Annotated in this window: 73 protein-coding genes and 2 pseudogenes; 44 read left to right on the top strand and 31 right to left on the bottom strand. The window is 69.9% G+C overall.

Going from position 1 to position 86,137, the window contains the following annotated elements; genetic code table 11:
• Positions 1 to 221 precede the first annotated feature (221 nt).
• The 8 genes from rsmD (at position 222) to FKV25_RS10560 (ending at position 7,505) form a co-directional block, all read left to right on the top strand.
• Positions 222 to 905, top strand: a complete 684-nt coding sequence (gene rsmD / locus FKV25_RS10595; protein WP_141518772.1) for a 16S rRNA (guanine(966)-N(2))-methyltransferase RsmD — start codon at positions 222 to 224, stop codon at positions 903 to 905.
• Between the two features lie 87 nt (positions 906 to 992).
• On the top strand, positions 993 to 1,502 hold the full coding sequence (gene coaD, locus FKV25_RS10590) for a pantetheine-phosphate adenylyltransferase (protein ID WP_141518771.1): 510 nt from the start codon (positions 993 to 995) through the stop codon (positions 1,500 to 1,502).
• A 46-nt stretch (positions 1,503 to 1,548) separates the two neighbouring features.
• Positions 1,549 to 2,037, top strand: a complete 489-nt coding sequence (locus FKV25_RS10585) for a hypothetical protein (protein WP_141518770.1) — start codon at positions 1,549 to 1,551, stop codon at positions 2,035 to 2,037.
• Positions 2,038 to 3,345: 1,308 nt separating this feature from the next.
• Positions 3,346 to 3,594, top strand: a complete 249-nt coding sequence (locus FKV25_RS10580; protein ID WP_141518769.1) for a YfhL family 4Fe-4S dicluster ferredoxin — start codon at positions 3,346 to 3,348, stop codon at positions 3,592 to 3,594.
• 62 nt (positions 3,595 to 3,656) lie between these two features.
• Complete coding sequence (gene ggt / locus FKV25_RS10575; protein WP_141518768.1) at positions 3,657 to 5,399, top strand: gamma-glutamyltransferase; 1,743 nt, start codon at positions 3,657 to 3,659, stop codon at positions 5,397 to 5,399.
• 4 nt (positions 5,400 to 5,403) lie between these two features.
• Positions 5,404 to 6,294, top strand: coding sequence for an MBL fold metallo-hydrolase (locus FKV25_RS10570; RefSeq protein ID WP_141518767.1), 891 nt, complete (start codon positions 5,404 to 5,406; stop codon positions 6,292 to 6,294).
• A complete protein-coding gene (locus FKV25_RS10565; RefSeq protein WP_141518766.1) occupies positions 6,291 to 7,073 on the top strand; it encodes a TMEM43 family protein in 783 nt (260 codons plus the stop codon). Before FKV25_RS10570 ends, FKV25_RS10565 begins: the two co-directional genes overlap by 4 nt.
• 36 nt (positions 7,074 to 7,109) lie before the next feature.
• Positions 7,110 to 7,505, top strand: coding sequence for an MAPEG family protein (locus FKV25_RS10560; RefSeq protein WP_141518765.1), 396 nt, complete (start codon positions 7,110 to 7,112; stop codon positions 7,503 to 7,505).
• A 4-nt stretch (positions 7,506 to 7,509) separates the two neighbouring features.
• On the opposite strand, the gene upp is transcribed toward FKV25_RS10560, so the two are convergent.
• Positions 7,510 to 8,139, bottom strand: coding sequence for a uracil phosphoribosyltransferase (gene upp / locus FKV25_RS10555; protein WP_141518764.1), 630 nt, complete (start codon positions 8,137 to 8,139; stop codon positions 7,510 to 7,512).
• A gap of 181 nt (positions 8,140 to 8,320) precedes the next feature.
• Between upp and FKV25_RS10550 the strand changes: the two genes are divergently transcribed.
• Positions 8,321 to 9,595, top strand: a complete 1,275-nt coding sequence (locus tag FKV25_RS10550) for an aspartate aminotransferase type Ic (protein ID WP_211345415.1) — start codon at positions 8,321 to 8,323, stop codon at positions 9,593 to 9,595.
• 408 nt (positions 9,596 to 10,003) lie between these two features.
• Here FKV25_RS10550 and FKV25_RS10545 read toward each other — a convergent pair whose 3' ends face one another.
• Positions 10,004 to 12,358 (bottom strand): TonB-dependent receptor plug domain-containing protein, encoded by a 2,355-nt coding sequence (locus tag FKV25_RS10545; protein ID WP_141518762.1) that lies wholly within the window; start codon positions 12,356 to 12,358, stop codon positions 10,004 to 10,006.
• A gap of 213 nt (positions 12,359 to 12,571) precedes the next feature.
• Between FKV25_RS10545 and FKV25_RS10540 the strand changes: the two genes are divergently transcribed.
• Positions 12,572 to 13,699 carry a phytase gene (locus FKV25_RS10540; protein WP_425462625.1) on the top strand — a complete coding sequence of 376 codons (1,128 nt, stop codon included), beginning with the start codon at positions 12,572 to 12,574 and terminating at the stop codon, positions 13,697 to 13,699.
• Between the two features lies 1 nt (position 13,700).
• Positions 13,701 to 15,086 (top strand): purple acid phosphatase family protein, encoded by a 1,386-nt coding sequence (locus FKV25_RS10535; RefSeq protein ID WP_141518761.1) that lies wholly within the window; start codon positions 13,701 to 13,703, stop codon positions 15,084 to 15,086.
• A gap of 366 nt (positions 15,087 to 15,452) precedes the next feature.
• Here the strand turns inward: FKV25_RS10535 and FKV25_RS10530 are convergent, their stop codons facing one another.
• Entirely contained in the window at positions 15,453 to 16,946 is a 1,494-nt protein-coding gene (locus FKV25_RS10530) for an aminotransferase class III-fold pyridoxal phosphate-dependent enzyme (protein WP_141518760.1), read from the bottom strand.
• A 118-nt stretch (positions 16,947 to 17,064) separates the two neighbouring features.
• On the opposite strand from FKV25_RS10530, the gene FKV25_RS10525 reads away from it, so the two are divergent.
• The 6 genes from FKV25_RS10525 (at position 17,065) to secF (ending at position 23,126) form a co-directional block, all read left to right on the top strand.
• Positions 17,065 to 17,496, top strand: coding sequence for an Lrp/AsnC family transcriptional regulator (locus tag FKV25_RS10525; protein ID WP_141518759.1), 432 nt, complete (start codon positions 17,065 to 17,067; stop codon positions 17,494 to 17,496).
• Between the two features lie 33 nt (positions 17,497 to 17,529).
• Positions 17,530 to 18,642 (top strand): tRNA preQ1(34) S-adenosylmethionine ribosyltransferase-isomerase QueA, encoded by a 1,113-nt coding sequence (gene queA, locus FKV25_RS10520; RefSeq protein WP_211345414.1) that lies wholly within the window; start codon positions 17,530 to 17,532, stop codon positions 18,640 to 18,642.
• Positions 18,639 to 19,778, top strand: coding sequence for a tRNA guanosine(34) transglycosylase Tgt (gene tgt / locus FKV25_RS10515; protein ID WP_141518757.1), 1,140 nt, complete (start codon positions 18,639 to 18,641; stop codon positions 19,776 to 19,778). Before queA ends, tgt begins: the two co-directional genes overlap by 4 nt.
• A gap of 109 nt (positions 19,779 to 19,887) precedes the next feature.
• Positions 19,888 to 20,226 carry a preprotein translocase subunit YajC gene (gene yajC, locus FKV25_RS10510; RefSeq protein WP_141518756.1) on the top strand — a complete coding sequence of 113 codons (339 nt, stop codon included), beginning with the start codon at positions 19,888 to 19,890 and terminating at the stop codon, positions 20,224 to 20,226.
• A gap of 58 nt (positions 20,227 to 20,284) precedes the next feature.
• Positions 20,285 to 22,150 (top strand): protein translocase subunit SecD, encoded by a 1,866-nt coding sequence (gene secD, locus FKV25_RS10505; protein WP_141518755.1) that lies wholly within the window; start codon positions 20,285 to 20,287, stop codon positions 22,148 to 22,150.
• 16 nt (positions 22,151 to 22,166) lie between these two features.
• A complete protein-coding gene (gene secF / locus FKV25_RS10500) occupies positions 22,167 to 23,126 on the top strand; it encodes a protein translocase subunit SecF (RefSeq protein ID WP_141518754.1) in 960 nt (319 codons plus the stop codon).
• 110 nt (positions 23,127 to 23,236) lie between these two features.
• Here secF and FKV25_RS10495 read toward each other — a convergent pair whose 3' ends face one another.
• Positions 23,237 to 24,055, bottom strand: a complete 819-nt coding sequence (locus tag FKV25_RS10495) for an inositol monophosphatase family protein (RefSeq protein ID WP_141518753.1) — start codon at positions 24,053 to 24,055, stop codon at positions 23,237 to 23,239.
• Between the two features lie 130 nt (positions 24,056 to 24,185).
• Between FKV25_RS10495 and FKV25_RS10490 the strand changes: the two genes are divergently transcribed.
• From FKV25_RS10490 to FKV25_RS16680, 4 genes and pseudogenes are all read left to right on the top strand, one after another.
• Positions 24,186 to 24,968, top strand: a complete 783-nt coding sequence (locus FKV25_RS10490) for an RNA methyltransferase (protein WP_141518752.1) — start codon at positions 24,186 to 24,188, stop codon at positions 24,966 to 24,968.
• A 94-nt stretch (positions 24,969 to 25,062) separates the two neighbouring features.
• Positions 25,063 to 26,016, top strand: a complete 954-nt coding sequence (locus tag FKV25_RS10485) for a phosphate/phosphite/phosphonate ABC transporter substrate-binding protein (protein ID WP_425462624.1) — start codon at positions 25,063 to 25,065, stop codon at positions 26,014 to 26,016.
• Positions 26,013 to 27,332: pseudogene (locus FKV25_RS16685) on the top strand (diguanylate cyclase domain-containing protein); the annotation flags it as partial. The gene FKV25_RS10485 and the pseudogene FKV25_RS16685, both read left to right, overlap by 4 nt.
• Positions 27,333 to 27,401: 69 nt before the next feature.
• A pseudogene (locus FKV25_RS16680) lies at positions 27,402 to 28,151 on the top strand (putative bifunctional diguanylate cyclase/phosphodiesterase); the annotation flags it as partial.
• Between the two features lie 9 nt (positions 28,152 to 28,160).
• On the opposite strand, the gene FKV25_RS10475 reads toward FKV25_RS16680, so the two are convergent.
• Both FKV25_RS10475 and FKV25_RS10470 read right to left on the bottom strand, forming a co-directional pair.
• Positions 28,161 to 28,808, bottom strand: a complete 648-nt coding sequence (locus FKV25_RS10475) for an exopolysaccharide biosynthesis protein (protein WP_141518750.1) — start codon at positions 28,806 to 28,808, stop codon at positions 28,161 to 28,163.
• A complete protein-coding gene (locus tag FKV25_RS10470) occupies positions 28,792 to 30,126 on the bottom strand; it encodes a hemolysin family protein (RefSeq protein WP_141518749.1) in 1,335 nt (444 codons plus the stop codon). Before FKV25_RS10470 ends, FKV25_RS10475 begins: the two co-directional genes overlap by 17 nt.
• Positions 30,127 to 30,386: 260 nt before the next feature.
• On the opposite strand from FKV25_RS10470, the gene FKV25_RS10465 reads away from it, so the two are divergent.
• On the top strand, positions 30,387 to 31,013 hold the full coding sequence (locus tag FKV25_RS10465) for a DUF47 domain-containing protein (protein WP_141518748.1): 627 nt from the start codon (positions 30,387 to 30,389) through the stop codon (positions 31,011 to 31,013).
• A 13-nt stretch (positions 31,014 to 31,026) separates the two neighbouring features.
• Positions 31,027 to 32,154, top strand: coding sequence for an inorganic phosphate transporter (locus FKV25_RS10460; RefSeq protein WP_141518747.1), 1,128 nt, complete (start codon positions 31,027 to 31,029; stop codon positions 32,152 to 32,154).
• Between the two features lie 374 nt (positions 32,155 to 32,528).
• Here the strand turns inward: FKV25_RS10460 and FKV25_RS10455 are convergent, their stop codons facing one another.
• Positions 32,529 to 32,939: a hypothetical protein gene (locus FKV25_RS10455; protein ID WP_141518746.1), complete on the bottom strand. Its 411-nt coding sequence runs from the start codon at positions 32,937 to 32,939 to the stop codon at positions 32,529 to 32,531.
• Between the two features lie 40 nt (positions 32,940 to 32,979).
• Here FKV25_RS10455 and FKV25_RS10450 point away from each other — a divergent pair, with 40 nt between their 5' ends.
• Together FKV25_RS10450 and FKV25_RS10445 are read left to right on the top strand one after the other, a co-directional pair.
• A complete protein-coding gene (locus FKV25_RS10450) occupies positions 32,980 to 33,342 on the top strand; it encodes an MGMT family protein (protein ID WP_141518745.1) in 363 nt (120 codons plus the stop codon).
• An 84-nt stretch (positions 33,343 to 33,426) separates the two neighbouring features.
• Positions 33,427 to 34,086, top strand: coding sequence for a rhomboid family intramembrane serine protease (locus FKV25_RS10445; RefSeq protein ID WP_141518744.1), 660 nt, complete (start codon positions 33,427 to 33,429; stop codon positions 34,084 to 34,086).
• Positions 34,087 to 34,189: 103 nt separating this feature from the next.
• On the opposite strand, the gene FKV25_RS10440 is transcribed toward FKV25_RS10445, so the two are convergent.
• Both FKV25_RS10440 and FKV25_RS10435 read right to left on the bottom strand, forming a co-directional pair.
• On the bottom strand, positions 34,190 to 36,172 hold the full coding sequence (locus FKV25_RS10440; RefSeq protein WP_141518743.1) for a M13-type metalloendopeptidase: 1,983 nt from the start codon (positions 36,170 to 36,172) through the stop codon (positions 34,190 to 34,192).
• Between the two features lie 148 nt (positions 36,173 to 36,320).
• The gene (locus FKV25_RS10435; RefSeq protein WP_170218613.1) at positions 36,321 to 38,531 is read right to left on the bottom strand and encodes a M13 family metallopeptidase; all 2,211 of its coding nucleotides are present in this window, start codon (positions 38,529 to 38,531) and stop codon (positions 36,321 to 36,323) included.
• Between the two features lie 102 nt (positions 38,532 to 38,633).
• Between FKV25_RS10435 and FKV25_RS10430 the strand changes: the two genes are divergently transcribed.
• Together FKV25_RS10430 and FKV25_RS10425 are read left to right on the top strand one after the other, a co-directional pair.
• Positions 38,634 to 39,539 (top strand): aspartyl/asparaginyl beta-hydroxylase domain-containing protein, encoded by a 906-nt coding sequence (locus FKV25_RS10430; RefSeq protein ID WP_170218612.1) that lies wholly within the window; start codon positions 38,634 to 38,636, stop codon positions 39,537 to 39,539.
• A gap of 340 nt (positions 39,540 to 39,879) precedes the next feature.
• Positions 39,880 to 41,217, top strand: coding sequence for a DEAD/DEAH box helicase (locus FKV25_RS10425; protein ID WP_141518740.1), 1,338 nt, complete (start codon positions 39,880 to 39,882; stop codon positions 41,215 to 41,217).
• Positions 41,218 to 42,065: 848 nt separating this feature from the next.
• Here the strand turns inward: FKV25_RS10425 and FKV25_RS10420 are convergent.
• The 4 genes from FKV25_RS10420 to FKV25_RS10405 all read right to left on the bottom strand — a co-directional run bounded on the left by FKV25_RS10420 (position 42,066) and on the right by FKV25_RS10405 (position 47,557).
• On the bottom strand, positions 42,066 to 43,910 hold the full coding sequence (locus tag FKV25_RS10420) for a DUF885 domain-containing protein (protein ID WP_141518739.1): 1,845 nt from the start codon (positions 43,908 to 43,910) through the stop codon (positions 42,066 to 42,068).
• A 157-nt stretch (positions 43,911 to 44,067) separates the two neighbouring features.
• Complete coding sequence (locus tag FKV25_RS10415) at positions 44,068 to 44,841, bottom strand: queuosine precursor transporter (RefSeq protein ID WP_141518775.1); 774 nt, start codon at positions 44,839 to 44,841, stop codon at positions 44,068 to 44,070.
• Positions 44,835 to 45,509 carry a DUF502 domain-containing protein gene (locus FKV25_RS10410; protein ID WP_141518738.1) on the bottom strand — a complete coding sequence of 225 codons (675 nt, stop codon included), beginning with the start codon at positions 45,507 to 45,509 and terminating at the stop codon, positions 44,835 to 44,837. Before FKV25_RS10410 ends, FKV25_RS10415 begins: the two co-directional genes overlap by 7 nt.
• Positions 45,510 to 45,562: 53 nt before the next feature.
• Positions 45,563 to 47,557, bottom strand: a complete 1,995-nt coding sequence (locus tag FKV25_RS10405; RefSeq protein WP_170218611.1) for a bifunctional serine/threonine-protein kinase/formylglycine-generating enzyme family protein — start codon at positions 47,555 to 47,557, stop codon at positions 45,563 to 45,565.
• Positions 47,558 to 47,745: 188 nt separating this feature from the next.
• Between FKV25_RS10405 and FKV25_RS10400 the strand changes: the two genes are divergently transcribed.
• A complete protein-coding gene (locus tag FKV25_RS10400; protein WP_141518736.1) occupies positions 47,746 to 49,032 on the top strand; it encodes a hypothetical protein in 1,287 nt (428 codons plus the stop codon).
• Here FKV25_RS10400 and FKV25_RS10395 read toward each other — a convergent pair.
• Positions 49,022 to 49,495, bottom strand: coding sequence for a DUF4442 domain-containing protein (locus FKV25_RS10395; protein WP_141518735.1), 474 nt, complete (start codon positions 49,493 to 49,495; stop codon positions 49,022 to 49,024). The genes FKV25_RS10400 and FKV25_RS10395 overlap by 11 nt on opposite strands.
• A gap of 120 nt (positions 49,496 to 49,615) precedes the next feature.
• The gene (trxA, locus tag FKV25_RS10390; protein WP_141518734.1) at positions 49,616 to 50,506 is read right to left on the bottom strand and encodes a thioredoxin; all 891 of its coding nucleotides are present in this window, start codon (positions 50,504 to 50,506) and stop codon (positions 49,616 to 49,618) included.
• 197 nt (positions 50,507 to 50,703) lie between these two features.
• Between trxA and FKV25_RS10385 the strand changes: the two genes are divergently transcribed.
• Positions 50,704 to 51,303, top strand: a complete 600-nt coding sequence (locus FKV25_RS10385) for a DUF998 domain-containing protein (RefSeq protein WP_246072053.1) — start codon at positions 50,704 to 50,706, stop codon at positions 51,301 to 51,303.
• On the opposite strand, the gene FKV25_RS10380 is transcribed toward FKV25_RS10385, so the two are convergent.
• Complete coding sequence (locus tag FKV25_RS10380; RefSeq protein ID WP_246072052.1) at positions 51,294 to 51,548, bottom strand: SemiSWEET transporter; 255 nt, start codon at positions 51,546 to 51,548, stop codon at positions 51,294 to 51,296. The genes FKV25_RS10385 and FKV25_RS10380 overlap by 10 nt on opposite strands.
• Positions 51,545 to 52,864, bottom strand: coding sequence for a metal-dependent hydrolase family protein (locus tag FKV25_RS10375; protein ID WP_141518733.1), 1,320 nt, complete (start codon positions 52,862 to 52,864; stop codon positions 51,545 to 51,547). The genes FKV25_RS10380 and FKV25_RS10375 overlap by 4 nt, the downstream gene beginning before the upstream one ends.
• Before the next feature lie 238 nt (positions 52,865 to 53,102).
• Here FKV25_RS10375 and leuS point away from each other — a divergent pair, with 238 nt between their 5' ends.
• The 5 genes from leuS to rsfS all read left to right on the top strand — a co-directional run bounded on the left by leuS (position 53,103) and on the right by rsfS (position 58,767).
• The gene (gene leuS / locus FKV25_RS10370) at positions 53,103 to 55,853 is read left to right on the top strand and encodes a leucine--tRNA ligase (RefSeq protein ID WP_246072051.1); all 2,751 of its coding nucleotides are present in this window, start codon (positions 53,103 to 53,105) and stop codon (positions 55,851 to 55,853) included.
• 70 nt (positions 55,854 to 55,923) lie between these two features.
• A complete protein-coding gene (locus FKV25_RS10365) occupies positions 55,924 to 56,550 on the top strand; it encodes an LPS-assembly lipoprotein LptE (RefSeq protein ID WP_141518731.1) in 627 nt (208 codons plus the stop codon).
• 4 nt (positions 56,551 to 56,554) lie between these two features.
• Positions 56,555 to 57,607 (top strand): DNA polymerase III subunit delta, encoded by a 1,053-nt coding sequence (holA, locus tag FKV25_RS10360; protein ID WP_141518730.1) that lies wholly within the window; start codon positions 56,555 to 56,557, stop codon positions 57,605 to 57,607.
• An 8-nt stretch (positions 57,608 to 57,615) separates the two neighbouring features.
• Complete coding sequence (nadD, locus tag FKV25_RS10355) at positions 57,616 to 58,308, top strand: nicotinate-nucleotide adenylyltransferase (RefSeq protein ID WP_141518729.1); 693 nt, start codon at positions 57,616 to 57,618, stop codon at positions 58,306 to 58,308.
• A 39-nt stretch (positions 58,309 to 58,347) separates the two neighbouring features.
• Complete coding sequence (gene rsfS / locus FKV25_RS10350; protein ID WP_141518728.1) at positions 58,348 to 58,767, top strand: ribosome silencing factor; 420 nt, start codon at positions 58,348 to 58,350, stop codon at positions 58,765 to 58,767.
• 109 nt (positions 58,768 to 58,876) lie between these two features.
• On the opposite strand, the gene FKV25_RS10345 is transcribed toward rsfS, so the two are convergent.
• Positions 58,877 to 60,451 carry an alkaline phosphatase PhoX gene (locus FKV25_RS10345; RefSeq protein ID WP_141518727.1) on the bottom strand — a complete coding sequence of 525 codons (1,575 nt, stop codon included), beginning with the start codon at positions 60,449 to 60,451 and terminating at the stop codon, positions 58,877 to 58,879.
• A 121-nt stretch (positions 60,452 to 60,572) separates the two neighbouring features.
• On the opposite strand from FKV25_RS10345, the gene rlmH reads away from it, so the two are divergent.
• Positions 60,573 to 61,043, top strand: a complete 471-nt coding sequence (rlmH, locus tag FKV25_RS10340) for a 23S rRNA (pseudouridine(1915)-N(3))-methyltransferase RlmH (RefSeq protein ID WP_141518726.1) — start codon at positions 60,573 to 60,575, stop codon at positions 61,041 to 61,043.
• A gap of 29 nt (positions 61,044 to 61,072) precedes the next feature.
• On the opposite strand, the gene FKV25_RS10335 is transcribed toward rlmH, so the two are convergent.
• The 3 genes from FKV25_RS10335 to FKV25_RS10330 all read right to left on the bottom strand — a co-directional run bounded on the left by FKV25_RS10335 (position 61,073) and on the right by FKV25_RS10330 (position 62,849).
• The gene (locus tag FKV25_RS10335) at positions 61,073 to 61,765 is read right to left on the bottom strand and encodes an energy transducer TonB (protein ID WP_141518725.1); all 693 of its coding nucleotides are present in this window, start codon (positions 61,763 to 61,765) and stop codon (positions 61,073 to 61,075) included.
• A gap of 167 nt (positions 61,766 to 61,932) precedes the next feature.
• Complete coding sequence (locus tag FKV25_RS16255) at positions 61,933 to 62,109, bottom strand: hypothetical protein (RefSeq protein WP_170218610.1); 177 nt, start codon at positions 62,107 to 62,109, stop codon at positions 61,933 to 61,935.
• Positions 62,110 to 62,111: 2 nt separating this feature from the next.
• On the bottom strand, positions 62,112 to 62,849 hold the full coding sequence (locus FKV25_RS10330) for an SIMPL domain-containing protein (protein WP_141518724.1): 738 nt from the start codon (positions 62,847 to 62,849) through the stop codon (positions 62,112 to 62,114).
• A gap of 283 nt (positions 62,850 to 63,132) precedes the next feature.
• On the opposite strand from FKV25_RS10330, the gene FKV25_RS10325 reads away from it, so the two are divergent.
• From FKV25_RS10325 to tldD, 4 genes are all read left to right on the top strand, one after another.
• Positions 63,133 to 63,723, top strand: coding sequence for a Maf family protein (locus FKV25_RS10325; RefSeq protein WP_141518723.1), 591 nt, complete (start codon positions 63,133 to 63,135; stop codon positions 63,721 to 63,723).
• Positions 63,720 to 65,267 (top strand): Rne/Rng family ribonuclease, encoded by a 1,548-nt coding sequence (locus FKV25_RS10320; RefSeq protein WP_141518722.1) that lies wholly within the window; start codon positions 63,720 to 63,722, stop codon positions 65,265 to 65,267. Before FKV25_RS10325 ends, FKV25_RS10320 begins: the two co-directional genes overlap by 4 nt.
• 114 nt (positions 65,268 to 65,381) lie before the next feature.
• Entirely contained in the window at positions 65,382 to 69,227 is a 3,846-nt protein-coding gene (locus FKV25_RS10315; RefSeq protein ID WP_246072050.1) for a YhdP family protein, read from the top strand.
• A 232-nt stretch (positions 69,228 to 69,459) separates the two neighbouring features.
• The gene (gene tldD / locus FKV25_RS10305; protein ID WP_141518719.1) at positions 69,460 to 70,902 is read left to right on the top strand and encodes a metalloprotease TldD; all 1,443 of its coding nucleotides are present in this window, start codon (positions 69,460 to 69,462) and stop codon (positions 70,900 to 70,902) included.
• Between the two features lie 80 nt (positions 70,903 to 70,982).
• Here tldD and yjgA read toward each other — a convergent pair whose 3' ends face one another.
• Entirely contained in the window at positions 70,983 to 71,522 is a 540-nt protein-coding gene (yjgA, locus tag FKV25_RS10300; protein ID WP_141518718.1) for a ribosome biogenesis factor YjgA, read from the bottom strand.
• A 122-nt stretch (positions 71,523 to 71,644) separates the two neighbouring features.
• Here yjgA and pmbA point away from each other — a divergent pair, with 122 nt between their 5' ends.
• Complete coding sequence (pmbA, locus tag FKV25_RS10295) at positions 71,645 to 73,021, top strand: metalloprotease PmbA (protein ID WP_246072049.1); 1,377 nt, start codon at positions 71,645 to 71,647, stop codon at positions 73,019 to 73,021.
• 81 nt (positions 73,022 to 73,102) lie between these two features.
• Positions 73,103 to 73,537: a DUF4870 domain-containing protein gene (locus FKV25_RS10290; protein WP_141518716.1), complete on the top strand. Its 435-nt coding sequence runs from the start codon at positions 73,103 to 73,105 to the stop codon at positions 73,535 to 73,537.
• A 439-nt stretch (positions 73,538 to 73,976) separates the two neighbouring features.
• Here the strand turns inward: FKV25_RS10290 and FKV25_RS10285 are convergent, their stop codons facing one another.
• The 4 genes from FKV25_RS10285 to FKV25_RS10270 are packed head-to-tail and all read right to left on the bottom strand — an operon-like array spanning position 73,977 to position 77,516.
• On the bottom strand, positions 73,977 to 74,858 hold the full coding sequence (locus tag FKV25_RS10285) for a polyprenyl synthetase family protein (protein ID WP_141518715.1): 882 nt from the start codon (positions 74,856 to 74,858) through the stop codon (positions 73,977 to 73,979).
• Entirely contained in the window at positions 74,851 to 75,123 is a 273-nt protein-coding gene (locus tag FKV25_RS10280; RefSeq protein ID WP_141518714.1) for an exodeoxyribonuclease VII small subunit, read from the bottom strand. Before FKV25_RS10280 ends, FKV25_RS10285 begins: the two co-directional genes overlap by 8 nt.
• Before the next feature lie 31 nt (positions 75,124 to 75,154).
• Positions 75,155 to 76,516: a tRNA lysidine(34) synthetase TilS gene (gene tilS, locus FKV25_RS10275; protein ID WP_141518713.1), complete on the bottom strand. Its 1,362-nt coding sequence runs from the start codon at positions 76,514 to 76,516 to the stop codon at positions 75,155 to 75,157.
• Positions 76,517 to 76,556: 40 nt separating this feature from the next.
• Positions 76,557 to 77,516 (bottom strand): acetyl-CoA carboxylase carboxyltransferase subunit alpha, encoded by a 960-nt coding sequence (locus FKV25_RS10270; protein ID WP_141518712.1) that lies wholly within the window; start codon positions 77,514 to 77,516, stop codon positions 76,557 to 76,559.
• Between the two features lie 192 nt (positions 77,517 to 77,708).
• Between FKV25_RS10270 and FKV25_RS10265 the strand changes: the two genes are divergently transcribed.
• The gene (locus tag FKV25_RS10265; RefSeq protein ID WP_141518711.1) at positions 77,709 to 78,500 is read left to right on the top strand and encodes a DUF4349 domain-containing protein; all 792 of its coding nucleotides are present in this window, start codon (positions 77,709 to 77,711) and stop codon (positions 78,498 to 78,500) included.
• On the opposite strand, the gene FKV25_RS10260 is transcribed toward FKV25_RS10265, so the two are convergent.
• Together FKV25_RS10260 and FKV25_RS10255 are read right to left on the bottom strand one after the other, a co-directional pair.
• Positions 78,497 to 79,105 carry a MarC family protein gene (locus FKV25_RS10260; protein WP_141518710.1) on the bottom strand — a complete coding sequence of 203 codons (609 nt, stop codon included), beginning with the start codon at positions 79,103 to 79,105 and terminating at the stop codon, positions 78,497 to 78,499. The two genes, FKV25_RS10265 and FKV25_RS10260, sit on opposite strands and share 4 nt — an antisense overlap.
• 110 nt (positions 79,106 to 79,215) lie before the next feature.
• Positions 79,216 to 79,653 carry a VOC family protein gene (locus FKV25_RS10255; RefSeq protein WP_141518709.1) on the bottom strand — a complete coding sequence of 146 codons (438 nt, stop codon included), beginning with the start codon at positions 79,651 to 79,653 and terminating at the stop codon, positions 79,216 to 79,218.
• A 111-nt stretch (positions 79,654 to 79,764) separates the two neighbouring features.
• Here FKV25_RS10255 and FKV25_RS10250 point away from each other — a divergent pair, with 111 nt between their 5' ends.
• Positions 79,765 to 80,349 (top strand): TetR/AcrR family transcriptional regulator, encoded by a 585-nt coding sequence (locus FKV25_RS10250; RefSeq protein WP_141518708.1) that lies wholly within the window; start codon positions 79,765 to 79,767, stop codon positions 80,347 to 80,349.
• A gap of 9 nt (positions 80,350 to 80,358) precedes the next feature.
• Here the strand turns inward: FKV25_RS10250 and dnaE are convergent, their stop codons facing one another.
• The 3 genes from dnaE to FKV25_RS10235 all read right to left on the bottom strand — a co-directional run bounded on the left by dnaE (position 80,359) and on the right by FKV25_RS10235 (position 85,577).
• Positions 80,359 to 83,943 carry a DNA polymerase III subunit alpha gene (dnaE, locus tag FKV25_RS10245; RefSeq protein ID WP_141518707.1) on the bottom strand — a complete coding sequence of 1,195 codons (3,585 nt, stop codon included), beginning with the start codon at positions 83,941 to 83,943 and terminating at the stop codon, positions 80,359 to 80,361.
• Between the two features lie 118 nt (positions 83,944 to 84,061).
• Positions 84,062 to 84,694 carry a hypothetical protein gene (locus FKV25_RS10240; RefSeq protein ID WP_141518706.1) on the bottom strand — a complete coding sequence of 211 codons (633 nt, stop codon included), beginning with the start codon at positions 84,692 to 84,694 and terminating at the stop codon, positions 84,062 to 84,064.
• Positions 84,695 to 84,926: 232 nt separating this feature from the next.
• Complete coding sequence (locus FKV25_RS10235; protein WP_141518705.1) at positions 84,927 to 85,577, bottom strand: YkvA family protein; 651 nt, start codon at positions 85,575 to 85,577, stop codon at positions 84,927 to 84,929.
• Between the two features lie 135 nt (positions 85,578 to 85,712).
• On the opposite strand from FKV25_RS10235, the gene FKV25_RS10230 reads away from it, so the two are divergent.
• Positions 85,713 to 86,137: winged helix-turn-helix domain-containing protein (locus tag FKV25_RS10230; protein WP_211345413.1), on the top strand; the 425-nt coding region annotated here is incomplete at its 3' end.

Here is an 86,137-nt window from a genome sequence, read left to right as displayed (position 1 = left end):
GGCGGCGCCGGCTGCGGCGCCGGGTCCGCGGGGGCGGGCGCGTCATCGTCGTGGGGCGCGGCGTCCGGGAAGGCCGCGGCGAGCTCCGCGATGCGGCGCTCCGACTCGGGATCCAGGGGCTTTTCGGGCTTCTTTCGGCGGAAAAAACTGACCATCGAGCGGGGGCGTCTGTAGATGCGCGAGAATGGACCCATGCTATCACCGCCCCCCGCCAAGCCCCGATGAAAAAGCGCTCGACGCATCGGCGCCCGCCGCCATCGTCCGCGGCGGCCGCACCGTCCGCCACGACCGGGAAGGTCAGGCTGATCGGCGGACGCTGGCGGGGCACGCGCCTGCCGGTGCCGGCGGTGGCCGGCCTGCGGCCGACGGCGGACCGCGTCCGCGAGACGCTCTTCAACTGGCTCATGCCTGCGCTGCCGGGGGCGCGGGTGCTGGACCTGTTCGCCGGCAGCGGCGCCCTGGGCCTGGAAGCGGTGTCGCGGGGCGCGGCCTCGGCGGTGCTGGTCGAACGCGACCGCGGCCTGGCCCACTCCCTGCGCGAGACCGTGGACCGGCTCGAGGGTGGCGAGGCCGTGCGGATCGTGGAAGCCGAGGCGCTGGGCTGGCTGCAGGGCCAGGCAGGGACGACGGAGCGCTTCGACATCGCTTTCGTCGACCCGCCGTTCGCCGCCGGCCTATGGGACGCCGCGCTGGCGGGCCTGCCGGCGCTGATGGCCGACACCGCTTGGCTGTACGTGGAGTCGCCGGCGGACCACCCGCCAGCACCGCCGGCCGGCTGGTCGCTGCATCGCGAGGGGCGGACCCGCGAGTCGCGTCAGGCGCTGTACCGTCGCCAGGCCGTGGCCGCTGCTAAACTCGGCCCATTCGACCCACCGGGGCCGGACGTGTCCGGGACCGGTGGCTGAAGCACCACTGCACGCGCGTCGCCGCTTGCCCCGTTGTCGCCGTGGAATCCTCCATCCAATTGAATTCGCAAGGAAAACGGACGCCCCATGACCGCGAACCGCCAACGCATCGCCGTCTATCCCGGGACCTTCGACCCCATCACCAATGGGCACGTCGACCTGGTGGACCGTGCAGCGCCGCTGTTCGAGCGCCTGGTGATCGGCGTCGCCGCGAGCCCCGGCAAGGGGCCGGCGCTGCCGCTGGCCCAGCGCGTGGAACTGGCTCGCCAGGCCGTGGCCCGGCATCCCAACGTGGAGGTGCGCGGCTTCGACTCGCTGCTGGCGCATTTCGTTTCCGACGTCGGCGCCGGCGTGCTGCTGCGCGGCCTGCGCGCGGTCTCGGACTTCGAGTACGAGTTCCAGCTCGCCAGCATGAACCGCCACCTCATTCCCGACGTCGAAACCCTGTTCCTGACGCCGGCCGAGCAGTACGGCTTCATTTCCTCCTCGCTGGTGCGCGAGGTGGCGCGACTGGGCGGCGACGTCTCCGGTTTCGTGCCGCCTGCCGTGGCCGCCGCGTTGCAGGCCGAGTGGCAACGCTCTCGCGAAGCGCCATAATCGTGTTTTTCAACCCCACATTCCGTTCAAACCAAGGGGAATCCCGATGAAGATGTCCACCCGCCTGATCCTGGCCGCCTGCCTCACCCTGCCTGTCCTGGCGGCCTGCCAGAAGGAAGAGACGACGGAAGTGGTCGAAGCCGCTCCGGTCGCCAAGCCCACGACCACCGACGAGAACGCCTGGGCCGAGTACCTGACCGACATCGTCAGGCGCAATGTCGGCGACGCGTCGAGCGTCTACCTGTACACGCTGCCCGCCGCCGACTCGGCCGACTACGAGGGCGAGTACCAGCGCCAGCTCGAGAAGGCGCAGACCGACGTCATGCGCGGTGGCGTCTCGGGCACCCTGCTGGCCTACGGTTCGCCGGATTCGGCCAAGACCGCCGACCTGGCCGTGGCCTCGTTCGAAATGGCGCAGAGTGGTTCGATGAAGGGCGTGCGCGTCCTGTTCATCGGCGACAATGCCGACTTCGCGCGCGTCAAGACCGCCGTCGAGCCCTCCGGCGCCGTCTTCCAGTTCGTCGAAGCCAAGTGACGCACTGACCCCTGCGCAACGCGCAGGGCTTTGTCAGTGCGTCATCCCCGCGAAAGCGGGGATCCAGCCTTCAGGCGCTTCGTCCTTCGCCCGCTCCCCAGCGCGGGCGGATTTGCCGGTGCGTCATCCCCGCAGAGCTTTCCGCTTCATAGCTGTGGCTTCCAGGAGCTGGATCCCAGCGTCCGCTGGGATGACGTGCTCGAGGGTCTCGCGGGCTTCGTGCGCGGCCGATGCGGGGGGGCTTTCGGCGTGGTGCTCAGGCGAAAGCCATCGCTTGACCTCATCGGTCGATCCCGCTCTCCAAATGCACCGGCACGTTCCCTTCGCGGCGCACGCAAGGGGCGTCATCCCCAGAGCCGTCATCCCCGCGAAAGCGGGCATCCAGCCCTTGGCTCTTCGTCCTCCGCCCGCGCCAAGCGCGGGCGGCTTTGCCGGTGCATCATCCACCTAGAGCTTTCCGCGCCGCAGCTGCGGCTTCCAGGAGCTGGATCCCCGCGTCCGCTGGGATGACGTGCTCGAGGGTCTCGCGGGCTTCGTGTGCGGCCGATGCGGGGGGCTTTCGGCGTGGTGCGCAGGCGAAAGCCGTCGCTTGACCTCATCGGTCGATTCCGCGCTCCAAATGCACCGGCACGTTCCCTTCGCGGCGCACGCAAGGGGCGTAATCCCCAGAGCCGTCATCCCCGCGAAAGCGGGGATCCAGCCCTTGGCTCTTCGTCCTCCGCTCGCGCCAAGCGCGGGCGGCTTTGCCGGTGCATCATCCACGCAAAGCTTTCCGCTTCATAGCTGCGGGTTTCAGGAGCTGGATCCCAGCGTCCGCTGGGATGACGTGCTCGAGGGTCTCGCGGGCTTCGTGTGTGGCCGCTGCGGTGGGCTCTCGGCGGGCGCGCAGGCGAAGCCCGTTGCTTGGCCTTCTCGGTGGATCGCGCGATCCCGCTCTCCCAATGAACCGGCCCGTTCCCTTCGCGGCGCACGCAAGGGGCGTAATCCCCAGAGCCGTCATCCCCGCGAAAGCGGGGATCCAGCCTTTGTCTCTTCGTCCCTCTCTCGTGGCAAGCGGGAGCGGACTTGCCGATGCGTCATCCCCGCAGAGAGCTGTCCGCGTCGCAGCTGCGGGTTCCGGGGGCTGGATTCCCGCGTTCGCGGGGATGACGGGCGCGTGGGCTCCTTCAGGCAGCCGGCGAGACGATCGCAGCGGGCATGCTGTACGGCGTGTTGGCCCACCTGGCGCAGCGCACGAGCCAGTGGAGGTCGAAGGGCTTACCATTACCCATTCATGCCCCACCTCTCTCATTCCCGGCTTCCCCGTCCATGTCCCTGAAGATCAACGAGCTCTGCGTCAACTGCGACGTCTGCGAGCCGGCCTGCCCCAACCAGGCGATCTCGCAGGGCGAGACCATCTACGTCATCGATCCGGCGCGCTGTACCGAATGCGTGGGTCATTTCGACGAACCGCAGTGCGTGGTCGTGTGCCCGGTCGAGTGCATCGATCCGGACCCGGACATGTCGGAAACCGAGACGCAGCTGTTGGCGAAACTGGCCCGGCTGCAGCAACAATGAACCGCGGGTCGCGTCCCGCCGCCATCCACCCAGCCGCCCGCCGTGGCGACAGGAGCGAATCCATGCGCGTGATCCTGCGAACCCTGGCCCTTGCCGGCCTCCTGGCCTCGATGCTGCCACTGCAGGCCTGCGCCGAAGCCGAGCCGCAAACCGGCGCAACGCCTGCCGCCGCGGCCGCGCACCCGCCGGGCGCCGCGATCGCCAGCGCCCACGGCCTGTCGACCGACGCCGGGATGGAAATCATCGCCAAGGGCGGCAACGCCTTCGATGCGGCGGTGGCCGTGTCCTCGACACTGTCGGTGGTCGAGCCGATCAGCTCGGGCATCGGCGGGGGCGGGTTCTTCCTGGTGCATGACGCCCGCAGCGGTCGCGACGTGTTCATCGATGCCCGCGAGACCGCGCCTGCGGCGGCGACGCCCGAGGCCTTCCTCGACGCCAACGGCGAGCTCGACCGCGACCGCTCGGTCAACGGGCCCTGGTCGGCCGGCATCCCCGGCCTGCCCGCCGCGCTGGTGCACCTGGCCGAGACGTACGGCCAGCTGCCCCTGTCCGAATCGCTGGCGCCCGCGATCCGCGTCGCGCGCGAGGGCTTCCCGATCTACGAACGCCTCGCCAGCGGCTACGAGCGCCGCCGCGAGGTGATGGAGCGCTACCGCGGCAGCCGGGAGGTGTTCCTGGCCGACGGCGATCCGCCGCAGGAAGGCGAAATCTTCCGCCAGCCGGATCTTGCCCGCACCCTCGAGCTGCTGGCCGAGAAGGGCCACGACGGCTTCTACCGCGGCGACGTGGCCGACAAGCTGCTCGCCGCCGTGGCCGAGGAGGGCGGACAGTGGCAAGCCGCCGAACTGGCCGGCTACCAGGTGAAGGAGCGCGCGCCGATCCAGTTCGACTACCGTGGGTGGAAGGTGACCACCGCGCCGCCGCCGTCCTCGGGTGGCGTGGCGATGGCGCAGATCCTGCAGGTCCTGGAGGGCTGGGACCTGGACAAGCTCGATGCCGTCCACCGCACCCACGTGATCGCCGAGGCGATGCGCCGCGCGTACCGCGACCGCACCCTATACCTGGGTGATCCGGACTTCGTGAAGATGCCGATCGCCCGCCTGACCAGCCTGGACTATGCCGCGGGCCTGCGCGCCGGCATCCATCCGGAGAAGGCGACGCCCAGTGACCTGCTGCCGGGGCAACTGGCGCCACTGGAGGACGAGGAGACCACCCACTTCTCGATCATCGACGCGCAGGGCAACCGCGTGTCCGCGACGCAGACCGTGAACCTGCTCTACGGCTCGGGCATGGTCGCCCCGGGCACCGGCGTGCTGCTCAACAACGAGATGGACGACTTCGCCCTGCGCCCGGGCACGCCCAATGCTTTCGGCGTGATGGGCTACGACGCCAACGCGCCCGAGCCCGGCAAGCGCATGCTCAGCTCGATGACGCCGAGCTTCATCGAGTCCGACGGCCAGGTCGCGGTGCTGGGCGCGCCCGGTGGCAGCCGCATCATCACCCAGGTGTTGCTGGGCATCCTGGCCTACGACGCCGGGCTCGGCCCCCAACAGGTCGCCGCGCTGCCGCGCATCCACCACCAGTGGATGCCCGACACCATCGCCGCCGAACCGGGCGCACTGGACGAAGCGACCGTACGGGGCCTGGAAGCCATGGGCCATACCGTCAGCGCCGGCGAGCGCCAGTGGGGCAACCTGCAGACCGTTTCGTGGGACAAGCGGGCCAACACCCTGTCGGGTGGCACCGACCCGCGCAATCCCGTCGGCAAGGTAGGCATCCGCGACGCGGCGGGCGAGGTACCCTAGGCCCATGAAACTCTGGTCACTGCTCGGCAACAGCCAGAAGCTCGACGGCGGCGCGATGTTCGGCAACGCGCCCCGTGCCGTGTGGGAGCGCTGGGCGGCGCCCGACGACGCCAACCGCATCGACCTGGCCTGCCGCGCGCTGCTGGCCACGCCGCTGGCGGGCAGGACGGTGCTGTTCGAAACCGGTATCGGCGCGTTCTTCGAACCGAAGTTCCGCGATCGGTACGGCGTGGTCGAGTCGCGGCACGTGCTGCTCGATTCGCTCGCCGAGGCCGGCTTCTCGCCGGCCGACATCGACGTGGTCGTGCTGTCCCACCTGCACTTCGACCATGCCGGCGGCCTGCTGCGCGCCTGGCGCGACGGCGCGCCGCCGCAACTGGTGTTCCCCAACGCGAGCTACGTGGTCGGGCGCGCGCATTTCGAGCGCGCGCGCCAGCCGCATCCGCGCGACCGCGCGAGCTTCATCCCGGAACTGCCGGAGCTACTGGAGAACACCGGGCGGCTGGAGCTCGTCGACGGCGCGCACAGCCAGCTGCTGGGCGAGAGCGTGCGCTTCCACTACAGCGACGGCCACACACCGGGCCTCATGCTGGCGGAGATCGTCGGCCCCGAGCGCGTGGATGGCCAGCCGCACGGCGGCGTGGTGTTCTGCGCCGACCTGATCCCCGGCCGGCCCTGGGTGCACGTGCCCATCACGATGGGCTACGACCGCAACGCCGAGTTGCTGATCGACGAGAAGAAGGCCTTCCTCGCCGACATGCTGGCGCGCAACGTGCACCTGTTCTTCACCCATGACCCCGGTTGCGCGCTGGCCCAGGTGGTGCGCGACGAGAAGGGACGCTACGGCACCGCGCACGAGGTGCCCGGTCTGCAGGCACGGGCGCTGGCTGCATGACGCCCCGCCGGAGGCTCGCGGGCCTGGCCCGGGTGCGGGCGGCGACCCTGGCGACGTTGTTCGCCTCGTTCGGTGCCGTGGCCGTGCCCCCGGACGCCACGGACGCCGGACCCGCGGTGCCGGTGCTGGAAGAAGGGGCCACGCCGACCGCGCACGCGACGCTGGAAGACCGCGACTTCGGCGTCCGCAGCCGCGGCTTCGGTCTCGACCGCCAGGTCGAGATGTACCAGTGGCGCGCCACCGCGAACGGCTACGAGACCGTATGGAACAGCGCGCTGATCGACTCGTCCGGTTTCGACGAAGCGCACCGCAACCCGCCAATGCCGCTCGACACGGCGCGCTGGTGGGCGAAGGACGCGACCCTGGCCGGCTACCCGGTCGATGTCGAGGTGCTGCGCGCGCTGGGGGAGTGGCGGACCTTCCGCCCCGGCTTCTCGCGCCTGCCCTTGAACATGGCCGCAACCTTCCAGCCCGACGGCGACGGCCTGGGCAGCGCCGAGAACCCGCTGCATCCGCAGGTCGGCGACCTGCGCATCCGCTGGCGCGAGCTGGTCCTGCCGCCCTTGCAGGGGCGGGTTGCCTTCCGCGACGGCGCCTGGCGCCTGCGCCGCTCCGCCGCGCCGGGCACGCGACCGCCCGGTGGCGCGACCGCCGCCACGATCGATGCGGCGAACCCGTCGCCACCGCCAGAACCCGCGGCCTGGAACTGGTCCTGGGCGCTCGTCGGCCTGGCCGCCCTGGTCGTCCTGCTGCTGTTGCGCTGGCGCCGCAAGCGCTGAACGGCAGCGCCCCGACGCTTTCCACGGAGACACCCCATGCCCTTGATCACCCTGTTCTTCGCGTCCCTGCTGGTCCTGCTGAACCTGGTCCTGATGGTGCGCGTCACCCTGCGCCGGCGGGAACGCAAGATCGGCCTGGGCAGCGGGGGCGATGCGTTGCTCCAGCAGCGCATCCGCGCCCATGCCAATTTCATCGAGCAGGCGCCGCTGGCCCTGCTGATGCTGATGATGCTCGAGCTCTCTGGCCTGGCCCCGGTGGCGATCTGGGTGCTGGGCGCGATGCTGCTGGCCGGGCGCGTGCTGCACGCGATCGGCGTGTCCGGCAGCGGCGGCTACTCCTTCGGCCGCTTTACCGGGACCCTGCTCAGCTGGGCGGTCCTGCTCGCTTCGGCCGTGCTGGGCCTTTACGTGGTGGCGATGCGCCTGTTCTGACGCGTCAGGCGCGGGTACCGAAGATCTTGTCGCCCGCATCGCCCAGCCCGGGCAGGATGTAGCCGACGTCGTTGAGGCGCTCGTCGATCGAGGCGGTATACACCTCCACGTCGGGATGTCGCGCCTCCAGCGCGGCAAGGCCTTCGGGCGCGGCGACCAGGAACAGGCCCTTGATGCGCCGGCAACCGGCGGCCTTGAGCATGTCGATCGTGGCGATCAGGGTGCCGCCGGTCGCCAGCATCGGATCGAGCACCAGTGCGGTGCGTTCGTCCATGCGGCCGCTGAGCTTCTCGTAGTAGCCCACCGGTCGGAGGGTCTCCTCGTCGCGCTGCAGGCCGACCACGCCGACCTTGGCCGCCGGCAGCAGTTCCAGCACGCCGGGCAGCATGCCCAGGCCGGCGCGCAGGATCGGCACGAGGGTGATCTTCGCGCCCTTGATCTGGCGGGTCGCGACCGGTCCGGCCCAGCCTTCCACCGTGGTCGCCTCGGTCTCCAGGTCGGCGGTGGCTTCATAGGTCAGCAGGGTGGCGACCTCCGAGGCCAGCTCGCGGAAGGCCTTGGTGCTGTTCTCCGCGCGACGCATCAGGCCGAGCTTGTGCTGGACCAGCGGGTGCGTGACCTCGACGACCTTCATGGCGACTCCTGTTCCGACCGGGTACCCGAGTGTGCCGCAGCGACCCGCGCCGCGCATCCGTCGTTGGCGGCCGGAGCCGTGCGACCAATGCATGGCTTGCATCCGCGCACGATTGCCGCATCCTTGCGCGGCCGCAGTGGCGACAGGCCCGGCGGTCCCCCATTCTCCGGAGATCCCTCTCTTGCGATTCGAACATGCCGCGCCCGGGCAGCTCAGGGCACTGGAAGCTCAGCTGGCGGACACGCACCGGGCCTTCGTCGCCCAAGGCCTGGCGCTGGACCTGACCCGTGGCAAGCCCTCGGCGGAGCAGCTCGCGCTTTCCGACGCCCTGGACGGGATCCTCGACAGGCACTACCTGGCCGAGGACGGGACCGACGCACGCAACTACGGCGGCCTGGACGGCCTGCCGGAAGCCAAGCGCTTCGGCGCCGCGCTGATGGGCGTCGACCCCGGCTCGGTGCTGGTCGGCGGCAACTCCAGCCTCACCCTGATGTACCAGGCCGTCCTTGTCGCCCACCGATTCGGCCTCACGGGCGCGGACAGCGCGTGGTCACGCGGCGGCACGGTGCGCTTCCTGTGCCCGGTGCCGGGCTACGACCGTCATTTCACCGTCTGCGAGCAGCTCGGGATCGAGATGCTCACCGTCCCCATGACCGCCGACGGCCCGGACATGGACCGGGTCGAGGCGATGCTTGCCGCCGATCCATCGATCAAGGGCATGTGGTGCGTGCCCAAGTACTCCAATCCCACCGGCGTGGTGTACTCCGACGCGACCGTGGACCGGATCGCGCGCCTGGCGCAGGTGGCCGGGGAGGGATTCCGCGTGTTCTGGGACAACGCCTATGCGGTGCATGACCTGCAGGACGTGCGTCCGCTGGCGTCGATCGAGGCGGCGTGCCGCGCCCACGGTACCGTCAATTCGGTGCTGCAGTTCGCCTCCACCTCCAAGATCACCCATGCCGGATCGGGCGTGGCGTTCATGTCGGCCTCGCCGGCCAACCTGGCCGGCTTCAAGGCGTTCCTCACTGCGTGCACCATCGGCCCGGACAAGGTGAACCAGTTGCGCACGGTGCGCCTGCTGCCCGACCGCGATGCGCTGATGGCGCACATGCAGCGCCACGCGGCGATCCTCGCGCCGCGCTTCGCGATCGTGTTGCGCGTGCTGGAGGAACAGTTCGCCGGTGGCGACCTCGGGCAATGGGAGGCGCCGTCGGGCGGCTACTTCGTCGCCTTCGACACGCGCCCCGGCATCGCATCCGCGGCGGTGGCACTGGCGGCCGAGGCCGGGGTGAAGCTGACCCCGGCGGGTGCCACCTTTCCCTACGGTCGCGATCCGCAGGACCGCAACATCCGCATCGCACCCTCGGTGCCTTCCTTGCCGCAGCTGGAGACCGCGATGGCGGTCTTCGCCAACAGCGTCAAGCTGGCCAGCGTGCGGGCGGCGCTCGCGGGCTGAAGTCGTGGTGCCTGCATGTCCGGTGCGGGGGCGAAAGGCTGGATCCCAGCGTTCGCTGGGATGACGGTCTCGTGAGCTTCGCGGGCACCGTACGGCCACTGGGCCGTGTCTGTTTGGCTCGTCATCCCAGCGAACGCTGGGATCCAGCCGTTGGGCCTTTGCCGTCGTAACGTACGTGTTGGAATGTTGCCGCCCGCGCCGTTGCCGGGGACTCGTGAGCGGTCTCCATCGAACAGGGTCGTGCCGATCCCGCAAGGCCGAATGCCGGGAGGCCGCCCTCCGCCGGGCGGACGGGCGTGAGCAATCGCCCGCCAAGTCGCCCCTGACGGCAACGCGTCGGGGAGGCGCGCGCGCCCACGCGGTGCCCGGCAGGGGCATCCGGTGGGCGCGCCGAGTGCGCGGACGCGGTCAGAAGGCCCAGCGCATCACCAACTGGTAACGCGGGCCGGCATGCTCGGCTTCCAGCTCGTACTCGTCGTAGTCGCGATCGAGCTGGTCGGCGAGGTTGTCGAACTTGTCGAAGTACTCGCGCTTGTAGGCGTCGAGCAGGTTGGTGCCGCTCAGGCGCACCGAGATGTTGTCGCCGAAGCGCTTCTCGACGAAGACTTCCAGGTCGCCGTCGTAGGTGGTCCGCACTTCCTCGGCCAGCACGCGCATGAAGGCCTCCCCCTGCTTGCGGTAGCTGGCGCCGAAGGAGGCACCCCACGCGGGCAGGTCCTGGATGAAGCCGACGTTGTAGACGTACTCGGCCTGGTTGTTGAAGCGGCGCGTGCCCAGCTCGTCCTCGACCTCGCTGTCGAGCCAGGAGTAATTCACGAACACGCCGGTGTTCGGCAGGCCGATCGCGGTCAGCGGCGTGGACAGGTCCAGCTCCACGCCCCAGGCCTTGCCGTCGCCGACGTTGCGGGCGGTGTAGATGAAGCTGTCGGGGTCGAACGGCACCGCGGCGAGCGCTTCGTCCTCGCTGACGCCGTTCTCGTCCATGTAGTCGGCGATGTCGTCGGCGTAGTCGTCGAAGGCGGTCTCGTTGGGCTCACCCGTGTTGACGGTCTCGATGAGGTCCTGGATGTCGCGGTAGAACAGGTTCACCCCGACCACGCCGCGCTTGCCAAGACGATGTTCGAAGCCCAGGTCGATGCCGTTGGCGGTCTCGGGGTCCAGGAGCGGATTGCCGAGGAAGTCGTTGTCGCCGAACTCCTCCTGCAGCAGCGCCGGGGTCAGTTCGTTGAACGCCGGACGGCGCAGGCTGCGGGCCAGCGAGAGCTGGATGCGGCTGGCCTCGCCCAGATCCCACTTCAGGTGCAGCGAGGGCAGCAGTTCGTCGTAGTCGTTCGACGCCCGGCCGTCGTCGCCCTCGATGTCGGATCGCGTGGTCTCGTAACGCAGGCCGGCTTCCCAGGCCATCGGTCCGGCATCGCCGGTGAACATCAGGTAGGGGTCGATGCGGGTCTCTTCGATGCGGCTGCGCACGATCGCGTCCAGCTCGTAGACCACGGGGTCGGCTTCGTCGTCGGCCTCGAACTCGTAGTACGTGTGGGTGGAGTCGCGGTCCTTGCTGCGCAGGTCGACGCCGAACTCCATGGAGGCCGCGCCGAGCGGGCGGGAATGGGCGATCTTGAGGCTGGTCTCGGTGTCGCTGGCGTCGATGTCCAGCGCCTCGGCTTCATGGCCGTCCCATTCGCCGTCCTCGTAGGCGATCTCTTCCTCGCTCTCCGTGCTGCGGTCCTGGAAGCGTGCATGGTCGAGGTCGATCTCGGTCCTGCCCCCGGCCATGTCGAAGCGGTATTCGGCGCCGATGCCCCAGTTGTCCTGGTCGATGCGGGTCAGGCCGGGCACGTTCGCGATCTCGGTCGCGTCCTCCGGGCGGCGCGCGTTGTACTCGGTCGAGACCTCGACCTGGTCGCGATCGGTGCGCACGTAGAAGCCATCGAGCGACAGGCGCCCGCTCTCGCCGATGTCCGCGGTGTAGGACAGGTTGGCGGAATAGTCCTTGCCGTCGCGGGTGTCGGTCTGGTCCTCGGCGTCGACGAAATCGCCGTCCGGGGACTCGAAGCGATCGCTGCGCTTGATCTTCGGGTTGTAGCGGTCCTGTACGTTGATGCCCGCGAGCAGGCGTCCGCCCAGGGCTTCGCCCGACGTGACCGCCGCGAAGGTCGGCTGGATCTCGCCGTCGTCGTAGTGCATGGCGCCGAGGCGGATGTAGCTGCCGTCGAAATCGTAGGCATCGCGCAGGATGATGTTGACCGCGCCGGCCACGGCGTCGCCGGAACGGTTGGCGCTGTTGCTGCGCAGCACCTCGACCCGCTCGACCAGCTCGGCGGGGATGCGGTCGACCCAGAACGAGCGGTCGTCGCCGGCGCCCGGCACCTTCTTGCCGTTGACCAGCACCTGGGTGTAGGCCGCGCTCAGGCCGCGCAACTGCACCGCGTCGTACTCGAGCACGTCGGACACGAAGACCACGCTGGGCACGCGCTTGAGCATGTCGCCGACGGTGGATGGCTCGAATCGCTGGAAATACTCCAGGTCGTAGACCAGGGTGGGTTCGATGTCGTTGGTGCGGTCGCGGTAGGCGATCTCGCCCTGCACGACCACCGTGTCCAGGTCCTTGGCCACCATCGCGCCCATGGAGGCATTGGCGGTCGGCGCGAGCGAGGCGGGTGCGTCGCCGGGCGCGTCCTGCGCGAATGCGGGAAGGCTGGCCGGCATCAGCGCGGCGCAGACGAGGGCTCGGGACAGGCCGGTGGCCAGGGAGTTGCGCTTCATGTACGGAAGGTCCGCGTTCAGTAAAAGCGGCATTTGTACGTCCGCCAGATGGCAGGTCCATGACGCATTCGTGGCGCTGGCATGACCTGCTGGCGGATCGCAGCGAAGCGCGCGTTCGACGGGCCCCGGCTGCGAAAAGGCTGCAACCTCACTGTCACGCGGGACGCGTAGAAAATGGCGCTTTGTTGACACTTTCATTGCCGGGATCCCTCCGTGTCCAATCACCTGCTGCCCCTCCTGCTCGTCCTTGCCCTCCTGCCCGCCTGCAACACGGCCCCGCCCGAAAGGGGCGCGACGGCCGATCGCGAACCCGACGAGGCCGTCGAGGTCGATCCGCTCCTCGCCGACCACGCGATCCCGCATCGCGTCGTCGCCGAAGCCTTCACCACCGCGCCGGCGCCCGCCGACAACATCGACTCGCCCGCGTCCTGGCGCGCACCGGATGGGCGTCGCTGGTTGATCGCCACCGCCAAGACCTCCGACACGCTCGTGGTCTACGACGGCGACACCGGCGAACGCATCCGCGAAGTGGCCGGGCCGGGGACGGGCGCTGGCCGCCTGGACCGTCCGAACGGCATCGCCGTGATCGACGACCTGGTGCTGGTGGTGGAGCGCGACAACCGCCGCGTGCAGGCGTTCGCGCTGCCGGGCTTCGAGCCCGTCGCCAGCTTCGGTGCCAGCGAACTCGTGCAGCCCTACGGCCTGTGGGTCCGCCACCTGGGCGAAGGCTACGAAGTGATCGTCAGCGACAACTACATGTCCGACGAAGACGAGGACGTGCCGCCGCCGCTCGCCGAGCTCGACCGCCGCTTCCGCCGCTACGCCCTCGTCGAGCACGACGGGGAGTGGTCGGCGACGCTGGTGGGCAGCTTCGGCGCCACCGATGCCGCCGGTGCGATCCGCATCGCCGAATCGCTGTTCGGCGACGTGGCGCACGATCGCCTGTTGCTCGCCGAGGAGGACGTCGCGGTGGGCACGCGCCTGCGCGAGTACGGACTCGACGGACGCTACCGGGGGCGCGATGTCGGCGCCGGCCTGTTCAAGGCGCAGGCCGAGGGCATGGCGCTGCATGCCTGCGACGATGGCAGTGGCTACTGGCTCGCCACCGACCAGTTCAAGGACCGCAGCCTGTTCCACGTCTTCGATCGCGTGAGCCTGGCCCACGTCGGTGCCTTCGCCGGCACCCGGACCGCGAATACCGACGGCGTCTGGCTCGACATGTCGGGGAACGCGCGCTTCCCCGAGGGCGTCTTCTACGCGGTCGACGACGACCAGGGTGTGTCGGCCTTCGACTGGCGCGACATCGCCAGGGCGCTGTCGCTCAAGACCTGTGCGAACTGACATGGGAGCTCACCGGGTTCGCGCGGCCCTGCTGTCGTTCGGCCTCGCGCTGCTGTCGGGCGCGCCCGCGGGCGCCGTTGAGCGGACGGTCGAGCCCAATACCCTGGTTCCGACGGGCGCCTCGCGCTACGTGGCCGGCGCCTTCCCCGACCGCATCGTCGCCACGCCCGCCGAGGACGCCGCCCGTGGCTTCGCGGTCGCCTGGCGCAGCGGCGCCGGGATCGAGTCGCCCTGGCTCGAGATCGTCGTCGCTGGCGACTCGCCCGACATGGGCGTGCCGCGCCGGATCCGCGCGCAGACGCGCGCACTGACGGCGGAGAATGGGCCGGCGCACCACCATCGCGCCGACGTCGATGGCCTGCGACCGGGAACGCTGTACGCCTATCGCGTGCAGGGCGAGGACGCCTGGAGCCCGTGGATGCAACTGCGCACGGCGGGCCTGCCCGGCGAGCCCCTGGAGTTGCTGTACTTCGGCGACACCCAGAACAAGAACGCCAGCCTGACCACCCGCGTCGTCCGTGAAGCAACGCGGCATGCGCCACGGGCGAGCCTGGTGCTGTATGCGGGCGACCTGGTCAGTGGCGGCGACGGCGACGACGACAACGAGTGGGGCGAGTGGTTCGACGCCACCGACGCACTCTCGGGCTGGACGCTGACGGCGCCGGCGCCGGGGAACCACGAGTACTTCGAGGAGTTCGAGGACACGCCGCGCGAACGCCGCGTGCTCGGCCGGCATTGGCCGCTGCAGTTCGCGCTGCCGGGCAACGGCATCGGCGGCGGCGATGCGCCAACCACCTACTGGTTCGACCACCAGGGCGTGCGGGTTGCGGTCCTGGACGGAACGTCCGCGCTCGACCTGGGCAGCGCTGCCCGCCAGGCCCGATGGCTGGATGCAGTCCTGGCGTCCAACCCGGGCCGCTGGAGCATCGTCGTCGTGCACCAGCCGTTCTTCTCGCCGCGCGACGGCCGCGAGAATTCGGCGCTGCGCGAACACCTGCTGCCGGTGCTGCGCGCGCGCAATGTCGACCTGGTGCTGCAGGGCCACGACCATACCTACGGCCGCCGCGGCCTGGACGAGGCCTCGCGCGCGCCGGTGTTCGTGGTGTCGGTCGCCGGGGCCAAGCAGTACCGGCTGTCCGACGAAGCACGGGCGACGATGTCGCCGGTGGGCGAGGACACCCAGTGGTTCCAGGTGATCCGCATCGCCGACGGGCGGCTGCGCTACGAAGCACGCACCGCGACCGGGCGGCTTTACGATGCCTTCGATCTGGTCGACGCCGGGCCGGGGCCGAAGCGCGTGGAAGAGCGGACCGAGGGCCGCATCGCGCCGCGCGACTGCGCCCGCGAGGCGACCCTCAAGGGACGGCGCGACCGCTGCTGGGAGTAGGGACGACGGGCAGGGCGTTCAGCGAGTACCTTGCCGCCCGGAGGCCGGGCTCGCAAGCGAAGCTGGAGCCCAGCGCGTGGCGCCGGGCCGGGAGCAGGCGCGCCTGCGCCGCATCGCGAGGCGGGTTGTCCGAAGCAAAACCCATCGTTCGTCATGCGTGCGGCTGCGCGGCGGTGGGTTTCGACTTCGGCTCTACCCACCCTACGGCCCTGGAATCGAGGCCCCGGGTGCGCTGCGCTTACCCGGGCTACGGGGACTGGTGCCGGGTGGACGACGAACTGCCGAAGAAGCCCACGTCTGGGATGGGTGAGTGCGAACAAAAAGGCGGCCCTGCGGCCGCCTTCCTCCATGCACCAACAATCGCGCTCAGGCGGCTGCGGCCTGGCGTGCGCGCGGACCTTCCTTCAGGGCGCGCCGGATCATGCCGACCAGCAGTTCGATCTCCTCGCTGGTGATCGCGAAGGTCGGGGTGAAGCGCAGCGAGTTCACGCCGCCATGGATCACGCCGATGCCGTGCTCGCGCAGCCACTCCTCGGTGGAGCCGGCGCCGTAGCACTTGAAGTCCTGGGACAGCTCGCACGAGAACAGCAGGCCCGTGCCCTGGACCTTGGTGATCTCGCCGCCCAGCTCGGTCTTCAGGGCCTCGAGCTTCTCCAGGGCCTCGGCGCCGCGCGCGCGGATGTTCTCGCGCAGCTCGGGCGTGACCATCGACAGCACCGTGCTGGCGACGTCGAGCGCACGCGGGTTGGTGGTCATGGTGTTGCCGTACAGGCCCTTCTGGTACAGGCCCGCGGCACGCGCGTTGACCGCCAGCACGGAAAGCGGGTACTGCCCCGCGTTGAGTGCCTTGGAGTAGGTCTCCATGTCAGGCGCCTCGGCGCCCTCGAAGCCGGGGTAGTCGACGATCGACAGCACCCCGTTCGCGCGCAGGCCGGCCTGGATGGAGTCGACCAGCAGCAGGCTGCCGTGTGCGCGGGTCAGTTCGCGGGCGGCGTCGTAGAAGTCGCGCGGCACGCTGCGGCCCGGGTCGCCTTCACCCATGACCGGCTCCAGGAACATCGCCTCGATGAACCAGCCATGCGTCTCGGCGTCGGCGAACACACGGCGCAGTGCGTCGATGTCGTAGGGCGGCACGGCGATGACCGAATCCTCGCCGCGGTAGCTGGCCAGGAACTTCTCATAGGTCTTGCGCGACGAGTCCGAGTACAGCGCCGGACGGTCGGTGCGGCCGTGGAACGCGCCCTTGACGACCACCCGCTTGATGGCGCGGCCGGCATGGCGGGCGCCTTCGTCGGTCAGGGTCTTGGCGTTGGCATCGGCGATGCGCGCGGCCAGGGTCACCGACTCGGAGCCGGAGTTCAGGCAGAGGAACTTCGCGTAGGGGCAGTCGCGGCCCAGGCCGATCGCGTCGCGCAGCAGGCGTTCGAAGCGCAGCTGCGACAGGTTCGGCGTCATGATGTTGGCCATCGCCTGCGGGCGCGCCATGGCCTCGATCACCGCTTCGGGCGCATGGCCGAAGCCGAGCATGCCGTAGCCGCCCGAGTCGTGCAGCACGGCGCCCTTGAGCGTCACGATCCACGGCCCGCGCGCGGCAAGGGCCACGTAGGGGTTCACCGCGTCGTCGGGGTAGAAGTTGATGTAGCCGGCCTGCACGGCGCGTGCCTGCGCATCCTCGTCCAGGTCGAGCAAGTCGGCGAACTCGCCCTTGATGCGCGCGTACTCGGCGGCGGCGGCCTCGACGGCCTCCACGAGGGCGGGGTGGCGCTCGGCGAAACGGAGCAGGGTGGCGTCGTCCAGGCCCACCGTGCGGCGCGAGCCAGCGTGGGCGCGCAGCGGGGCGAGGGTATCGGTCACGGCCATGTGGGTCTCCTTATTGGGGCGTCATCTCCCTATTATCTGCAATCTCTCGTCGATAGACAGTGTGGATTTGGACGGATTTAGGTTAGATTTCGTCGAATCGCCGAAAAATTTCGTCCAGATGAAGATCACCGCCGCCGACCAGCAGCTGCTTTCCGTCCTGCGCGAGAACGCGCGGGCTTCGACCGCCGAGATCGCCAGGCGCCTGCAGTTGTCGCGCACGACGGTGCAGAGCCGGATCGAGCGACTGGAGCGGCAGGGGGTCATCCGCGGCTATACCGTTCGCGTGCACGACCAGGCCGAGCACGGCCATATCCGCGCGCACATCATGATCACCGTGCTGCCCAAGCAGATGGCGGCGGTGGTGGACGCCCTGCATGCCATGCCCGAGGTCCGGGCGCTGCACTCGGTCAGCGGCCCCTTCGACCTGGTCGCGATGGGGGTGGTGCCCAGCGTCGAGGACATGGACGAGCTGACCGATCGCATCGGCGCCATCGACGGGGTGGGGCGCACCACGTCCTCGATCATCCTGTCGGCGAAGTTCGAGCGCTGAGGCCGGCCTCGCCCCGGCGCGGAAGCTCTTACAATGGGCGGCCCCGCCCCGGGCGCACTGGCGCCGGGCCCGCCAGGCCTTGAAGATCCCCGTTTGAGAAAGTCCGATTTCCATTACGAGCTCCCCGCCGAACTGATCGCCCAGGCGCCCCTGGCCGAGCGCTCGGCCAGCCGCCTGCTCGTGGTTCCGCCCGAGCCGGGCGTGCTCGGCGACCGCGCCTTCCGCGAGCTGCCGGCGCTGCTCGAGCCCGGCGATCTGCTCGTGTTCAACGATACCCGGGTGATCCCGGCCCGCCTGTTCGGCCGCAAGAGCACCGGCGGACGCGTCGAGATCCTGATCGAGCGCCTGCTCGGCGGTGCCGATGCGCGTGCCCAGCTGGGGGTGAGCAAGTCGCCGAAGCCCGGCGCGGTGATCGTCCTCGACGCCGGTGGCGAAGCCGAGGTGCTCGGTCGCGACGGCGAGTTCTACCGCCTCCGCTTCCACCTGTCCGAGTCCCTGGAGAGCTGGCTGGTCAAGGCCGGTCGACTGCCCTTGCCGCCCTACATCGAGCGCGAACCCGGCGCCGACGACGCCGAGCGCTACCAGACCGTGTTCGCCCGCGAGGCGGGCGCGGTCGCTGCGCCCACCGCCGGGCTGCACTTCGACGACGCCCTGCTCGATGCACTGCGCGAGCGCGGCGTCTCGATGGGCCATGTGACCCTGCACGTCGGCGCCGGGACCTTCCAGCCGGTGCGCGTGGAGCAGCTCGACCAGCACGTGATGCACAGCGAATGGTTGAACGTGGGCGCCGAGCTGGTCGACCAGGTGCGGCGGACCCGCGCCGCTGGCGGCCGCGTCATTGGCGTCGGCACCACCGTGGTGCGGGCCCTTGAATCGGCGATGCAGGGAAATGCCTCCGGCGAGCGCGAGTTGCGGCCCTTCGCCGGCGAGACCCGACTGTTCATCCTGCCCGGTTACCGGATCCGTTCGGTCGACGCGATGATCACCAACTTCCACCTGCCCGAAAGCACCCTGCTGATGATGATCTCCGCCTTTGCCGGCAAGGCCCGCGTATTCGAGGCCTATGCCCACGCGATCCGCGAGCGCTACCGCTTCTTCAGCTATGGCGACGCCATGCTGTTGTGGCCGGGCGGGGACGCGCGATGAGCCGGATGGACTTCGAGCTGCTGGGGACAGACGGCCAGGCGCGTCGCGGCCGCATCCGCTTTCCCCGCGGGACCATCGAGACGCCGGCCTTCATGCCGGTCGGCACCTACGGCACGGTCAAGGGCGTGCTGCCGCACCAGGTCCGCGAACTGGGCGCGGAGATCATCCTGGGCAACACCTTCCACCTGTTCCTGCGGCCCGGGCTGGAGGTGATCGGCGAGCACGGCGGCCTGCATGGTTTCGCGCGCTGGGACGGCCCCATCCTCACCGACTCGGGTGGCTTCCAGGTCTTCTCGCTGGCGCACAAGCGCAAGATCACCGAGGCCGGCGTGCATTTCGCCGCCCCGACCGACGGCCGCAAGGTGTTCCTGGGGCCCGAGGAGAGCATGCACATCCAGAAGGTGCTGGGTTCGGACATCGTGATGATCTTCGACGAATGCCCGCCCGTGCACGTGGACGGGCAGCCGGTCCCGGTGGAGCGCATCGCCCGCTCGATGGAGTTGTCGCTGCGTTGGGCCGAGCGCTCCCGGCGTGCCCACGAGGGCAACGACGCGGCGCTGTTCGGCATCGTCCAGGGGGGCGTCCACCCGGACCTGCGCACCCGCTCGGCCGAGGGCCTGCGGGCGATCGGCTTCGACGGCTACGCCATCGGCGGCCTGGCCGTCGGTGAGACCGAGGACGAGCGCAACGCCATGCTCGACCACACCTGCCCGCAGCTGCCCGCCGACCGGCCCCGCTACCTGATGGGGGTGGGGCGGCCGGAGGACCTGGTGGAGGCGGTGGCGCGGGGCGTGGACATGTTCGACTGCGTGATGCCCACCCGGAACGCCCGCAACGGCCACTTCTTCACCTCGACCGGCACGATCCGGGTCCGCAACGCGACCTACGAGCACGACCTGCGGCCGATCGAGGAGGGCTGCGACTGCCATGCCTGCGCCAACGGCTTCAGTCGCGCCTACCTCCGCCACCTGGACCGCTGCAACGAGATGCTGGGCCCCATGCTCGGGACCCTGCACAACCTGCGCTACTACCAGCGGCTGATGGCCGGGATGCGCGAGGCGATCGCCCGGGGAACCTTCGCCGCCTTCCGCGAGTCCTTCTATGCCACCCGGGGCCTGACGCTGCCCGGCGCCTGACCCCGGGATCGCCCCGGGGACCGGCGCGGACGGCGGTTCCGGCCCCCGGCCCGGTCACGGGCCGGCTCGTGCCATAATCTCCCGTTAATTTCGACCCAGGATGCCCCTGATGAACCTGCTCGACTTCGTGATCTCGCCCGCTTACGCCCAGAGCGCCCCGGCCGCCGGCGGCGGCATGGGCATGCAGTTGCTGTTCCCGATCGCCCTGATCGCGATCATGTACTTCCTGATGATCCGTCCCCAGATGAAGCGCCAGAAGGAACACCGCGCCATGCTGGAGAAGCTCGCCAAGGGCGACGAGGTCATCACCAACGGCGGCCTCGCCGGGACCATCACCGAGATCGGCGAGAGCTTCATCACCGTGCAGGTGGCCGACAACGTGCAGGTGCGCGTGCAGAAGGGCGCGATCGCCAACGTGCTGCCCAAGGGCACCTTGAAGTCGGCCTGAGCCGGCGCCACAACCGATTGGATAGGGCGGCCGACGTGGCCGCCGCAGGATGTCTTCGATGCTGACTTACGCGCGCTGGAAATACGTTGTCCTACTGCTGATCCTGATCGTCAGCACCGTCTACGCCCTGCCGAACATCTTCCCGCAGGACCCCTCGGTGCAGGTCAGCGCCAACCGCGGCGCGGTGGTCGACGCAGCCCTGAAGGGGCGGGTCGAGACGGGCCTCAAGGCCGCCGGGGTGACCCCCAAGGCGGTCGAGATCGATGGCGACAACCTGCTCGTCCGCCTGTCCGATCCGGACGCCCAGGTAAAGGCCGCCGACGCGCTGCGCCCGGAGCTGGGCAACGACTTCGTGGTCGCGCTCAACCTCGCCTCGACGGTGCCCGAATGGCTGCAGGAGCTGGGCGGCAAGCCGATGCTGCTGGGCCTCGACCTGCAGGGCGGCGTGCACTTCACGATGCAGGTCGACCAGAAGGCCGCGCTCGACAAGCGGCTCGAGGCGACCGCCGAGGACGTGCGCGTGCTGCTGCGCGACAAGCGCATCCGCTACCAGTCGGTCGAGCGCCGCGCCGGCAACACCGTGGTGGCGACGCTCAACGACGCCGACGCCGCGGAACAGGCGCGCGAGGCGATCGTCCTCGCCCAGCCCACCCTGCAGGTCAGCGCGGATGACCGCGTGGTCACGGTCAGCATGAGCGACGCCGAGATCGACCGGCTCGCGGTCGAGGCCATCGAGCAGAACGTCGGTACCCTGCGCAACCGCATCAACGCGCTCGGCGTGTCCGAGCCGATCATCCAGCGCCAGGGCGAGGACCGCATCGTGGTCCAGCTGCCCGGCGTGCAGGACACCGCGCAGGCCAAGCGCGTGCTCGGCGCCACCGCTACCCTGGAGTGGCGCGCGGTGCTCGACGCGGACGCGGCCAGCGCCCGTGACACGGGCATCGTCCCCCCCGACGGCAAGCTGTATGACCGCAAGGAGACCGGTCCGGACGGCCGGCCGATCCCGATCCTGCTCAGCAAGCGCGTGATCGCCTCGGGCGACCAGATGGTCACCGCTTCCTCGGGCATGGACCCGCAGTCGGGCACGCCCTCGGTCAGCATTCGCCTCAACGGCGCCGGTGGCCAGCGCATGTTCGAGTTCACCAGCGAGAACGTCGGCAAGCCGATGGCGGTGGTCTACATCGAACGCGTGCCCGAGGTGCGCGTGGTGAACGGCGAGGAGATCCGCAGTACCCGCATCAACGAGGAAGTGATCTCGGTCGCGACCATCCAGGGCGTGTTCGGCAAGGAGTTCCAGACCACCGGCCTGGACAGCCCCAAGGAAGCGGCCAACCTGGCGCTGCTGCTCCGCTCCGGCTCGCTGGCCGCGCCGATGGACTTCATCGAGGAGCGCATCGTCGGTCCGAGCCTGGGCCGTGAAAACGTCGAGCGCGGCATGACCGCGATCAAGTACTCCTTCATCTTCATCCTCGGCTTCTTCCTGGTCTACTACCGGATGTTCGGCGTCATCACCTGCATCGCGCTGCTGCTGAACCTGCTGATGCTGGTCGCGCTGATGTCTTGGTTCGGCGCCACCATGACCCTGCCGGGCATGGCGGGCATCGCGCTGACGGTTGGCTTCTCGGTGGACGCCAACGTGCTGATCAACGAACGAATACGCGAGGAACTGCGTGCCGGGCTGCCGGTCAAGGCGGCGATAGCGGCGGGCTACGACCGCGCCGTGGGCACCATCGCCGACGCCAACATCACCGCCGTGCTCGCCGGCGTCGCCCTGTTCGCCTTCGGCACCGGCCCGGTGAAGGGCTTCGCGGTCGCGCTGATCCTTGGCATCGCCACCTCCATGTATTCCGCGGTCTCGGCTTCCCGCGCCATCGCCACGCTCATTTATGGCGGTCGTCGCAAGCTGAAGTCCATTGCCATCTGACCGGGACACTTTCCAGATGAAACCATTCAACCTGTTTCCCTATGACAGCAAGATCGACTTCATGCGCATGCGCTGGATCTCGCTGTCCATCGCGCTGCTGCTCGTCGTCGTCTCCGTTGGCGCGATTGCGGTCAAGGGCTTCAATTTCGCCCTGGACTTCACCGGCGGTACCGTCACCGAGCTGCGCTTCGAACAGCCCGTGGACGTGGACGACATCCGTGCCCGCCTCGATGGCGCCGGTTACGGCAGTGCCCAGGTCCAGACTTTCGGCAACGGCAACGACCTGCTGATCCGCGTCCAGCCCAAGACCGGCGACGGCGAGGGTGGGGCGGACCAGAACACGGCGCGCGAGATCCAGCAGGCACTCGCGATCGAAGGCAACCCCGGCACGGTCATGAAGAGTGACTTCGTCGGCCCGCAGGTGGGCAAGGAGATCGCGATCAATGGCGTCTGGGCGCTGATCTTCGTCGTCGTCGGCTTCATGATCTACATCTCGTTCCGCTTCGAGAAGAAGTTCGCCGTCGCCGCGACCGTGACCACGCTGCACGACGTGATCGTGGTGGCCGGCTGGTTCGCCATCACCGGGCACGAGTTCGACCTGACGGTGCTGGCCGGCATCCTCTCGGTCATGGGCTTCTCGATCAACGACACCATCGTCGTCTTCGACCGCATCCGTGAGAACTTCCGATCCATGCGCGGCGACGCCATCGGCATCATCAACGCCGCCATCAACCAGACGCTCTCGCGCACGGTGATCACCTCCTTCGTGGCGATCCTCACCATGCTGGCGCTGTACCTCTACGGCGGCGGCTCCCTGCGTGGCCTGGCCGAGTCGATGCTGATCGGCGCCGTCATCGGCACCCTGTCCTCGATCTTCGTCGCCAGCACCCTGTTGACCATCGGACCGCTGAAGGTCACCAAGCAGGACCTCATGCCCAAGGCCCGCGACGAAGAGGCGCTGGCGCGGAGGCCGTGATGGGTCTCCAGTGATGGGTAACGGGTGGTTTCGATAAAGAGAAAGGCCGCGGAGTCCGCGGCCTTTCTGCTTCCTGCAAATGCCAAATCACGAATAACCAATCACGGTCCTCAATCGAATGCCGCCGCGTAGCCGGTATCGACGATCTTCTTCTGCAGCAGTTCGCAGACCTTGAGGTTGGCGGCGACCAGGGCGCGCGGGGCAGTCCCGCGGGCGTCCATGGGGCCGGTGGGGCGGCCCTTGAAGTCGCAGACCTTGCCGCCGGCCTCGCGCACCATCAGGGCGCCGGCGGCGATGTCCCAGGGCTTCACGCCGGCCTCGAAGTAGGCATCGGCGCGACCGCAGGCGACATAGGCCAGGTCCAGGGCCGCCGACCCGGTGCGCCGGACGTCCTCGGCTTCCAGCAGCAGGTTGTCGAGGGTCTTGAGCTGGGCGCTGGCGCGACTGCGCTCGCGGGGCGGGAAGCCGGTCACCAGCAGGGTGCCCTCGAGCGTCTTGCGGTCGGCCACGCGCACGCGCTTGCCGTTGAGCTGGGTGCCGCTGCCCTTGCTCACGGTGAACAGGTCGTTGCGGATGGGATCGAAGATGACGCCGTGGATCGGTTCGCCGTTCTCGACCAGGGCGATCGACACGCAGAAGTGGGGCAGGCCGCGCAGGTAATTGCTGGTGCCGTCCAGGGGGTCGATGACCCAGGTGAAGCGGCCCTTGCCGGCGCTGCCGGTCTCCTCGCCCAGGAAGGCGTAGTCCGGGTGGGCGCGACGGAGCTCCTTGATGACCACCTTCTCGGCTTCTTCGTCGACTTCGCTGGCGTAGTCCATGCGGTCCTTCTCGACCACGTTGATCGCATCCAGGCGGTGCATGTGGCGCAGGAGCACGTTGCCGGCGGCACGGGCGGCCTTGACCATGAGGGTGACGGCGGGTTTCTGCATGGCGGTGCGGCCTCGGACGAAGGAGGTGGGGCGCGGCGGATCGCCGGCCGGACTGGAAGGAGGTAAAAGAGCAACCCGGCAATGGCACGACACGAGCGTGGCCGGGTCGCGGAGTTTACCATTGACGGCGATGACGACCCATTCGACAACTGAACCGATCTCCAACCGCCTGCGCATCGTCCTGGTCGGGACCCAGCACCCCGGCAACATCGGCTCCGCCGCGCGGGCCATGAAGACCATGGGCCTGGGCCGGCTGGTGCTGGTGGCGCCCGAGAAGGCGCCCAACCACGAGTCCGAGGCCCTGGCGGCCGGCGCCGACGACGTCCTGGCGGCCGCCGCGACCCATGCGACCCTGGCCGAGGCCGTGGCCGACTGCCATCTGGTGCTGGGCTGCACGGCGCGCAGCCGGCGCATCGCCCTGGACGAGCTGCTGCCGCGCGAGGCCGCGGCCCGGGCCCTGGACGGCGCAAGGGCAGGGGGCGAGGTGGCCCTGGTCTTTGGCCGCGAGCGCACCGGCCTGGACAACGAGGAGCTCCAGCTGTGCCATGCCGCGGTGCATATCCCGGCCAATCCGGCCTACAGCTCGCTCAACCTCGCGATGGCGGTCCAGGTGCTGGCCTACGAGTTGCGGCTGGCCCTGCTGGCAGTGGGCGGGGGCGATCCGGCGCCGGCCGGGGACGGTGATCCGCCGGCTTCCCACGCCGAGCTGGAGGGCTTCTTCGGGCAGCTGGGGGATGCCCTGGACGCGATCGACTTCCACAAGGGACGGGCGCCCGAATCGGCCCTGCGCAAGTTCCGTCGCCTGTTCCTCAAGGCCGACCTCGACAGCCGGGAGGTCCGCCTGTTGCGCGGGGTCCTGGCCGACGTGGAACGCATGGCGATGCTGGCGGCCCGGGCGGGCGGCGAGCGCTGAAGCATGTGTTCGCAGTCCCAGTTCGCGCGCGGGGCGCACGCGCCGATAGCCGCACCTCCGGCTTTGGATTAGTCTGGCCGGAGAAATCGCCGGAGTGTCGCCGCCCTTGATCCTGCGCCTGTGCTGCCAAGCCCTATTGCTGCTGGTCCTGGCTGCGTCCACCGAGGGGCGTGCCGGGGAGCGCTCGGTCACGGCGGACCACGCCGAGTCCGGCGTGCTGGTGCTGGGGCGGATCAGCGACGATCCCAAGTCGCACTACGAGCAGCTCAAACCGCTGCTGGATTACGTCGTCCCGCGCATGGCCGACGTCGGCATCCGCGAAGGGCGGATCCTCATGGCCAAGGACCCCCAGCAGATGGCGAGCTACCTGCGCCGGGGCCGGGTCGACTGGATCACCGAGACCACCGGCATGGCGCTGCTGATGCGCGACCGCGGCGGCGCGCGTCCGCTGCTGCTGACCGAGCGGGGCGGGAGCAGCCACTACCACAGCGTCTTCTTCGCGCGCCGCGACAGCGGAATCGAATCGCTGGACGGCATCCGCGGGCACAGCGTCGCCTTCCAGCGGCCCTCGTCGACGAGCGCCTACTTCGTGCCGGCGGCTGTCCTGCTTGACCGCGGCATGCCACTGGACGTGCTGCTGTCGCCGCTCGACCACGCCGGGCCGGACGCCGTGGGCTACCTGTTCGCGCGATCCGAACTCAACATCGCCACGTGGGTCCACAAGCGACTGGTCGACGTCGGCGTCATGAGCAACCTCGACTGGGACGATCCCAACCGGATGCCGACGGCGTTCAAGCGCGACCTGGTGATCATCGGCGACACGCCGGAGTTCCCGCGCGCGCTGGAACTGGTCCAGCCGAACATGGCGCCGGAGGTCCGCGACCGCCTGCGCGAAGTCCTGGTCGGCGCGGCCGATGATCCGGAGGCGTCGAACGCGCTTCGGGAATTCTTCGGCACCACGCGCTTCCTGCCCATCGACGACGTGTCGATGGATGCATTGAACCGGATCGGCCAGGGCGTGCAGCGCGTGCGGGCGGAGGTCGAATGAAGCTGAGCGGGGGCCTGCGTACCAAGTTCCTGCTGCTGATGGCGGCTGCATTGATGGTGATGCTGCTGATGATGGCGCTCATGCTCAAGCGCGAGGAGCAGATGCAGGGCGACGTCGTGGACGTCACCCGCGACGCCATGCAGGGGGTGGTCAGCAACAGCCTCAACCGGCGCGGCGAGGGCATGGTCAACCAGTTGGCAGAATCGCTGACGAACCCCCTGTACTACTTCGACCTCGACGCCATTGGCGAGCTCACCGCGGCGGCCCTGCGCCAGCCCGACGCACGCTACGTCCTGGTCTACGACGTCGCCGGGACCATCATCCACGACGGCAGCGAGGAAATCCCCAGCTACGGCAAGCGCATGGACGACGAGTTCGCCAGCGAGGTGACCGCGTCCACGACGATGCTGACCCTGTTCAACGACCACGTCATGGACGTCTCCATGCCGATCATGATCGGCGAGGAGCGCCTGGGCGGCGTGCGCATGGGCTTCGACCTGGAGGTGGCCAAGGGCTTCCAGGAGCGGGCCGTCACCGAGATGCGGCAGCGCCTGGGGGTGTTGGGCCACCGCCAGCTGATCTGGGTGGGGCTGGTCACCGGCAGCCTGGTGCTGATCGGGATCGTGCTGCTGTGGCTGATCCAGCACTGGCTGGTCAGGCCCATCCGCCAGCTCGCGGACTCGGCCCGCCAGATCGAGGCCGGGCGCTTCGAGCTCGACCTGCCGACCAGCCGCCGGCGCGACGAGATCGGCGAGCTGCTGCGCGCTTTCAGCCGCATGAGCGAGAGCGTGGCGCGCCACGACCGCGACATCCGGCGCATGGCCTACACCGACGCCCTGACCGGCCTGTCCAATCGCCTGGCCTTCCGAGAGGCCCTGGACGAGCAGTTGCTGCAGATGCGCGGCGACGGCCAGCAGCTCGCCCTGCTGTTCGCCGACATCGACGACTTCAAGCGGGTCAACGACACCCTGGGCCACGATGCTGGCGACGACGTGCTGGTGCAGTGTTCTGCGCGCATCCGCGACGCGATCAGTCGCCATGCCGGCGACAACGCGCTGCTCGCGAGGTTCGGTGGCGACGAATTCGTGATCCTGGTACAGGCGTCCAGCCGCGATGCCCGCGACGTGCGGGAGATCGCCACCGGCCTGGCCGAGGCCCTGGTCGAGACCCTGGGCGAACCGATGCTGGTGCACGAGCGGCAGGTGTTCCTGGGCACCTCGATCGGCATCACCATGTTCCCGGAGGACGCGTCGACCGCGGCTTCGCTGATGAAGAACGGCGACATCGCCATGTACCAGGCGAAGGTGGCCGGCAAGAACTGCTACCGCTTCTACAGCCGGGCGATGGACCTGGCGGTGGAACGCCGGGTCAACCTCGAGCACGAGTTGCGCGGGGCCTGGGAGCGCGGCGAGCTGAGCCTGGTCTACCAGCCGGTGTATCGCCTGTCGGACCGGGTGATGGTGGGCGCCGAGGCCCTGTTGCGCTGGAACCACCCCAAGCACGGGCAGGTCGCGCCCTCGGTGTTCATCGACGTCGCCGAACAGAGCGGCCTGATCGAGGTGCTCGGCCCGAAGGTCCTCCATACCGCCTGTACCGATGCCGTGCGCTGGCAACAGCTCCATCCGGGCAGCGAGCCGCTGTCGGTGGCGGTCAACGTCTCGCCCCGACAGCTGCGCAGCGGCGGCGAACTGGCCGACGTCGTGGCCGCCTGCCTGCGCGAGACCGGCCTCGAGCCGGGCCGCCTGCACCTGGAGCTGACGGAGACCGCGGTGATCGGCGACGAGGCGCACGTCAGCGACGAGCTGGCCCGGCTGCGCGCGACCGGCGTGAAGGTGCTGCTCGACGACTTCGGCACCGGATTCTCGGGCCTGAGCCACCTGCGTCGCGTGCCCGTCGACGGCGTCAAGATCGATCGCAGCTTCATTGCCGACATCCTGCGAGATCCCGACGACCTGGCGCTGACGAGCGCGATCATCGCGATGGCCCATTCGCTGGGCATCACCGTGATCGCGGAGGGGGTGGAGAAGGCGGGCCAGTACGCGCTGCTGCGCGAGCGCGGCTGTGACCAGGCCCAGGGCTACTGGCTCGGGCACCCGATGCCGGGCAACGAGTTCCTGGCCCTGCTCCAGCAGTAAGGGCGGCGGCTAGAAGCCGAAGCGCGCCAGTCCTTCGGCGACCAGCGCCGCGAGCCCGCCCGACAGCCCCCCGAACACGCCGATCGCCACCACGCCCGCGGCCCATGCGACGAGCATCAGGCGGCCATCGCGTTCGAGCAGGGCGAAGGCGAACAGCAGCATCAGTGCGCCGAACAGGTAGTTGGTGAACGGGATCGGCAAGGACAGCAACAGGCCGAGCAGCATCAGCAGCAGCCCGGTGAAGGCGCTGGCGGCCCGGTGGTCGAGGACGCCGGCCGCGCGCGGCTTGACCACGCGCTCCAGGCGGCTCAGCCAGGGTGAGAGCAGGTTGCGGAAGCGGACCATCAGGCGCCGGGTCGGGCCGTGCCGGGCGATGAAGCCCGGTAGCCAGGGCTTGCGCAGGCCGATCAGCAACTGCGCGCCGAGCAGGATCGTGAGTGGGCCGCTGATCGCGCCGCCGATGCCCGGGATCGGGATGAAGGCGGGCAGGGTGGCGATGAACAGCAGCATGCCGAACGAGCGCTTGCCCAGTCCGTTGAAGACGTCGCCCAGGCGCAGCGTGTCGTCCGGGTCACCCACCGAGAAGGCATCGAGCAGGGCGCGGGTGCCGGCTTCCTCGACGGGCCTGGGCGGCGCGGGGTCAGCCGAGGGTGTCATCGCTGCCCGCATCCGGGTCCGGCAGGGCCTGCAGCAGCAGCTTGTCGATGCGCGGCCCATCCAGGTCGACCACCTCGATCCGCCAGTTGTCCCAATCGACATGCTCGCCGACGTGCGGGATCCGGCCGAAATGGTTGATGACCATGCCGGCGGCGGTGTGGAAATCAGGCTCATCGCCCACTGGCAGGCGGGCGCCGTTGACCAGGTCGCGCAGGTCGTCGAGCGCCAGGCTGCCATCGAGCAGCCAGGAGCCGTCGGCGCGCTGCACGACCGGGGAATGGTCGTCCTCGGATTCGGCGGTCTGCAGGCGGCCGATGACCGCGCCCAAGAGGTCGTTGACGGTGATCAGGCCGGTGACGTCGCCATACTCGTCCACCACCAGGGCGATCGACTGCTGCTCCTCGCGGAAGATCTCGAGCAGCTTGAAGGCATGGGTCGACTCGGAGACGAACAGCGCCTCGCGCAGGCGGTCGAAGATGCGCGGCGTGCCCGAACGGCCCAGTCCGTCCAGCAGCGACTTGGCCTCCAGGATGCCCAGGACCTCGCTGTCGTTGTCCTTGTAGACCGGATAGCGCGAGAACGAGGTCTCGCGCATCACCGCCATGTTGGCCTCCAGCGGCGCCTCGGCGTCGAGCCAGGTGATGCGCGTGCGCGGCGTCATCAGGCTCTCGGCGGTGCGGTCGCCCAGGCTCAGCACCCGGTAGACCATCTTGCGCTCGTCGGCATCGATCACGCCCTGTTCGTGGCTTTCGCTGACCAGCAGGCGGATCTCCTCTTCGCTGATCTCGCTGCGGGCGTCGTCGCGGATGCCCAGCAGGCGCAGCACGGCGCGGTTGATCACGCCCAGCAGGGCGACCACCGGCCGGGCCAGCCGCGACAGGGCGTCCAGCGGGATGGCAACGGCGGCGGCGATCCCCTCGGGGTTGGTCAGGGCCAGGCGCTTGGGGATCAGCTCACCGAAGATGACCTGGCCCGAGGTGATCAGGACCACGGCGGTGCCGATGCCGATCGCCCGGGCATACTCGGCGGCGCCCGGCCAGACGCCCTCCAGGCCGCTGGCGATGATCACGCCGATCGCCTCGCCGCCGAACAGGCCGGTGAGCACGCCGATCAGGGTGATGCCCACCTGCACCGTGGAGAGCAGGTTGTCGGGGTGCTCGGCCAGGCCGAGCGCGACCTCGGCGCCGCGGCGGGCGCGGCCGGGCTCCTCGGCCATCTGCTTGAGGCGGAGCTTGCGCGACGTGACCAGGGCCATCTCCGACATCGCGAAGAAGCCGTTCAGCACGATCAGGGCCAGGACGATCGTCAGTTCCAGCATGGCGGGCGCTCCGGGAAGGGCAGGCGTCGCGTGGGTGTCCGGCGGGGCCGGGCGGCACTGGAGGGTTCTGGGTCGTCGTCCATTGTCGGGAAGCAGTCGAGGGGGATGTCGATGAACGGCCGATAGTAGCAGGCGGGGCCTGTACGCCGCGCGTGGTCGCCGGCCCGGGGGCAAGGCCTGCGCGGCTGTCTTGAAACGGTCATAATGCGCACCGCAACCGAGCGGACCCTGGACCGCCCCACCACGAGGCACAGCGCGCAATGTTCTCCCTGCAAACCATTTTCGGCCAAGGCAACCAGTTCTACACCCTGCTCGAGGAAGCGGCCGAGGTGGCCCACGACAGCGCCCGGGCCCTGCATGCGATGCTTCGCGAGTCCGATCGCCAGCCGGCGCTGGATGCGTTCAAGCTGGCCCGCCAGCGCGAGCGCGACGTCTCCATCAAGCTCAGCCAAGAGCTGGTCGACAGCTTCATCACCCCCATCGAGCGCGAGGACATCGAGTCGCTGGCCTCGGCCCTGCACAAGATCCCCAAGCAGATCGAGAAGTTCGCCGACCGCTACGCCCTGGCCACCCAGCACCTGGAGCACATCGACTTCGCGCCCCGCGCAGCGATGCTCGAGCAGGCCTCCAGCGTCGTGGTGAAGATGGTCAAGCAGCTGCGCCAGCTGAAGCTGGAGCCGATGAAGGCACTCAGCGACGAGCTGCGGGCGCTGGAGAACGACGCCGACCGGCTGATGCTCGAGCTCTACCGCGACATCTACTCGGGCAAGCTCGACCACCTGCAGATGTTCCTGCTCAAGGAGTTCTTCGAGATCCTGGAGAAGGCCATCGACCGCTGCCGCGAGGCCGGCGTCGTGGCGTACCAGATCGTCCTGAAGAACTCCTGAGGGGGCTGGCGCGATGCTCACGCTCGTCATCGTCGTGGTCCTCGCGGCGCTCATCTTCGAATACATCAACGGCTTCCACGACACCGCCAACTCGATTGCCACGGTGGTCGCGACCAAGGTGCTCTCGCCCATGCAGGCGGTGGGCCTGGCGGCCAGCATGAACCTGATCGGCGCCTTGCTGGGCACCGCGGTGGCCAAGACCATCGCCTCGGGCCTGATCGACGTCGGCGTGGTCGAGGTGGGTTCCCAGCTGATCCTGTGCGCCCTGCTGGGCGGCATCATCTGGAACCTGATCACCTGGTGGCTGGGCCTGCCGTCCTCGTCCTCGCACGCCCTGATCGGTGGCCTCTGCGGCGCGGCCCTGGCGGCGGCCTCCAACAACTTCGACGCCATCATCTGGTCCGAGCCGAAGGAGCCGATCTACCGCAGTGCCGGCGTGCTCTGGAAAGTGGTCGTGCCCATGGTCACCTCGCCGGTGCTGGGCTTCGCCGCCGGTTTCCTGGTGATGGGGGTGCTGTTCTTCTTCATTTCCATGATGGCCCGCTCGGGCGGCTGGCTGGCCCGGATCGCCCGGCCGCGCTGGGTCAACAGCTTCTTCGGCAAGGCGCAGCTGGTCAGCGCCGCGGGCATGGGCCTGGCCCACGGCATGAACGATGCGCAGAAGACCATGGGCATCATCGCGCTGACGCTGTTCAGTGCGCAGTCGGTCGGCACGCTCGACGACCTGCCGGCATGGCTGGACTTCCTGCACCCGTCCGACAACGCGATGGCGACCCAGGACATCGACCTGTGGATCAAGATCACCTGCGCGCTGGTGATGGCGGCCGGCACCGCGGCCGGCGGCTGGCGGATCATCAAGACCCTGGGCCACAAGCTGGTCAAGCTGCACCCCATCCACGGCTTCGCCGCCGAGACCAGCGCCTCGGCGGTGATCTTCGGCGCCTCGATGCTGGGCATCCCGGTCTCCACCACCCACAACATCTCGTCCGCGATCATGGGCGTGGGCACGGCCAAGCGCTTGAATGCGATCAAGTGGACCGTGGTCGAGAAGATGATCTGGGCGTGGATCCTGACCATCCCCGCCGCCGGCGGCATCGCCTACCTGATCTTCGAGTTCCTGCGGGCGATGGGCTGGGCCTGACGCGACGGGAATCGGGAATCGGGAATCGGGAATCGGGAATCGGGAATCGGGAATCGGGAAAGCGCGCGATTACGCGTGTCCGTCATCCCAGCGAACGCTGGGATCCAGCCTTTTGCCAGAGGCGAAGGTGCCGCCCCCGGCCCAGCGCAGGGCGCTGGGCGTTCGACCAGACCGCGCGGCCATGCCGCGCAAGCGGTCTAGCCTCACCCCAGCGAACGCTGGGATACAGCCTTGCGGGCGCGGGCACACGCAGAAGCGTCGGCGGCCCGCGGTGCAATGCGCTTCGCTTATTGCACCCTACGGTCTGGCGCAGCGGGAATGGGGAATCGGAGGCGCCCCATGCCCCATCCCCGAATCACCAATCACCAATCACCTCAATAAAGATCCCCGCCCGCAGACAGCGCCCGCTCCATGCGGTCGCCGATGCCGCCGATCTCGAGGACCAGGCGGTCGATCTCGGCAGGGTCCAGGCCTTCGTAGGGGCGGTTCTCGCACAGTTGCAGGTGGGGGACGCCATCCATGTCGCCGATGGCGAGGTAGCCGACCCGGCTGTGCCAGTTGAAGGCCAGCGCACGGCGCATGTCCAGCGTGGTGATGGGGGCGACCGCGGTGCTGACGCGCAGGTAGGGGCGGCCGTCGTCGTCGTCGAGTTCGGACAGGAAGATCGCCTGGTGGCGCTGCCCCTGTTCCAGCGAGAGCTCGATGCACACCACGTCGATGTCGTGTTCGGTGAGCCGGTACCCGGCCGTCTTGAGGTGCTTCAGGATGGCACTGAAATTGCGCATGCGGGGACAGGTCCGGTGATCGGACCCGTATGCTAACGCGATGAACGGCAAGACCGACGTGAAGCGCGACAACGAATCACGGATCCTGGCGGCGATCCGCGCGATCCCGCGCGGGCAGATCGCCGGCTACGGCGAGGTGGCCCGGCGTGCCGGCCTCCCGGGGCGGGCACGCCTGGTGGCGCGGGTCCTGCGCGGCAACACCGATCCCGCGCTGCCCTGGCACCGCGTCCTGCGGTCGGATGGCAGGATCGCGATGGCGGTCGATTCGCCGGGTTACCTGGAGCAGACGCAGCGGCTGCGCGCCGAGGGCCTGATGGTCGTCGACGGCCGGGTGAAGGGGGTGCGTGCCAGCCCCAGCCGGGAGGACGTGCTCGACGAGCAGGTCTGGGGCATGCCCGACTGAGGGCATGCGATGGCCCCTGTACGGGTGTGGCGGCGTCTACACGCGCCAGCCAGTACCATGTGCGCTTCGTATCCGGGAGCCGCGATGTTTTCCAATCTTCCCCCCGTCACCAAGGCCTTGCTGATCGCCAATGGCCTGGTGTTCCTGCTCCAGCAATTGCTGCCTGAAACCACGTTCGCCGCATTCATGCTGTGGCCGCCGGGCAGCGACGGCGCTTTCGGCGTCGGCGGGTTCCTGCCCTGGCAGGTGCTGACCTACGGGTTCATGCACGGGAGCATGGCGCACCTGTTCTTCAACATGCTGGCCCTGCTGATGTTCGGTGCGCCGCTGGAGCACGTGTGGGGCAACCGGCGGTTCCTGAACTACTACCTGGTCTGCATCGTCGGTGCGGCGGTCTGCCAGATCGGCGTCGGCATCTGGGCGATGTCCAGTGGCCAGCCGCCCTACCCGACGGTCGGTGCCTCGGGCGGAATCTTCGGCCTGCTGCTCGCCTACGGCATGCTGTTCCCCAACCAGCGCGTGATGCTGCTGATCCCGCCGATCCCGATGAAGGCGCGCACCCTGGTGATCGTATACGGCGTGATCGAACTGCTGCTCGGCGTCAGCGGGCAGCAACCCGGCGTCGCGCATTTCGCCCACCTGGGTGGGATGCTGTTCGGTTGGCTGATGATCCGCTACTGGCGCGGCCAGCCGCCCTTCGGGGGCGGCGGGCGCAAGCCCCCGGGACCGCGGATCGTGCGGTGACCGCGCGCTGCGCGAGAGGGTCAATGAAACGGCGCGGTCTCCCGCGCCGTTTCCGTTGGACCGTCCCGCGATCCCGCTGCGGGATGCTCCACGTCGGGACCCGTCAGGGCCAGACCTGGATGCGGTCGTCGGGCTTGTTGCGCATCACGCTGCCGACGCGACAGCCGTAGAGCTCGCCGAAGTCGGCGAGGTTGGCGAGCGGAGCGTTGGCTCGCCACTGGCCGGGCGCATGCACGCTGGTGGAGGCCATCGCGGTGGCGGCGGCAGGCGTCATCGCCTGCGCCCACAGGCCTGCCCAGGCCTTGAAGAAGTCCTGCCGGGCGGCCTTGTCGGCGTCGGGGTGGCGGGCCTCGAAGGCCGCCCAGGCGAGCTCCACGCCGGAGAGGTCGGCGAGGTCTTCGTCGCGCGTCTGCACGCCGTTGACCTTGACGCCTTCCAGTGCGGGATAGGGCAGGGCGGCGTACTGGCTGGCCACGCGCGAGGCCAGTGCGTTCCAGGCGTTGGCGTCGGAAGCCTCCCACCAGTCGCGCACGTCCAGGCGGGCATCGACCAGGCGGCCACGCGCATCGAAGCCGTGGGTCAGTTCGTGCCCCACCAGTGCGCCGAACGCGCCGTACTGCGCGGGCTCGCCGCGCGTCGCCGCCATGACCGGTGCCTGCAGCATCGCGGCGGTCACCAGCAGGCGGTTCAGGGTGATGTCGTAGGCCAGGGCGGGCGTCTGCGGCTGTACGTTCCAGCGGCGCGAAGCGTTCGCCTCGCCGATCCGGCGCATCTCCGACCCGTGTCGCCAGGTCGAGGCGATCAGCATGTTGCCGCCGAAGCTGCCGCGGCCGACGGGCTGCACCGTGTAGTCGATGTCACGGTCCGGCATGCCGATCTCGATCTCGAGCGCGGCAAGCTTGGCCCGTGCCTCGGCCTTGGCCGCGGCGCCCAGGCGCGGGTCGCGCTCCAGGGCGGCGCCCAGCGCGTCGCGGATGTCGGCCGCCACCGTCTCGGCGCGCGCCTCGGTGCCGGCGTCCAGGTAACGCTGCGCATACTCGCGGCCCAGCATCGGGCCTGCCGCCAGGTTGATGGCGTCGAGCACCTGCTGTTCGCGCGTGGGTGGTGCCTGGCGTCCCTCCAGCACGCGTCCGCGGAAGTTGAAGCTGGCGTCGCGGAATGCCCGGGACAGGTAGGGCGCCATGGCATCGCCCACCCGCCATCGCAGGTAGGCTTTCCACTGCGCCGGCTTGAGGTCGTCGACGAGGCTGTCGAGGGTGGCGAACAGCGCAGGGTTGGCCATCGATACGGTGGCGTCGCCGACCTGCTGGGCGACGATGAAATCCTCCAGCTGCAGCTTGCGGTACTGCGTGTCCAGCCCGGCGGCCGGCACCGGGGCAAAGTTGCTGCGCGGATCGCGCAGCTCGACGATCGGGCGCGACGCACGGGCGATCCGGGTCTCCAGGTCGATCACCTGGGCGGCTTCGGCGGCCGCCTCGCCGGCCGGGGTGCCGGTCAGGACCAGGATCTGTTCGACGTACTTGCCGTACTGGGCCAGGACCGTGCGGGTATCGGCATCGGTGCGCGTGTAGAAGGCGGGGTCGGGCAGGCCCAGTCCGCCCTGGCTGAAGTAGCCAATGTGCCGGGAAAGATCGTTGAGGTCCACGTCGGGACTGAAGTTGAACACCACCGGTATGCCGACCTGGTGCAGGGCGGCGATCGCGGGCGGGATGTCCTTGTCGCGGCGGATGGCGTTGATGCGCTCGAGCAGCGGCGCGATCGGGTTGGATCCGTCGCGCTCCACGCCGGCCTCGTCCATGCCGCTGGCCCAGAAGTCGCCCAGCAGGGTCTGCACGTTGCCGGTGGGCGCCCGCTTGGCCGCCTCCAGCAGGTCGATCTGCTGTTGCCGCGCACGTGCGGCCAGCTGGCCCATCGCCGAGACCATGCCGGTGTCGGCGGGCGGCGGGTTCGCCGCCAGCCAGTCGGCGTTGGTGTTGCCGTGGAAATCGGCGCAGGCGACCGGTGGCTTGGCGGCGCTGGCGGGCGACGCGAGCGCCGCTGCCAGTCCAAGTGCAAGGGCGCCGCTGAGCGGGCGAAGTGCGGGCATGTCGGCTTCCATCCGGGGGAGGGCCGGAGTGTAACAAGGCCCCCGATGACCCCTGCGTCACGACCGGCCCACCGGTTGGGGGGCAGACAGAAAGACGAAGGCCCGGACATGCCGGGCCTTCGCAGGTGTTACGTGGACGAAGCGGCGATCACCAGATGATGACCTGCTGGTCGCCCTGGCGCACCATCGGCTGGCCCGGCTTGCACTCGAACGCGGCGGCGAAGGCCGGCAGGTTCGAAGGCGCGCCGATCGCGCGGAAGTTCGCCGGCGCGTGCGGATCGGTGGCCAGGCGCACCTTCAGCTCTTCGGGGGTGAAGTTGCGGCGCCACACGGTGGCCCAGTTGGCGAAGAAGCGCTGGTCGCGGGTCATGCCGTCGATCATCGGATCGGGCGTGCCTTCGGTGGCCTTCTTCATCGCGTCGTAGGCCGTGGCCAGGCCGCCCAGGTCGGCGATGTTCTCGCCCAGGGTCAGCTTGCCGTTGACGTGCTCGTCTTCGTTGGCCTTGTAACCGTTGAACTGGTTGACCAGCTTGTCGGTCAGCCCGGAGAAGCCCTTGGCGTCGGCGTCGCTCCACCAGTCCTCGAAGTTGCCGCTGGGCCCGAAACGGCTGCCCTGGTCATCGTAGCCGTGGGTCATCTCATGGCCGATGACCGCGCCGATGCCGCCATAGTTGAGCGGGTCGTCGGCCTTGGCGTCGAAGAAGGGCGGCTGCAGGATCGCGGCCGGGAACACGATCTCGTTCTGCAAGGGGTTGTAGTAGGCGTTGACCGTCTGCGGGCTCATGCCCCACTCGGTCTTGTCGACCGGCTTGCCGATCTTCGACAGCTCCCACTTGTAGTTGAACTCCATCGCGGCGAGCACGTTGCCGATGTAGCTGTCGCGGCTGGTCGACAGGCCGCTCCAGTCGCGCCACTTGTCCGGGTAGCCGATCTTCGGGGTGAAGGCGGCCCACTTCTCCATGGCCTTGGCCTTGGTTTCGTCGGTCATCCAGTCCAGGTTCTCGATGCGGCCCTTGAGCGCATCGCTGAGGTTGGACACCAGGGTCTCCATGCGCTCCTTGGACTCGGGCGAGAACGCCACGTCGACGTAGAGCTGGCCCAGTGCTTCGCCGGCGGCGTTCTCGATGGTGCCGAGCACGCGCTTGCCGCGTTCCTTGAGCTCCTTCTGGCCACGCAGGGCCTTGTTGTAGAAGTTGAAGTTCTCCTCGACGAAGGCGTCGGACAGGTACGGCGACGCGCCGTCGACGGCGTGGAAGCGCAGGTAGCTGCGCCACTGGTCGTCGGGGACGTCGGCGAGCATGGCGTCGACTTCCTTGTGGAAGTCCGGCATCGCCAGCGAGAACATCTTCGGCGCCTGGAGGCCCTGGGACTCGAAGAAGCGCGTCCACGGGAAGTTGGGGGTCAGCGCGTCGGCCTCGGCCACGGTCACCGGGTTGTAGTACAGCTCGACGTCGCGCGAGAGCTCCTCGCTGGACTTGGACGCCTTCGCCAGGCGGGTCTCGAACGCGACCACGTCCTTGGCCTGCGCGGCCGCGTCCTCGGCGCTGGCGCCGGCCAGCTCGAGCACCTTGGCCACGTGCGCCTGGTAGGCCTGGAGCTTGTCGGCCTTCTTCGGGTCGGAGTAGTAGGTACTGTCCGGCAGGCCCAGGCCGCCCTGCGCGGCGTAGGCGATGTTCATGGTCGAGTCCTTGAAGTCGGCTTCCGGACCGAAGCCGAACAGGTAGAACCGGCCCTTGGCGGCGCTGCTGCGCAGGAAGTCGGCGATCTTGTCCTGGCTGTCGAGCGCCTCGATCTCGGCCAGTTCGCCCTTGATCGGGTCGATGCCCTGGGCATTGATCTTCTCCGCGTCCATGCCGGTGGACCAGAAGTCGCCGATGATCTTTTCCACGCCGGTGGCGTTGCTGTCGGCGGCGGCCTGTTCGGCGATCTGGCGCTGCACGGCCAGCGAACGCTCGGCCAGCATCTCGAACGCGCCCCAGGAGGTGCGGTCGCCCGGGATTTCGTTGGCAGCCAGCCACTTGCCGTTCACGTAACCACCGAAGTCGGTGCAGGCGTCCTTGCTCGGGTCCAGGTCGCTGGCGAGGAAGCTGTTCATCGGCGGCAGCTTGCTCTCGTCCAGGGTGATGCCGCCTTCCTGCGAGGCGGCGGCTTCGGTCGTCGCGGCCGGCGCTGCCTCGTCGGGCTTGGCGCAGGCGGCGACGGTCGCCGCGATGGCGAGGGAGAGAAGGAGGATCTGCGGTTTTTTCACGGTCACGGTGCTCCGGCCTTGTGAAGGAATGTCGGGTCGAGCCGCCCGGCGGCGCCTGCGAAGGCGTGCAGGCCGGGGGATCGGTACGCCCACGGGGCGACATGCCACCATAGACCGCTTCGAGGCCCCGTGAGGGTGCAGAAGGTCATGCAGCCGCCCCGGCTGTGGCCGCAACGGGTACCGCAAAGCCCGCGGAGACGGGACAATGGGGCCATGAAGCCAGTCGAAACGCAGTTCATCCAGGCACTCCGCGAGGCCCGCACCCCCGCGGCCGTGGCCGAGGCCTGCGACGTGCTGGAGCACAGCGGCGAGGCGGTCACCCCGGCCTTCGGCGCGGCGCTGCCGGCGGCGCTGCATGGGCACCTGCAGGCGGTATCGGCGCATCCGGGGTTCCGGCTGTGGCTGGACGTGTATTTCGGGCGCCAGCCGGGGCGCTTCCGCTCGCCCCTGCAACAACCGAATTTCCTCTATTACCCGGCGCTGCCGGCCCAGGCCTGGTTCTCCACGCCGGAACTGCCCGAACTCGCGCCGTTGCAGCGCCTGATCGCCCCGGTGCGTGAGGAGCTGCTCGGCTTCCTCGCCGAAGACGTGGCGTTCCGGCCCTATGTCGACGCCCGGGCATCGGGCGACCGGCAATGGGGGCGCCTGGCGGACAGCCTGGAATGGTCGGCGCGTCACCTGTTGCGACGCGAACAATGGGACGAGGCCCTGGTGGCACGGCTGCCCGTGACGCGCGACTTCCTCGCCCAGGCGCCGCTGGCGCAGTACCCGCCGCACGCGCCGGAGTGCTTCATCTCCCGGCTCAAGCCCGGGACCGAGCTCCCCCCGCACCATGGCCTGTCGAACATCAAGTTGACCGCCCACCTGCCGGTCGACCTGCCCGGGGGCTGTTCGATCACCGTCGCTGGCGAGACGCGGCACTGGGTCCACGACGACTTCCTGGTCTTCGACGACGCCTTCCTCCACAGCGCATGCAATCGCGGCGAGCGGGTGCGTACCGTGTTGATCTTCGATATCTGGCACCCGGGGCTCTGTGGGGAGGAACGCGCGGCGCTGGCACATGCGATCGCCGTCCTCGACCGCGTCCAGTCCTGCCGTCGCACCGGCGCGCCAAGCTGAACGGGGAGTGCGACAGCGACGCGGCCTGGACGCCGCCGGGTCCGCTTGCGCTGGCGCGGGCGAGGCCTTTCGCGTAGAGTGCGCGGCGTCTGGTGCTCGGTTGCTGCCCGAAAGGGTACGTTTCCCAGCTATATCCTGCCGCACCCCACATCCAACGGGACACGATCCCGCTGGGCGCCCCCAAGGGGCGGGGCGCGGCCTGTATTCCGCACGTCATTCGTAGCGCCGACACGGCCCGGAGCATCCGGTGCCGTTCAAAAAAACGACTCGCAGCGCGGCTACAGGGAAAGCTCCGGGTGATTCCGCATCCATGGATGCGGATCAGGAATTGGAGCTCCACATGTCTTTTGAATCCCTCGGGCTCGCGCCCGCGTTGCTGCGTGCGCTCTCGGAACAGGGCTACGCCACGCCGACCCCGATCCAGGCCGAAGCGATCCCGCTGATCCTGGCCGGCCACGACCTGCTCGGCGGCGCCCAGACCGGTACCGGCAAGACCGCCGCCTTCAGCCTGCCGCTGCTGAACCGCCTGTCCAAGACCACCCCGGCCAAGGGGCCGCGCAAGCCGCGCGTGCTGGTCCTGGTGCCCACCCGCGAACTCGCGGTGCAGGTCCACGAGAACCTGCGTGGCTACGCCCGCCACCTGCAGGTCGCCAGCTGCATGATCTTCGGTGGCGTCGGCATGGGACCGCAGGTCGATGCACTGCGCCGTGGCGTCGACGTGCTCGTCGCCACCCCCGGCCGCCTGATCGACCACATGGAGCGCGGCAGCGTGCGCCTGGACGCGATCGAAGTGCTGGTCATGGACGAGGCCGACCGCATGCTCGACATGGGCTTCCTGCCGGCGATCAAGCGCATCCTCGTCAAGCTGCCGCGCGAGCGCCAGACCCTGCTGTTCTCGGCGACCTTCGAAGCGCAGATCAAGGCGCTGGCGCTGGAGTTCATGCGCGATCCCCGCCAGGTACAGGTGGCCGCGCAGAACACCATCGCCGAGACCATCGCGCACCGGGCCCATCCGGTCGACGTCGACAGCAAGCGCGACCTGCTGATCGACATCCTCGCCAAGCGCCACACCGACCAGGTGATCGTGTTCGGCCGCACCAAGCACGGCTGCAACCGCCTGGCCGAGCAGCTCGACAAGGCCGGCATCAAGGCCGTCGCGATCCACGGCAACAAGAGCCAGGCGCAGCGCCAGAAGGCCCTCAACGCCTTCAAGGCGGCCAAGGCCCGCGTGCTGGTGGCGACCGACGTGGCCGCGCGCGGACTGGACATCCCCAACCTGCCGCTGGTCATCAACTTCGACCTGCCGATGGTCGCCGAGGACTACGTGCACCGTATCGGCCGCACCGGTCGCAACGGCGCGTCGGGCGAGGCGCTGTCGCTGGTCTCGCACGACGAGGGTGGCCTGCTGCGGCAGATCCAGCGCGTGCTGAAGAAGGACGTCGAGATGATCGAGGTCGAGGGCTTCGAGCCCAGTCGCCCGATCCGTCTCGACGTCGCGATCCCGAACCCGCGCAGCAAGCGGGGCGGTGGTGGCAACAACGCCCCCGGCGCGCGTCGGGCACCGGGCCATCGTCCGCACGGCAAGCCGGCGCCGCGCCACGCCCATGCCGGGCCGAAGCAGCGCGGTGGCCCCAGCCGTCGCAGCGGTGCCTCGCGCAGCGGTGGCGCCGGGGCCTGAGCCCTGCGATTGCAAGAAGAAAGAGCCGGCGCGATGCCGGCTCTTTTTTTGCCTCGAAAGGGCCGTCCGCGTGGGGCGCAGGGTGGGTCGAGCCGAAAGCGAGGCCCACTGTCGCGTGCTCGCATGCACGATGAATGATGGGTTTTGCTTCGCGCTACCCATCCTACGGTTCTACGGTTCTGCCTTTCATCCCGCCTCGTAGGGTGGGTAGAGCCAAACGCGAAACCCACCGGCACGGTATTTCACGCAAGATGCACGATGGGATTTACTCCGTGCTGTCCCTCCTGCGAGGGGGGCTGAAGCCCAGTCAAAGTCAGGGGCTTTCGTCCGCTGCGCGTGCAAGTCCCCAAGGAACCAAAACCGCCGGCTCCATCGGCCAGTGGTCCGGTTCCCTGTGCGCCCCGGCCGTGGCGGCCTCAAAGTCGCGAAGGTCAAGATCAAGATCAACGGCAACGGCAACGGCAACTGCAACGGCAACTGCAACGGCGACATGCCGCGTAGACGGGGTAAGCGGAGCGCACCCGGGGACCCGGTATGAGCGGCGCCGCTGCGCGACACGCCAGGCGCCCGCGCCAGGTCCCGTGCCGACCCGGTGCCCGGGGCGATGGTCGAGGGCCAGGTCGAAAGCAAGAGCTGGATCCCAGCGTTGGCTGGGATGACGCCGTGTGCGGGCTGCCGGACGGTGGTCCGCCCCCCCGCGCGTCGCCCCGGGTGTTGGCAGGCTGCCTGGGCCGGCCGTGCACCCTGTTCCCCCCGGTTGGGAAAAGAGCCCAAGAAAAGAGCCGGCGCGATGCCGGCTCTCTTCTTGCTTCGAAAGGGCCGTCCGCGCGAGGACGGCCCGATAGGGATCACCCCTGCTTGGCGGCGATCCAGCGGTCGATCTTGCCTTCCAGGACTTCCAGCGGCACCGAACCGTCCTTGAGCACCTCGGCATGGAACTCGCGGATGTCGAAGCGGTCGCCCAAGGCCTTCTCGGCGCGTGCGCGCAGTTCCTTGATCTTCAGCTCGCCGATCTTGTACGCCAGCGCCTGGCCCGGGATCGCCATGTAGCGCTCGGCCTCGGCGGTGGCCTGGGTCTCGCTCTCGGCGGAGTTGTCGAGCATGTACTTGATCACCTGCTCGCGGGTCCAGTCCTTGCTGTGCAGGCCGGTGTCGACCACCAGGCGGATGGCGCGCCACAACTCGTTCTGCAGGTAGCCGAAGTAGTTGTAGGGATCGGTGTAGACGCCCAGGTCCTTGCCCAGGGACTCGGCATACAGGCCCCAGCCTTCGGTGAACGCGGTCTCGCCGCCGAAGCGACGGAACTTCGGCAGGTTGGTCAGTTCCTGCTGCAGCGCGAGCTGGAAGTGATGGCCGGGGATGGCCTCGTGCAGGTACAGGTCCTCCGCGTCCCAGGTCTTGCGGGTCGGCAGGTCGTAGGTATTGACGTAGAAGATGCCCGGCCGGGTGCCGTCCTCGCTGGGGCTCATGTACGAGCCGCCGGCGGCCGACTGCGCGCGGAACGGCTCGACCGGGCGGATCTCGAAAGGCGCCTTCGGCGTGAGCGAGAACAGCTTGGGAACGTGCGCGTCGATCTTGTCCTCCAGCCCGCGGTAGTAGGCCAGCAACGCGTCCTCGGTCTCGAAGCTGAAGCGCGGGTCGTCCTGCATGAAGCGGAAGAAGTCCTGTAGCGAACCCTCGAAGCCGACCTCCTTCATCACGTCGCGGATCTCGCCGTGGATGCGCTTGACCTCGGACAGGCCGATGTCGTGGATCTGCGCCGGGGTCAGGTCGGTGGTGGTGCGCTGGCGGGCGTTGAAGGCATACCAGGCCTCACCGTTCGGCAGTGCGTCCATGCCGGCGCTTTCACGGGTGTGCGGCATGTAGTCGTCGACGATGTAGGTCCGCAGCTCGCTGTAGGCCGGCATGAGCGTATCGGCGATCAGTGCCCTGTACTCGGCGGTGAGCCGGGTGCGGTCGGCCTCGCTGAAGGACTCGGGCATGTTCTTGATGGGGCCCCAGAACAGGGTCTGGGTGGGATCGTCCTTGATCAACGCGTCGAGCTGGGGGACGACCTTCTCCATCAGGGCGCGCGGCTGCACGACGCCGTTCTCCACGCCGACCTTCATGTTGGCGATGGCCTGGTCGAACAGCACCGGCACCTGCGAGGCGCGCTTGGTCCAGTTGTCGTAGTCCTCGACGGTCTTGAACGGCTGGGCACCCGTGCCCGAGCCGAGCTGCACCGCCATGGCGGCGAGGTTGTAGAACTGGTTGATCGGCTGCTGCCAACCGGGGAACTGCTCGCCGGCGAGTTCGTTCTTCTGGTCGCGCACGAACATCTCGTAGCTGATCAATGCCTGCCCATCGAGGCCTTCGGGCCCGATGTCCTCGACGGTCTTGAGCCAGCGCGTGGTGAAGTCGTGGGACTTCTGGCGGTATTCCTCGGACAGGAAGTTCGGCAGGCGATCGTTGTAGCGAGGATCGCCCTGGAAGGTGGCCGAGAGCGGGTTGAGTTCCAGCGTTTCCTCCCAGTACTGCTCGTACAGGGCATCGAGCCGGGCGACCTTCGCGGCATCGGTCGCCATCGCCGCCGAGAGCGGGAGGGCGGCCTGACCATGGGCGGCCTGGGCCGGCGCCAGGGCCAGGCCAGTGAAGGCGATCGCGACGGCCAGGGCGGCGGTCAGCGGGGTCCGGGCAAGGCGGGACGGGGTCATCTGGAACTCCTTGTGGAGGGGTGGCGGGTACGGGGCCGGCGATCCTTCGGGGCCCTGGGCGCGGAGCCGTCCTGGCGCGCGCAACGCCCCAGCATCATTGCATGGCGGGGCAAAGGGCATGGGCCGATGGTCATGCCGGCGCGCGTCGCCGCCGTCGTCAGGCGCTGGCGTGTTCGCGCAGCCGGTCCGCGCGCTCGCGCCCCAGGTAGCGGATGATGCCGGCGCGCAGCAGGTAGATCAGCGGGATCATCGCGACGGCCGCGAGCATCTTGTAGGCGTAGTTGATCGTGCTCACCGCCATGAACAGCGAGGTCGGCCACTTCTGGGGGCCCAGGACGAAGGCGATGTAGAGCACCACGAAACTGTCCACCAGCTGCGATACCGCGGTCGAGCCGGTCGCGCGGAGCCATACCCAGCGTTCGCCGGTCGCGCGGCGGATGCGATGGAAGACGGCCACGTCGATCAGCTGGCCGAGCAGGAAGGCCACCAGTGAGCCGGCGATGGTCCAAAGCCCCTGGCCGAAGACCGCGGCGAACGCGGCCTGGTAGTCGTCCACGCCCTGTGGCCGGGCCGCGACCACCCACCATTGCGCGGGCGCCAGCGCGATCGCGGCGAAGGCGAAGAGGAAGCCGTAGCAGATCAGGCCCACCGCCAGCCAGGAGATGAAGCGGACCCCACGGCGGCCGAAGAATTCGTTGATGACGTCGGTCATCAGGAACACCACCGGCCAGAGCAGGGTGCCGGCGGTGAAGCTCAGCGAGCCGGTCTGCCCGAACAGGTTCCACTGCAGCGGCGCGATGCCCAGCGTGTCCTCGAGCGCGAAGATCTTGACCCCGATGAACTCCGCCAACAACGCATTGGCGCAGAAGAACGCCGCCAGGACGATGAACAGTCGCGTGGCGCGGTCCTCCAGCAGCGGTCGCGTCACGATCCCGCCGCTCCCGCGGGCGCCGCCGGCGGTGGGCTGAAGGGAATGGACTCGGGCGAGACGGCGCCGCCGGAGATGATGAAGCTCATCGCCTGGTCCACGGTCCAGTCGGTCGGCGTGATCTTCTCGACGGGCACGATCTCCAGGTAGCCGGACGTGGGGTTGGGCGTGGTGGGCACGTACACCGCGGCGAGCTCGCGCCCGGTGCCCTGTTCCTTGAGGACGCGGGTGACGAAGCCGATCGACTTCATCTCGGTGTGCGGGAAGTCCACCAGGACCACGCGCTGGGTGCCGTCGGGCTTGGTCTGCAGGATGTCGAGCAGTTTGCGCGCGCTGCCATAGATGGTGCTGGCGAACGGGATGCGCTGGATCAGCGACTCCATCCAGCGCAGCATCCGCTGGCCGAAGACGCGACGCGCCATGACCCCCGACAGCAGGATGACGCCGAGCGTGGCCAGCAGGGCGAGCACGGTGATGACCCACGGGTCGTCCATCCAGCCCAGGGTCTGCGGCGCGGACGCGGCGACCTGGGCCAGGACGGGCCCGACCAGGGGCTTGCTGACATCGGTCAGCAACACGAAGACGAACTTCACCACCACCCAGGTCAGCCACAGGGGCAGCAGGGTGAGCAGGCCGGTGAGGAACAAGCGTTGCAGGGTCTGGAGGCGCATCCGCGGATTGTACGTGGGGCGACCGCGCCGGAGTACGGCGCCGGGGCGGCGCCTCAGTCGGTGCGGGTCAGGCGGAAGCCGACGTCGTCATAGCCGCGGTCGGACTGCAGCAGGCGTTCGCTCCGGTCGCTGCGCCAGGAGGTGCCCCGCACCTGGCGCTGGTTGCAATCCTTGCCGCAGTCGCGCTGCCAGAGCGACAGTGCGCGCCCGCCGGGCATCGACGCGGCGCGCGTGGCAGATTCCTGCACCGTCGGCAATCGGTACTGGTGGCCATCGCGGCGGCCCAGCCAGCGCGCATAGGCCTCGGCGTCGGCCATGGATACGCAGACGACGGGCGCCCCCGGGTCCTGGCTGAAGCCGGGGTCCTTGAAGTTGCGCGGGTTGAGCACGCGCAGCAGGGACGCGCGCTCGCGGCACAGCGCGGGCTTGCGGCCGGTGGCTTCGGCGAAGCGGGTGTAATCGGCCACGGTCACCGGCTGGAGCTCGATGCGATGGGCGCCGCCCGCGTCCGCGACGGTCTCGCCGGCATCGTCCTCGATGGGCGCTTCGGCGAGCGCGAGCAGGCGCGCCGATTCGCTGCGCGGCAGGTCGAAGTCAGGGGCCAGGGCGGCGACGCGGCGCGCGGTCGGGCGGTCGTTACGGGAGACGGCATCGTTCACGTGCCTGTCCAGGGCGCCTGCGACCCGCTGTTGCCGCTTGCGCGCGGCGGCGACGTCGAGCATGCCCGTTTCGCTTTCCAGTTCCGCCAGCCGTTGCTGGTAGTCGCGGGCACGTTCGAAGCGACCGGCCTGGAGGTGGTCGAGCAGTTCGGCCGACAGCGCGCCGTCCAGTTCGCCCAGCAGGCCGTGGACGTTGCTGTTGTCCGGCTCCAGGCGCCATGCTTCCAGCAGCGTGGCGTATGCGTTGTCGCCCTCGGGAGCGGTCAGGTTGCGCGCGTCGAGTTGGCGCCGCGCACTTTCCAGGGCGACCTGGATCGGCGCCTCGGGCAGCGGGCGGAGCATCGATTCGGTGGGGTCGGGCGGCGGCGGCGCGGCCTCGAGCGGCTTCTCGGCGACGAAGAAGCCCTCGCCCCCGTCGCGCAGCAGGCCTGCCAGCGCCACCACCACCACCAGCGCTGCAGCGCCCGCGGCCAGGGCGACGCGATGCCGTCGGAAGCCCTCGCCGAGGCCGTGCAGCACGGCGACACCCGGCAACGCGCTGCGCGTCTGCACGCGTTCGATCGCTTCGCGCATCTGGGCGACGTCCTGGAAACGCGCGGAAGGCGCCTTGGCGAGCGCGCGGTTCATGAAGCGCTGCCAGTGGCGCAGGCGCATCGGCAGCTTGGGGATGGGGTCCTTGGCATGCATGACCGCCATCGACAGCGCATCGGACGCCTGGTAGGGCAAAGCGCCGGTCAACAGCTCCCACAACAGCACGGCGAGGCTGTAGAGGTCGGCGCGACCGTCGACGTCCTCGCCGCGCGCCTGCTCGGGTGCCATGTAGGCGGTGCTGCCCACGGCCATGCCGGTGGCGGTGACACGCGGGCCGTAACCGCGCCGCAGGGCAATGCCGAAGTCGGCCAGCAGCGGGCGGTCGGAGTCGTCGAACAGGACGTTCTCGGCCTTGACGTCGCGATGGACGACGCCGTGGCCGTGCGCGTACTCCAGGGCCGACAGCAGGGCACGGACGATCTCCAGCACCCGGCGCTCGTCGCCCACGGCGACCTGCTTGCGGAAGCTGCGCTGGCCCAGGTGGCCGCGCGGCATGTAGGGCATCGCATAGTAGGGCAGGCCGCCCTTGGTGCGTCCGACCTCGTGGATGGTGACCACATGGGGATGCTCGAGCCGGGCGATGGTGCGCACTTCGTTCTCGAAGCGACGACGGCTGACTTCGTCGCTGAGCGCCTGCGGCAGCATCACCTTGATCGCGACTTCGCGCGCGAGCGATTCCTGCTCGCCCAGGTAGACCGTCGATGCGGAACCGTGGTTGAGCACGCGCAGCAGCCGGTAGCCCTGGATTTCCGGGAACGGGACCGATCCGATTTCAGTGCTGGTTGCGTGCGACGACATTCCCGCCCCCTGTTGCGAGGAGTCGAGCATACCGCCAACAATGCGTCTCGGGCGCGCTTGGCTCCTGGCCCTGTTCAGCCTGCGGGGAGTGCATCCTCAAATTGGGATGGCGATCAAATTGATCGCTTGATGTGGATTGGATTTTGGAGGCCGGGATGGCGCAGTGGGGGAAGTGGGTGGGCGGGGCGTTGCTGTTCGCGTTCCTGGCGGCGGCCGCGATGTTCCTGTTGGCGCGGCAGCAGGGGCGCAGCGCTGAACGACAGGGCCTCGTGAAGATGATGGAGCTGCCTGCCGAGGTCGAAGGCGAGAATGCATTCGCGGCCGTCTGGTTGCTTGGCTACGACGTACCCGCGGGCCGGATCGAGGCGGCCGCTGCGGACGACGTCCAACGCTTCGAGCGCAACGTCGCGGCGCTGGAAGGCGACGAGACGGTGGAAAACTTCGCCAGCGGCGCTTCGACGGACTATCCGGTCCTTGTCCCGAAGGGCGGGCGCGACGATGCCTGGTGCGACTTCGACCAGGACTGCCTGGCGCATGTGCGGCGGCACCGGGAACCCCTGGCTGGCCAGGAAGCACGCTTGCAGGCGATGCATGCCCAGGTCGCGGCTCTGGCGGAGTATGGCTACTATCGCAACGCCTTTCCCCCACGCGTGGATGCGCCGTTCCCGGCGCATCTGGCAAGTGTGCCCCGGGCGGCGCTCACCTGGGCGGCCCTGCAGTACGACCGGGGGGACGTCGAGGCGGGCCTGGATGCCGTGTGCGAGGTGGCGTCGGCATGGCGGCCGCTGGTGGCGAACTCTGACTCGCTCGTCGTCAGCATGGTCGCCGAGCGGGTCCATGACGGCGCCTCGCGCCTGTTCGCTGCCATGCTGGCCAGGGACCGCCGGGCGGCCATCACCGATTCCTGCCGGGTCGCCTTCGCCGCGCCCGACGTCGGGGAGGCCTCGGTCTGCGAAGCGATGAAAGGCGAGTTCCGGCTGGTCAGCGGTCACCTGATGACGGATGGGTCTTTGGGGGGCGAGCCGCTACCCTGGCATGCCTTCTTCACGTACGACGCCGAGGCTTCGCGCGGACGCCTGGCCCGGTTCCATGCCCGGGCCTGCGACGAGCATGCGTCCCGTCGGCTGTCACAGGACGAGGCATTCACTCGCGCGCCGTTGGCGGACGGCTTCGAGACCGAGTGCGTGGCCAACGTCCTGGGCTGCATCCTCACGTCCATTGCGGCGCCTGCCTATGACGATTACCACCGCCGCGGCCAGGACCACCTGATGCGGATGCGCCTGATGGCCACCCTGCTGTGGCTCCGGTCGAGCGAGTCCGACCCGTTACCGCTCGAGGCACGGCTGGCCTTGCGTCCGGCCGCACTGCGCAGTCCCGGACGCGAGCTGCAGCCTGGCGGCGACGGACGGACGCTCGGCTTCCGCCTCTACTCCAATCGGGGGCCGGCCACCTGGCAGGTGCCGGTCAGCCAGTAGCGTCGGCGACCGGCCGGGCGCGTCTCTTGCGACGGATGTACAGCTGCTTGCGCACCCGGGCGACGACCTCGCCGGCGTCATCGACGACGTCGGTGTCGAACCAGTGCAGCAGCTTTTCGCCGCCTGCGGTGGCATCGCGCAGGGCCTGCAGGGTGGTCTCGTCGAGGTCGAAGCGTGCCTGCACGTGGCTGCGTCCGGGTCTGACGAATTCGATCTCGCCGGCCTTGTCCCAGACGATGTAGTCACGGCCCAGGGCGTTCATCGCCAGCAGCATCCAGAACGGATCCGTCATCGCGAACAGGCTGCCGCCGAAATGCGTGCCCACGTAATTGCGGTTCCAGGGGCGCAGGCGCAACTCCACCGAGGCATGGCGGTAGTCGGCGTCGATGGCGCGCACGTGGACGCCGCTGAACAGGAACGGCGGCCAGAAATTGAGGACGTGGCGGAGCAGGCGGGCGTTCATCGCGGAGGACGGGCAAGGCGGGCCATCAGATTGACATACGGTGGCGTATTGTCAAAACCTCGATGTCGCCCGATCGCGCCAGTCGCGACCCGCCACGCGATTGCCCATCCCCGACCACCGTCAGAACAGCAGCGAGGACATCCGGCGGCGGTAGCGCCCCACCAGGGCGGCGTCGTCGATGACGCGGAAGGCATCGATCAGGGCCTTGCGCGGCAGGCCGCCGTCGAAGTCGCGGTCGCGGGCCAGCATCTCGATGAACTGCTCCAGCGCTGCCTCGGCCTCGCCGGCGACGAGCAGGCGCGTGCCGAGCAGGTGGCGCGCCTTGAGGTCGGCCGGGTCGGCCTCGATCGCCGCCCGCAGCGCCTCCGCCGGCGGTGCGTCCTTGACGGTGGCGGCGAAACCCAGGCGGGCCCGCGCATTGACGGTCCGGTCGTCGGTGGCGAGGTTGGCCGGCAGACCGTCGAGCAGGCATTCGGCTTCCGCGGTCTCGCCGGTGCGCAGCAGGGCCAGGGCGAGGTCGAGCTTGAGCGCGTCCTGGTCCGGCTGTGCGGCGACTTCGCCCCGGAGGCGCGCGACCTCCGCCTGCGGGTCGACCGGCGCGGCCACGGACTCGACCTCGGGCCCGGAGGGAATGCCTTCGAGCGTGGGCGCGGCGGGCTCGATGCCGTGGTGGGCGAGGAGTTCGCGCATCTGGCCCTCGGTCAGCGCGCCCGGCACGGCGTCCACGACCTGGCCGCCCTTGACCAGGAACAGGGTCGGGATCGAACGCACCTGGAAGGCCGCCGCCAGTTGCTGCTCCTTGTCGACATCGACCTTGGCCAGCAGGAAGGCGCCGTTGTAGGCGTCGGCGAGCTTCTCGAGGATGGGGCCCAGGGTCTTGCACGGGCCGCACCACTCGGCCCAGAAGTCGATCAGGACCGGTGTCTGCAGTGACTTCTGCAGGACGTCGGCCTCGAAGGCCTCGGTGGTGGCGTCGAAGACGTGGGCAGGCGCGGTCGTGTCGGGGGTCATGGCGGCTTCCGGTGAGCGTTGCGCCCGACATGGTGGCGGTGCCGGCGCATTCCAATCCCGGCGGGCACGCGGGCGACGCATTGGCACGCAGGGTACAGGGCAGGGGTGTAGATTATCGCCCTCCCGTGCCCATGGGCGGCGCGTCGCGCAAGCGCCGCCGTGCCCGGGCGGGCCGGCATTCATCTGGAGGCGTTTCCATGGTTCGACATGCGCATCGCATGGCCTGGGCGGCCCTGGCCCTGTTCGTGCTCGCGTTGGCGGGCTTTGGCGCCGCGCTCGAAGGCTACTCGCACTGGCGCCACGCGCCGGCCCTGCTGGGAGCAAGCGGGGATGCACGCGCCCTGGCCTTCAACCTCCTGGCCTTCGTGGTGCCCGGACTGCTGCTGGCCGTCGCCATGTTCGCGTTGCGTGGCGGCCGCGATACCGCTGCCTGGCCGCTCCGGGTGGGACTGGCGCTGTGGCTGTTGTCGGCGCTGGCCTTCGCCGGGCAGGGGCTGTTCGCGCTGGACGCCTCGAGCGTGGTCGCCGAGGCCAACCGGCACCACGCGGCCGCCTGGTCGCTGTGGTGGGTGGCGTTCGCCCCGGGTGCGCTGTTGCTGGCGTCGGGCGTCGGACGGGTACCGGCGCTGCGCGCGTTGCGTTGGCCGCTCGCGCTGGCGGCCCTGCTGGTGCCGGTCGCGGCGCTGCTGCTGCCGGGCCTGGTGCCGGTGGGCGCCGCCCAGCGCCTGGCATTCGTGCTGTGGTTCGCCAGCCTGGCCGCGACCGCGACGTTCGCGGCGCGCGCGCCTCAGCCGTAGCGCAGTTTCATCGCCAGGATCGTCCCGGCCAGGCCCAGGGTGAGTGTGTTGCAGGCGATCATCGGCCATGAGCCCAGGTGGATGCCGTAGGCCAGCCAGAAGCCGATGCCTACCGTGAACACCACGTACATGCCCAGCGACAGGCTGTGGGTGTCACGGCTGCGGATCGTCTTGAGGGCCTGCGGCACGAACGCGACGGTGGTCAGCGTGGCGGCGGCGTAGCCGAACCACTCGCCGTCCATCATTCCGCGTCCGCGTCGTCGCCCGGGCGGCGGTATACGCGGCCGTCCTTCATCACGAAGTCCACGTCCATGACGGCGTTGATGTCCTCGACGGGATTGCCCGGCATCGCGATCACGTCGGCCCGCTTGCCCGGCTCCAGCACGCCCTGGTCGTCGACGCCCAGGACTTCGGCGGCGCGGACCGTCGCGGACTGCAGCGCGACCGCCGCCGGGATGCCGGCTTCGACCATGTAGATGAACTCGCGCGCGTTGTCGCCATGCGGGCCGACGCCCATGTCGGTGCCGAAGGCGATGGGGACGCCATTGCGGTAGGCCTTGGCGGCGGTGTCCTGGATCAGGGCGCCGATGCGCGCGGCCTTGGGACGCACGACTTCGGGGAAATAGCCGTCCACTTTCGCCTTGTCGGCGACGAAGCGGCCGGCGTAGATGGTCGGGACGTACCAGGTGCCCTTTTCCTTCATGAGCTTCATCACCCGGTCGCTCATGTAGGTGCCGTGTTCGATGCTCGTCACCCCGGCCTCGACCGCCCGGTACATGCCTTCCTCGCCATGGGCGTGGGCGGCGACGCGATAGCCGTAGTCGTTGGCGGTATCGACCACCGCGCGGATCTCGTCGACGGTGAACTGCGGGGCATCGCCGGACTTCGCGTACGAGAGCACGCCGCCGGTGGCGGTGATCTTGATGACGTCGCTGCCTTCCTTGTAACGCTGGCGAACGGCCTGGCGCGCATCGTCCACCGAGTTGATCACGCCTTCGGTGGGGCCGGGCGGCCCGATCAGGTGCGACAGGGCATGGTTGTAGCCATTGGTCGGGTCGGCGTGGCCGCCGGTGGTGCCGATCGAGGTGCCCGCGGCCCAGATGCGCGGGCCATCGACCAGGCCCTGGTTGATCGCGTCGCGCAGGTGCGGGGTGACCTCGCCGCCGAGGTCGCGGACGCTGGTGAAGCCCGCGCGGAGTGTCTTCTGCGCATAGCCCACCGAACGGTAGGCGTAGTCGACGGGGTCGAGACGGAAGCCCTCGGAGTAGGTCTGCGGGCTGGACTGGTCGTAGATGTGCACGTGCAGGTCGGTCCAGCCCGGGCTGCACGTACGGTCGCGCAGGTCGATCGATGCGACGCCGGCCACGTCGGCATTGCCGCCGCTGACGATGCGCTCGATCCGGCCGTCCTTCACCAGCAGGGTGTGCGGCCCCAGGACCTTGCCGCTGCGCGCGTCGAACAGTTGCCCGCAGTGCAGGGCGGTCGGCGCGGGGGGCGGGGCGGTCTGCGCCGTGGCCAGCGACAAAGGCGAAAGCAGGGCGAGCAGGGCAAAGGTGCGCATCGGTCGGGTATCCCCAGCATTGGACGGGTCGCCGGGGAGGCACGCGACGCCGGCGGCACCGCTGCAAGGACCCTCCCCAGGCCAGGGGGCAGGATGGCCCCGGGTAGCGGCCAAGTCCAGAGACCCCGATCCCGGCGCATTCTCGTGGCCGGGCCTGGCCCGTCGCCGTCGTCCGTGCCCGTGGCGGCGCATGCTGCGCTGCGGTAGGCTTTCCGGTCCCCAGTTCGAAGTCCCCGCCGTGTCCAGCGAAGCCGCCAGCGAGATCCGTCCCTACGAACCGCAGTCCATCGAGGACGCCGCCCGTCGCTACTGGTCCGACACCCGCGCCTTCGAGGTGGACGAACAGTCCGCCAAGCCCAAGTACTACTGCCTGTCGATGCTGCCGTATCCCTCCGGTGCGCTGCACATGGGCCACGTGCGCAACTACACCATCAGCGACGTCATCAGCCGCTACAAGCGCATGACCGGCCACAACGTGCTGCAGCCGATGGGCTGGGATGCCTTCGGCTTGCCGGCGGAGAACGCCGCGATCAAGAACCGCACCGCGCCGGCGAAGTGGACCTACGCCAACATCGCGCACATGAAGGCGCAGTTGCAGCAGATGGGTTACGCGATCGACTGGTCGCGCGAGTTCGCCACCTGCCAGCCCGATTACTACGTGCACGAGCAGCGCATGTTCGTGCGCCTGATGAAGCAGGGCCTGGCCTACCGCAAGAACTCCGTCGTCAACTGGGACCCGGTCGACCAGACCGTGCTGGCCAACGAGCAGGTGATCGACGGGCGCGGCTGGCGCACCGGCGCGCTGGTGGAAAAGCGCGAGATCCCGCAGTGGTTCCTGAAGATCACCGGCTATGCCCAGGAACTGCTCGACGGCCTGGACACGCTCGAGGGCTGGCCCGAGGCGGTCAAGACCATGCAGCGCAACTGGATCGGGCGTAGCGAGGGCCTGGAGATCCGCTTCGACGTGGTCGACGAGGACGGCGCGGCGGTGGGGCCGGTGGAGGTCTACACCACCCGTCCCGACACCCTGATGGGCGTCACCTTCCTGTCGGTCGCCGCCGAGCATCCGCTGGCCACGCATGCCGCCGCGGGCAACCCGGCGCTGGCCGGGTTCATCGCCGAACTGCGCCAGGGCGGCGTGTCCGAGGCGGAACTGGAGACCCAGGAAAAGCGCGGCATGTACACCGGCCTGCGCGCGGTGCACCCGGTCACCGGCGAGGAAGTGCCCGTCTACGTCGCCAACTTCGTGCTGATGGGCTACGGCACCGGCGCGGTCATGGCCGTGCCCGGCCATGACCAGCGCGACTGGGAGTTCGCCAAGCGCTATGGCCTGCCGATCCGCGCGGTGATCGTCTCGGCGGCGGTGCGCGACGCGCTCGAGGAGATCGAGCGCCACATCGAGAAGCACGACGACGCCATGGCCGCGGCCCTGGGGACAGGCGGCGCGATCGACGTCTACGACACCGGCGCGGCCGTGCAGGTGGTGCAGGACTTCGTTCGCGCCATCGAAGAAGAAGGCGCTTGGACCGAGCGCGGCTGGCTGGTCAATTCCGGCGAGTTCGACGGGATGGACTTCGACCAGGCGCTCGACGCGCTGGCCAGCCGCTTCGAGGCGGCCGGCATCGGCCGGCGCCGGGTCAACTTCCGCCTGCGCGACTGGGGCGTCAGCCGCCAGCGCTACTGGGGCTGCCCGATCCCGGTGATCCTGTGCGCCGCCTGCGGCGACGTGCCGGTGCCCGAGGACCAGCTGCCGGTGTTGTTGCCGGAGGACGTCGAGTTCAGCGGCGTCGCTTCGCCGATCAAGTCCGACCCCGAGTGGCGCAAGGCCACCTGCCCGGCGTGCGGCGGCCCGGCCGAGCGCGAGACCGACACCTTCGACACCTTCATGGAGTCGAGCTGGTACATGCACCGCTACACCAGCCCGGGCGCCGCCGACATGGTGGACGCGCGCGCGAACTACTGGATGCCGATCGACCAGTACATCGGCGGCATCGAGCACGCGATCCTGCACCTGCTGTATTTCCGCTTCTACCACCGCCTCATGCGCGACCAGGGCCTGGTCGACAGCGACGAGCCGGTGCGCAACCTGCTCACCCAGGGCATGGTCATCGCCGACACCTACTTCCGCGCCAACGCGGACGGGAGCAAGGACTGGATCAACCCCGCCGACGTCGAGGTCGTGCGCGACGACAAGGGCCGGGTGACCGGCGCGACGCTGAAGTCCGACGGCCAGCCGGTGGAGATCGGCGGCACCGAGAAGATGTCGAAGTCGAAGAACAACGGCGTCGACCCGCGCGAGATGGTCGGCAAGTACGGCGCCGACACCGTGCGCCTGTTCTCGATGTTCGCCGCGCCGCCCGAGCAGTCGCTTGAGTGGAACGAGGCAGGCGTCGAGGGCATGGCGCGCTTCCTGCGCCGGTTCTGGCGCGAGGTGGTGACCCATGCGTCGCAGCCCGACCATCCCGTGGCCGACGTGGCCGCGCTGGACGGGCGCCAGAAGGCCTTGCGTCGCCAGCTGCACGAAACCATCCAGAAGGTCGGCGACGACTACGGCCGGCGCCACAGTTTCAACACCGCGATCGCGGCCCTGATGGAACTGCTCAACGCGGTGGCGAAGTTCGACGACATGGGCGAGCAGGGGCGCGCCGTGCGCCACGAGGTGCTCGAGGCGATGGTGCTGATGCTCAACCCCGTCACCCCGCATGTGAGCCATGCCCTTTGGCAGGTGCTGGGCCATGGCGAAGCACTTGTCGAGGACGTCCCTTTCCCGGCGGTCGACCCGGCCGCGCTGGTGCGCGACTCGGTCAGGCTGGCGGTGCAGGTGAACGGCAAGCTGCGTGGCACGATCGAACTCCCGGCAAGCGCCACGAAGGAGGACGCCGAGCGCCAGGCGCTCGCCGAGCCCCACGTCGCCCAGCACCTGGAGGGCCTGAGCGTGCGCAAGGTCATCGTGGTGCCGGGCAAGATCGTCAACATCGTCGCCAATTGAGGCGTTCCCGCCACCGCTGGCTGAACGGCAGTGGCTTGCCGCCGTTGCCGGCCTCGTCCAGACTTCGCGAATGACCCTACGCCTCCTTGTTGTCGTCCTCGTGCTGGCCCTTCCGGCCTGCGGCTTCCATCTGCGCGACGCGCTCGTCCTGCCCCCCGACCTCGGCCCGGTGCGGGTGGTCTCGGCCGACCGGTACAGTCCGTTGGCCGAGAGCCTGTCGCGCTCCATCGAGCGCGCCGGCGCCGAGCTCGCGTTGCCGGACCAGACCGACACCGCCGTGCTCGACCTGGTGGCCGAGCGCTGGGGCGACACCCCGATCAGCGTCGATGCCTTCGGCCGCGCACAGGAGTACAGCCTGCGCTACGCGACGATCTTCGAAGTGCGCTCGGCTGACGGCACCGTGCTGGTGCCGCGCCAGGCCGTCGAGCTTTCGCGCGACTACATCTCGGTGCCCACCAACTCCGTTGGCACCGAGGGCGAGCGCGACATCCTGGTCAAGGAGCTGCGGCGCGAGATGTCCGCCTCGATCCTGCGCCGCATCGACGCGGTCGCCCGCCGCGAGCCGGGCGCGTTGATGGGCGAGGCACCGACGGCAGCAGAGGGCGGCGACGCCCCCGGCGACGCAGCGCCGTCCCCGGCGGCGACGCCGGTCGCCGAGCCCACCCCGTCCGCCGAGAGCGGCGACGAAGGCGGCTGATACGGTGGAGCTCAAGCCGGAGCAATTGGCGGCCCGGCTCGAATCCGAGCCCCTGAGGCCGGCTTACCTGATCGCAGGCCCGGAACCCCTGCGGGTCCTGGAGGCCGCCGATGCGGTGCGCGCCGCGGCGCGGGCCCAGGGCATCGACGAGCGCGAGGTGTTCGAAGCCGAGGGCAACCAGCGCGAGCCCGACTGGGCGCGTCTGGAAGCCACGTTCAACGCGCCCAGCCTGTTCGCGAGTCGACGCCTGGTCGAACTGCGCCTGCCCACCGGCAAGCCCGGCAAGGACGGCGCCGCGGTGATCGCCGATTTCTGCGCCGCGCCGCCTGCGGACGTGATCCTGCTGGTCACCGCCGGCGAGTGGAGCAAGAAGCACGCCGGCAAGTGGAGCGACGCCATTGGCCGGGTGGGCCACGTCGCCATCGCCTGGGCGACCAAGCCGCACGAACTGCCCGAATGGATCGAGCGCCGCCTGCGCAGCCATGGCCTGGTCGCCGACCGTGATGCCGTGCAGCTGTTGGCCGACCGGGTGGAGGGCAACCTGCTCGCCGCCGCGCAGGAGATCGAGAAACTGGCGCTGCTGGCCCGGGGCGACGACGCGCCGCTGGACGTCGCGCGGATGCATTCGCTGGTGGCCGACGCCGCCCGCTATGACGTGTTTCGCCTGCTCGACGCGGCGATGAACGGGGAGCCTGCCCTGGTCTCGCGGATGCTCGCGGGCCTGCGCGCCGAGGGCGCGGCCGTGCCCGCGCTGATGGGCATGGTGGTGATGGAGTTGCAGCGCGCCGCCGCATTGGCGCGCGTTTCCGCCAGTGGAGGCAACCTGTCGGCGGAGTTCAAGGCGCAGCGGATCTGGGATTCCAAGCAGTCGGTCTACCGCCGCGCGCTGCAGCGGCACGCCGCGCCGCGCTGGGAAGCCTTCGTCGGCGTGGCCGGCAAGGTCGATCGCATGGTCAAGGGCCGCGCCCCGGGCGATCCCTGGCTGGGACTGGAGCGCCTGCTGCTGGCCGTTGCCGATGCCAAGGCCGTGCGGCTGCTGGTCGCCACGCCCGTCTGAAGGCGCGCATGGAGCCCTGGCTGATCTACGGTGGCACATTCGACCCGGTCCATCTGGGCCACCTGGCGATCGCCCGCAACGGGCGCGATGTGCTCCGCGCTCCGGTGCACCTGATGCCGGCGGCCGATCCACCCCATCGCGCGCCCCCTGGCGCGAGTGCCGCGCACCGGGCGCGCATGCTCGACATCGCCGTCGAGGGCGAGCCCGGCATGGCGGTCGATCGCAGGGAGCTGGAGCGCGAGGGGCGTTCGTGGTCGGTCGATACCCTGCGCGGCCTGCGCGACGAGATCGGTGGGCGGCGCCCGGTGGTCCTGCTGCTGGGCGCCGACAGCTTCCTCGGCCTGCCGGGCTGGAAGGAATGGCAGGCCTTGTTCGAACTGGCCCACTTCATGGTCGCCGAGCGCCCCGGCACACGCCTCGACGGCGCGCTGCCGGAGACCCTGCGCGCGGCCTTGGCGGGGCGCTGGGCGGACTCGGTGGAGGCCCTGCGCGCGAGCCCGGCCGGCCGCGTGCTGCGGCTGGACCAGCCGCTGCACCCGCATTCGGCCAGCGCGATCCGCCGCGCGATTGCCCAGGGCGGGCCCTGGGAGGCGCAGGTGCCCGCGGGCGTCGCCGCCTACATCCGTCGGCATCGCCTGTACGGCGCGGAAGCTGAACCGGCGTCGGGCGCATCGCCGGGAGCGTCCTCCCAGCAGGTATAATCGCGGCCAACTCCCCCGAACCGTTCCAGAGCCGACCACTTGAGCAACCAAGCCCACGTCATCAAGACCCGCCTTCCCGATCCGCCGCCGTCCGTCGACAAACTGCTCGACGTGGTCCGATCCGCGATCGAGGAGCTCAAGGGCAAGGACGCCGTCGAGATCGACGTGCGCGGCAAGAGCAGCGTCACCGACTACATGGTCGTCGTGTCGGGCACCTCGACGCGCCACGTCAAGTCGATCGCCGACGAAGTGGTGAAGTTCGCCAAGGGCCTGGGCGTCATGCCGCTGGGCGTGGAAGGCGAGCGCGAGGCCGAATGGGTGCTTGTCGACCTGGCCGACGTGATCGTGCACGTGATGCTGCCGCGGGTGCGTGAGTTCTACGCGCTCGAGCGCCTGTGGACGGTGGGCGACCAGCCGCCGGGCGACGACGAGGCCGAGGAGGCCGAACAGGCGCAGTAGACTGCGCGGGCGTCGCGCACGTCGATCCCGGATCTGAATGAGAACGGCGCCCCTGGGGCGCCGTTCCCGTTCCTGCGCATGCCGCGCGTTGCGCCATGCGCAACCGCCGTCAGAGGCCGCCGAACCACCACGGTCCGGTGATGGCCAGGGTGATGCCGGGCGACTGGATGTTCACGAACAGGGTGCGGCCGATCGGATCCCAGCAGGCGCCGCAGAACTCGCTGCCGCGGTAGTCGCCCTCGGGGACCTGCTTGCCGGCGCCGGCGATCTGCGAAGCGGTCAGCTCCACGTTGTTCTTGCACAGGTACCAGGCTTCGCCGCGACGGGTGAGCCCGAGCAGGCGGGCGCCCGGGCCGTACTCGTCCGGACTCTCGCCGCCGTCCTCGCACAGGACCACGCCGCCGCGCGGACTGACCGTGATGTTGTCGGGATTGTTGCCCGCCAGCTGGTCGCCGCTGACGTACAGGGCGGTGAGCTGCTGGCTGTAGAGGTCAAGCACCCACACCGCACCGCGACCGCGACCACGACGGCCCTGGGCATCGACGCCGGTGGCGGTGTCGACGATGAACATCTTGCCGTGGGCGTACCAGATGCCCTCGCCGCGGCTCATGCGCAGGCCGCCCTCGGCCCAACCCTGCGCGAACGGTCCGCTCAGCGTCTCGCCCGTGCCGATGTCGGGGTAGCCCGACGGCGCCGCGATCGCACCCAGGTCGGGTTCGGCGATGTCCACCCATTCGAGCATGTAGCGATCGCCCACAGCGGCCACGGTGAGGTCGGCGTTGGGGCGCCGCCGCACCCGCGCGGCCTGCAGGCGGCCACCGTTCTCCAGCGAGCCGGGGCGGCCGAACCGGTCGTTGGGGACGAATCGGTACAGGCCGGCCTTGTTGCGGTCATCCTCGGTCAGGTAGACGATGCCGGTGCGCGGGTCGACCGCCACTGCCTCGTGGCTGAAGCGACCCAGGCCCACCAGCGGACGGCCGGTGGTGCGCTCGGCTTCCGGATGCACTTCGAACACGTAGCCGTGCTTCTTGCCTTCGCTGGACTGCAGGTCGGTCTTGATCTCCTCGCAGCTCAGCCAGGTACCCCACGGGGTCAGGCCGCCCGCGCAGTTGACCAGGGTGCCGCCCAGGCTCGGGGCCATGTCGACCCATTCGCCCTCGCGCCACAGCAGGTTGGTGGTGCCACCGCCGGCGCGCTGGCCGCCGCCGAGGTCGCCGGTGTCGTACATGCCCGGCGCCTGTATCGGCGAGACCGCGCCGCGTTCGTGGTTGCGCACCAGCACGAGTTCGGGCGCCGGGCGACGGCCGCGACCGCGTCCACCGGCGTGGCCGCGTCCACGGCCGGGGAAGCCGGGGCAGCCCTGGGGATAGGCGCGCACGACGGCCATGCCGTCATGGCGGTCGGGGCAGGCCTGGCCGTCGGCCATGGCGTCGCCGCTCCAGCCGAAGGAGCGGTAGCTGAAGCCGCGCGGCAACTGCAGCAGGGGCAGGCCGGTGGTCAGGTCGGCGACGGGCGCGAGGCGACCGAAGGGACTCGGGACCGGCGCCATCTGCACCGGATCGCGGCGGCCGTGGGCCTGGGCCTGGCGGGACTGCAGCGCGCCGAGGCTGCCAATGGCGCCGACCGCCATCGCGGCGGCGCTGCCCTTGAGGACCTGGCGGCGGGAGAGATCTGCGTCTTGCATCGGGGAACTCCTGCGGGGCTGGGACGGGGGAGTGCCCGATGCTGCGTGGGCTGGATAACGCCCGGATGACGCCTGGATTGCAAAGTTCCGATCCGTGACCGCGGACCGCTACCATGGCCGCATGAAGGCACGACTGATCGCCGTCGGCGAACGTGCCCCGGCCTGGGTGGCCGAGGGCTTCGAGGAATACCGCAAGCGCCTGTCGCACTGGCTGCCGCTGGAACTGGCCGAAGTCGCGCCGGGCCTGCGCGGCAAGAACCGCGACGCGGCCCGCGCGATGCAGGACGAAGGCGGCCGCGTGCTGGCCGCGCTGCCCCGGCAGGCCTGGGTGGTGACCCTGGACGGGCGCGGCAAACCCTGGAGCTCGGAACAGCTGTCGCAGCGCCTGGAGCACTGGCGCGGACAGGGTCGCGACCTCGCGTTCCTGATCGGCGGCCCGGAAGGCCACGCCCCGGAGGTGCTGGCGCAGGCGGACGAGAGCTGGTCACTGGGCGCGGCGACCTTGCCGCACATGCTGGTGAGGCTGGTGGTCGCCGAGCAGTTGTACCGGGCGGCGGCGATGCTCGCCAACCACCCTTACCACCGGGCCTGAGGGGCGGCGCTGGCGCCGCCCCCTTCGCCCTACAGCCTGAAGTCCACCGGGACCCGGCCGATCGCGACGACGGCATGGCCACCGCGCATCGCCGGCTGGAAGCGCCAGTGGCGAAGCACCTGCCGCAGGGCCGCCTGGTCCAGGTCGCGATGTCCGCTGCTGCGGGCGATGCTCACCTCCAGGGGCTTGCCATCGGTGCCGACGGTGATGTCGAGCAGGACCGTGCCGCTGCGTCCCTCGCGCACCGCCCGGGGCGGATAGCGCGGCGCGGGGGCGTCGGCATAGGCCAGGCTCGCGCCCGTCATCGGCGACAGGTCGGGCGCGCTGTCGATCGACGGCCCGGTGTCGAGGTCCGGCACGGCGTCGCCGGTCATCGTGTCCGGCAGGGCCGGGAGGTCGAACGGCGACGGGTCGGCGATCACGATCGGCGGCGGTTGCCGCGGCACCGGCGCCGGTGCGACCGGAACGCGGTCGGGCACCCGCGGAGCCACGGCGACCGGGGGCGGCGGCTGGTGCAGCGGGGGCGGGAGCAGGATCGTCATTTCCCGGGCCGGCGGCTCCGGCAGGCTGATCCGCGCCGGCGTCAGCAGCATCATCAGGGCGGCGGCATGGACGACGAGCACGCCGGCCTGGGCCAGCACGCGGGTGGCATCGGGCCGCTGGCCCGGGGTCGCGGCGGGACGGGTGGGGCGCGTCGCGCCAAGAGGGAATGCGTGGGCCATGCTGCACCTCCTTCACGGGTTGTGGAGGGGTGAACGGATGGCAATGGCAAACGGGGTTGGCGCCAGGACCGGGGGCGATGGACGCAACGTCCGGACCGATGCGCGGGGCGCCGGCCGCCCGTTCGGGCAACCCGGCGCCACGCGCCCCGCACAGCGGGCGATGCGACCTAGGCGGGGTCGTGGTCGACGTCGCGCGCGGGCGGCGCGTCGACGTCCTCGGCCGGATCAGGGGGCGGCGGCTTGCGGCTGTCGTCCTTGTCGTCCGGGTTCTTCTCCGGATAGCCGGGGTTGCGCCCCGGCTTGGGATCGGGTTCGCCGCCAGCGGCGTTCGGGTCGGACATCATGCTCAGTCACCGAGTTCGAAGACGATGTCCAGATTGACCGACAAGGTGTTCTCGCCGGGTGATATCGGCGTGTCGAAGCTCTTTTCGGCGCGGGCCATGGCCATGACCGGCATCGGCCGGGCGATGTCGCCGCCCTCGCTGATGCTGACGATCCGTCGCACGCGCAGGCCCAGGGTCCTGGCGTACATCGCGGCGCGCGTGCGCGCCTGTTCGACCGCCTTGCGACGCGCCTCGTCCAGGGCGGCGGTCTTGTCGTCGATGTCGAAACTCGGACCGTTGACCTGGTTGGCACCGGCGTCGACCAGCGTGTCCATGACCGGTCCCAGCTTGCCCAGATCGCGCACGGTGACATTCACGGTGTTGCTGGCCTGGTAGCCGGTGATGGTCGGAGCGCTGCCGTCGTCGTGGCGGTACTGGGGATAGAGGTTGACGCCGCTGGTCTGGACGTCGCGTTCTGCGATGCCGGCCGCCTCCAGGGCCGCGACCACGCGGGTCATCTGCTCGGCGTTGGCGCGCATCGCGGCGTTGGCGTCCGGCGCCTGGGTCACCACGCCGGTCGAAAGACGGGCGATGTCGGGGGCCTGGCTGACCTCGCCGACGGCGGACACCGACAGCAGGGTGCCGTCCGGGCTGGCCAGGGTGCTGGACTGGGCGTGTGCGGTCATCGTGGGCAGGGCTCCGAAGGCGAGGGCGGCGGCGAGCAGAAGCGGGCGCAGGCCGTGGGCGGTGGATCGGGTCATGGTGTCTCCAGTGGGGCGGATGGATGGGAAGGATGCGCCCTGTTCATTGAACGCATGTGCAGTGAACGAACCGTGAGCTGCGTCGGGGTTGCACGGGTCGGCGTCGGCTGGCGCTCAGTCACCGCAGGTTATGCTTCGACCGGTCTGCCCACGCCCTCTCGGGTGCCGGTGGCATGCCCGGTCCGGTGCCATGGCCCGCGTCAACCCACCATCGGCTGCCGGGGGCGGCCGCCGGTGTGCGGCCTCGCCGACCGGCGTCCCACTCCATCCCATGGAAGCCTTGATGCTCTATCTCGCCTCGAAATCACCGCGCCGCCGCGAACTGCTGGGCAGGCTCGGACGCAGCTTCGACCTGATCGACCTGGACATCCCCGAGGTGAGGCTGCCTGGCGAAGCCGCCGAGGCCTACGTGCGCCGCGTCGCGCTGGAGAAGGCGCGGGCGGGCTGGGCGAAGGTGCGCGACGTCCCCGGCGCGCTGGTGCTGGGCTCGGACACCGAGGTCATCCTCGACGACGAGGTGTTCGGCAAACCCGCCGACGCGGATGATGCCGCGGCCATGCTGCGCAAGCTGTCCGGTCGCACCCACCAGGTGGTCTCGGCGGTGTGGCTGGTCGCCGACGGGCGCGAGCTCGAGGCCGTGTCGACGTCGCGGGTCGGCTTCGACACCCTCGACGGCGCGCGCATCGCGGCCTACCTCGCCACCGGCGAAGCCTTCGGCAAGGCCGGCGCCTACGCCATCCAGGGCGCGGCGGAGGTCTTCGTCACCCGCCTGGACGGCAGCTATTCCGGCGTGATGGGCCTGCCCCTGCACGAAACCGACCGCCTGCTGCGCGAAGCCGGCCTGCCACCGGCGGGCGCGGAGGCCCGCGCATGAGCGAGGAGATCCTGGTCAATGTCACCCCGCGCGAGACCCGCGTGGCCGTGGTCGAGAACGGCATGCTCCAGGAGCTGCACATCGAACGCGGCTGGGCGCGTGGCGTGGTCGGCAACATCTACAAGGGCAAGGTCCAGCGCGTCATGCCGGGCATGCAGGCGGCTTTCGTCGAGATCGGCCTGGAACGCGCCGCTTTCCTGCATGCGGCCGACATCGTCAAGCCGCCGCCGGTCAGCAACGGCGAGGGCGACGAAGCGCCGCTGCCGCCTGCGCCGACGCGCCCGATCACCGAACTGCTGCGGGAGGGACAGGAGATCATCGTGCAGGTGGTCAAGGACCCGATCGGCAGCAAGGGCGCGCGCCTGACCACCCAGCTCAGCATTCCCTCGCGCTACCTGGTGCTGCTGCCGCGCACGCGCGTGGTGGGCGTCTCGGCGCGGATCGAGGACGAGGCGGAACGCCAGCGGCTGAAGGAGCACATGGCCGCGCTCGCGCCCAACGGGCACGTCGCCATCGGCGGCGATGGCGCGCCAACCGCGTCGGCACCCGCCCCCCAGGGCACGCCCGCGCATGGCTACATCGTCCGCACCAATGCCGAAGGACAGCCGGCTGAAGCCCTGGCCGAGGACATCGCCTACCTGGGGCGGGCCTGGGCATTGATCGAGGAACGCTCGGCGCGCGCCCGCGTGGGCGAGCGCGTCTACGAGGACCTGAGCCTGCCGATGCGCGCGGTGCGCGACCTGATGCGCAAGGACGTGGAGCGGGTGAAGGTCGATTCGCGCGAAACCTGCGATCGCCTGCGGGCGTTCGCCGCGCAGTTCATGCCCGGGCTGGACGAGAAGATCGAGCACTACAGCGGCGCCCGGCCGATCTTCGACCTGTACGGGGTCGAGGACGAGATCCAGCGCGCCCTGGACAAGCAGGTGCCGCTGAAGTCCGGCGGCTACCTGGTCATCGACCAGACCGAGGCGATGACCACCATCGACGTGAACACCGGCTCCTTCCTCGGTCAACGCAACCTCGAGGAAACCGTTTACAGGACCAACCTGGAGGCGGCGCAGTCGGTCGCCCGCCAGCTCCGGCTGCGCAACCTGGGCGGCATCATCATCATCGACTTCATCGACATGACCGATCCCGAGCACCGCCGCCAGGTGCTGCGCCAGCTCGAGAAGTCGATGGCCCGCGATCATGCCAAGTCGACGGTGTACGAGTTCTCGCCCCTGGGCCTGGTGGAGATGACCCGCAAGCGCACCACGGAGAGCCTCGAGCGGCAATTGTCCGAGCCCTGCCACGAGTGCAACGGTCGCGGCACACTGAAGACGCCGGAGACCGTGACCTACGAGATCTTCCGCGAGATCGTGCGCCAGGTCCGCCAGTTCGACGCCCAGCGCCTGCTGGTGATCGCCTCGCCGGCGGTGGTGGTGCGCATCACCGACGAGGAATCGGCCGCGGTCGCCGAACTCGAGGAGTTCCTCGGCAAGTCCATCCGTTTCCAGCCCGACGAGCAGTACTCGCAGGAGCAGTTCGATGTCGTGCTGCTTTGAAGCGGTGATGCGTGATTCGGCATTCGTGATTGGCAAAGGCAAGGCTGCGCATTTGCTCTTGCCTATCACCAATCACCAATCACGCATGACGACAGAACCCTGATGCCCACTCCGATGCGCCGACGGTTTCGCCTGGCGCGACGTGGCCTTGGCTACGTCGTGGCGGTGTCGCTCGTGCTTGTCGCGGTGCTGCTGGGCGTTGCCAGCCAGGTGCTGCCGCTGGCCGAGCGCCACCCCGGGAAGGTCGCCGCATGGCTGAGCGAGCGGGCTGGCCGTCCGGTGGCGTTCGACCGGGTCGAGACCGCGTGGACGCGGCGCGGGCCGCTGCTCAAGCTCGACAACCTGCGCATCGGCGAGCCGGGGCAGGCCTTCGAAGTGGGCGATGCGGAAATGCTGGTCTCGGTCTATGCGGGCCTGTTGCCGGGCGAGGCGCTTTCGGAGCTGCGGCTGCGTGGCCTGGAACTGGCGCTTGAACGCACCGACGACGGTCGCTGGCACGTGCGTGGCCTGCCCGGGCAGCAACGCTCCGCCGAGGAGATGTTCGAGACGCTGGAATCGCTGGGCGAGCTGCAGGTGATCGACGGCAAGCTCGCCCTGCACGCGCCGGGACTGGGCATCGACGCTCGCATCCCGCGCGTCGACCTGCGGCTGCAGGTCAGTGGCGAGACCGTGCGGGCGGCGGTGCGCGCGTGGCCGCGCCTGGCCGACGCGCCGCTCGACGCGGCGCTGGAGCTCAAGCGCCACAGCGGCAATGGCCGCGCCTATGCCGGCGCGCGCGAAGCCGACCTCGCCGGCTGGAGCCCGGTCCTGAGGCTGCTGGGCGTTGCCGTGGGGGGTGGCACCGGACGGGCCGAGGCCTGGGCCACCCTCGAGGGCAGTCGCATCACCGCCGTCCGGATCGAGACCGCGCTGGACGGTGTCCGCCTGCAGCCCGCCAGTGCGGCGAACGATGCATCCGGCGGCGTGGCCTTCGATCATGTCGAGGGTCGCGCACGATGGCGGGTCGACGACACCGGCTGGCGCCTCGACGTCCCGCGCTTGCAGGTGCATGGCGAGGCCGGCATGCAGGCGCTCGACGGGCTCGCCATCGCCGGCGGCCGCGAGTTCGGCCTCTCGGCCGAGCGCATCGATGCAGGCCCCCTGGTCCAGGTCGCGTTGATGAGTGATCGGCTCGCGCCCGCCGCGCGCGACTGGATGCGCGACGCGCGTCCTCGCATGACATTGCGCGAAGTACGGATCGGCGGCCAGGCCGGCGGTCGCGTGCGGGCGAGCGCCCAGGTCGATGGCTTCGGATTCGCGCCTGTCGGCGGGTCGCCCGGCATCGACGGACTGGGCGGCCAGCTCGTGGGCGACGAGAAGGGCTTCGTGTTCACCCCCGATACCCACGCGCCGATGCGCTTGGAGTGGCCGGTGGCGTTCAACACGACGCATGTCGCCAAGCTCGATGGGCGCGTGGTCGGCTGGCGCGACGGCGCCGGCTGGCGGGTCGGTACGCCAGGCCTGCGCATCGACGGCGGCAGTTTCGGCGCCGACCTGCGCGGTGGCCTTGCCTGGCAGGGCGACGGCAGCCGGCCGCGCATCGACCTCGCCGCCGACATCGACGAGGCGCAATTGACGACGGCCAAGGGCTTCTGGGTCCGTCACCGCATGCCCGAAGCCGCCGTGGCGTGGCTCGACCAGGGACTGGAGGGCGGCGTGGTGCGCGACGGCCGCGCCATCGTCAGCGGCGACCTGGACGACTGGCCGTTCACCGGCAACGACGGGCGGTTCGAGGCGCGCGGTCGCATCGAGGACGGCACCATCCGCTTCCAGCCCGACTGGCCGGTGGTCGAGGACCTGGCGGGCGAGGTCGCCTTCGTCGGCGACGGCTTCCAGGTGAAAGGCAGTGGCCGGCTGGCCGGCGTGGAAATCGACCGCATCGAAGCAGGCATCGACCGCTACCACGGCGGCCGCCTCGCGGTGGACGCCCAGGGCGGCGGCGACGCACGCCAGCTGCTCGAGCTGCTGCGCGAAAGTCCCCTGATGGAGAGCATCGGCGACACCTTGGCGCACGTCGACGCGTCCGGCCCGGCGCGTGTCGGCTTCGGTTTGCGACTGCCGCTGCAAAAGGACCGGCAACTGGACATCCAGGGCACGGTGGACCTGGCCAATGCGCGGCTCTCGGGCGACCGCTGGGACCTGGATTTCGACCAGGTCCGCGGCCGGGCGGGCTTCTCGCGTCGGGGCTTTACCGCCGACGCCCTGTCCGTACGGCACCAGGGCCAGGCGGGCACGCTGGGACTGCGCGCCGGCGATGGGCACGTGCGCGACCCCGGCAATGTCTTCGAGGCGACGCTGTCCTCGCGCCTGCAGGCCCGTGAGCTGCTCGACCGGGCGCCCGACATGGCTTGGCTGAGGCCCCATGTCGCGGGAAGCTCGCCGTGGCGGATCGGCGTCAGCGTGCCGAAGGGCGGGAGTGCCGGCGGTCCCGCCGCGCAGTTGACGTTGTCATCCGAACTGGTGGGCACCCGCTTCGACCTGCCCGAACCGATGCACAAGCCGGCGGGCGAGTCGCTGGCGACGACGGTCAGCACGCCGCTGCCATTCGGAAGCGGCGATCTGCAGGTCGCCTTCGGCAACGTGGCGGCATTGCGCGCGCGCAGCACGCAGGGGCGTACCGGGGTGCGTGTCGCCCTGGGCACGGACACCGTGGAAGAAGCGCCCCCAGAGCACGGACTCATCGCCACCGGCCACGCCCAACGGCTCGACGCGGTGGACTGGATCGCCTTCGGTCGTGGCGATCGCGAAGCCGGGCTTGCGCTGCGCGGCATCGACATCACCGCGGGCCAGCTGCAGTTGCTCGGCGGTCGTTTCCCCGACACGCGCGTCAAGGTCGTGGCTTCGCCCGAGGGGCGTCTACAAGTGGCCGTGGAGGGCGACGCGCTGCAGGGCGAGCTGGGCATTCCACGCGAGTCGGCCGCGCCGATCACCGGGCGCTTCGCCCACGTGCACTGGCGCCCGCTCGCCGGGACGGTGCCGAGCGACGGCGGGAGCGTGCCGGCCGTCGAGGACGGGACCGGCGACGCACGCGCCGTGGTGCCGGTCGATCCGGCCGCCACCGCGATGAATCCGGCCGCGATCCCGCCACTCGACTTCGAGATCGAAGATCTGCGCATCAATGATGCATCGCTCGGTCGGGCCCAGTTCCGGTCGCGTCCCGATGCCGGCGGCATGCGCATCGAACGGTTGCAGACGCGCGATCGCTTCCACGAGCTCGACCTGACCGGGCAGTGGACCGGCCAGGGTGAATCGGCACGCACGCGCATGGTGCTCGATGTCCGCAGCCAGGACTTCGGCCGCCTCTTCGAGGGCCTGGGCCTGGGCGGCCGCACCGCCGACGGCGAGGGCCATGTCCATTTCGATGCCGGCTGGCCCGGCAGCCCGGCGGCGTTCAAGGCCGCGGCGGTGGAAGGGCGGCTCAGCGTGGACGCGCGCGACGGGCAACTGCTCGAGGTCGAGCCCGGCGCCGGTCGCGTACTGGGCCTGCTCAGCATCGCCCAGCTGCCGCGGCGCCTGATGCTCGATTTCGGCGACCTGTTCTCCAAGGGGTTCGCCTACAACACGATGGCCGGCAACGTGGTGTTCGAGGACGGCCAGGCGCGGACCGAGGATCTGCTCATCGACGGCCCCGCGGCCAGCATCGCCATCACCGGCGCGACGAACCTGAGGACCGAGCAGTTCGACCAGCGGGTGGAAGTACGCCCGAAGGCAGGCAACCTGCTGGCCGCCGTGGGCGCCATCGCGGGTGGCCCGGTGGGCGCAGCGATCGGTGCCGCCGCCAACGCCGTGCTGGAGAAGCCCATCGGCCAGATCGCCGGCAAGACCTATCGCGTCACCGGGCCGTGGAAGGCGCCCCGGGTCGAGGTCCAGACCCGCGAACAGGGCCGCGCCGCGGCCCGCAGCGCGCCGCCCACGGGCTGACGGTGGACGTCGCGGCTTGATTTGGGTCGCCGTCGACGCCACCTTGTCAGCGATGGCTTGGGCCGGTCCGGTCCGACCCCTGCTGGCTCCATTGCCCGCATGTCCCGCATGCCTGCCGTGCGATGCTCCTGCCATTCCCCATTCCCCATTCCCCATTCCCCATTCCCCATTCCCCATTCCCCATTCCCCATTCCCCATTCCCCATTCCCCATTCCCGACACCAGGCCCGTCCATGACCCTTCCCCTGCAACTCGCTGAAACCCGACTGCTGCTGCCCGCCGGCCTCGATGCCGGGCGGCTGGAGCGCGCCTTCGGGACGCTGCTGGGGCCGGGCGTGGACTTCGGCGACCTGTACTTCCAGCACAGCCGGCGTGAGAGCTGGTCGGTCGAGGACGGCATCGTCAAGGACGGCGCGCATTCGATCGAGCAGGGCGTGGGCGTGCGCGCGATCAGCGGCGAAAAAACCGGGTTCGCCTATTCCGACGAGATCAACGCCGAAGCGCTCCTGGCCGCTTCGCACTCGGCGCGGGCGATCGCCCGCGACGGTCGCGTCGTCGGTGCGCAGGCGCTGGCGAGCGGTCGGGCGCATGGCCTGTATCCGGCCGAGGACCCGATCGACGGCTACGCCAATGAAGCCAAGCTCGAGGCGCTCCGGCGCGTCGATCGCATGCTGCGGGCCGCGGACCCGCGCGTGCAACAGGTGATGGTCAGCCTGTCGGGCGGCGTCGACACCGTCCTGGTCGCACGCAGCGACGGCATCCTCGCCGCCGACGTGCGTCCGCTGGTGCGGCTCAACGTGCAGGTGATCGTCGAGCATGGCGGCCGCCGCGAGAGCGGCTACGCCGGCGGCGGCGGCCGCTACACCTACGCCGAGCTGCTGGACGGCGACCGCCCCGAGCGTTTCGCCCGCGAGGCGCTGCGACAGGCCCTGGTCAACCTGGAGGCGGTCGATGCCCCGGCCGGCGTCATGCCGGTCGTGCTGGGCCCGGGCTGGCCCGGCGTGCTCCTGCACGAGGCGGTCGGCCATGGCCTGGAGGGCGACTTCAACCGCAAGGGCACCAGTACCTACGCGGGCCGCATCGGCCAGCGCGTGGCATCGCCGGGCGTCACCATCGTCGACGACGGCACCCTGGAGGGGCGCCGGGGCTCGCTCAACGTCGACGACGAAGGCCAGCCGACCCAGTGCACCACGCTGATCGAGGACGGGATCCTGGTCGGCTACATGCAGGACAGCCTCAACGCGCGCCTGATGGGCATGGCGCCGACCGGCAACGGTCGCCGCGAGTCCTTCGCGCACCTGCCGATGCCGCGCATGACCAATACCTACATGCGCGCCGGCACGCACGATCCCGACGAGATGATCCGCTCGGTGAAGAAGGGCCTGTATGCCGTCAACTTCGGCGGCGGCCAGGTCGACATCACGAGCGGCAAGTACGTGTTCTCCGCGACCGAGGCCTACTTGATCGAGGACGGCCGGATCACCGCGCCGGTGAAGGGCGCGACCCTGATCGGCTCGGGGCCCGAAACCATGCAGAAGGTCAGGATGATCGGCCACGACCTGGCCCTGGACGAGGGCGTGGGCGTTTGCGGCAAGGACGGTCAGAGCGTGCCGGTCGGCGTCGGCCAGCCTTCGTTGCTGATCGAAGGCCTCACCGTCGGCGGCACGCAGGCCTGATGGGCGTGACCGCCGGCGATGGATTGACGGGAGCCGGTAATCGCCGCACGCCGCGGCGCGGCGGGGGCGTTGCCGGTTCCCTAGCTCCCGCTCTCCGTGTCCGCCCCGAGCACCACGTCGCGCAGTTCGCGGAACAGCTCGCGGAAGGCGCGCGGCGGCTTGTCGCGCTTGCGTTCTTCCAGCGTGTTGCGGACCAGTTGGCGCAGGCGCTGCCGGTCGGCGGCGGGATGCGCGTCGATGAACGCCGCGAGCGCGGCGTCGCCGTCCGTGAGCAGGCGTTCGCGCCAGTCCTCGACGCGGTGCATCGCCGCCACTTCGCGCCGGGCGGCCTCGCCGTCCTTGTCCAGCGCGTCCCGGATCGCATCGAGCGCCTCGTCCTCTTCGCGGCGCATCTGCTTGGCCAGGAAGGCCAGCTGGCGCTTGTGCGCGATGTGCGAGGTGATGCGGCGGGTCTCCCTGATGTGCGGCAGCAGCGACTCCGGCACCGGCAGGCGCTCGAGCTGGGCGTCGGTCAGGGCCACCAGCTGCTTGCCCAGTTCCAGCACGTCCAGCGCTTCGCGGCGCTGCTGGCTGCGGCTGGGTCCCAGGTATTCGCCGGTTTCTTCGTCGGTTCCACGCATGGCATTGCTTCCGGGCTTGGGTTCCCGGGCGATGGCGCGGCGCGCGGCCACGGGCTCCGGAAACACTCGACAACATGTCCCTCGGCCCTGGGCCTCGGGATGACAGCATGAAGGATACGGCATTGAGCGAGACCCACCCCAACCCCGTCCATCCCGGCGACGACAGCCAGGCGCGCCTGGACCGCCTGGCGGCGCTGTCGCAACGGCTGCTCGAGCAGTGCCGCGCCGCCGGTGCCAGCCAGGCCGAGGTGTCCTGCAACGAGGACACCGGGCTCAGCGTCAGCGTGCGCATGGGCGAGGTGGAGACGGTGGAGGCCTCGCACGACCGCGGCATCGCGGTGACCGTTTATTTCGGCCAGCGCAAGGGCAGCGCCAGCACCGCCGACCTCGCCGATGCCAGCCTCGCGGCCACGGTCGAGCAGGCCTGCGCCATCGCCCGCCACACCGAGGACGACGCCGCGGCCGGCCTGGCCGACGCGGAGCTGATGGCCACCGACATCCGTGAGTTCGACAGCTGGCATCCCTGGGCACTCGAACACGAACCCGAACGCGCCATCGAGCTGGCGCTGGCGGCCGAGCAGGCCGGCCGGGACTTCGATCCCCGGATCGAGAACTCGGACGGCGCGTCGCTGGGCACCGGCACCAGCATCGGCGTCTACGCGAACTCCCATGGCTTCATCGGCCGCGACCGCAGCAGCCAGCACAGCCTGGGCTGCGCGTTCATCGCCGGGCGCGGCGAGGCGATGCAGCGCGATGGCTGGTACAGCATCGGCCTGAGCGCGGACGACATCGAGGCGCCCGCCGCGATCGGTCGCCGCGGTGCCGAACGCACGGTCGCGCGCCTGTCGCCGCGCAAGCTGGCCACGGGCCAGTACCCGGTCCTGTTCTCGGCTGAGATGTCGCGCTCCCTGATCGGACACCTGCTCGGTGCGGTCTCCGGCGGCGCGCTGTACCGGCGCGCCAGTTTCCTGGTCGACAGCATGGGCACGCGCCTGTTCCCCGAGTGGTTCGGTATTCGCGAGCTGCCGTTCCAGCAACGCGGCTTGCGTTCCACCAGCTATGACGCCGAGGGCGTCGCCACGCGCGAGTCCGACCTCGTGGCCGACGGCGTGCTGCAGCGTTACATCCTGGGCTGTTACTCGGCGCGGCGCCTGGGGCTGGTGAGCACGGCCAATGCCGGCGGCGTCCACAACCTGCAGGTGCGCGCGAATGCCGGCGGCTTCGACGAGATGGTGCGCGGAATGGGGCGCGGCCTGCTGGTGACCGAATTGATGGGGCAGGGCGTCAACAGCATCACCGGCGACTATTCGCGCGGCGCCGCCGGCTTCTGGGTGGAAGATGGCGAGATCCGGCACCCGGTCGACGGGATCACGGTGGCCGGCAACCTCAAGGCCATGTTCCAGGCGATCGAAGCCGTGGGCAACGACGTCGATCCACGCTCGCACGTGCGCACCGGTTCGATCCTGGTCGGCGCGATGACGGTGGCCGGAGAAGGTTGAGGCAGGCGACCGTGCCATCGGGCAGTTGACCGCCGGCGCGAATCACCCGACAGTATCCGTTCAGATTCCAGGAGAGACAGCATGAGCGGACCGCACGACCCCAACGCCCCACAGAACGATCCCGGCCAGGTGCCGCCGACCGCTCCGCCGCCGTACCAGGCCGCGCCCGAGCCGCCGGCGAGCGACGCACCGGGCAGCGACGATCGCAACATCGCGATGCTGACGCACCTGTCCGGCCTGCTCTTCAGCATCGTCATGCCGCTTGTCGTGTGGCTGATCAACAAGGACAACCCGGGCAAGGCCTACCTCAACGCGCAGGCCAAGGAAGCCCTGAACTTCCAGATCACCGTGCTGATCGCGTTCGTGGTCTCCTTCATCCTGACCTTCGTCCTCATTGGTGCGCTGCTGATGCCGCTGGTCGGCCTGGCCAACCTGATCCTGTGCATCGTCGCCGCGGTGAAGACGGCGAACGGCGAGGACTTCCGCTACCCGTTCACGCTGCGCCTGATCAACTGACCGGACGGTTTGCGTGCAACACCGAGGACGCCGGCCATGTGCCGGCGTCTTCGTTCCCGGGGGCGATGCGCGGGGATCGGGCACTTTTCGCGCGGGCTCCGGGACGGGGCGTGGACGCAGGCGCGCACCCTCCATCGGTCGCGATCGATTGCCATGCGGCCGAGCGCGGCCAGGGGGCGGCAGCGTCGCCGAACCCGGCCAGCGCTTCGTCCATCATCGCGGCAAGGTCGGATCGGCTTGAAGCCCGGGCAAGGCCGAAGGCCGCACCCGGGATGACGCCATCGATCATGGTGATGTCCCCGGGTGCGCTGCGCTTGTCCGGGCTACGCCCGTGTCCGACATCCCGGCAAGGTGATGCTTCGGTTTTCGCTTTCGCCCGTCATCCCAGCGAACGCTGGGATCCAGCCATGTTCTTGCGGGAGGCTTCCGATCGCGCCAGCTAGCGGTCGCGTTCGATCGCCATCCGGCCGAGCGCGGCCAGGGGGGCGGCATCGTCGCCGAACTCGGCCAGCGCTTCGTCCATCATCGCGGCGAGGTCGGACAGCAGGCAGCGCGAGGCGACCATGCCGATCAGGGCGGGGAAGGTCGCCTTGGCCTGTGCCTGGTCCTTGCCGGCGGTCTTGCCCAGCGTCGCGCTGTCGCTTTCGATGTCGAGGATGTCGTCGCGGACCTGGAAGGCCAGCCCGAGTGCATCGGCGAACCGGTCCAGCGGTACCCGCTGGTCGGTGCCGGCGCCGCCGCAGGTGGCGCCCATGCGCACCGCCGTGCGGATCAGCGCGCCGGTCTTGAGCGCGTGCAGGCGCTTGAGGGCGTCGAAGGAGATCGCGCCGCCCTTGCCGGTGGCGTCGAGGTCCAGTGCCTGGCCCCCGCACATGCCGGCGGCACCGCTGGCCGAGGCGAGCTGGGCGACCAGGTCGACCCGGGTTTCCGCGTCCAGGGGCGCCTGTGCGAGGCGTTCGAAGGCCAGGGTCTGAAGGGCATCGCCGGCGAGCACGGCGGTGGCCTCGTCGAAGGCGACGTGCACGGTCGGCTGGCCCCGCCGCAGGGCGTCGTCGTCCATGCAGGGCAGGTCGTCGTGCACCAGCGAGTAGGCGTGGATCAACTCGACTGCGAGCGCGGCATCGTCGAGCGCATCCAGCCCGGCGCCGAACAGGCGGCCGCTGGCGTAGACCAGCAGCGGCCGCATCCGCTTGCCCCCCTGCAGCACCGCGTGGCGCATGGCGGCGTGCAGGCGGTGCGGCGAGGCGTCGGGATCGGGCAGGGCACGGCCGAGCGCGCTGTCGATGCGCGCGCGCAACCCGGAGAAATCGGGGTCAGGCATCGCCGTTTCGGGCGGCATCCGCGTCCTGGAAGACCTGCGCGCTGCCTGCGTCCTGCGGGTCGCTCAGCAGGCGCACGCGCAGCTCGGCCTGCTCCAGCGCCGTCTGGCATGAGCGGTAGAGGCCCACGCCGCGCTCGTACGCGGCCAGCGAATCCTCCAGGCTCATGTCGCCCTGTTCCATCTTCTCGACCAGGGCTTCGAGGGCGTCGAGCGACTTCTCGAAGTCGGCGACCGGCGAGGCTTCAGTAGCGGCTTTGCGTGGCATCGGGCAAGTGTGAAGCGATGCCTGCCAAGGGTCAATCGCAGCGTGGTTCGCGTGCGTCCGCGAGCGCCGGTGGCGGCGCGTCGGCCGGATCCGTCCACAGCACGCGTGCATCGTGTTCGCGCAGCCAGGCGTCGAGGCGCGCGGCAAGGACGAGGTCGCCCGCGGCGAGCAGGGTCCCGGCGGCGTCGCTGAGCAACGGAAGCCTCGTGCGCACCCAGGGCGGTACCTCCAGCGCCTGCAGCACCTGCTTGAGCGCGTGCGAATGGCCGCGTCCCGCGCGTTGGATGCGCTCGCCACCACGTCGCGCATGCACGCGGCACGGGCCCGGGAGCGCCTCGGCGCCCACCAGTTCGAGAGCGCCCCCGGTCGGTAGCGACAGGGGCTCGCGGCCATCCCACGCGACCGACCAGTCCACGGGCAATGGCGCGCGCTCGTGGTCGGCGTGCAGCAGATCGCGCCAACGACGGACGCGGACGCCATGCCAGGCGAACGCGGCGCCCGCATCCGGGCGGGCGCCGATCAGGTCGTGCTCGATGCGCGACACCCCCTGCGCGGGGAGCGGGGGCAGGCCAAGCCGGTCCATCCAGAGGCGCAGTACCCGTTGGCGGCGCGCGCGGGGAAGGGCCGACAGCGCCGCGACGGACAGGCAGCGCGGGTCGGCGGTGGCGACCCGTGCCAGGGCACGGGAATCGCCCGCGCGCAGCAGATCGGCGGCGTCGGCGCCCAGCTCCGAGCTGCGGGCAAGTGCCGCGCTCGCGTGCGGCCAGCGCTCACGCAGCAGCGGCAGCACGCGCGCGCGCAGGAAATTGCGGTCGAAGCGATCGTCCTCGTTGCCGGGATCCTCGACCCAGGCCAGGTCGTGCGCATGCGCGTAGGCGCGCAGCGCATCGCGTGGCAGCCCGAGCAGCGGTCGCCACAGCCAGGCTCGGCCGAAGCGGCGCCAGGGGCGCATCGCGGCCAGGCCGTCGGGACCGGAGGCACGCAGGGCACGCAGCAGGAAAGTCTCGGCCTGATCGTCGAGATGGTGGGCGAGCACCAGTACCTCGTCGTCGCGGAGCAGGCGCTCGAAGGCGGCGTGACGCGCCTTGCGCGCGGCGCCCTCGGGTCCCAGGCCGCGGGTGTCGCGGGCATCGACGGTGACCACTTCGAGGGCGATGCCCAGGGCGGCGCAGGCGCGCGCGCAGGCCCGCCCCCACGCGACCGAGTCCGGATGGAGTCCGTGATCGACGTGGATCGCGCGCAGGCCACGTGCGCGCAGCACCCGATCGCCGGCCAGCCGGTGCAGAAGCACGCTGGAATCCAGTCCGCCACTGAGGGCGACGACGAGTGGCGTCGTGGCCGGGAGCGGGCCCGGGACGGGGGGCAGCGGCAGGGTCGGCGAAGGGCCGGTCATGGCGCCATCATCGGCCGGCGCCGGGGCGCCGGCAATGCGTTCAGGCCGCCTCGTAGGCGCCGTAGCTGCGCAGGCGCTGGTAGCGGCGTTCGACCAGTTCGTCGGTCGAGCACTGCTCGAGCATGTCGATCTCGTTCAGCAGCACCGCCTTCAGCCGGGTCGCCATCTGCCTTGGATTGCGATGCGCACCGCCGATCGGTTCGCGCACGACCTTGTCGACCAGGCCCAGCCCGTGCAGGCGCTTGGCGGTGAGCCCCAGCTGTTCTGCGGCGTCCTTGGCCTTGGCCGCGTCCTTCCACAGGATCGAGGCGCAGCCTTCCGGCGAGATCACCGAGTAGGTGCTGTACTCGAGCATCAGGGTGCGGTCGCCGACGCCGATCGCCAGTGCGCCGCCGGAGCCGCCCTCGCCGATCACGGTGCAGACGATCGGGATGCGCAGCTCGGACATCTCCAGCAGGTTGCGGGCGATCGCCTCGGACTGCCCGCGCTCCTCGGCGCCGATGCCGGGATACGCGCCCGGCGTGTCGATGAAGGTGATCAGCGGCAGCTTGAAACGCTCGGCCAGCTTCATCAGGCGCAGGGCCTTGCGATAGCCCTCCGGACGCGGCATGCCGAAGTTTCGGCGGACCTTGGACTTGGTGTCGCGGCCCTTCTCGTGACCGATGATGACCACGGCGCGGCCGTCGATGCGGCCCAGGCCGCCGACGATCGCGGCGTCGTCCTTGAACGCACGGTCGCCCGCCAGTTCCTGGAATTCATCGCAGATCACCCGGATGTAATCCAGGCTGTAGGGCCGTGCCGGATGACGGGCCAGTTGCGAGACCTGCCAAGGCGACAGGTCGCGGAAGATCTGGGCGGTACGCTGGCGCAGCTTGTCCTGGAGCGCGTGCACCTCGGTATCCACGTCCACCGCCGATCCGTGGCTGGCGTGGCGCAGTTCCTGGATCTTGCTTTCCAGGTCGGCGATGGGTTGCTCGAAATCGAGGTAGTTCGGATTCATGCGACAACGGGCTCTGGGGCGGACGGCCGCCGGAAAGGGCACAGTCTAGCCGACCCCGCCCGACCATACCGAGACGTCCGGAAAACGATGGCGGGGAGGCGTGGGGCGCGCTTGCCCGGGCGCCCGCGCTGCGCTCTGGCATAGTGCCCGTTCACGTCCGCGCTCACCCATGACCCCCTCCCGGAGGCACCCATGCGCTCGCCCAACGGTCCCGTGCTGCTGGCCGCCCTGCTCTTCGCCACCGTCGCCTGCAGCAACAAGCGGGCCAGCGAAGCCGGGGGGCCGGTCGCGCGCCCGTCGCTCGAAGCGCCGACCGGCGCGATGCTGGCCTACGAGCACTCCGTCGAGGTCGCGCTGCCGGCCGACGGCATCGCGCCGCGCCTGGCCGAGCTGCAGGCGGCCTGCACGTCGGGGGCGCATGGCCGCTGCCAGGTGCTCGACGTGGGCCAGCAGGGTGGCGACCATCCCCGCGGCGACCTCACGGTGCGGATAGAGCCCCGCGGCGTCGAGCCGATGATCGCGCTGGCGGCCGATGGCGGCGAACTGGGCGCGCGTCGCACCCATGCCGAGGACCTGGCCACGGTGGTGCAGGACAACGCCCGCCTGCTCGAACGCCTGAAGCGCGAGCATGCCCAGTTGGAAGACTTCCAGCAGCGTGACGACCTCGACGTCGCCGGCATGATCGCGCTGTCGGCCCAGATGGCCGAGGTGGAAGCCCGGCTGCAACAGGCCGAACAGGAGGCAGCGGGCCACGCGCTGCGCATCGAAACCCAGAAACTGAGTTTCGCGCTGCACCCGCCCGCGGGCACCAGTGGGCGCAACGAGATCGCCGGGGCGCTCCGCGATTTCGGTGCCACCCTGGCCCTGGGCACCGCCTGGACCATCCGCAGCGCGGCCTTCCTGATTCCGCTCGGCCTGCTTGCGGCCGCGCTGGTGGGCGCCTGGAAGTGGTGGCGCCGGCGTCGCGCGCCGGGCCAAGGCTAGATGCCGAAGTAGTCCTTGATGCCGCCCAGCACGCTGGCGGTGGCAACCGAGGCGAGGATCATCCCCATCACCCGGCTGATGATGCTCGCGCCGCTTTCGCCCACCACGCGGTGCAGCCGGCTGGCGAGCAGCATGCAGACCAGCACCACGACCAGGACCGCCAGCATGGTGATCGTGGTCTGCGCCTGTTGCCACAGGTTGTAGCGGTCGTTCTCGGTCAGCAGCACCGCCGCGAGCATCGCGCCGGGGCTGGCGATCGAGGGCACGGCCAGCGGGAAGATCGCCATGTCGCGACCGCCGTTGGCGAGCTTGACCTCCTTCTCGGGCTTGGCCTCGCCGAAGATCATGCTCAGCGCGAACAGGAACAGGACGATGCCGCCGGCGATCTGGAAGGCCGACAGCGGGATCCGGATCGCGGTCAGGATCAGCTCGCCGGCCACCACGAAGAACACCAGGATCGCCGCCGAGGCGAGGCTGGCGCGAAGCGCGACCTTGCGGCGCGCACGTTCGTCCAGGTGGCGGGTGACCGCGATGAAGACGGGGATCGTGCCGATCGGATCGATGACCGCGAAGAAGAAGATGAAGGTGGCGACGATGTCGATCATCGTTCCATCTTAAGCGCAGGCAGGCGTGTTCCGCTCGACGCGATCTGGCTGCGTGGCGCGCCGTCCCGGTTCACGCACGTGCCGCGCCGGAGGCGGGCCGATGCGTGCCCTCAGGCCCCGCCGCCCGGCAGGGCATCGGCCGCGTAGGCGGCCGCGAACGCCGGATCGGGCGGGATGGGCGTGATCACGTCGATGAGCACGCCATCGGGACCGGCGGTGATGAAATGGCGCTGGCCGAAGGCCTCGTCGCGCAGTGGCAACAATATCGGCAGGCCGGCCGCGCGCAGGCGATCGTACTCTGCGTCCACGTCCTCGACCTCGAAGTTCAGCAACAGGCCCGACGCCGTGCGGCCGCGCGCCGGCTCGGGCACGGTCTCATGGCCGGCATCGAGCACGGCCAGGTTCACCGAGGGGTCGTCCGGCGACTGCAGGTGCACGTACCAGTCGGCGGCGAAGGCGGGCCGGAAACCGAAGTGGCGCTCGAAGAATGCCGAGGTGCCCGCGACGTCGGCGGTCATCAGGACGGGATAGTAACTGGTGGTCTTCATCGGCGGTCCTCGAGGGGCGCCCCGGAGGGGCGGTCAACTTACATACAGAGTGCATGTAAATATAAAAACATGCAACTTGTATGTTCAAGCCGGGTAGGCCAGCATGCGCCGATGACATCCGACCGTCCCCGCCGCCAGCAGGCGCGCACCGAAGCCACCCGACTCGCGCTCCTCGACGCCGCGCGGGAACAGTTCGTGGCCCGGGGCCATGCCGGGGCGTCGACCCCGGCCATCGTCGAGGCCGCCGCCGTCACCCGCGGCGCGCTGTACCACCACTTCGCCGACAAGCGCGCGCTGTTCCACGCCGTGCTGGCCCGCGAAGCCAAAGCAGTCGCGGACGACATCGCCCATGCAACGCCCGCCGCGCTGGCGCCAAGGGCCGCGCTGGAGGCGGGCAGTCGTGCCTACCTCGCCTCGATGGCGACCCCCGGTCGAACCCGCCTGTTGCTGGTCGAGGGGCCGGCGGTGCTGGGGCACGAGGCGGTGGCGGCCCTGGACGCGGCCCATGCCGCACGCGCGCTGCGCGAGGGCCTGGCGGCCGCGCTCGTCGGGATGCCCGGCGATACGCTGGACGCGATCGCCTCGCTGTTGTCGGCGGCCTTCGACCGTGCGGCGCTGGACATCGAAGCCGGCGCCCGCGAGGACGTCGTGCACGCCGCCATCGCCTGGATGCTGGGGCGCCTGCTGCCTGGGTGACGCCCGGGCTCAGCCCCAGGGGCGGGCGAGGGCCAGTTTGACCGCCTTGACCCCGGGCACCGAGCGCAGCGCGCCGACGAGCTCGGCGTCGACGCGGATCGCGTGGTTGCCGTTGAGGTCGAGCATGCCGGCGGCACCCGGGCGCAACAGGTCCAGCCGGATCGGGGTGCGGCCCGGGCGGTGCCCGGCGAGCAGGCTGTCCACGCGCTGCCAGATCCCCGGTACCCTCAGGTCCAGGCGCAGCGAGAGCCGCCGCGCGTGGTTGGCGCAGACGCTGGCGTAGTCCCAGCAGCGGTTGGCCTTGAGCGCGAAGCCGCCGCTGAAGCTGTCCTCGCGCAGGCCGCCCTGGACGATCAGCAGGCGGTCGCGGCTGAACATCTGCGCGAATTCGGTGTAGGTCTCGCCGAAGAAGGCGCATTCAAGGCGACCGCGTCCGTCCTCGATCTGCACGAACATCTGGCTGTCGCCCTTCTTGCGCATCGCCACCACCTGGCCGGCGACGACCGTCTCCACCTCGGGCCGCCAGCCACTGCGCGCCGATTCCGGCCGCGACTCCCAGATCTTCTCGAGGTCGCCGAGGTCGCTGCCGACCAGCGCGCGCAACTCGTCGCGGTAGGGGTCGAACGGGTGGCCGCTGAGGTAATGGCCCAGGGTCTCGCGCTCGCCGTTGAGCAGTTGCGCCAACGGCCACTCGTCGACCACCGGCAGGTCGATGTGCAATTCGGCGGCCGGCGATGCGCCGCCGCCGAACAGCGACACCTGGCCCGCGGCGCGTTCGCGCGCCAGCTGCTCGGTGGCCTTGAGGACCTCGGGCAGCTGCAGCATCAGGCTGGCGCGGTTCTTCCCGAGCGCGTCGAGCGCGCCGGCCTGGGTCAGCGCCTCGAGCGCGCGGCGGTTGAGCCTGCCGCTGTCGACGCGCTTGCAGAAGTCGAGCAGGTCGACGAACGGCCCCGCGCGGCGGGCCTCGACGATCGCCTCGCAGACGCCGCGGCCGACGCCCTTCACCGCGCCCAGGCCATAGCGGATCGTGCCCGGTGTGGTCGCCTCGAACATGTAGGCCGAATGCGCGACGTCGGGCGGGAGCACGTCCAGGCCCATCACCCGGCATTCGTCGAGGAAGCCGGTGACCTTGTCGGTGTTGTCCATGTCCGAGGACAGCACCGCGGCCATGAACTCGGCCGGGTGGTGCACCTTCAGCCAGGCGGTCTGGTAGGCGACCAGGGCGTAGGCGGCCGAGTGCGACTTGTTGAAGCCATACTCGGCGAATTTCTCCATCAGGTCGAAGATCGGCGTCGCGACCCGGGCCTCGATGCCGCGCTCGGCGCAGCCGGCCTCGAACTTGGCGCGCTCCTTGGCCATTTCCTCGGCCTTCTTCTTGCCCATCGCGCGGCGCAGCAGGTCGGCACCGCCCAGCGAGTAGCCGGCCAGGACCTGGGCGATCTGCATCACCTGTTCCTGGTAGACGATGACGCCATAGGTCGGCGACAGCACCGGCTCGAGCGAGGGGTGCGGGTAGCTGACCTCGGTGCGGCCGTGCTTGCGGTCCACCCATTCCTTGTCCATCCCCGAGCCCAGCGGGCCGGGGCGGAACAGCGCGGCGAGCGCGATGATGTCCTCGAAGGTGTCGGGCATCGCGCGCTTGAGCAGCTCGCGCATGCCGCGCGATTCGAACTGGAACACCGCGACCGTGTCGCCGCGGGCGAACAGTTCGTAGGTCGCCTTGTCGTCCAGCGGCAGCGCGGTGATGTCGAGGGGGCCGTGACTGGTGATGGGGGATTCGTGACTGGCAGAAGCAGGGGCTTGCTCCTTCGAATCACGCGTCACCAATGACGAATCACGGCGTTTATTGATCGCCTTGACCGCCCAGTCGATGATCGTGAGCGTGCGCAGCCCCAGGAAGTCGAACTTCACCAGGCCGACCGCCTCGACGTCGTCCTTGTCGAACTGCGTCACCGGGTTGCGGCCGCGGCCCTCGCCGTCGTGTTCGGCGTAGAGCGGGCAGAAATCGCTCAGCGGGCTGGGCGCGATCACCACGCCGCCGGCGTGCTTGCCGGCGTTGCGGGTCAGGTCCTCGAGGCTGCGCGCCAGGTCGATGAGGTCGCGGACTTCCTCGTCGCTGTTGTAGCGCTCGATCAGGTCCGGGGAGGCCAGGCCCTCGCTCGTGCGCGACTTCTCGGTCTCGCCCATCGCATCGTCGAGGCTGATGCCCAGGGTGTTGGGGATCAGCTTGGCGATGCCGTCGACCAGGCCGTAGGGATGGCCGAGCACGCGCCCGGAATCGCGCACCACCGCCTTCGCGGCCATGGTGCCGTAGGTGATGATCTGGCTGACCCGGTCGCGTCCGTACTTGCGCGCGACGTAGTCGATGACCTCGTCGCGGCGGTCCATGCAGAAGTCGATGTCGAAGTCGGGCATCGACACGCGCTCGGGGTTCAGGAACCGCTCGAACAGCAGGTCGTAGGGCAGGGGGTCGAGGTCGGTGATGCCCAGCGCCCAGGCGACCAGGGAGCCGGCACCCGAGCCGCGGCCCGGTCCGACCGGGATGTCGTGCGCCTTGCCCCAGTTGATGAAGTCCGCGACGATCAGGAAGTAGCCGGGGAAGCCCATCGTGATGATGACGTCGAGCTCGGTCTCGAGCCGGTCGTCGTAGTCCTGGCGGCTCTTGCCCTCGGCCAGCGGCGCCTTCTCCAGGCGCTTGCGCAGGCCCTCTCGCGCTTCGTTGCGCAGCCAGGACTCGATCGTGTGCTCGGCCGGCACGGGGAACGCGGGCAGCGCGTATTCGCCGAGCTTCATCTCGACGTTGCAGCGCGTCGCCAGCGCCAGGGCGTTGTCGATCGCATCGGGGACGTCGGCGAACAGCGCGAGCATCTCGTCGGTGGACTTGAGGTACTGCTCGGGCGTGTAGTCGCGCGGGCGCCTGGGGTCGTCGAGCACGCGCCCGGAGGCGATGCACACGCGCGCCTCGTGCGCCTCGAAGCCGTCGCGGTCGAGGAAGCGCACGTCGTTGCTGGCGACCACCGGCAGGCCGCGCTTGGCCGAGGCATGCAGGGCGAAGGCGTTGAAGGCCTCCTCGCCCTCGCGTCCTGCGCGGGTCAGTTCCAGGTGCAGGCGGTCGTCGAACACGCCCTGCCAGTCGGCCAGCCAGGCCTCCGCGTGCTCGTGCTTGTTGGCCACCGTCAGGCGGCCGGCCAGGCTGTGGCGCCCGGCCAGCACGAACAGGCCGGCGTTGTCCTCGCGCAGCCATTCCGGGCGCATCGCCACGCTGTCGGTGCGGTGGCCTTCCATCCACACGCGGGTGAGCAGGCGCGAGAGGGTCAGGTAGCCCTCGCGGTCGCGGCACAGCAGGGTCAGGCGCGAGGTGGCCTCGTTGCCGTCGGCCAGGCCGATGTCGGCACCGATGATCGGCTTGATGCCGGCGGCCTCGGCCTTGCGGTAGAACTTCACCGCCGCGAAGACGTTGTCGATGTCGGTGATCGCGACCGCGGGCTGGTCGAGGGTCGCGCAGCGCTTGACCAGCTCGCCGATCCGCACGGTGGAATCGGCCAGCGAGTATTCACTGTGCAGGTGGAGGTGGGCGAAACGGGGTGCGGGCATCGTCACCGCAGATTAGCAGTCCCCGGTGCGCGCACAAGGCTTGACGGCGCGCGCATCGTCTCCCACGCCCGGCCGGGGAACCCCGCCGGGCGCGTCGGGTCGCCGCCGGCCGCGCGGCTCAGGCGACGACGTGGAAACGCTCGTCCGGCGGCAGCCGGGTGTCGACGTAGTGACCATCGCGGACGCGGGCGTTGTGCTGCAACTGGGCCAGCTCGGCCAGGCGGTCACGCAGCCAGGCCGCCTGCTGCGCGCGGCCGCTCCCGCTCGGATGTTCGTCGCGGCGGTAATCGCAGAAGTCGCGGTACTCCTCGGTCTCGGCCTCGAAGGCCTCCCAGGCCAGGTCGAACAGCAGCACGTCGTCCAGGCGTCCGAGCAGTGGCGTCTGGTCCGGGATCAGGTCGTCGTCGCTATCCAGGTACTCGAGCATCCGCGCGGCGCGTGCCCGCGTGCCCGCGGCCGTATCCCAGTCGCGGTCGGCGAGCATCGCGCGGACCCACTCGATGCGGTCCAGGCGCGTCTGCATGATGCCCTGTGCCTCGGCGGGGGGCTGTTCCACCAGCCATTCGGCCAGGGCCTGCAGGCGGGGGATGTCCACGCGCGGCGCGTCGGGGTTGATCTCGTGCAGCAGCGCGTCGAAGCGGCTGACCTGCGCGGGTTGCCATGCCATCACCGCGTCGTTGGCGGGCGGCGACATGGCGTCGGGGCCGAAGGGCAGGGGCGGGCCGATCGGTTCGAACACGGGTGTTTTCATGGCACACCTCCATGGCCGGCACGGGGGCGGGGGAAAGAGGGACGGGCGGGCCGGCATTGCGCCGCGTCCCATCGGACGATGCATCTGGGCGCATGCGACGGCGCGCGTTTCGCGGGCCGTCCCATGGTGGGATGCACGTTCATCCTCCTGCGTTTCAATTGTAGGCTCCAGTGGAACAAGGCAGGGTGACGGATGGCCCGGACGTGCCGGGCACGACCGTCCGACCGGCGGTTCAATGGACCCGGAACAAGGGCGCGGACGCGGGGACATAGCTGCCTTCGCGCACCTGCCGCTGGTGGCGCTCGAGCGCGAACTCGGCGCGGCAGGCCTCGCGCCAGGCGTCGCGGTCCATGTGGAAGTCGAGGCGGCGCACGCCGCGCAGCCGCGCTTCGATGCGCCGGATGCGGCAGAAGTCCAGGTAGTCCGCGACCTCGTCGGCCAGGCGCGGCCAGGCCGTGCGGATGACGATCGCATCGTCCAGCCGGCCCACCCGCGGCAGGCCGTCGGGGATCAGGTCGCCGTCGCCGCTCACGTAGTCGATGACCAGGCGTGCGACGTCGCCGGCGTCGTTGGCGGCCTTCCAGTCCGGATCGCCGGTCATGCAGGCCAGTGTGGTCGCGCGGCGCATCTGGCGGGCGATGCAGGGCGCCGGGGGCTGGCCGGTGTTGGCGTCGCACAGTTCCCGCGCGGCGGTTGCGATCCGGTCCGCGTCGAGTGGGTCGGCATTGGCGTCGAGCCTGTTCAGCAAGCGGTTGAAGCGTTCGACGGCCTCGGCGACCAGGTCGAACTGGTCGATCCGGTGGCGGCGGTGCGGGGACGGCGCGGGGCGGTCGAGGACGGTCGGCAGGGCGTCGAAGTCATGGGACAGGGCAATGGCGTTCATGGTCGGTCTCCGGGTGGTGCACCCCGAGTGGGTGCGTGTCCAGATTCCGCCTTAACATCCGTGGGGTCATGATGTTGAACTGAGACTTACGTCACCCTTCTCACAGGGTTGTGATGCAGTCATGAGGTTTTCCTGATGGTTCCCGAAGGGCTGGCTCCCGAAGGCCCCGGCCCACCCGCGCGCTACCGCTTCGACGACATCCGCGTCGATACGGTGGCCCACACGCTCACCCGGGGCGGGGTGCCCTGCGCGCTGGAACCCAAGGCCTTCGCCGTGCTGACCATGCTGCTCCAGCACGCCGGGGAGCTGGTGGGCAAGGACGAACTTCTGGACGCCGTCTGGGGCCACCGGCACGTCACGCCGGGCGTGCTGACCCGGGCGATCGCGCAGTTGCGGGCCGCGCTGGGCGACGATGCGCACCAGCCACGTTACATCCATACCCACCATGCCCTCGGCTACCGTTTCATTGGCGAACTGCAGGTGGACGGCGAGGCGGAAGCGTCCGTGCCGGTTGTTCCCACCGTCGCCGTGGCGGAGGCCACGGCGGAGGCGGAAGGCGC

It is taken from the genome of Marilutibacter aestuarii, from assembly GCF_006546775.1.
GTDB classification, from domain to species: Bacteria; Pseudomonadota; Gammaproteobacteria; order Xanthomonadales; family Xanthomonadaceae; genus Marilutibacter; species Marilutibacter aestuarii.
Note: the sequence above shows the minus strand (reverse complement) of the source record. Positions and strands in the feature narration are given on the sequence as shown.

Coding starts and splice junctions, on each gene's coding strand:
- coaD (WP_141518771.1), top strand. CDS start 993: ATGACCGCGAACCGCCAACGCATCGCCGTCTATCCCGGGACCTTCGAC.
- dnaE (WP_141518707.1), bottom strand. CDS start 83,943: ATGCCCGCACCCCGTTTCGCCCACCTCCACCTGCACAGTGAATACTCG.
- FKV25_RS10565 (WP_141518766.1), top strand. CDS start 6,291: ATGACGCCCCGCCGGAGGCTCGCGGGCCTGGCCCGGGTGCGGGCGGCG.
- FKV25_RS10380 (WP_246072052.1), bottom strand. CDS start 51,548: ATGATGGACGGCGAGTGGTTCGGCTACGCCGCCGCCACGCTGACCACC.
- FKV25_RS10430 (WP_170218612.1), top strand. CDS start 38,634: ATGAAGCCAGTCGAAACGCAGTTCATCCAGGCACTCCGCGAGGCCCGC.
- FKV25_RS10460 (WP_141518747.1), top strand. CDS start 31,027: ATGCTCACGCTCGTCATCGTCGTGGTCCTCGCGGCGCTCATCTTCGAA.
- FKV25_RS10535 (WP_141518761.1), top strand. CDS start 13,701: ATGGGAGCTCACCGGGTTCGCGCGGCCCTGCTGTCGTTCGGCCTCGCG.
- FKV25_RS10465 (WP_141518748.1), top strand. CDS start 30,387: ATGTTCTCCCTGCAAACCATTTTCGGCCAAGGCAACCAGTTCTACACC.
- upp (WP_141518764.1), bottom strand. CDS start 8,139: ATGAAGGTCGTCGAGGTCACGCACCCGCTGGTCCAGCACAAGCTCGGC.
- FKV25_RS10250 (WP_141518708.1), top strand. CDS start 79,765: ATGACATCCGACCGTCCCCGCCGCCAGCAGGCGCGCACCGAAGCCACC.
- FKV25_RS10450 (WP_141518745.1), top strand. CDS start 32,980: ATGAACGGCAAGACCGACGTGAAGCGCGACAACGAATCACGGATCCTG.
- tgt (WP_141518757.1), top strand. CDS start 18,639: ATGAGCCGGATGGACTTCGAGCTGCTGGGGACAGACGGCCAGGCGCGT.
- FKV25_RS10445 (WP_141518744.1), top strand. CDS start 33,427: ATGTTTTCCAATCTTCCCCCCGTCACCAAGGCCTTGCTGATCGCCAAT.
- tldD (WP_141518719.1), top strand. CDS start 69,460: ATGACCCTTCCCCTGCAACTCGCTGAAACCCGACTGCTGCTGCCCGCC.
- nadD (WP_141518729.1), top strand. CDS start 57,616: ATGGAGCCCTGGCTGATCTACGGTGGCACATTCGACCCGGTCCATCTG.
- FKV25_RS10375 (WP_141518733.1), bottom strand. CDS start 52,864: ATGCGCACCTTTGCCCTGCTCGCCCTGCTTTCGCCTTTGTCGCTGGCC.
- FKV25_RS10580 (WP_141518769.1), top strand. CDS start 3,346: ATGTCCCTGAAGATCAACGAGCTCTGCGTCAACTGCGACGTCTGCGAG.
- FKV25_RS10270 (WP_141518712.1), bottom strand. CDS start 77,516: ATGAATCCGAACTACCTCGATTTCGAGCAACCCATCGCCGACCTGGAA.
- FKV25_RS10405 (WP_170218611.1), bottom strand. CDS start 47,557: ATGTCGTCGCACGCAACCAGCACTGAAATCGGATCGGTCCCGTTCCCG.
- FKV25_RS16255 (WP_170218610.1), bottom strand. CDS start 62,109: ATGATGTCCGACCCGAACGCCGCTGGCGGCGAACCCGATCCCAAGCCG.
- FKV25_RS10260 (WP_141518710.1), bottom strand. CDS start 79,105: ATGATCGACATCGTCGCCACCTTCATCTTCTTCTTCGCGGTCATCGAT.
- secF (WP_141518754.1), top strand. CDS start 22,167: ATGAAACCATTCAACCTGTTTCCCTATGACAGCAAGATCGACTTCATG.
- tilS (WP_141518713.1), bottom strand. CDS start 76,516: ATGACCGGCCCTTCGCCGACCCTGCCGCTGCCCCCCGTCCCGGGCCCG.
- FKV25_RS10470 (WP_141518749.1), bottom strand. CDS start 30,126: ATGCTGGAACTGACGATCGTCCTGGCCCTGATCGTGCTGAACGGCTTC.
- yajC (WP_141518756.1), top strand. CDS start 19,888: ATGAACCTGCTCGACTTCGTGATCTCGCCCGCTTACGCCCAGAGCGCC.
- secD (WP_141518755.1), top strand. CDS start 20,285: ATGCTGACTTACGCGCGCTGGAAATACGTTGTCCTACTGCTGATCCTG.
- FKV25_RS10455 (WP_141518746.1), bottom strand. CDS start 32,939: ATGCGCAATTTCAGTGCCATCCTGAAGCACCTCAAGACGGCCGGGTAC.
- FKV25_RS10330 (WP_141518724.1), bottom strand. CDS start 62,849: ATGACCCGATCCACCGCCCACGGCCTGCGCCCGCTTCTGCTCGCCGCC.
- rsmD (WP_141518772.1), top strand. CDS start 222: ATGAAAAAGCGCTCGACGCATCGGCGCCCGCCGCCATCGTCCGCGGCG.
- FKV25_RS10475 (WP_141518750.1), bottom strand. CDS start 28,808: ATGACACCCTCGGCTGACCCCGCGCCGCCCAGGCCCGTCGAGGAAGCC.
- FKV25_RS10525 (WP_141518759.1), top strand. CDS start 17,065: ATGAAGATCACCGCCGCCGACCAGCAGCTGCTTTCCGTCCTGCGCGAG.
- FKV25_RS10255 (WP_141518709.1), bottom strand. CDS start 79,653: ATGAAGACCACCAGTTACTATCCCGTCCTGATGACCGCCGACGTCGCG.
- FKV25_RS10435 (WP_170218613.1), bottom strand. CDS start 38,531: ATGGTGGCATGTCGCCCCGTGGGCGTACCGATCCCCCGGCCTGCACGC.
- FKV25_RS10495 (WP_141518753.1), bottom strand. CDS start 24,055: ATGCAGAAACCCGCCGTCACCCTCATGGTCAAGGCCGCCCGTGCCGCC.
- FKV25_RS10395 (WP_141518735.1), bottom strand. CDS start 49,495: ATGAACGCCCGCCTGCTCCGCCACGTCCTCAATTTCTGGCCGCCGTTC.
- FKV25_RS10240 (WP_141518706.1), bottom strand. CDS start 84,694: ATGAAAACACCCGTGTTCGAACCGATCGGCCCGCCCCTGCCCTTCGGC.
- FKV25_RS10365 (WP_141518731.1), top strand. CDS start 55,924: ATGACCCTACGCCTCCTTGTTGTCGTCCTCGTGCTGGCCCTTCCGGCC.
- FKV25_RS10265 (WP_141518711.1), top strand. CDS start 77,709: ATGCGCTCGCCCAACGGTCCCGTGCTGCTGGCCGCCCTGCTCTTCGCC.
- FKV25_RS10425 (WP_141518740.1), top strand. CDS start 39,880: ATGTCTTTTGAATCCCTCGGGCTCGCGCCCGCGTTGCTGCGTGCGCTC.
- FKV25_RS10345 (WP_141518727.1), bottom strand. CDS start 60,451: ATGCAAGACGCAGATCTCTCCCGCCGCCAGGTCCTCAAGGGCAGCGCC.
- FKV25_RS10280 (WP_141518714.1), bottom strand. CDS start 75,123: ATGCCACGCAAAGCCGCTACTGAAGCCTCGCCGGTCGCCGACTTCGAG.
- FKV25_RS10490 (WP_141518752.1), top strand. CDS start 24,186: ATGACGACCCATTCGACAACTGAACCGATCTCCAACCGCCTGCGCATC.
- FKV25_RS10335 (WP_141518725.1), bottom strand. CDS start 61,765: ATGGCCCACGCATTCCCTCTTGGCGCGACGCGCCCCACCCGTCCCGCC.
- FKV25_RS10530 (WP_141518760.1), bottom strand. CDS start 16,946: ATGGCCGTGACCGATACCCTCGCCCCGCTGCGCGCCCACGCTGGCTCG.
- FKV25_RS10290 (WP_141518716.1), top strand. CDS start 73,103: ATGAGCGGACCGCACGACCCCAACGCCCCACAGAACGATCCCGGCCAG.
- ggt (WP_141518768.1), top strand. CDS start 3,657: ATGCGCGTGATCCTGCGAACCCTGGCCCTTGCCGGCCTCCTGGCCTCG.
- FKV25_RS10385 (WP_246072053.1), top strand. CDS start 50,704: ATGGTTCGACATGCGCATCGCATGGCCTGGGCGGCCCTGGCCCTGTTC.
- yjgA (WP_141518718.1), bottom strand. CDS start 71,522: ATGCGTGGAACCGACGAAGAAACCGGCGAATACCTGGGACCCAGCCGC.
- FKV25_RS10585 (WP_141518770.1), top strand. CDS start 1,549: ATGAAGATGTCCACCCGCCTGATCCTGGCCGCCTGCCTCACCCTGCCT.
- FKV25_RS10410 (WP_141518738.1), bottom strand. CDS start 45,509: ATGCGCCTCCAGACCCTGCAACGCTTGTTCCTCACCGGCCTGCTCACC.
- FKV25_RS10420 (WP_141518739.1), bottom strand. CDS start 43,910: ATGACCCCGTCCCGCCTTGCCCGGACCCCGCTGACCGCCGCCCTGGCC.
- FKV25_RS10315 (WP_246072050.1), top strand. CDS start 65,382: ATGCGCCGACGGTTTCGCCTGGCGCGACGTGGCCTTGGCTACGTCGTG.
- FKV25_RS10545 (WP_141518762.1), bottom strand. CDS start 12,358: ATGAAGCGCAACTCCCTGGCCACCGGCCTGTCCCGAGCCCTCGTCTGC.
- trxA (WP_141518734.1), bottom strand. CDS start 50,506: ATGACCCCCGACACGACCGCGCCTGCCCACGTCTTCGACGCCACCACC.
- FKV25_RS10325 (WP_141518723.1), top strand. CDS start 63,133: ATGCTCTATCTCGCCTCGAAATCACCGCGCCGCCGCGAACTGCTGGGC.
- FKV25_RS10560 (WP_141518765.1), top strand. CDS start 7,110: ATGCCCTTGATCACCCTGTTCTTCGCGTCCCTGCTGGTCCTGCTGAAC.
- queA (WP_211345414.1), top strand. CDS start 17,530: ATGGGCGGCCCCGCCCCGGGCGCACTGGCGCCGGGCCCGCCAGGCCTT.
- FKV25_RS10440 (WP_141518743.1), bottom strand. CDS start 36,172: ATGCCCGCACTTCGCCCGCTCAGCGGCGCCCTTGCACTTGGACTGGCA.
- FKV25_RS10235 (WP_141518705.1), bottom strand. CDS start 85,577: ATGAACGCCATTGCCCTGTCCCATGACTTCGACGCCCTGCCGACCGTC.
- FKV25_RS10320 (WP_141518722.1), top strand. CDS start 63,720: ATGAGCGAGGAGATCCTGGTCAATGTCACCCCGCGCGAGACCCGCGTG.
- rlmH (WP_141518726.1), top strand. CDS start 60,573: ATGAAGGCACGACTGATCGCCGTCGGCGAACGTGCCCCGGCCTGGGTG.
- FKV25_RS10570 (WP_141518767.1), top strand. CDS start 5,404: ATGAAACTCTGGTCACTGCTCGGCAACAGCCAGAAGCTCGACGGCGGC.
- FKV25_RS10285 (WP_141518715.1), bottom strand. CDS start 74,858: ATGCCTGACCCCGATTTCTCCGGGTTGCGCGCGCGCATCGACAGCGCG.